Origin of the sequence: Corticicoccus populi (assembly GCF_042686195.1) — a bacterium.
GTDB classification, from domain to species: domain Bacteria; phylum Bacillota; class Bacilli; order Staphylococcales; family Salinicoccaceae; genus Corticicoccus; species Corticicoccus populi.
This window is the reverse complement of record NZ_JBHUOQ010000004.1, coordinates 402,341-517,683: the sequence shown is the minus strand read 5'-3', so window position 1 is coordinate 517,683 and position 115,343 is coordinate 402,341. Positions and strand designations below refer to the sequence as shown.

Annotated in this window: 114 protein-coding genes, 3 pseudogenes and 1 other annotated feature (2 of these 118 running past the window's edge); of the genes and pseudogenes, 33 read left to right on the top strand and 84 right to left on the bottom strand. The window is 39.3% G+C overall.

From position 1 onward, the window contains the following. The 7 genes from ACFSX4_RS12145 to arsB form a co-directional block, all read left to right on the top strand. Positions 1–404, top strand: the final stretch of a protein-coding gene (locus tag ACFSX4_RS12145; protein WP_377775219.1) for a heavy metal translocating P-type ATPase. Its footprint begins 1,831 nt before the window's first position; the window shows 404 of its 2,235 coding nt (coding positions 1,832–2,235); the start codon falls outside the window, past its left edge; its stop codon occupies positions 402–404. Beyond that, positions 401–1,021, top strand: a complete 621-nt coding sequence (locus ACFSX4_RS12140) for a CadD family cadmium resistance transporter (protein WP_046791364.1) — start codon at positions 401–403, stop codon at positions 1,019–1,021. The genes ACFSX4_RS12145 and ACFSX4_RS12140 overlap by 4 nt, the downstream gene beginning before the upstream one ends. A gap of 598 nt (positions 1,022–1,619) precedes the next feature. After that, positions 1,620–1,967, top strand: a complete 348-nt coding sequence (gene arsD, locus ACFSX4_RS12135) for an arsenite efflux transporter metallochaperone ArsD (protein ID WP_377775216.1) — start codon at positions 1,620–1,622, stop codon at positions 1,965–1,967. Further along, the gene (arsA, locus tag ACFSX4_RS12130) at positions 1,933–3,675 is read left to right on the top strand and encodes an arsenical pump-driving ATPase (RefSeq protein ID WP_377775214.1); all 1,743 of its coding nucleotides are present in this window, start codon (positions 1,933–1,935) and stop codon (positions 3,673–3,675) included. Before arsD ends, arsA begins: the two co-directional genes overlap by 35 nt. A gap of 2 nt (positions 3,676–3,677) precedes the next feature. Beyond that, complete coding sequence (locus tag ACFSX4_RS12125) at positions 3,678–5,336, top strand: FAD-dependent oxidoreductase (RefSeq protein WP_377775212.1); 1,659 nt, start codon at positions 3,678–3,680, stop codon at positions 5,334–5,336. Then, on the top strand, positions 5,320–5,655 hold the full coding sequence (locus ACFSX4_RS12120) for an ArsR/SmtB family transcription factor (RefSeq protein WP_377775399.1): 336 nt from the start codon (positions 5,320–5,322) through the stop codon (positions 5,653–5,655). Before ACFSX4_RS12125 ends, ACFSX4_RS12120 begins: the two co-directional genes overlap by 17 nt. After that, positions 5,655–6,944, top strand: a complete 1,290-nt coding sequence (gene arsB, locus ACFSX4_RS12115) for an arsenite efflux transporter membrane subunit ArsB (protein ID WP_377775210.1) — start codon at positions 5,655–5,657, stop codon at positions 6,942–6,944. Before ACFSX4_RS12120 ends, arsB begins: the two co-directional genes overlap by 1 nt. 53 nt (positions 6,945–6,997) lie before the next feature. Here arsB and ACFSX4_RS12110 read toward each other — a convergent pair whose 3' ends face one another. From ACFSX4_RS12110 to ACFSX4_RS12100, 3 genes are all read right to left on the bottom strand, one after another. Then, positions 6,998–7,117 carry an alcohol dehydrogenase gene (locus tag ACFSX4_RS12110; protein WP_377775208.1) on the bottom strand — a complete coding sequence of 40 codons (120 nt, stop codon included), beginning with the start codon at positions 7,115–7,117 and terminating at the stop codon, positions 6,998–7,000. Between the two features lie 35 nt (positions 7,118–7,152). Continuing rightward, a complete protein-coding gene (locus ACFSX4_RS12105) occupies positions 7,153–8,037 on the bottom strand; it encodes a permease (RefSeq protein ID WP_377775206.1) in 885 nt (294 codons plus the stop codon). 92 nt (positions 8,038–8,129) lie between these two features. Next, the gene (locus ACFSX4_RS12100; protein WP_377775204.1) at positions 8,130–8,450 is read right to left on the bottom strand and encodes an ArsR/SmtB family transcription factor; all 321 of its coding nucleotides are present in this window, start codon (positions 8,448–8,450) and stop codon (positions 8,130–8,132) included. Between the two features lie 600 nt (positions 8,451–9,050). On the opposite strand from ACFSX4_RS12100, the gene ACFSX4_RS12095 reads away from it, so the two are divergent. The 4 genes and pseudogenes from ACFSX4_RS12095 to ACFSX4_RS12080 all read left to right on the top strand — a co-directional run bounded on the left by ACFSX4_RS12095 (position 9,051) and on the right by ACFSX4_RS12080 (position 15,126). Then, positions 9,051–12,911, top strand: coding sequence for a KAP family P-loop NTPase fold protein (locus tag ACFSX4_RS12095; protein ID WP_377775202.1), 3,861 nt, complete (start codon positions 9,051–9,053; stop codon positions 12,909–12,911). A gap of 240 nt (positions 12,912–13,151) precedes the next feature. Further along, positions 13,152–13,643, top strand: coding sequence for a helix-turn-helix domain-containing protein (locus tag ACFSX4_RS12090; protein ID WP_377775200.1), 492 nt, complete (start codon positions 13,152–13,154; stop codon positions 13,641–13,643). A gap of 201 nt (positions 13,644–13,844) precedes the next feature. Further along, a pseudogene (locus ACFSX4_RS12085) lies at positions 13,845–14,308 on the top strand (recombinase family protein); the annotation flags it as partial. Then, positions 14,305–15,126 carry a DUF3644 domain-containing protein gene (locus ACFSX4_RS12080; protein WP_377775397.1) on the top strand — a complete coding sequence of 274 codons (822 nt, stop codon included), beginning with the start codon at positions 14,305–14,307 and terminating at the stop codon, positions 15,124–15,126. The pseudogene ACFSX4_RS12085 and the gene ACFSX4_RS12080, both read left to right, overlap by 4 nt. 219 nt (positions 15,127–15,345) lie before the next feature. Here ACFSX4_RS12080 and guaA read toward each other — a convergent pair whose 3' ends face one another. Further along, positions 15,346–16,890: a glutamine-hydrolyzing GMP synthase gene (gene guaA, locus ACFSX4_RS12075; RefSeq protein WP_377775198.1), complete on the bottom strand. Its 1,545-nt coding sequence runs from the start codon at positions 16,888–16,890 to the stop codon at positions 15,346–15,348. Positions 16,891–16,909: 19 nt separating this feature from the next. Then, positions 16,910–18,379, bottom strand: coding sequence for an IMP dehydrogenase (guaB, locus tag ACFSX4_RS12070; RefSeq protein WP_377775196.1), 1,470 nt, complete (start codon positions 18,377–18,379; stop codon positions 16,910–16,912). Positions 18,380–18,694: 315 nt separating this feature from the next. Between guaB and ACFSX4_RS12065 the strand changes: the two genes are divergently transcribed. Then, complete coding sequence (locus ACFSX4_RS12065) at positions 18,695–19,111, top strand: hypothetical protein (protein WP_377775194.1); 417 nt, start codon at positions 18,695–18,697, stop codon at positions 19,109–19,111. A gap of 104 nt (positions 19,112–19,215) precedes the next feature. On the opposite strand, the gene ACFSX4_RS12060 is transcribed toward ACFSX4_RS12065, so the two are convergent. The 3 genes from ACFSX4_RS12060 to ACFSX4_RS12050 form a co-directional block, all read right to left on the bottom strand. Next, complete coding sequence (locus ACFSX4_RS12060) at positions 19,216–19,773, bottom strand: YfbU family protein (RefSeq protein ID WP_377775192.1); 558 nt, start codon at positions 19,771–19,773, stop codon at positions 19,216–19,218. A 25-nt stretch (positions 19,774–19,798) separates the two neighbouring features. Continuing rightward, positions 19,799–19,930 carry a hypothetical protein gene (locus tag ACFSX4_RS12055; protein WP_377775190.1) on the bottom strand — a complete coding sequence of 44 codons (132 nt, stop codon included), beginning with the start codon at positions 19,928–19,930 and terminating at the stop codon, positions 19,799–19,801. A gap of 88 nt (positions 19,931–20,018) precedes the next feature. Beyond that, positions 20,019–20,873 carry a helix-turn-helix domain-containing protein gene (locus tag ACFSX4_RS12050; RefSeq protein WP_377775188.1) on the bottom strand — a complete coding sequence of 285 codons (855 nt, stop codon included), beginning with the start codon at positions 20,871–20,873 and terminating at the stop codon, positions 20,019–20,021. A 133-nt stretch (positions 20,874–21,006) separates the two neighbouring features. Here ACFSX4_RS12050 and ACFSX4_RS12045 point away from each other — a divergent pair, with 133 nt between their 5' ends. From ACFSX4_RS12045 to ACFSX4_RS12035, 3 genes are all read left to right on the top strand, one after another. Beyond that, positions 21,007–21,681 carry a hypothetical protein gene (locus tag ACFSX4_RS12045; protein ID WP_377775186.1) on the top strand — a complete coding sequence of 225 codons (675 nt, stop codon included), beginning with the start codon at positions 21,007–21,009 and terminating at the stop codon, positions 21,679–21,681. 166 nt (positions 21,682–21,847) lie between these two features. Continuing rightward, the gene (locus tag ACFSX4_RS12040) at positions 21,848–22,771 is read left to right on the top strand and encodes a VOC family protein (protein ID WP_377775395.1); all 924 of its coding nucleotides are present in this window, start codon (positions 21,848–21,850) and stop codon (positions 22,769–22,771) included. 14 nt (positions 22,772–22,785) lie between these two features. After that, positions 22,786–23,841: an LLM class flavin-dependent oxidoreductase gene (locus ACFSX4_RS12035; protein ID WP_377775184.1), complete on the top strand. Its 1,056-nt coding sequence runs from the start codon at positions 22,786–22,788 to the stop codon at positions 23,839–23,841. 41 nt (positions 23,842–23,882) lie between these two features. Here the strand turns inward: ACFSX4_RS12035 and ACFSX4_RS12030 are convergent, their stop codons facing one another. The 4 genes from ACFSX4_RS12030 to modA form a co-directional block, all read right to left on the bottom strand. Continuing rightward, positions 23,883–24,353 (bottom strand): glutathione peroxidase, encoded by a 471-nt coding sequence (locus ACFSX4_RS12030; protein WP_377775393.1) that lies wholly within the window; start codon positions 24,351–24,353, stop codon positions 23,883–23,885. A gap of 166 nt (positions 24,354–24,519) precedes the next feature. Then, complete coding sequence (gene rpsR, locus ACFSX4_RS12025; RefSeq protein ID WP_377775182.1) at positions 24,520–24,759, bottom strand: 30S ribosomal protein S18; 240 nt, start codon at positions 24,757–24,759, stop codon at positions 24,520–24,522. A 176-nt stretch (positions 24,760–24,935) separates the two neighbouring features. Then, complete coding sequence (modB, locus tag ACFSX4_RS12020; RefSeq protein WP_377775180.1) at positions 24,936–25,616, bottom strand: molybdate ABC transporter permease subunit; 681 nt, start codon at positions 25,614–25,616, stop codon at positions 24,936–24,938. After that, positions 25,597–26,391, bottom strand: a complete 795-nt coding sequence (gene modA / locus ACFSX4_RS12015) for a molybdate ABC transporter substrate-binding protein (RefSeq protein WP_377775178.1) — start codon at positions 26,389–26,391, stop codon at positions 25,597–25,599. Before modA ends, modB begins: the two co-directional genes overlap by 20 nt. Positions 26,392–26,488: 97 nt before the next feature. On the opposite strand from modA, the gene ACFSX4_RS12010 reads away from it, so the two are divergent. Then, positions 26,489–27,220: a class I SAM-dependent methyltransferase gene (locus ACFSX4_RS12010; protein ID WP_377775176.1), complete on the top strand. Its 732-nt coding sequence runs from the start codon at positions 26,489–26,491 to the stop codon at positions 27,218–27,220. 188 nt (positions 27,221–27,408) lie between these two features. On the opposite strand, the gene ACFSX4_RS12005 is transcribed toward ACFSX4_RS12010, so the two are convergent. Beyond that, positions 27,409–28,248: a LysR family transcriptional regulator gene (locus ACFSX4_RS12005; protein WP_377775174.1), complete on the bottom strand. Its 840-nt coding sequence runs from the start codon at positions 28,246–28,248 to the stop codon at positions 27,409–27,411. Between the two features lie 102 nt (positions 28,249–28,350). Here ACFSX4_RS12005 and ACFSX4_RS12000 point away from each other — a divergent pair, with 102 nt between their 5' ends. After that, the gene (locus tag ACFSX4_RS12000; protein WP_377775172.1) at positions 28,351–29,508 is read left to right on the top strand and encodes an MFS transporter; all 1,158 of its coding nucleotides are present in this window, start codon (positions 28,351–28,353) and stop codon (positions 29,506–29,508) included. Between the two features lie 74 nt (positions 29,509–29,582). Here the strand turns inward: ACFSX4_RS12000 and ACFSX4_RS11995 are convergent, their stop codons facing one another. After that, a complete protein-coding gene (locus ACFSX4_RS11995; protein WP_377775170.1) occupies positions 29,583–30,590 on the bottom strand; it encodes an NADP-dependent oxidoreductase in 1,008 nt (335 codons plus the stop codon). 494 nt (positions 30,591–31,084) lie between these two features. Between ACFSX4_RS11995 and ACFSX4_RS11990 the strand changes: the two genes are divergently transcribed. Then, complete coding sequence (locus ACFSX4_RS11990; RefSeq protein ID WP_377775168.1) at positions 31,085–31,504, top strand: pyridoxamine 5'-phosphate oxidase family protein; 420 nt, start codon at positions 31,085–31,087, stop codon at positions 31,502–31,504. 63 nt (positions 31,505–31,567) lie between these two features. Here ACFSX4_RS11990 and ACFSX4_RS11985 read toward each other — a convergent pair whose 3' ends face one another. From ACFSX4_RS11985 to ACFSX4_RS11880, 22 genes are all read right to left on the bottom strand, one after another. Beyond that, positions 31,568–33,802 carry a beta-glucosidase gene (locus ACFSX4_RS11985; RefSeq protein WP_377775166.1) on the bottom strand — a complete coding sequence of 745 codons (2,235 nt, stop codon included), beginning with the start codon at positions 33,800–33,802 and terminating at the stop codon, positions 31,568–31,570. 98 nt (positions 33,803–33,900) lie between these two features. Continuing rightward, positions 33,901–34,608: a dihydrofolate reductase family protein gene (locus ACFSX4_RS11980; protein WP_377775164.1), complete on the bottom strand. Its 708-nt coding sequence runs from the start codon at positions 34,606–34,608 to the stop codon at positions 33,901–33,903. A gap of 212 nt (positions 34,609–34,820) precedes the next feature. Next, positions 34,821–36,755, bottom strand: a complete 1,935-nt coding sequence (locus ACFSX4_RS11975) for a beta-glucoside-specific PTS transporter subunit IIABC (RefSeq protein ID WP_377775162.1) — start codon at positions 36,753–36,755, stop codon at positions 34,821–34,823. 184 nt (positions 36,756–36,939) lie between these two features. Beyond that, on the bottom strand, positions 36,940–37,674 hold the full coding sequence (gene licT / locus ACFSX4_RS11970) for a BglG family transcription antiterminator LicT (RefSeq protein WP_377775160.1): 735 nt from the start codon (positions 37,672–37,674) through the stop codon (positions 36,940–36,942). Continuing rightward, positions 37,635–37,784 carry a CAT RNA binding domain-containing protein gene (locus ACFSX4_RS11965; protein ID WP_377775158.1) on the bottom strand — a complete coding sequence of 50 codons (150 nt, stop codon included), beginning with the start codon at positions 37,782–37,784 and terminating at the stop codon, positions 37,635–37,637. Before ACFSX4_RS11965 ends, licT begins: the two co-directional genes overlap by 40 nt. A 197-nt stretch (positions 37,785–37,981) precedes the next feature. Continuing rightward, positions 37,982–39,154: an iron-containing alcohol dehydrogenase gene (locus tag ACFSX4_RS11960; RefSeq protein ID WP_377775156.1), complete on the bottom strand. Its 1,173-nt coding sequence runs from the start codon at positions 39,152–39,154 to the stop codon at positions 37,982–37,984. 16 nt (positions 39,155–39,170) lie between these two features. Next, complete coding sequence (locus ACFSX4_RS11955; protein ID WP_377775154.1) at positions 39,171–40,619, bottom strand: aldehyde dehydrogenase family protein; 1,449 nt, start codon at positions 40,617–40,619, stop codon at positions 39,171–39,173. Positions 40,620–40,635: 16 nt separating this feature from the next. After that, positions 40,636–41,646, bottom strand: coding sequence for a LacI family DNA-binding transcriptional regulator (locus ACFSX4_RS11950; protein ID WP_377775391.1), 1,011 nt, complete (start codon positions 41,644–41,646; stop codon positions 40,636–40,638). A 12-nt stretch (positions 41,647–41,658) separates the two neighbouring features. Then, positions 41,659–43,260, bottom strand: a complete 1,602-nt coding sequence (locus tag ACFSX4_RS11945; RefSeq protein WP_377775152.1) for an acyl CoA:acetate/3-ketoacid CoA transferase — start codon at positions 43,258–43,260, stop codon at positions 41,659–41,661. 20 nt (positions 43,261–43,280) lie between these two features. Continuing rightward, positions 43,281–44,468 (bottom strand): thiolase family protein, encoded by a 1,188-nt coding sequence (locus tag ACFSX4_RS11940; RefSeq protein ID WP_377775389.1) that lies wholly within the window; start codon positions 44,466–44,468, stop codon positions 43,281–43,283. A 21-nt stretch (positions 44,469–44,489) separates the two neighbouring features. Further along, entirely contained in the window at positions 44,490–45,245 is a 756-nt protein-coding gene (locus ACFSX4_RS11935; RefSeq protein ID WP_377775150.1) for a glucose 1-dehydrogenase, read from the bottom strand. 16 nt (positions 45,246–45,261) lie between these two features. Continuing rightward, positions 45,262–46,119: a 3-hydroxyacyl-CoA dehydrogenase family protein gene (locus tag ACFSX4_RS11930; RefSeq protein WP_377775148.1), complete on the bottom strand. Its 858-nt coding sequence runs from the start codon at positions 46,117–46,119 to the stop codon at positions 45,262–45,264. Between the two features lie 135 nt (positions 46,120–46,254). After that, complete coding sequence (locus ACFSX4_RS11925; RefSeq protein WP_377775146.1) at positions 46,255–47,691, bottom strand: aldehyde dehydrogenase family protein; 1,437 nt, start codon at positions 47,689–47,691, stop codon at positions 46,255–46,257. Between the two features lie 69 nt (positions 47,692–47,760). Next, positions 47,761–48,822 carry a tartrate dehydrogenase gene (locus ACFSX4_RS11920; RefSeq protein ID WP_377775144.1) on the bottom strand — a complete coding sequence of 354 codons (1,062 nt, stop codon included), beginning with the start codon at positions 48,820–48,822 and terminating at the stop codon, positions 47,761–47,763. Between the two features lies 1 nt (position 48,823). Beyond that, the gene (locus tag ACFSX4_RS11915; protein WP_377775142.1) at positions 48,824–49,756 is read right to left on the bottom strand and encodes a transketolase family protein; all 933 of its coding nucleotides are present in this window, start codon (positions 49,754–49,756) and stop codon (positions 48,824–48,826) included. A 12-nt stretch (positions 49,757–49,768) separates the two neighbouring features. Next, a complete protein-coding gene (locus ACFSX4_RS11910; RefSeq protein WP_377775140.1) occupies positions 49,769–50,605 on the bottom strand; it encodes a transketolase in 837 nt (278 codons plus the stop codon). Between the two features lie 86 nt (positions 50,606–50,691). Continuing rightward, positions 50,692–51,969, bottom strand: a complete 1,278-nt coding sequence (locus ACFSX4_RS11905) for a TRAP transporter large permease (protein WP_377775138.1) — start codon at positions 51,967–51,969, stop codon at positions 50,692–50,694. Next, positions 51,966–52,463, bottom strand: a complete 498-nt coding sequence (locus ACFSX4_RS11900) for a TRAP transporter small permease (RefSeq protein WP_377775136.1) — start codon at positions 52,461–52,463, stop codon at positions 51,966–51,968. The genes ACFSX4_RS11905 and ACFSX4_RS11900 overlap by 4 nt, the downstream gene beginning before the upstream one ends. Before the next feature lie 27 nt (positions 52,464–52,490). After that, positions 52,491–53,531 carry a TRAP transporter substrate-binding protein gene (locus ACFSX4_RS11895; RefSeq protein WP_377775134.1) on the bottom strand — a complete coding sequence of 347 codons (1,041 nt, stop codon included), beginning with the start codon at positions 53,529–53,531 and terminating at the stop codon, positions 52,491–52,493. A 17-nt stretch (positions 53,532–53,548) separates the two neighbouring features. Beyond that, positions 53,549–54,571 (bottom strand): NAD(P)-dependent alcohol dehydrogenase, encoded by a 1,023-nt coding sequence (locus ACFSX4_RS11890; protein ID WP_377775132.1) that lies wholly within the window; start codon positions 54,569–54,571, stop codon positions 53,549–53,551. A gap of 42 nt (positions 54,572–54,613) precedes the next feature. Further along, complete coding sequence (locus ACFSX4_RS11885; protein WP_377775130.1) at positions 54,614–55,642, bottom strand: zinc-dependent alcohol dehydrogenase; 1,029 nt, start codon at positions 55,640–55,642, stop codon at positions 54,614–54,616. A 110-nt stretch (positions 55,643–55,752) separates the two neighbouring features. After that, positions 55,753–56,769: a LacI family DNA-binding transcriptional regulator gene (locus ACFSX4_RS11880; RefSeq protein ID WP_377775128.1), complete on the bottom strand. Its 1,017-nt coding sequence runs from the start codon at positions 56,767–56,769 to the stop codon at positions 55,753–55,755. 241 nt (positions 56,770–57,010) lie between these two features. Continuing rightward, positions 57,011–57,263: a binding site (T-box leader), on the top strand. 61 nt (positions 57,264–57,324) lie between these two features. Between ACFSX4_RS11880 and ACFSX4_RS11875 the strand changes: the two genes are divergently transcribed. The 7 genes from ACFSX4_RS11875 (at position 57,325) to ACFSX4_RS11845 (ending at position 63,988) form a co-directional block, all read left to right on the top strand. Beyond that, positions 57,325–58,986: a 2-isopropylmalate synthase gene (locus ACFSX4_RS11875; RefSeq protein WP_377775126.1), complete on the top strand. Its 1,662-nt coding sequence runs from the start codon at positions 57,325–57,327 to the stop codon at positions 58,984–58,986. 301 nt (positions 58,987–59,287) lie between these two features. Next, positions 59,288–60,895 (top strand): MutS-related protein, encoded by a 1,608-nt coding sequence (locus ACFSX4_RS11870; RefSeq protein WP_377775124.1) that lies wholly within the window; start codon positions 59,288–59,290, stop codon positions 60,893–60,895. Positions 60,896–60,942: 47 nt separating this feature from the next. Then, positions 60,943–61,119: a hypothetical protein gene (locus tag ACFSX4_RS11865; protein WP_377775122.1), complete on the top strand. Its 177-nt coding sequence runs from the start codon at positions 60,943–60,945 to the stop codon at positions 61,117–61,119. Beyond that, positions 61,103–61,306 carry a helix-turn-helix transcriptional regulator gene (locus tag ACFSX4_RS11860; RefSeq protein WP_377775120.1) on the top strand — a complete coding sequence of 68 codons (204 nt, stop codon included), beginning with the start codon at positions 61,103–61,105 and terminating at the stop codon, positions 61,304–61,306. The genes ACFSX4_RS11865 and ACFSX4_RS11860 overlap by 17 nt, the downstream gene beginning before the upstream one ends. Beyond that, positions 61,307–62,005: a DUF3169 family protein gene (locus tag ACFSX4_RS11855; RefSeq protein ID WP_377775118.1), complete on the top strand. Its 699-nt coding sequence runs from the start codon at positions 61,307–61,309 to the stop codon at positions 62,003–62,005. Positions 62,006–62,136: 131 nt separating this feature from the next. Continuing rightward, a complete protein-coding gene (locus ACFSX4_RS11850) occupies positions 62,137–62,994 on the top strand; it encodes an SAP domain-containing protein (protein ID WP_377775116.1) in 858 nt (285 codons plus the stop codon). 70 nt (positions 62,995–63,064) lie between these two features. Next, on the top strand, positions 63,065–63,988 hold the full coding sequence (locus tag ACFSX4_RS11845) for a prenyltransferase (RefSeq protein WP_377775114.1): 924 nt from the start codon (positions 63,065–63,067) through the stop codon (positions 63,986–63,988). Between the two features lie 8 nt (positions 63,989–63,996). Here ACFSX4_RS11845 and ACFSX4_RS11840 read toward each other — a convergent pair whose 3' ends face one another. Beyond that, the gene (locus ACFSX4_RS11840; protein WP_377775112.1) at positions 63,997–64,533 is read right to left on the bottom strand and encodes a DUF1697 domain-containing protein; all 537 of its coding nucleotides are present in this window, start codon (positions 64,531–64,533) and stop codon (positions 63,997–63,999) included. An 89-nt stretch (positions 64,534–64,622) separates the two neighbouring features. On the opposite strand from ACFSX4_RS11840, the gene ACFSX4_RS11835 reads away from it, so the two are divergent. Continuing rightward, positions 64,623–65,084 (top strand): GNAT family N-acetyltransferase, encoded by a 462-nt coding sequence (locus ACFSX4_RS11835; RefSeq protein WP_377775110.1) that lies wholly within the window; start codon positions 64,623–64,625, stop codon positions 65,082–65,084. 31 nt (positions 65,085–65,115) lie between these two features. Here the strand turns inward: ACFSX4_RS11835 and ACFSX4_RS11830 are convergent, their stop codons facing one another. Then, positions 65,116–65,895 carry a VLRF1 family aeRF1-type release factor gene (locus ACFSX4_RS11830; RefSeq protein WP_377775108.1) on the bottom strand — a complete coding sequence of 260 codons (780 nt, stop codon included), beginning with the start codon at positions 65,893–65,895 and terminating at the stop codon, positions 65,116–65,118. A gap of 103 nt (positions 65,896–65,998) precedes the next feature. After that, entirely contained in the window at positions 65,999–66,694 is a 696-nt protein-coding gene (locus tag ACFSX4_RS11825; protein WP_377775106.1) for a MerR family transcriptional regulator, read from the bottom strand. 135 nt (positions 66,695–66,829) lie between these two features. Between ACFSX4_RS11825 and ACFSX4_RS11820 the strand changes: the two genes are divergently transcribed. Next, on the top strand, positions 66,830–67,447 hold the full coding sequence (locus tag ACFSX4_RS11820) for an ATP-binding cassette domain-containing protein (protein ID WP_377775104.1): 618 nt from the start codon (positions 66,830–66,832) through the stop codon (positions 67,445–67,447). Next, positions 67,417–69,258: an ATP-binding cassette domain-containing protein gene (locus ACFSX4_RS11815; RefSeq protein WP_377775102.1), complete on the top strand. Its 1,842-nt coding sequence runs from the start codon at positions 67,417–67,419 to the stop codon at positions 69,256–69,258. Before ACFSX4_RS11820 ends, ACFSX4_RS11815 begins: the two co-directional genes overlap by 31 nt. A 41-nt stretch (positions 69,259–69,299) precedes the next feature. On the opposite strand, the gene ACFSX4_RS11810 is transcribed toward ACFSX4_RS11815, so the two are convergent. The 6 genes from ACFSX4_RS11810 to ACFSX4_RS11785 are packed head-to-tail and all read right to left on the bottom strand — an operon-like array spanning position 69,300 to position 74,807. Then, positions 69,300–71,243, bottom strand: a complete 1,944-nt coding sequence (locus ACFSX4_RS11810) for an HTH domain-containing protein (protein WP_377775100.1) — start codon at positions 71,241–71,243, stop codon at positions 69,300–69,302. A 27-nt stretch (positions 71,244–71,270) separates the two neighbouring features. Next, positions 71,271–72,302, bottom strand: a complete 1,032-nt coding sequence (locus ACFSX4_RS11805) for a tyrosine-protein phosphatase (protein ID WP_377775098.1) — start codon at positions 72,300–72,302, stop codon at positions 71,271–71,273. 3 nt (positions 72,303–72,305) lie between these two features. Further along, a complete protein-coding gene (locus ACFSX4_RS11800) occupies positions 72,306–73,154 on the bottom strand; it encodes a PTS system mannose/fructose/sorbose family transporter subunit IID (protein ID WP_377775096.1) in 849 nt (282 codons plus the stop codon). After that, complete coding sequence (locus tag ACFSX4_RS11795) at positions 73,151–73,927, bottom strand: PTS mannose/fructose/sorbose/N-acetylgalactosamine transporter subunit IIC (RefSeq protein ID WP_377775094.1); 777 nt, start codon at positions 73,925–73,927, stop codon at positions 73,151–73,153. The genes ACFSX4_RS11800 and ACFSX4_RS11795 overlap by 4 nt, the downstream gene beginning before the upstream one ends. Then, complete coding sequence (locus ACFSX4_RS11790; protein ID WP_377775092.1) at positions 73,928–74,395, bottom strand: PTS system mannose/fructose/N-acetylgalactosamine-transporter subunit IIB; 468 nt, start codon at positions 74,393–74,395, stop codon at positions 73,928–73,930. After that, positions 74,382–74,807 (bottom strand): PTS sugar transporter subunit IIA, encoded by a 426-nt coding sequence (locus ACFSX4_RS11785; RefSeq protein WP_377775090.1) that lies wholly within the window; start codon positions 74,805–74,807, stop codon positions 74,382–74,384. Before ACFSX4_RS11785 ends, ACFSX4_RS11790 begins: the two co-directional genes overlap by 14 nt. Before the next feature lie 390 nt (positions 74,808–75,197). Here ACFSX4_RS11785 and ACFSX4_RS11780 point away from each other — a divergent pair, with 390 nt between their 5' ends. Next, positions 75,198–76,052 carry a dimethylarginine dimethylaminohydrolase family protein gene (locus tag ACFSX4_RS11780; RefSeq protein ID WP_377775088.1) on the top strand — a complete coding sequence of 285 codons (855 nt, stop codon included), beginning with the start codon at positions 75,198–75,200 and terminating at the stop codon, positions 76,050–76,052. A gap of 65 nt (positions 76,053–76,117) precedes the next feature. Here ACFSX4_RS11780 and ACFSX4_RS11775 read toward each other — a convergent pair whose 3' ends face one another. The 16 genes from ACFSX4_RS11775 to ACFSX4_RS11700 all read right to left on the bottom strand — a co-directional run bounded on the left by ACFSX4_RS11775 (position 76,118) and on the right by ACFSX4_RS11700 (position 89,718). Further along, positions 76,118–76,945 carry a PTS system mannose/fructose/sorbose family transporter subunit IID gene (locus tag ACFSX4_RS11775; protein ID WP_377775086.1) on the bottom strand — a complete coding sequence of 276 codons (828 nt, stop codon included), beginning with the start codon at positions 76,943–76,945 and terminating at the stop codon, positions 76,118–76,120. Further along, on the bottom strand, positions 76,945–77,739 hold the full coding sequence (locus tag ACFSX4_RS11770) for a PTS mannose/fructose/sorbose/N-acetylgalactosamine transporter subunit IIC (protein ID WP_377775084.1): 795 nt from the start codon (positions 77,737–77,739) through the stop codon (positions 76,945–76,947). The genes ACFSX4_RS11775 and ACFSX4_RS11770 overlap by 1 nt, the downstream gene beginning before the upstream one ends. 2 nt (positions 77,740–77,741) lie before the next feature. Beyond that, on the bottom strand, positions 77,742–78,212 hold the full coding sequence (locus ACFSX4_RS11765) for a PTS system mannose/fructose/N-acetylgalactosamine-transporter subunit IIB (protein ID WP_377775082.1): 471 nt from the start codon (positions 78,210–78,212) through the stop codon (positions 77,742–77,744). After that, positions 78,193–78,627, bottom strand: coding sequence for a PTS sugar transporter subunit IIA (locus ACFSX4_RS11760; protein WP_377775080.1), 435 nt, complete (start codon positions 78,625–78,627; stop codon positions 78,193–78,195). Before ACFSX4_RS11760 ends, ACFSX4_RS11765 begins: the two co-directional genes overlap by 20 nt. Beyond that, complete coding sequence (locus ACFSX4_RS11755; protein ID WP_377775078.1) at positions 78,620–79,708, bottom strand: tyrosine-protein phosphatase; 1,089 nt, start codon at positions 79,706–79,708, stop codon at positions 78,620–78,622. Before ACFSX4_RS11755 ends, ACFSX4_RS11760 begins: the two co-directional genes overlap by 8 nt. Positions 79,709–79,931: 223 nt before the next feature. Then, positions 79,932–80,732: a MurR/RpiR family transcriptional regulator gene (locus ACFSX4_RS11750; RefSeq protein ID WP_377775076.1), complete on the bottom strand. Its 801-nt coding sequence runs from the start codon at positions 80,730–80,732 to the stop codon at positions 79,932–79,934. Positions 80,733–80,855: 123 nt separating this feature from the next. Further along, positions 80,856–81,461 carry a class I SAM-dependent methyltransferase gene (locus tag ACFSX4_RS11745; protein WP_377775074.1) on the bottom strand — a complete coding sequence of 202 codons (606 nt, stop codon included), beginning with the start codon at positions 81,459–81,461 and terminating at the stop codon, positions 80,856–80,858. A 108-nt stretch (positions 81,462–81,569) separates the two neighbouring features. After that, positions 81,570–81,923, bottom strand: a complete 354-nt coding sequence (locus tag ACFSX4_RS11740; protein WP_377775072.1) for a VOC family protein — start codon at positions 81,921–81,923, stop codon at positions 81,570–81,572. A 6-nt stretch (positions 81,924–81,929) separates the two neighbouring features. After that, entirely contained in the window at positions 81,930–82,355 is a 426-nt protein-coding gene (locus tag ACFSX4_RS11735) for a VOC family protein (protein WP_377775071.1), read from the bottom strand. Beyond that, positions 82,355–83,257, bottom strand: coding sequence for a VOC family protein (locus ACFSX4_RS11730; protein WP_377775069.1), 903 nt, complete (start codon positions 83,255–83,257; stop codon positions 82,355–82,357). The genes ACFSX4_RS11735 and ACFSX4_RS11730 overlap by 1 nt, the downstream gene beginning before the upstream one ends. A 55-nt stretch (positions 83,258–83,312) precedes the next feature. After that, positions 83,313–84,092 (bottom strand): helix-turn-helix transcriptional regulator, encoded by a 780-nt coding sequence (locus ACFSX4_RS11725; RefSeq protein WP_377775067.1) that lies wholly within the window; start codon positions 84,090–84,092, stop codon positions 83,313–83,315. A gap of 82 nt (positions 84,093–84,174) precedes the next feature. Next, entirely contained in the window at positions 84,175–85,833 is a 1,659-nt protein-coding gene (locus ACFSX4_RS11720; protein WP_377775065.1) for a CocE/NonD family hydrolase, read from the bottom strand. 113 nt (positions 85,834–85,946) lie between these two features. Further along, complete coding sequence (locus ACFSX4_RS11715) at positions 85,947–87,194, bottom strand: oligosaccharide MFS transporter (RefSeq protein WP_377775063.1); 1,248 nt, start codon at positions 87,192–87,194, stop codon at positions 85,947–85,949. A gap of 33 nt (positions 87,195–87,227) precedes the next feature. Then, positions 87,228–88,646 (bottom strand): GH32 C-terminal domain-containing protein, encoded by a 1,419-nt coding sequence (locus ACFSX4_RS11710; protein ID WP_377775061.1) that lies wholly within the window; start codon positions 88,644–88,646, stop codon positions 87,228–87,230. Positions 88,647–88,997: 351 nt separating this feature from the next. Then, positions 88,998–89,390 carry a MerR family transcriptional regulator gene (locus ACFSX4_RS11705; RefSeq protein ID WP_377775059.1) on the bottom strand — a complete coding sequence of 131 codons (393 nt, stop codon included), beginning with the start codon at positions 89,388–89,390 and terminating at the stop codon, positions 88,998–89,000. 19 nt (positions 89,391–89,409) lie between these two features. Beyond that, entirely contained in the window at positions 89,410–89,718 is a 309-nt protein-coding gene (locus ACFSX4_RS11700) for a MerR family DNA-binding transcriptional regulator (RefSeq protein WP_377775057.1), read from the bottom strand. Positions 89,719–89,906: 188 nt separating this feature from the next. On the opposite strand from ACFSX4_RS11700, the gene ACFSX4_RS11695 reads away from it, so the two are divergent. From ACFSX4_RS11695 to ACFSX4_RS14340, 3 genes and pseudogenes are all read left to right on the top strand, one after another. Continuing rightward, complete coding sequence (locus ACFSX4_RS11695; protein WP_377775055.1) at positions 89,907–90,317, top strand: VOC family protein; 411 nt, start codon at positions 89,907–89,909, stop codon at positions 90,315–90,317. A gap of 167 nt (positions 90,318–90,484) precedes the next feature. Beyond that, positions 90,485–90,695, top strand: a pseudogene (locus tag ACFSX4_RS14345) (transposase family protein); the annotation flags it as partial. Beyond that, a pseudogene (locus ACFSX4_RS14340) lies at positions 90,692–90,895 on the top strand (ISL3 family transposase); the annotation flags it as partial. The pseudogenes ACFSX4_RS14345 and ACFSX4_RS14340, both read left to right, overlap by 4 nt. Positions 90,896–90,934: 39 nt before the next feature. On the opposite strand, the gene ACFSX4_RS11690 reads toward ACFSX4_RS14340, so the two are convergent. The 4 genes from ACFSX4_RS11690 to ACFSX4_RS11675 form a co-directional block, all read right to left on the bottom strand. Beyond that, positions 90,935–91,921: a LacI family DNA-binding transcriptional regulator gene (locus ACFSX4_RS11690; protein WP_377775053.1), complete on the bottom strand. Its 987-nt coding sequence runs from the start codon at positions 91,919–91,921 to the stop codon at positions 90,935–90,937. 185 nt (positions 91,922–92,106) lie between these two features. After that, the gene (locus tag ACFSX4_RS11685) at positions 92,107–92,898 is read right to left on the bottom strand and encodes a DUF899 domain-containing protein (RefSeq protein ID WP_377775051.1); all 792 of its coding nucleotides are present in this window, start codon (positions 92,896–92,898) and stop codon (positions 92,107–92,109) included. A gap of 18 nt (positions 92,899–92,916) precedes the next feature. Next, positions 92,917–93,297: a VOC family protein gene (locus ACFSX4_RS11680; RefSeq protein ID WP_377775049.1), complete on the bottom strand. Its 381-nt coding sequence runs from the start codon at positions 93,295–93,297 to the stop codon at positions 92,917–92,919. A gap of 212 nt (positions 93,298–93,509) precedes the next feature. After that, positions 93,510–95,441, bottom strand: coding sequence for a penicillin-binding transpeptidase domain-containing protein (locus ACFSX4_RS11675; RefSeq protein WP_377775387.1), 1,932 nt, complete (start codon positions 95,439–95,441; stop codon positions 93,510–93,512). Between the two features lie 372 nt (positions 95,442–95,813). On the opposite strand from ACFSX4_RS11675, the gene pruA reads away from it, so the two are divergent. Next, positions 95,814–97,358: an L-glutamate gamma-semialdehyde dehydrogenase gene (gene pruA / locus ACFSX4_RS11670; protein WP_377775047.1), complete on the top strand. Its 1,545-nt coding sequence runs from the start codon at positions 95,814–95,816 to the stop codon at positions 97,356–97,358. Between the two features lie 112 nt (positions 97,359–97,470). Here pruA and ACFSX4_RS11665 read toward each other — a convergent pair whose 3' ends face one another. The 19 genes from ACFSX4_RS11665 to jag all read right to left on the bottom strand — a co-directional run. Continuing rightward, positions 97,471–98,019 carry a superoxide dismutase family protein gene (locus ACFSX4_RS11665; protein ID WP_377775045.1) on the bottom strand — a complete coding sequence of 183 codons (549 nt, stop codon included), beginning with the start codon at positions 98,017–98,019 and terminating at the stop codon, positions 97,471–97,473. 111 nt (positions 98,020–98,130) lie between these two features. Continuing rightward, positions 98,131–99,354, bottom strand: coding sequence for a CNNM domain-containing protein (locus tag ACFSX4_RS11660; protein WP_377775043.1), 1,224 nt, complete (start codon positions 99,352–99,354; stop codon positions 98,131–98,133). Positions 99,355–99,379: 25 nt separating this feature from the next. After that, positions 99,380–100,747 (bottom strand): serine hydrolase domain-containing protein, encoded by a 1,368-nt coding sequence (locus tag ACFSX4_RS11655; RefSeq protein WP_377775041.1) that lies wholly within the window; start codon positions 100,745–100,747, stop codon positions 99,380–99,382. Between the two features lie 171 nt (positions 100,748–100,918). Continuing rightward, positions 100,919–102,154: a CapA family protein gene (locus ACFSX4_RS11650; RefSeq protein ID WP_377775039.1), complete on the bottom strand. Its 1,236-nt coding sequence runs from the start codon at positions 102,152–102,154 to the stop codon at positions 100,919–100,921. After that, the gene (locus ACFSX4_RS11645; RefSeq protein ID WP_377775037.1) at positions 102,144–102,947 is read right to left on the bottom strand and encodes a M15 family metallopeptidase; all 804 of its coding nucleotides are present in this window, start codon (positions 102,945–102,947) and stop codon (positions 102,144–102,146) included. Before ACFSX4_RS11645 ends, ACFSX4_RS11650 begins: the two co-directional genes overlap by 11 nt. Before the next feature lie 238 nt (positions 102,948–103,185). After that, positions 103,186–103,710 carry a single-stranded DNA-binding protein gene (ssb, locus tag ACFSX4_RS11640; RefSeq protein WP_377775035.1) on the bottom strand — a complete coding sequence of 175 codons (525 nt, stop codon included), beginning with the start codon at positions 103,708–103,710 and terminating at the stop codon, positions 103,186–103,188. Between the two features lie 25 nt (positions 103,711–103,735). Continuing rightward, complete coding sequence (rpsF, locus tag ACFSX4_RS11635; RefSeq protein ID WP_377775033.1) at positions 103,736–104,035, bottom strand: 30S ribosomal protein S6; 300 nt, start codon at positions 104,033–104,035, stop codon at positions 103,736–103,738. Positions 104,036–104,179: 144 nt separating this feature from the next. Then, entirely contained in the window at positions 104,180–105,331 is a 1,152-nt protein-coding gene (locus ACFSX4_RS11630; protein ID WP_377775031.1) for a DUF418 domain-containing protein, read from the bottom strand. Next, positions 105,313–106,014: a YqeB family protein gene (locus ACFSX4_RS11625; protein ID WP_377775029.1), complete on the bottom strand. Its 702-nt coding sequence runs from the start codon at positions 106,012–106,014 to the stop codon at positions 105,313–105,315. Before ACFSX4_RS11625 ends, ACFSX4_RS11630 begins: the two co-directional genes overlap by 19 nt. A 1-nt stretch (position 106,015) precedes the next feature. Continuing rightward, a complete protein-coding gene (locus tag ACFSX4_RS11620; protein ID WP_377775027.1) occupies positions 106,016–106,612 on the bottom strand; it encodes a TetR/AcrR family transcriptional regulator in 597 nt (198 codons plus the stop codon). Between the two features lie 141 nt (positions 106,613–106,753). After that, on the bottom strand, positions 106,754–107,854 hold the full coding sequence (gene ychF, locus ACFSX4_RS11615; protein ID WP_377775025.1) for a redox-regulated ATPase YchF: 1,101 nt from the start codon (positions 107,852–107,854) through the stop codon (positions 106,754–106,756). Between the two features lie 17 nt (positions 107,855–107,871). Then, on the bottom strand, positions 107,872–108,060 hold the full coding sequence (locus ACFSX4_RS11610) for a DUF951 domain-containing protein (protein WP_377775023.1): 189 nt from the start codon (positions 108,058–108,060) through the stop codon (positions 107,872–107,874). Next, complete coding sequence (locus tag ACFSX4_RS11605) at positions 108,060–108,992, bottom strand: mechanosensitive ion channel family protein (protein WP_377775021.1); 933 nt, start codon at positions 108,990–108,992, stop codon at positions 108,060–108,062. Before ACFSX4_RS11605 ends, ACFSX4_RS11610 begins: the two co-directional genes overlap by 1 nt. Positions 108,993–109,003: 11 nt before the next feature. Beyond that, positions 109,004–109,843 (bottom strand): ParB/RepB/Spo0J family partition protein, encoded by an 840-nt coding sequence (locus ACFSX4_RS11600; RefSeq protein WP_377775019.1) that lies wholly within the window; start codon positions 109,841–109,843, stop codon positions 109,004–109,006. 61 nt (positions 109,844–109,904) lie between these two features. Next, positions 109,905–110,717: a ParB/RepB/Spo0J family partition protein gene (locus ACFSX4_RS11595; protein WP_377775017.1), complete on the bottom strand. Its 813-nt coding sequence runs from the start codon at positions 110,715–110,717 to the stop codon at positions 109,905–109,907. Positions 110,718–110,733: 16 nt separating this feature from the next. Beyond that, the gene (gene rsmG / locus ACFSX4_RS11590; RefSeq protein WP_377775015.1) at positions 110,734–111,447 is read right to left on the bottom strand and encodes a 16S rRNA (guanine(527)-N(7))-methyltransferase RsmG; all 714 of its coding nucleotides are present in this window, start codon (positions 111,445–111,447) and stop codon (positions 110,734–110,736) included. Continuing rightward, on the bottom strand, positions 111,444–113,327 hold the full coding sequence (mnmG, locus tag ACFSX4_RS11585) for a tRNA uridine-5-carboxymethylaminomethyl(34) synthesis enzyme MnmG (RefSeq protein WP_377775013.1): 1,884 nt from the start codon (positions 113,325–113,327) through the stop codon (positions 111,444–111,446). The genes rsmG and mnmG overlap by 4 nt, the downstream gene beginning before the upstream one ends. A gap of 17 nt (positions 113,328–113,344) precedes the next feature. Further along, positions 113,345–114,721, bottom strand: coding sequence for a tRNA uridine-5-carboxymethylaminomethyl(34) synthesis GTPase MnmE (gene mnmE / locus ACFSX4_RS11580; RefSeq protein WP_377775011.1), 1,377 nt, complete (start codon positions 114,719–114,721; stop codon positions 113,345–113,347). A gap of 11 nt (positions 114,722–114,732) precedes the next feature. Continuing rightward, positions 114,733–115,343 carry the 3' portion of an RNA-binding cell elongation regulator Jag/EloR gene (gene jag, locus ACFSX4_RS11575; RefSeq protein ID WP_377775009.1) on the bottom strand. It continues 265 nt past the right edge of the window, so the window shows 611 of its 876 coding nt (coding positions 266–876); its start codon lies beyond the right edge, outside the window; its stop codon occupies positions 114,733–114,735.

Here is a 115,343-nt window from a genome sequence, read left to right as displayed (position 1 = left end):
GCATGGTCGGCGATGGGGTCAATGACGCCCCAGCGCTGGCAGCTTCCACCGTTGGTATCGCTATGGGTGGCGCCGGTACAGATACCGCTCTTGAAACAGCAGATGTCGCTTTAATGGGCGATGACCTGAGGAAACTGCCCTTTACCATCAAACTTAGCCGTAAAACATTGAACATCATCAAAGCGAATATCGCTTTTGCCATTGGAATCAAACTGATTGCTCTATTGTTGGTCATCCCAGGATGGCTGACACTATGGATTGCGATTCTCTCGGACATGGGTGCCACTTTAGTGGTGGCCTTGAATGGCTTGAGGCTTATGCGTGTGAAGGAAGATGAATTAAGCTTGGGTTCTTCCCAGATAAATAAAAGTACTGATGTCCAAATATTGGAGTTGGAAAAATGATTGTAACGGTATTTACAGCTGCTGCCGTCTATGTAGCGACAGGAATCGACTATCTCGTCATATTGATTCTTCTGTTTTCGCAAATAAAGAAAAGGAACCAGATCAAATATATCTGGATTGGACAATATATTGGGACAGTCATTATTATACTCGCGAGTCTTCTGGTGTCATTGGGCGTTGCTAATCTAGTTCCCCAACAATGGATAATCGGACTGCTTGGACTGCTGCCGCTTTACCTGGGTATAAAAATATGGATTCAAGGTGAAGAAGACGAAGATGAAGGCAACATTCTCTCCCTTTTCTCTTCAGGCAGATTCAATCAATTATTCATAACGGTCACTTTCATTGTACTGGCTTCCAGTGCGGATGATTTCGCTATCTATATACCGTACTTTACGACTTTAAATATGATGGAAATCATTATTGCCGTCATTGTTTTCATGATCATGGTTGGTGTTCTATGTCTAATCAGCTATCGATTGGCTTCCTTGAATTTTGTTTCAGATAAAATCGAAAAATATGAACGTTGGATCGTTCCAATCGTCTTTATAGGATTAGGAATCTATATCCTATTTGAAAATGGCACATTCAACGCTCTGTTCTCATTCCTATTTTAATAGAAAATTTTATAAGCCGATATCTCTCTTTTAATGTGAGATATCGGCTTAATTTTAGTGCAAAATATCACTTAAATAAGTGCAAAATAAAGTCAAAAGTCACACCCAGATTTAAGACAAAGGTCTGCTAAACTTTAATCACCGATTCACATCCGGTTACCCCTTCTGTCACTTTCGTAATTATTCTGCACTAATTCAGACGATAATTTGCATTATAATTAAAGAACCCAGCTTGTCTTCGTAAGAAGACAAGCTGGGTTCTAAAGTAGTATGTGCAAAATAGTATTTAAAATATATGCAATTCATCGGTGAAAGAGACACTCTAGTGTTGTCTATTTAGGATCTGCTTATAATATACAGTTAAAGTTGTTACTATATATCATAAATGTAGGGATATGATACTTAGATTTTGAGTAATCTTTAGAGACAATCTATCCTAGTATTTAAGCATAAAATCTGTGAGTTTATAACGTCTCAAAAACATTCGTTTTTGAGATATTACATATTAAAAAAATTAAAATCAATATATAGACAACTATCTATATAGATGTTAATCTATGTTTAAGAAATTAAATCTATTAATAAGGTGCGTGTCATTATGTTGGAAGTGAAATTTTATGAAGAAGAAATGTGTTGCTCTACAGGTGTGTGTGGTCCATCTCCTGATGAGACACTCATTAAAGTGAATCAGCTGGCTGAATTACTAAAAACTAACAATATTAGTGTAGAAAGATTTAATCTAGGTGGCAATCCAAGTAAATTCATTGAGAACAAAAATATTATATCTAAGGTTCAAGAACAAGGATTAGCAGTTTTGCCGATTACAGTAATCGATGATGAAATTGTGAAAACAGGCGAGTATATGACTGAAGATGAAGTGAATGATATTATCATGGTGAATCAGTTGAGAAATGGAGGATGCTGTAGTAGAGATGGATGTTGTTAGAGACATGCGGAGAATAAACACTAAAAGTATCGAACTCACGAAATATTTGTTTTTCACAGGTAAAGGCGGTGTCGGTAAAACAACTGTATCGTGTGCACTTGCACTTAACCTTGCAAAAGAAGGATTCAGCATTGCATTGATCAGTACAGATCCGGCAAGTAATCTGCAGGATGTCTTTAATATGGAACTCACAAATAAGCTCAACAAACATCCGGACTATAAAAATTTAGCTATTGCCAATTTTGATCCAATGACAGCTGCGCAAGACTACAAAAATAATGTTGTGAAACCATATGAAGGTATCTTACCTGAAGAGACTTTAGAGAATATGAAAGAGCAGCTCAGTGGTTCATGTACTGTTGAGGTTGCTGCTTTCAATGAATTCACACACTTTCTGTCAGATGAAAATATAGAGTCACAATATGACTATATTATTTTTGATACGGCACCGACGGGTCACACATTGCGGATGTTGGAATTACCAACTGCATGGAATGATTATCTGGATACGACAAGTCATGATGCCTCATGTCTCGGGCAACTTTCAGGTCTGGACGACAATCGTCAGAAGTACCAAAGGGCTTTAGAACGGTTACGTGATGAGAAAAGTACAACTATGATGCTGGTTACTCGTCCTGAACTATCCCCGATGAAAGAACTTCAAAGGGCTCAGGAAGAACTGAGAGAACTTTCCATCAATCATTTTAAAATTATCATTAATGGTTATATCGAATCTGTTCATGGTGAGATATCGGAATACAAAAAAAAGGAACAGGATCATGTAATTGAAAGTTTTGCTGATTGGCTGAAGGAAAATGAGGTTTATCATGTTCCCTATAGCGGCAAAATTAATAGTTCAACGCCTGGTTTGATTGGTCTTTTTAGTGATAATACTGAAACTGAAGAAGATACGTTTGAAAGAGAAAATCATCCAACGATTGATGGACTTATAGAAGAAATTGAAAATAGCAGTGTCCGTTATCTATTTACAATGGGTAAAGGCGGTGTTGGTAAAACAAGTGTTGCTACGTTACTTGCAGAAACGCTTGCTGCTAAAGGACATAGTGTGCATCTCGCCACAACGGATCCGACAAAAGAAATTACAGCTGCACAGCATCATGATAATCTGATGACTTCATTTATCGATGAAGAAGAATCTTTACAGAATTATAAAAATGAAGTTTTATCATCCTTAGGACCGAATGTCACACAAGATGATATCGATTATATCGAAGAAGATCTGCGATCGCCTTGTACTGAGGAAATTGCTTTCTTTAAATCATTCAGCGAAGTAATGGAAAATAATAATCAAACAGATTATGTAGTTGTTGATACAGCACCAACGGGACATACTTTATTACTTTTAAATTCAAGTGAAAGCTACCATAAAGAATTAGAGAAACAAGGGAATAATGTTTCTGACTCTGTTAAAACACTATTGCCAAAAATTCAAGATAAAAATTTAACTCAAATGATCATCGTTACTTTAGCTGAAGCTACACCATATTATGAGGCAAACCGATTGGCTGATGATTTAAAACGTGCAGATATTGGACATAAGTGGTGGGTCATCAATCAATCCCTGGTTACACTGGATCAGAAGGATAAATTATTCAGCAATAAAAAAACAGATGAATCAAAGTGGATTCTGATGATTAAAAAACGCAGTGATGCGAACTATCATCTTATCCCATATATGGAGAAATAATAATGAAGAAAATCGTAATTATTGGTTCGGTAGCTGCCGGTACAAGTGTTGCAGCAAAAGCAAGAAGAAATGATGAAAATGTTGAAATTACTGTCTATGATAAAGATACGGATATTTCGTATTCTGTTTGTGGTATTCCTTATTTTATTGGTGGCGAAGTGGAAGAAATTGATGAACTGACACCGAGAGATGCGAAATGGTTCAAAGATCGGTTCAATATTAACATTCATACACAGCATGAAGTGATGAACATAGATAAAGATAATAAAACTATTTTAGTTAAGAATTTATTAAACGATGAGACCTTTGATCAAGACTATGATGAACTTGTTCTAGCGACTGGCTCCAGCCCTAAAGAATTGCCACAATTAGATTCCAGTCATTACAAAAATACGTTCCAGGTCAAAAACATCAATGATGCTAAAAGTATTCATCAATATATTGAATTAAATGGTGTTGAACATATTGCAATTATCGGTGGCGGATTTATTGGACTGGAAATGTTGGAACAATTATCTAAATATCAAACAACGATGATTCAAAGAAGTATCTTTATGAGCAATTTGGATCCTGATATGAGCTATATGATTGAAGAATACCTTAAGGATAAAGCAAATATCGTTTTGGGATATACAATTGATCATGTAGTTGGAGACGACTCCATCAATCAAATTGTTCTGCAAAGTGGCCGGACGATAGACACAGATATGGTGATATTGGCAGTCGGCATTAAGCCCAATACATCATTGGCTGAAAGAATCGGAGTAAAAATCGGTGATACGGGTGCAATTCAAGTCAATAAACACTTAGAAACCAATATTCCTCATGTGTATGCTATTGGAGATGTTGCAGAAAGTTTTAGTATTGTTTCAGGGCAACCTTTATATAGACCCCTCGGCTCAACAGCTAATAAAATGGGAAGAATCTTAGGTGATCATCTCACTGGTGGCGATTTGGAGCATAAAGGAATTTTAGGCACTGGTATTGTACGGATTTTTGACATGACAATTGCACAGACAGGGCTCACTGAAAAAGAAACTAATCGATTAAATATGAATGTTGATGTCATCCACAACATCAAACCAAATCAGCCTGAGTATATGAATGGTAAAGAAATGGTCATCAAAGCGATTATTGATAAGAGAAATTCCAGAATCATTGGTGCTCAGATTATAGGATATGAAGGTGTCGATAAACGTATTGATGTTCTCGCCACTGCAATTACCTTTGGGGCGAAAGTAGAGGATTTATTCCATCTGGATCTCGCTTATGCACCAACTTTCTCTACTACAAAAGATCCAGTGATCTACACTGGAATGATTGGTCATAATATTCAAAGAGGTAGAAAAATCATCACACCTAAAGAACTCACAGAGAGAGCAGAGCAAGGGAACCTCCACATCATTGATGTCCGTTCACCTAAACAATATGAGGCCAATCACGTTGAAAATGCTGTGAATGTTCCTCTAAAAAACCTAAGAGACTATGCAGAAGAAGTAGATAAAGATCAAACAATCGTCACATATTGTAACAAAGGAACGACAGGCAATGCGGCGCAAAATGTGCTGATTAATCTTGGTTTTAAGGATGTCTATAATTTATCAGGTGGTAATAAAAACTATCAAAGGTATGTGAATTTAATTGATAAAAGAAGAGAATAAAGTAAGTTATCAAACTCTGTCGCAGTATTTGAAAGTAATTTCCGATAGTAACCGCTTAGAAATATTGGATTTACTTTCTTGTGGCGAACTCTGTGCATGTGACCTTCTGGAGCACTTTGATTTTTCACAGCCAACGTTAAGCCATCATATGAAATTACTTAGAGAAAATAATTTAATTTTAATGCGAAAAGATGGTACTAAAAATATGTATAGTTTAAATAAAGAAGTGGTTAACAGTTTAATGAACAGATTATCGCTTTTAAGTTCAGATACGGTGCCTTGTATATGTGACAGTATCGGGAAAGGAACCTGCTCATAATGACGATACTTGCATTAAGTATATTTTTAATTACATTGATATTTGTTATATGGCAACCTAGAAATTTAGATATAGGTATTACTGCAATGATTGGGGCATTGCTTGCCATCATTACCGGTGTCGTCTCATTCGGAGATGTAATAGAAGTGACCGGTATTGTTTGGAATGCGACATTAACTTTTGTGGCAGTCATTCTTATTTCATTAATACTTGATGAAATTGGCTTTTTCGAATGGTCTGCCATACACATGGTTAAGGCTTCAAATGGAAATGGCTTAAAAATGTTTATATATATTGCGATATTAGGTTCTATTATCGCAGCATTTTTCGCAAACGATGGGGCGGCACTGATACTTACCCCAATTGTTCTTGCTATGGGTAGAAATTTAAAACTAGAAGAAAAGGTCATTTTTCCTTTTGTAATCGCAACTGGATTTATCGCTGATACCACATCACTACCGTTGGTCGTCAGTAACTTAGTGAATATTGTATCAGCTGATTACTTTAATATTGGCTTCTTAGAATATTTAAGCCGGATGATTATCCCGAATATTTTCTCATTAGTTGCAAGTATTCTTGTCCTTTGGTTATTATTCAGAAAATCAATTCCTAAAACAATTGACCAATCCCAATTAAAAGCACCTGCATCTGCGATTAAAGATCAAAAGATGTTTAAATATTCTTGGGTTGCGCTTTTAATGTTACTCATTGGCTATTTAATCAGCGAATTTATTAACGTGCCTGTGTCATTTATTGCAGGCGGTATTGCAATCATCTTCTTAATACTTGCAAAACGTTCTCCGGCTGTTAATACAAAGTCAGTCATTAAAGGTGCACCATGGAATATTGTTTTATTCTCACTCGGTATGTATGTTGTTGTCTTTGGACTGAGAAATGTTGGTCTAACTGATACTTTAGCAAGCGTGTTAGTCGATATTGCTGAATATGGATTGTTCGCTTCAGTTATGGGGATGGGCTTTATTGCGGCTATTCTCTCTTCAGTAATGAACAATATGCCGACTGTCATGATTAATGCCATTGCAATTGATCATGCAAATGTGACGAAACTGATTCAAGACGGAATGATTTATGCTAATGTCATCGGTTCAGATTTAGGGCCGAAAATTACACCTATTGGGTCACTTGCCACACTGTTATGGCTGCATGTCCTAGCCAAAAAAGATATGAAAATTTCTTGGGGAACCTATTTTAAAATAGGTATCATTATTACGCCACCTGTACTTTTTATTACATTATTAGGGCTCTATTTAACCTTATTAATGTATTAAATAATTTAATAAAAAATCGTGCGCTTATCAAGCGACACGATTTTTTATTTTAACTATTTTTCTTTCTTAGAATCATTATTAGATTTTTCATCTGTTTTTTTTTCTTCAATTTCAACTGAACAACAGTTTTGTGCTTTAGGCTTTAATTTATTAACAAAATCTTTCACACTCATTTTCCCACCTCCTTTTTTTATTATAAGTCTGTATCTTAAATAACTATATTAAGAATCATTCCTGCGCTAATCGCAACCACCAGAATCGCTGTTATAAAAGCGACTAAAAATTTCTTTTTAAATAGTTTGGATAATAACGCAAGCTCGGGAATGCTGGCGCCTGCGCCACCGATAATCAAAGCAATGACTGTTCCGATAGCCATTCCTTTAGTCACAAGCGCATCTGCGATAGGAATCATTGTTTCAGGGCGAATGTACATCGGTATACCTAACACGGATGCAATCGCCACGGATATGAAACCATCTCCACTTGCATAACGTGTCACAAATTCTTCCGGTACAAAACCATAGATGAATGCACCAATGAATACACCGATAAACAGATAGGGGAGTAAAGGATATAAAAATGCCCATGCATCGTTTAATGCTTGTTTCACTTTAGACCCTTTAGCATCAGCAAAAAATCCTTCGCCTTTAATTGTTACACCTTTATAGGTTTCTTCTAAATTAAGACGGGAGAATATGACTCCGACAAGGACACTAAAGATACCAATAACTATAAAATAAACCACAGCTACCTTCCAGCCTAGCAGAATCCATAACGCAAAGATCATCACTGGATTCATTAATGGTGAAGCCATCAAAAAACTCATTGACGGTCCAAAAGGAACTTTTGAGTTCAGAAGACCTGCTAGAATCGGGATGGTTGAACACGAACAAAATGGTGTAATTGCACCGAAGAGAGTCGCTAAAATATAACTGACCGGTTTATTCGGGCGATTTAAGATACTCCTTATTTTCTCTTCTGATACAGTTTGTTGAATCAAACTCACAATAAAACTAATTACAATAAACAGAGCAAGCAGTTCAAAAAATAATATTAAAAATGTTTTCATAAATTCAAGTAATGAATCTGTCATCAATAGTGCGCCTCACTTTCATTAATAGAACTCGCAACTCACTCGATAAATCAAAAATAATTGATGTATTAGTTAGAAAGAGAAGATACTCGTTATAAAATTTTACAACAAGTATCTTCTGATAGGACAACTTGTATTTGTTTTTCATTTATACTGTAATAATTCCATGTTCCATGCTTTTCTGTGATAAGAATATTTGCATCCGCAAGTTTTTTAAGATGATAAGAAATTTTAGATTGCTTTAAATCTAATACTTCTTCAAGATCACAGACACACAGGCTCTTGTCAGAACTCTTACTAATTTCATTCACAATTTTCAAACGTGTTTTATCTGCCAAAGCACTGAACATCTGCTCATAGAATTCAAGTGTCATATCTTCACTAAATTCATTTATATTATCTATTAACTTCATTTCATTCACCTTCTTTAATACATCAATTTTTTTTGATGTATTAATCATAATATTTTATATATAGAAAATCAAGTTTAATATATAAGTTAAATGTGAAATATATATTTTCATTATATTGTGCAAGATACCAGCTAAAATTAGTGCAAATTAAGGTTCAAATTTAAAATTAAAAGTTTAGCAGTTACATCTTCTGTATGATAAGAGTCTACCCTAATCAAGCGAAAATTAGAAAGAAGAAACATCTATAATTATAGATTATGCATTTTTATGGCTCTAAAAATTTTAAGACAAACAGCCAAGATTTAAGAATTAGAGCGTTCAATTAATTTATTTATATGTTTGCTTTAATAAACGCCGATTGTAAAATTAAAGAGGGAAATATTGCAAAAAAGCTTACATTTTTTCTTTGAATTGCTGCGTGTTATGTATTTTAGCCTTGCTTTCGAACATGGTTTTTCAAGTACGATGGTGGGTTTTGATGAATATAATATTGTAAAAAAATGATGAAATTGAAATATAAGGTGGAAGTGATAATATAGTAATATGGCTAAATACATATAAAATGTAATTCATACTTTAGCGACAAAGGGGGTACTTATATTGAAATCACCAAGATCACCAGAAGAGAATAAGAAAAGCTTATATTTAGATGATAGACCAACTGTAAAAGATGAGTTTAATTATGACCAAATAGCCCATTCATTAAAAGAAGTTATCAAACAACAAGATGATTTCCCTACACATATAAGTTTAATGGGAGAGTGGGGTTCTGGTAAATCGACGGTTTTAAAATTGCTGACAGAATCTTTAAAAGAAGAAAGAAGAATAGCAATAAAAGAGTTTAGTGTTTGGAAGTATTCAGATGACACTACAACTTTGCAACGCAGAATCATTAGACAAGTAAAACAAGAGTTAAAATCAGATGCCAAAAAACAGACAGAAAAGGATTTTTCCTCAAAAATGAATGACTCAGTTGAGGAAAACAACGTAACAATGCAAGGGAATAACTTTGGCGCTTTATTAATTGCTCCATTCACAGGCAACATTTTAGTTGCTGTAGTAGTAACCATTTTTAGCCTCTTACAAATTTCAATATTGTTTGCGCAACCTTTTGTTGATTGGATAACTACAAATTTTCCAATGATTATATTATTTTATACAACAGCTGCTATCTTTAATAAGTCCGCTATTACTGTTACAAAAGCTAATAAGACAGCATTGCGTCCAATGGTTTATGATGACCAATTTGAGAATGAGTTTAAATCTACAGTTCAAAGGTATACTAAAGCAAAAAAAATTGATAAATTAGTTTTAGTATTTGATGATTTAGATAGGTTGCCACCAAATCAGTTATATTCAGCTCTAAATACAATTAAGAGTTTTTTAAAGGCTGATAAATGTATATTTATCGTACCCTGCGATGAAAGAGTGCTGCGCGATGAATTGGAGTATGTTTTTGAATCAAGGCAATCGACAGTAGATGTTTCTGAGTTTCTTAACAAAACCTTTGATGTGACAATGAAAATGCCAATGGTTGAAAAAAACAATATGAGAACTTATGCTATGAAACTGTTAGAAGATAATAACATTGATTGGTATCACAATGGGAAGGTGCAAGAACATATTCATTCTATTATCAGTACGTTAATACATTCTGAAATTGATACACCACGTAAAGTCAAAAAGAACTTGAATGCTTTTGCAAGCGATTGGTATTTGGCAGAGAAAAGAGACAATTCAAGTGGAAGTGATATACTCACGGCTCATCCTAGAAAAATTGCTATAATGACAGTCATTAAAACTAATTACTTGAAATTTTACGAAATCATTCAAGAAAATCCTCTTCTTTTTAAAGATGTTGAATCTAGTGAGGATTTAGAAAAATATTTAGAAGAAGTTATTGAAAATACAGATATAAATAGAAATGACAGAAATTCACATCAAATTAAAGAGGATGATGAAGATCGAGAAGAAAGCACCACTAAGAATCAGGAAAGCAAGAAGATTAATATCGGAGAGTATGTATCACTCTCATTTTTGAAAAGAGTATTTCCCCAGTTGCCAAAAGACAGTAGACCTTATCTATATTTTTCCAATAAAACTTTGAATCCAATAACTTCAATTCCTAAACTAAATGAAATGAAAGAAAGTCTATTAAATGCTGATGCTGAAATGTTCGGTAGTTTATTTGAGGACACTGGTGAAGAAGATAAGTGGATATTGTTTAATAGTGTTCCTACTGAATTATTTGGGGAAATGGACGAAAGAAATACATTATCAACTTTAATTTCAATACCTGTCACAGGTACCTATACTCAACAAAATATATATTGGGAAGAAAAATTTCGAGAACACATTGATTACTTTTCAGAACATAGTTCACCTAAAAAAATATACGAGTTTATGAAAGCAATGAAGTCAGATAATTCGACCAAAAAAATCTTAGGAGAATCATTAACTAAAAATCAACCAACTGAACATATACTTGACTTATGGATAGAACACTCGGGTGCTCGTGATACACTTTATCTTGAGGACTTAGAATCCCAAATCTTCACTTACAATACTGAAATGGCTGAAACTATAAACAAGGAATTTACATTACCTAAGTTAATATTTACTCTTGAAGAAGATCACCCTATGACGAAATATTTACATTGGCAGGATATATTAGATGATGTATTAATCACTATTAATAAGCAAAATGATGGAATTAGAGCAAAGAATAAAGAGTTAGAGGATGATGAAAAAGAGCCTTTAAATCAATATACTCCAGGATTTAATTTTGTTGAATGGATACAAGACGTTAATAATAAAACGGGCACTCATATCGATGCAAAAACTCTGAGAAGATTAGTGGTTAAAATACTTAAAAATCTCAATAAAGCCAATTTTCTGGAGGGTGTCGGAGAATACTGGGAATCAGTGGTTCAGCAATCAGATAACGATAAGGAAATAGCTGAAACAATAAACTTTATTAGAAGATACCCAAGGTTTACTGAAAAGTATTTTTCAGATGAAGTATTTAAAATACTAAATTCAAAGTATGCAAGGTACAACCTCAGTGAATTAAATGATGAAGTTAGTGAAGAGATATCTAAGTTATTGTCCTATTATGAGGAAAAAGATGAAGAAAAACTATTAAATGTTCTGGAATTACTAAAAGATATATCAATAGTATCTCAGTGGTCAATTAAATCTATTAGTCTTATCGAAAGCTCTTTAGATACAAAGTTGATAGAGGTAATTAACCACAATGAAAAAAGGATAGAACTTGGTGATTTATATGAAGTTTTAGAGGAGAAATTTGATTATAAGAACTCTAAAGTCGTGAATTCAGTAAAATCACTCATCGAAAACTCAAATAGAATTTATGAATATGGTAGGCAAGAAGGGTACTTCAAAAAATGGTTTGATATTGAAACAAGCGAAAATGTGTTAGACATACATCAAGATCACTTCGAGAATTTTATAGTATTAAAAGGTTATGCTACTTCTAACAAAGAGGAATATTCAAGTTTCTTGGAAGATGTCATTACTACACTGCTTCAAAAATCAAATCTCATAGCAACCAATCATCCAGATGTAAGGAATTTGCAACATAGAGCTCACTGGAAAAAACATCTAAACATCAGCTTCGTCCAACTATCAAAATGTGGAAATTTCGTAGACTGGTCTAGTCTTTTGTCTGAATGGAAGGAAGTTGCATTAGAAGGAAAGCCTCAAACAAGTATTTCAGTAATTAACCAATTAAGCTCTAGTACAATTAATCAAACGTTACCTTTAATAGATGACAACTCGCCTATAAAAGATACAGAAATTAATGATTTAATTGTTAAGCACAGTAACTTGGCGTATTTATCTCATACAAAAGCTATCGTAAATAGATGGTTAGAGTTTAGCCGAAAGCAAAGAAACACAATTATTGAAGGAATGGAAAAAGATTTCTACCAACAATTTATTGAACAATTACTTGCAAAATTTAAAAAGCAACCACATTTAGAGTACATTCAGCAATTGCAAAGTGAGAGTGTTCAAGATGATGATAAACGGCAAATAGTAGAAGCAATTGTAACTAGCAGTAATAACAAGGATCTAGGTAGCTGGGTGAATAAAATTTATGAATTGAAAGAAGGCGAGTTGAACCACTGGGTTTATACGGCATTCGATATTATTGCTGAGAAAAACTCACATATTAGACAAATTGATTTAGCTCTACTCAGAGATTCATTAATGACAAAAAATAATAAAACGATTGTTACTCTAAAGTTAATCCCGTTGATGTACTCAAAAAAAGATGCTGAAAAAGCAAAGCATTTCATTAGAGAAGTATTAATTGGTTTGGAGGAAGATGAGAGGTTTTCTGAGATAGCTACAAGAGTTAAGAATATGTTTGGGTGGAGAAAATCTAAAAGGCATTTTGGTAAAACTAAAAAAAAGAAGATCAATAGTGGAGATTGACAATAAAATTCGACGGTGTTCAACATAATCCTTTATTTTTACACACTTTATACAGTGTGCATAACTGCCATTCTAATTAATTTATAAGGTAAAGAGAGAGGGTACGCCCCTCTCTTTTGATTTAATGGAGGAAAAGGAAAGTAACACTAAATAAAAAAATAGCTAAAGGAAGCCCCTATGACCTGCTACCTCCTAAGTTTACAGATGAAATAAAAAATCTGTAAACTTAGGAGGTTTTTTGTGGCTCGACATAGAAGTTTTGAAGAGAAGATACAGATTGTTGAATATTATTTAAAGAATGGAAACCAAAAAACAACGGTTCAGCACTTTGATATTAGCCGCACCACTCTCAATCAGTGGGTGTTGATGTACCAAGAAAAAGGACCTGAAGCATTAAAGATCCGAAGGTGTCACCATACGTATGCTTCCGGGTTCAAAGCAATGGTCGCTACGGAATATCTGAGCACAGACATCGACTATAGTGCACTCGCCAGAAAATACAATATTCGTTCTCATGAGACGGTCAGAAAGTGGGTTATCGCGTATACTGGAGGCAAGAAACTCAAGCCTACCTTTGGAGGGACGCAATCCATGATGAAATCCAGAAAGACCACATATGAAGAACGATTAAAGATCGCACAATATCATGAAGCCCATGAAATCAGTATCCGTGAACTATCAGAATTGTTTGAGGTCAGCTATCAACAAGCCTATAAATTAGTATTCCAATAAACGACCGTTTATTGGAATGTTGGATAAGAATGAAATATAGTCGATTTCACTATAGATTGTAAGTACAAAAAACCGTACAATTATCTTTGTATAATATTTTATGAACTTATTGAGTTTTTGTACTACAGCCAAGGCTTATGAGTACTAATTAGAGAATAGAATACATATCCCCCTACTAAGAGAGAAATAAGGAGAAAAATTATGAGCAAAATTGGCTATGCCAGAGTCAGTACGAGAGATCAGAATTTAAATAGTCAAATTGATTTCTTAAATGACTATGGGTGTGAGCGAATATTTTCCGAAAAGGTGAGTGGACTTAAATATAAAAGAACAGAGCTTGATAAATGCCTCGACTATCTCCGTGAGGGAGATACTTTAGTAATTACAAAGTTGGATCGGCTAGGACGTACAACGAAACAATTAATAGAATTATCCCAACACCTCGATGAAAAGAATATAGATTTGGAAATAATAGATATGAATATCAATACCAAAGATGCAATGGGGAGGATGTTCTTCACTATGATGAGTGCTTTTGCAGAGCTCGAAGCAAATCTATTGAGTGAAAGAACGAAAAGGATTTAGAATCTGATCGATCAAGAGGTAGAATGGGAGGAAGGCCTAAATTTCCGAAAGATAAAAAGGAAATGGTCGTGACTCTATTTATTTTAAAGATTCTTCTGATCGTACTATCCCATTAGAGAAGTGTATTGCACTTATATTCACAAATAATAAAGATCCGCTTAGAATCAACTTAGAAAAAATTGTATCTTTGAGGAATACTAGTACTCATTTTATTACTGAAGATTATGAAAGAGTATATGCCCCTCTCTTCCAAGCTTGTGTAATCAATTTCACGAATAAAATCCAAGAGTTCCATGGTGTAGATATTACAGAATCAATACCACAAAACTTCCTGACTTTATCAGTAAATTTAGATGATTTAACAGATGAACAAATACGAGCAAAGTACACTCCTCAATTAGCGGAGAAACTAATAATCGACAGAAACGATATCGAAATAACGACGGAAAAAACAAATCATAAATTTGCAATAACCATCCAACAAAATTTATATATTACAAAAAAGAAAAAAGATGCTGATTTTAATATCTCTGTTACACGTGATGCAAATGCTAAGGGAAATATTATTAAAGAATTACGTGACCCTAGTAATACTCATAAATTTTCATTTAAACATTTGATGGAGGAAATTAATAAACAACTTAAAGATCAAAATATCCCATTTTCACATTCTAATTCCTCAGGAAAATCACGAGATAAATTCAACACTCATGATTTAAACGAATTCATCAAATTTTATAATATGAAAAAAGAGCCAAAATACTCCTATGAACATGTAATAGGAAATAGTACTCAATATAGTTATTCATTGGAAGCAGTAAATTTTATAGTAGGAGAAATAAAGAAAAAACCTGAGAGAATTATTTCAGATATTAAAAAAGCAAATAAAAAAAGATAACCCCAGGAGCAAAGGAATTCTCAGGCATTTGCCCTACTCCCATATGGGAACCCAACTTTATCCATCACAAGTTATCTTATAATTAATAATACAATATTAACTGTACATTATCAAGAAAACCTACTTAAATTTGCCCTCAAATTGCCCTTTTTATAGATTTAACATCATTAAAATAACCCTCTAACCACCATGGTTAAAGGGTTTTACTCTTTTATATAGTTATTCCCACTCAATCGTCGCCGGGGGCTTGCTCGTTACATCATAGACTACGCGGTTGATATGCTGGCACTCATTGACGATACGTTTAGAAATTTTCTCGAGTACGTCCCAGTCGATTCTTGCGAATTCGCTGGTCATGCCGTCGATGCTTGTGACTGCACGGATACCGATTGTGTAGTCATATGTTCTGTAGTCTCCCATTACACCGACGGAACGGATGTCAGGGAGTACTGTGAAGTACTGCCAGATTTCTCTTTCGAGTCCTGCTTTTCTCACTTCATCTCTCAGGATAAAGTCACTTTCACGTACGATTTCTAATTTCTCTTCTGTAATTTCACCTAAAATACGGATGCCGAGCCCCGGCCCTGGGAATGGCTGTCTCCACACTAAATGTTCTGGAATTCCGAGTTCAATTCCGAGTTCACGGACTTCATCTTTAAATAAAGTATTTAACGGCTCAATTAACTGGAACTGCATGTCTTCAGGCAGTCCGCCCACGTTATGGTGGGATTTAATGGTTGTTGCTGTTTCTGTACCGGATTCAATAATATCTGTATATAATGTTCCCTGCGCAAGGAATTTCACGTCTGTCAGTTTTGACGCTTCGTCATCAAATACATAGATAAATTCATTACCGATGATTTTACGTTTTTTCTCAGGGTCGGAAACGCCTGATAACTTAGATAGGAAACGGTCTTTTGCATCCACTCTGATAATATTCATGTTAAAGCCTTCACCAAACTGCTCCATTACCATGTCGCCTTCACCTTTACGAAGAAGACCATGGTCAACGAAGATACATGTCAGCTGATCACCAATGGCACGGTGCATCAATACTGCTGTGACAGATGAATCGACACCGCCGCTCATCGCACACAATACTTTTTTATCGCCGACCTGTTCACGGATTTTTTCAACTTCAATCTCAATAAAGTTATCCATCGTCCACTCGCCTGTACATCCACACACACTGCGGATAAAGTTCTTCAGGAACTGGTCGCCGTTTACTGAGTGTTTGGATTCCGGGTGGAACTGAACACCGTAGAATGGTTTTGATTCATGTTTCATCCCTGCAAATTTACATAATGGTGTATGTGCAATCTGCTTAAATCCTTCAGGGATTTCAGTCACTTTATCACTGTGGCTCATCAGTACAGTTTCAAATTCATTCAATCCTTCGAAAATTTCTTCAGATGTATCCACCTGAATATCTGTCGGCCCGAATTCTCTTTCGCTGGAAGGAATCACTTCCCCGCCGAGTGTATGTGTAATCAGCTGCATACCGTAGCAGATTCCGAGAACCGGTATTCCGAGGTCAAAAATTTCTTCGCTGACTTTGTAAGCATCATCCGCGTAAACGGATTTCGGTCCGCCGGACAGGATGATTCCTTTCGGGTTTAATTCTTTTATTTCCTCAATTGAAATACTTGGGTTGTGAAGTTCACTGTAGACACCAAGGTCACGCACACGGCGTGTGATTAACTGATTGTACTGACTGCCATAGTCAATGACTAAAATGAGCTCTTGTTCTTTTGCCATTTCCATGAATAAAATTCTCCTATTCCTATCTAGTATAGTTTGGTGATTCTTTAGTAATCTGAACGTTATGCGGGTGACTTTCAATCAGACTTGCGCTGGTAATTTTAACGAATTTTGATTCATTGCGGAGCACTTCAAGATCTTTAGATCCTGTGTAGCCCATTCCGGATTTCAGTCCGCCCATCAGCTGATACACTGTATCGGCAAGCGGTCCTTTGTACTCGGTACGCCCTTCAACGCCTTCCGGCACGAATTTTTTCGCTTCTTTATCTTCCTGGAAGTATCGGTCTTTAGAGCCCTGGTCCATTGCGCCCATTGAACCCATACCACGGTATGTTTTATAACGGCGGCCCTGGAAGATTTCAGTTTCCCCTGGTGATTCTGTTGTTCCCGCAAGCAGGCTTCCGAGCATGACTGCGTTCCCGCCTGCAGCGAGTGCTTTCACAATATCACCGGACAGTTTGATTCCGCCGTCGGCAATGATTGCTTTCCCGTGCTTACGTGCCTCAGTTGCTGCATCATATACTGCAGTAATCTGTGGTACACCGACACCTGTCACGACGCGTGTCGTACAGATTGACCCCGGTCCGATACCAACTTTCACTACATCAACACCCGCTTCAATCAATGCACGTGTGCCTTCAGCAGTGGCAACGTTCCCGGCGATTAATGTAATATCCGGATAGAGGTCTCTAATATCTTTAATCGCATCGAGAACACCCTGTGAGTGCCCGTGTGCTGTATCAATCACAAGAGCATCTACGCCAGCTTTAATCAATTCATCTGCACGTTTTTTAGTCTCCTTCGCGATACCAATCGCGCCTGCAACAAGAAGTCTGCCCTGTGAATCCTTAGCTGCATTTGGAAATTCAATCACTTTTTCAATGTCTTTAATTGTGATTAAGCCTTTCAGGATATTGTTCTCATCCACAAGCGGCAGTTTCTCAATTCTATACTTTTGAAGAATCTTACTTGCTTCATCCAGTGTTGTATCTGTATCTGCTGTAACAAGATTCTCTTTCGTCATCACATCATCAATCGTTGTTGCATAATCTTCGATGAAACGAAGATCACGATTTGTGATAATACCTATTAATTTTTTCTCTTCAGGATTATTCACAATAGGCACACCTGAAATACGGTATTTCGCCATTAAATGCTCTGCAGCATACACTTCTTCCTCTTTTGTCAGGAAGAAAGGATTCGTAATGACTCCATTTTCCGAACGCTTAACTTTAATGACTTCATCACGCTGCTTTTCAATCGACATATTCTTATGAATCACGCCGAGACCGCCCTGACGCGCCATCGCAATCGCCATTGCCGATTCTGTGACAGTATCCATCCCTGCACTTAACAGAGGAATATTCAACTTCAGATTCTCAGACAGCTGTACTGATAAATCGACATCTTTCGGCAGTACTTCTGAATGTGCCGGTACCAACAGCACATCATCAAACGTTAAACCCTCTTTTTCAAACTTTCTTTCCCACATTATTTTTGCCTCCTGAAAATTGTTAGTCACTTCCAAAAAACTCTTTCAAAAAACGCGCATTAAATGAACACCACTTCCAAGATACACATTTAATGCCAAACTAAAACACGTACAAAACAACCATTTTGACTGAAAAAGATACGTAATTAATTATATTATGATACCAAAAACGTTCAATATACACAACAAACTCATTTTACTACATTTCTGCCGATGTTTATATGCTTTCACGTGTAATAAACCAACTGAAAGGGTATACAGAGAGTAAGATTATGAAAATATGTTTAATTTCGCGATTAAGAGGAGGACTTCCAGATGTTTTACACTGAATTTTACAGCACCCAAGAAGAATTGCTTGAAAGAATTGAAGAATTAAAAGATGAAGATTATTATGAGGAAGACTTACATTTAGCATCTCTTGATAAGGGAGACGATATGAGCTGGCTCGAGTACACCAATATTCATTTTCACCCACATCACGAAGAGGCTTCTGACGGCGGCTTCAAAGGTATTTTTTCAAATAAAGAACCGTCTGCCCGCTATCTGTATAAGACAGGCACTGACGAAGAAACCGTGGAGGAATATTTAAAGCGTCTGTCTAAAGGAGAGTACCTGCTCTGTTACTCAGATCACTACAAAAAAAGACGCGCCGATGATCAGGCCGGTAAAGATGTCAGTTCCGAATCCAACCTTGAAGTGGACACAACCGATTCAGAATATGACTATAAATAAGAAAACGGCAACCCGCGATGGGCTGCCGTTTCTGAATTTTACAGCTGATTTATGATAACGATGTCCACAGTCGTTCTATAAAAAGGCTGATAAAATCCGTGTCGTTATACCTTTAATTTTTTTTCATCCGCCGTTGAGAAAATACATTCAATATCATGTAAGCTCAATAACGAGTTCGCATTGTTCCCTTGCTGATACTGTTTCTGTTCCAGAATCGTATAATACATTTGATACATTCCACGGTAATCCTCTAAAGACCTTATGATTCTATCTGTCTCTTCAGGTATTCCCTTTTGATTATACCGCTTTAAAAAATGATAATATATTAAATGTTTCCTTTCGGAAACATGACTCCCGAAGCCGGAAAAATTGATGTTGTTTCTGCTAAGAAAAGACTCTTTTTCAACCTCGGAAAAATAATTCACAGACCGTTGAATGGTTTGATACATCTCAAGAATATCGTCGACTTCATCTGAAACATCTTTAGATACGGAACCTCCGTTCAGACCGATGTACTCAAATATAGATGGGTACCGTGATTCAATACCATTTGTGATAATATCCATGAACATCTGATATTCTTTACTGCTGCATGGATTTCTCTCTTTTTGATCTTGTAACAGCGTGTATATCACCCAACGCTCTTCAAAACTTTTTAACAAGCCTTCTCCGCTGTTCAGCATAGATTTAATATACAAAATCTATGCATGGAATACTACAGCCTTTTTTAGCTGCCTCCACATCATCAGTCAGATGAGCACCTGTACCGATTCCCAGGATTAAAACCACAATTGAAACTTTCTTCAAAAACCCCTTCATTAACTTTCCCCCTTAATCATTCACTTCATTAACAATGTTCATTTGAACACTTTTTATATTAAAATGAATTATTTGGGAACGCTATCAATTACACTAAATTATTCTCCACAGAATAATCATCTAAGTTCTGAAGCATCCATTCTTTGTTTTTAACTTTATATATGTAATCAATTTTCTCTCGTACTTCCATATATTCTGAATACCTTCCCGCTTTCATAAGAGACAGCATTTTAAAATAAAAAATTTCACATATTAGATATACAGAATCATTATCATCCAGAACTTTAATTGCTTTATCACAGTCCCTGATTACACGCTGATATTCATTTCGACTGCAGTTTGTACGAATCATATTATATAGAATCTTCATTTCCAGCTTATAAATCGTTCGTCCAATATTCCTGTAACTCTCCTCTGCCTTCTTATACCATTCCAAATCTAAGTGATTTTGATCATTATAAAAATTTCCTTTGGCAATATAAATCTCGGGCAGCGATCCTTTCATTAAAAAATTGTCCACGCTCCTGCTGACAGCTTCATCCAGAGCAGCGTGTGCCCCTTCAGAATCTTGATATTTGACATAACGTATCAATCCATGATGCCAGTAAAAATAAGCGTTTAATTCTATTGATGATTCCCAAAAGTCTTTTGCTTTACCTCTATCCAGGATTTCCTCAATATCATCGTACTGTCCTTTACTTCTCAAATCATCCAGCTGCTTTTGAACAGCTGCCGATTCATTTTCAACCTCGCCGTACAATAAATCACTCATCTGCATATTCAGACGTTTTAGAATACTTTCTAAATCACTGTAACCAATATTAAACTGATTATTCTCAAGCCTTGAAATCATCGACTGTGAGCATATTCCCTCAGCCAGTTTCTGCTGAGATATTTTCATGAACAATCGTCTTTCTCTAATGATGTCTCCTTTACTTTCCAACGCTTCTCCTCCTTAATATTTAAATTTTATCACCTTTTCCTGACAATATTCGGAAAAGTTTATATAATACGATTATCGGGAATAAAATAACTAAATCTGCGTCATTTTTATTACAACTGGGGGCGAATAAGCAATGTCAAAATTTGAAATTTTAAATGATGAAATTGAAGTATTGCGATTGATTGATAAACTGCGTATCGAAGATGTGGAAGATGAAGATATTACAGTTATTTATAAAGAGGGATTCAAATACAGTACATTCAGGTATTCCGGTGTTCATTTCAAAAAATCAAGCGGTAATCTATGGGACAGACTCGTATCCCGTCTCGGCGACAGTACGGCTGAAAACCGAGTATTCGGCGAGCTGGATTTATCTCCGGACGAACGGGAACATTACCAGGCTGTTGTAGAAAACGGGCAGTTCCTTGTTTTCGTCAGCAGTTTTAATACGGATTCACTTAATGCACCGGAAGAACAGGAATCATCAATTTCTGAAAAGCAGGACAAAATAGAACCTGTTCATATTAAATCTCAACCAGAAGATACAAAAACAATTACTCCGGAAGTCGCGAAAGCTGAAAACAAGGAAGCCGTTACAGATTCAAACAGTGAAGACGGTGTGACTGTCGACATGCGAAGCTATGTCGTAAGTACACATGACATTGAGCCTGCAGATAATCATGACAGCGAATCTTCTGCACCAGACGGAGAATCATCGGATGAAGCAAATTCCAAAGATGTTCGAACAGTCCCGGAAAACCCTGATTATAAAATAAAAGACAATGTTGTCGATTTAGGGAACAAATAAATATTTCTTTTCTGAGGGCTGTCACACGCCCTCTATTTTTATGTCATTTACAGTGAGTCGGATTCAAATTCAAGGAAATACTTCAGGTTATGTCTTATAATTTAGGGAGTAAATGAAACTTTATCTTTTTAAAGTGATACAGATTATTGATGAGGAGGACACTCAATTGAATATTACGGGTCACCATCATATTTCAATCTATACAAAGAATGCCCAGGAAAATAAATCTTTCTATACCGATGTGCTTGGTCTCCGGCTGGTAGAAAAATCAGTCAATCAGGATAACCCTGGTATGTATCATCTGTTTTACGGAGATGAAACAGGCACTCCGGGAACACTGGTTACTTTTTTTGAAATTCCGACTATTGGAAAGAACCGTCCGGGAACGGATGCCGTGAGTCAGATATCACTGCTTGTGCCCAATCAGTCAGCACTCGATTATTTTCAGGATCGTCTGGAAAAAGAAAATATTCCTGTTTATAAAACACACTATTTAAACCAAAACGCAATAACTTTTCAAGATCCGGACGGCCTCAAAATCCTTCTGATTTCCAATGCGGATTATCATACACCTGCAGCCTGGCGGAAAAATCCATACAGTAATGTCCCTGAAAATTATCAAATTATGGGCCTCGGCCCCGTAGAAATTACGGTGAAAGACCAAGCGCCGACTGTAACGTTTCTGCAGGATATTTTAGGCTATCACCTGCGGGACAGCGAAGAAACGATTTTCACACTTGACGATGACAGTTTATATTCAGATTTAGTCATTATTGAAAATCAAAATGAAACAGCCAGACCTGGACGTGGATTTGTTCATCATATCGCATTAAATACCCCTTCTGATGATGATTTAAATGAAGTCCGCCGCCGGATTAATCATGAATTTGGTGAATATTTAAGGGTGATTGACCGGTACTTCTTCAAATCATTATACTTCCGTCACAACAAAATTATGTTTGAGTTCGCAACAGAATCACCGGGCTTCACTGTAGATACACTAGTAAAGGATTTAGGAAAGTCGTTAAATCTGCCGGATTTTCTTGAACATAAAAGAGCTGAAATAGAATCTCGTTTACACAAAATATAAAAGGATGGTGCCGTATGGCAAAATTAGAAATTAACAAAAATTCACCGCTTGAGTTCGGTCTTTATTCACTCGGGGATCATCTTTTGAACCCGCATAAAGGTAAAAAAATTAGTTATGAACAGCGGATTCAGGAAATCATTGAAGCAAGTCAGCTGGCTGAACAGGCCGGAATCGATGTCTTTGCGGTCGGTGAAAGTCACCAGGAGCACTTCACCACCCAGGCACACAGCGTAGTACTCGGTGCCATTGCACAGGCTACGAGTAAAATTAAAGTATCCAGCTCCTCCACGATAATCAGTGCTGAGGATCCTGTCAGAGTGTTTGAGGATTTCGCGACCCTTGATTTAATCTCAAAAGGCCGGGCTGAAATTGTCGCAGGCAGAGGATCAAGAACCGGGCTCTTTGACTTATTCGGCCTGAACATTAATGACTATGAGGATTTATATGAAGAAAAACTCGATTTACTGCTGGAGTTGAACAAAAACGACCGGATTACCTGGTCCGGAAAATTCAGACCAGATTTAAATAATATGAAAATCTTCCCGCGTCCAATTGATGATACACTGCCGATTTGGCGTGCAGTCGGCGGCCCCCCTGCGAGTGCTGTGAAAGCAGGAAAAAAAGGTGTTCCAATGATGATTACCACGCTTGGCGGGCCCGCTGAAAGTTTCAAACCATCCATTGATATATACCGTAAAACCGCTGCAGATAACGGCTTTAACACATCACCCGGCACGCTTCCGGTTGCGACTGCGAGCCTTTTTTATACAGCAGATACAACCCAGGAAGCCCTGCAGGAATTTTATCCGCATCTAAATACAGGCATGTCCTTTATCCGCGGTGCCGGCTACCCTAAACATCAATTTGATGCTGCACCTGACCACAGAGAAGCATTGATGGTTGGAAGTCCAGACCAGATCATTGAAAAAATATTATACCAGCACGAATTGTACAATCATCAAAGGTTCATGGCACAGATTGATTTCGGCGGTGTGCCTTTTGAAAAAGTCATGAAAAACATTGAAATCATCGGCAGTAAAATCATTCCTGCCATTAAGAAGCATTTATAAGCAGACATTAAAAAATCCAGCTCCCGGCTGGATTTTTATTTCTATATCATTTTCTCTATACTGTCAGTCATTTTTTCCGGACTGGTCTGTGGAGAAAAACGCTCGACGTGATTTCCATCCGGACTGACTAAAAACTTCGTGAAATTCCACTTAATTGACTTACCCATTGCACCCGGTGCCTGTTCTTTTAAATGTGCAAATAAAGGGTCTGTCTCCTTACCGTTAACCACTGTCATCTGATGCATTGGAAACTGAACACCGTATGTCAGGCGGCACGCTTCAGCAGATTCTTCCGCAGAACCGAGTTCCTGCTTAAACTGGTTTGAAGGAAACCCCAGTACAATCAGCCCTTGTTCTTTGTACTTCTGATATAATTCTTCCAGCTCTTTAAACTGACCGCTCAAACCACATTTCGTAGCAGTGTTCACAATAATCACCGTCTGTCCTTTATAACGCTCTAAAGAATACGATTCCCCATTTTCCAAAGTCACCTGAAAATCATAAATAGACATCAGTACCACACTTCTCTCTTCATTAGTTGATACCAGTATATTTTTTAAAATTGAAATCAACAAGAATATAGACTCGCTGACACAAAATATTAACAAATCATTTCTTAAATCAGACTGAAATATAATAGAACCCCTTTAAACCAATGGTTTAAAGGGGTTATGCATATTATTGTTCTTCTTTAACATATGGTAATAATGCCATATGACGTGCACGTTTGATCGCAGCTGTAAGCTGGCGCTGATACTTCGCAGAAGTACCTGTTACACGTCTTGGAAGAATTTTACCTCGCTCAGAAATGAATCTTTTTAGAAGATCTACTTCTTTATAGTCGATGTGTGTAATTCCGTTTGCTGTGAAATAACAAACCTTTTTACGACGACGACCGCCTCTTCTTGGACCTGCCATGAGAAATCCTCCTTTATAGATTGATTGGAAAGCCTCGTGTGTGTGTTCGGCTTTTTACCCATTCGAATCCATAATTTCGTTCATTCGTTACGTGTGTAATATGCCTGTGTGTATGTGCAGAATATACTATACACACATTTTTCAAAGTTGTCAATTAGTGAATTATGTTACATCCGTCACTGGGACTTCAAACGGACGAACAACAGCATCACAAACGAAATGACGATAATAGTAATGACCCATGCCCACGCAAGTATCATATTATTTCCCTGCATCGCGACGTAAATGGCTGTCGGCAGTGTCTGTGTTCTGCCTGGAATGTTACCGGCAATCATCAATGTCGCACCGAATTCGCCAATGGCTCTGGCAAAACTCAGTAACGCACCTGTCACGAGTGACGTTGCGGCCATTGGTATCGTGACTCTCATGAACACCTGAAATTCGCCTGCACCATCAACCCTCGCGGCATTTTCAATGTCTTTATCCACACTGAGGAATCCTGCTTTTGCCGACTGATACATCAATGGAAACGCAACGACACTGCTCGCAATGACAGCACCGTACCATGTAAACATAACCGTCTCATTAAAAACCATCCGGATGATTTCTCCGGCAAAGCCGTTACTGCCGAATATAATAATTAATAAAAATCCGACAACGGTCGGCGGTAGGACCAGCGGCAGCATTAAAAATGTTTCTACAATAATCTTTCCTTTAAACCGGGCATGCGCCATAAATTTCGCAATGACCGTTGCAGATACCACAACAATGGCCAACGCAATCACCGCGACACGGAGAGAAAGCAGAATCGGTGTCAGAAATTCTGCTGTTGTGATATTACTGAACAATAAAGCCATAGTCTTCAAGCACGCCTAAAGCATCTTCAGATTGTATAAAGCGATAGAATGCTTCCGCAGCTTCAGGACTTTCTGTTTCATTCAAAAGACCGACAGGATAAATGATGGCATCATGCGTATCTTCTGCTACCGTATCTACAATTTCCACACTGTCACTCGTTTCCGCATCCGTCCGGTACACTGTCCCTGCGTCAACATTCTCCGTTTCTACATAATTGAGAACGGCACGCACATCTTCAGCATAGACAAATCTGCTTTCGAGTTCATCGTATATTCCCATGGATTCATAAGCTTCCACACTGTATTCTCCCGCCGGCACGGAGTCCGGTGTACCGACCGCAATCCGGCCTGCATTGGACAAATCATCAAATGACGTGACGTTATCCGTTCCACGCGGCACAATCAAAACCAGTTCATTCCCGAGCAGGTCAACCGCATTTTCTTCATCAATAAAGCCCTCATCTACAACAGTCTGAAAGTCACTTTCTGATGCAGAGAAAAATAAATCTGCCGGGGCGCCCTGGCTGATTTGCTGCTGCAGTGCACCTGATCCGCCGAAGTTGTAATCAATCTGGACCTCTGGGAATTCTTCATTAAATAAATCCGCAATATCATTCAATGCATCCGTTAAACTGGCCGCGGCAGAAACCGTAACGGTCCCTTCGACATCCCCGGTTTCATCTGAATCGGCTGGTTCCCCGGTGTTGCCGCAGGCGGTGACGGCAATGCTCAGAAAAACAAACATCATCATCATAAATATTTTTGACACCTTCATTATGTATACATCTCCCAGTATAATTTTACTTACTTCTAATATATCGGTAATATGGACTGGAGTAAATCAACTTTCAAAAGATATGGAGGATTGTCTTGTGACTCAATATGATAATGATGATTTTTTCGAGAGTTATAAAACACTACGCTCAAACCCCTTAAGCTACAATGAAATTGTTGAGTTCCCCGAGATGAAGCGTCAGATGCCGCCGCTTGACAATAAAGATGTCCTTGATGTCGGCTGTGGATTCGGTCATATTCTAAAATATATCAGTACACATCAGCCGAAATCTTTAACCGGCATTGATGTATCTGAGAAAATGATTGCGTTCTCCCGTCAGACACCCGAGCTGAAAAACGCATCGTTCTTTCACGGCGACATTCTCAAAACAGAGATTAATCATACATTCGATGTGATTGTCTCATCACTCGCACTCCACTACATTCAGGATTTCAGCCGGTTGGCAGAAAAATTGAGCCGTCTTTTGAGACCCGGCGGCACCTTACTGTTCACAATGGAACACCCCATCCAGACCGCTTCTACCTCACAGAATATCGTTTTTAAAGATGACTCAGGGCTTTATTTACGCCTCGATCATTACTCTGACGAGAGTGAACGGACACTCTACTGGAGCGGTGCAGACTATAAAGTCAGCAAGTATCATCATAAAATCGACACTGTTATTAATGCACTGATTCAAAGCGGCCTCACCATTCAGTACATTAAAGACATGGGTGATGCGCCGGAAGTCTTTCAGAATTATGATGAAGACCGCATCCATAAACTACAGACATTCCCGCCGTTTTTAATGGTTAAGGCAGTAAAATAACTAAACTATTCATTATTACCCGGGAAATAATTATATTATTTCTCATTACCGGCCGAACACTCTCACTATATTATGTCGGATGAGTTCCACCTGAAAAATCGCCCGGCATTTGATATGCCGGGTGATATCCTGCTTCTTCTACCATAATCTTTTGCTCTATCTACTCTTGATGTTCTCTTAACTATTCTTCAAATTTGAATCATTTCAAAAACATTTCGAAGCCTTTCGGCATCTTCTCTCTTATATATCATGTATATTTCCCGTTCTGGCACTTTCACATCAGATGATAATTTTAGTTGCAATAAATCTCCCCTGTCTATGTAGGGAGCAGCTATGCCCTCTGGAAGAAATCCTACTCCGCCTTCCAATAAAAGATTCATTGCAAGATTTATACTATCCACTCTTACCTGTAAAATATCTTCCTTTCCCACCTCATTTTCAAACCATTCCATGAAACTTTCTCCCCAATTATAATGAATGTAGTTATGTTCCAATAATAACTTGGGTGTTATTGCTTCCTCTTTCTTTCTGCCAACCAAAATCAGATTTTCTGAATAGAGTACTTTTGACTCTATATGAGGACCCGCGGGTTTAATATAAACAAAACCAATGTCCACACTGCCTCTACTTAATCGATTAATAATAGGATGTGAGTGGTCCGTAATCATACGTATGGCTGTATCATTACTTTTAACACCAGCTACTCTTTTAAATAAAGGCCCTTCCCAGATAGATCCCACTGCTGCAAATACATAACGATTTTTATAGTCTTTCTTAGTTCTGACCGCTTCTCCGACTTCATTCATCAATATTACAATATTCTCTGCATAATCGTAGAATACTTTCCCCGCATCACTAATTTCCACACTGCGCGTTTTTCTGTGAAATAATCTCTCTCCAAGTTCTTCCTCAAGCATTTTGATGCGTGCTGTTACTGTTGACTGCACGATATTTAGTTCTTCTGCTGTTCTCGTAAAACTTCTTGTTTTAACCAGTGAATTAAACGTAACAAGCTGTTCATAATCCATATTAATCACCACTTATCAAAAATTTTGATTAATTCCATTTAAAATATTCGTTTTATAAATAAATTACTTATCACTATTATAAACATAAAGGAGGGGGTTCTTTTGAATAGACAAGCTTATATCATTGCCGGCTATATTTTCTTGTTTTCAGCAGGCGGTTATATGGTAATGCCCTTATTTCCATTACTTACTGATTCGCATAATATTTCTATTGTTCAAGCAGGAAGTCTCACAGCATTCTATATCTTTTTTCAAATGTTTCTATCAGTCTTATCAGGACAAATCGGTGATAAATACGGATATCGTAATATCAGTTCGATCGGTGAATTAATTCGCGGAATAAGCTTTATTGCGATTGGTTTTGCAGATGAATATATTCTATTACTATGCTTTTCAATACTTTCAGGCATTGGAGGCGGTATCTCCACACCTTCCCTGCAAAGCCTTATAATGAAAAATAATCATGGAGGTAACCTTCCAAAAATATCTTCTTTACGTGTCACAGCTCTCAGTTCAGGTCTTATTCTCGGGCCATTGCTTGCCGGATTGATTATTGATTCCGGACAAATTCACTCAGTTTTTTTCACTGCAGGCGGACTTTATGTTCTGGGAAGCATCCTTCTTCTTATCACTATAAAACCGGATGATAAAAAAATACGCACTTTATATAATAAAATCAATATCCAAGAAATCTTCAAAACGTTTAAAAACAAACCCTTTTTAAGACTGTTAATAATCATGATGTTATTTTACTTTATAGTTTCCCAAGTATTCGTCACTTTTCCAGAACACGCGAAGTCATTTACAACTCAAATCCAGTCTGTTTTTCTTATTTATGGTTTAATCGGGCTTTCTTTACAATATCCCATTGGAGTAATAATGAGCAGGTTACGTTGTCACTCCTCAGTTTATATGAAAATAGGTGCATTATTTTTGATCGTTTCTTATCTTGTTTTATTCTTTATTGGCGATCAAAAATTTGGATTTTATATTGCTGTTATCATATTTTCTTTTGGACCACTGTTTATCATTCCCATTTTTGAAAGTTTAGTTTCTGCCTATTCCATAAAACTCAATCAAACAGGATTATATTTCGGTGTCAGTAGACTTTCAGATGGCATCGGCAGACCACTTGGAAGCCTTATTGGAGGATGGATGTATTACACATATGAGCCGAAAATATTTTGGCTTATCTTTATTTTCGCAGGAATATCTTTATTCATATTAATCACTTTTAATTTTAAAAAATTCTCTTCCTAATAGCTTTAAATATTAGTTATAAATATGTAAACAAACCCGGCACTTGATATGCCGGGCGATGTCCTGCTTCTATTTTAATCCAGTGATTCTGAAACTTTGATGACCTGTTTGCCGAAGTTCCCACCGGTAAACAGATTTCTGAATGCCTCAGGCACACTGTCGAATCCTTCTGCGACGGATACTTCTGTGTGGATTTTTCCTTCTTTCACCCATTCTGCGAGCTGTCTGCTTGTAACTGCTGCATCATCCGCAAACTGTGCGACAAGAAATCCCTGCATCTTCGCCTGATTTTTTATCAATGTCTGCTGAATTCTTGGACCGGTGTCTGCTGTACTGTTATATCCGGAAATGGCACCGCATACCGGAATTCTTGAAAAGCGGTTTAAATGCTTAAAGACTTCATCTGAAATTTCACCGCCGACATTTTCAAAATACACATCAATACCATCCGGCACAGCCTCTGTGAGACGTTCCGCAAAATCTGGTTTCTTATAGTCGATTCCTGCGTCAAAGCCGAGTGTGTCTGTCAAATAGTTCACTTTCTCACTGCCGCCTGCGATACCAACGACTCTACAGCCTTTAATTTTCGCAATCTGACCGACCACAGCTCCGACCGCACCTGATGCTGCGGATACGACAACTGTTTCACCCGCTTCAGGTTCACCGATTTTAAGCAGCCCGCCGTATGCAGTATGACCCGGCATTCCAAGTGTACTGAGATATAAATGCAGCGGGACATCCAGTGCTTCCACTTTCGTTAACGCTTCTTCAGAAACTGTATTATATAATTTCCAGGGCAGTGTCCCCGTCACCACATCACCTTCACTGTATGATTCCGTACGGCTTTCAACCACTCTTCCCAGTATATGGCCGCCGAGCGGTTCATTCAGCTCAAACGGCTGTGCGTAGGACTTACCGTCATTCATACGTCCACGCATATATGGATCCACCGAAATATACACACTCTCAACCACAACTTCGCCGGCATCCGGTTGAGCTGTTTCAATATCCTCATAGCGGAACACCTGGTCTCCAGGCATCCCCTCCGGACGTTCTGCCAGTACAATCTGCTGATTATCCAAAATAACACTTCCTTATTAAAATTCATTTATCATAACTGTCTGATACTCATATTCCATCACCGGAAAAATTTTAAACATCCCGTTTTGTTTTTATTAAAGAAAACCAGCTGCTGAATCACGTATTCTGTACTTAAAACTGCCTGAACGATGTGAGTGGCAGTCGCTCTTTAAAAATCAATGATTTGAGAACACGGCATACCATTGATACTATGATGGATAGATATTTATAAATACTGTTATTGTTCTATCAACTCGACTTCAGACATTGGATATGCTCTTGATCCGCCAGGATCATCCTGATGCCTTAAAAGACTTTAGTGAACTTGTGATTCCGATTTTACAGGACAGAAATATTGTTCGAACAGAATATGATTCAGACACACTGCGTGGACATCTGGAACTTCCCCGTCCCGAAATGAAATAGTAGCAGCCGGATTACAGATAGTTTAACAGCCTTGAATTCGTGGTAAATCTATACTAGAGGTGATAAAACCATGGATAAAATGAAGATTCTCGATAGAATTAAGGAGATTCTTGATGAATCACGTGTCGGTGTGATGTCTACTGTTGATGATAACCAGCCGAACGCAAGGTATATGATTTTTTATAATGATGATTTCACTTTGTACACGAAAACCAGTGATGAAACTCCTAAATTCAAGGAGATTGAAGAAAATCCGCGAACGCATATTATGCTCGGTTACCACGAAGACAATAACAGAGCTTATCTGGAAATTACCGGGACCATCCATGTTGTCGAAGATCAGAAAACCATTGACCAGCTGTTTAAATCTCAGGATAAATCCTATTTTGACAGCAGTCAGGACCCGGATTTAGCCGTCCTGAAAATCGTACCGGACCGGATTAAAATTATGAATGACGATGATTATAGTACAACGGAATTAAAATTATAATATTCCCCGGGAAATATAAACGCCCCTCCATTTAAGGAGAGGCGTTCTTTAATGTTCTGATTTTTACTTCTGATTCTTTATGATTTCATTCGCATCTTCTATGAAACGATTCAGATTCTCTGTTTTCAGGCCGACCATAATCAATGAACGTATCGGCATATTTTCAAACAATGCCGCAAGGCCTTCATCATCATTTGTTGCTTTGATTAACTGATCAATACCATGTTTTTGAAGTGCCTCTTCAAACATGTCCTGATTCTCAACGATTTCACTGACATATGTGTCCTGATGAATCCATTCAAGTTCTGTACCAAGGTTTCGCTCCAGTTTAAATTCCTGTGTCAAACGGATATCTTCAATGGAGCGCCCGACATACATTTCATATTCCCCGTCATCAATCTGCCATTTCTGTGTACGGCTGTTGTACCAGCGCAGGCTGTCAAATGGTATTTTTACAGTGACTGTTTGTGTCTCACCCTGTTTCAGACTGACACGTTCGAATGCACGGAGTTCTTTAGACGGCATATCGATGTCACTGGTTTTATTACCCACATACAGCTGGACAACTTCATCTCCGTCATAACTGCCGGTATTTTTCACATCACAGCTGATTTCAAAAACGTCTTCTTTTTGTTCGATATTTAAATGATTATACTCAAAAGTCGTATAACTGAGGCCGTGCCCGAACGGGTACTGTACCGGTATTTTCTTCGTATCATAATAACGGTAACCGACATAAATGCCTTCATAATAATTTTCTTCCTGCTTACTTTGATTGAAACTTAAATATGACGGTACATCTTCGATTCTCTTCGGTACTGTCTCGGCAAGCCTGCCGGACGGATTGACTCTGCCTGTTAAAATATCAGCCAGTGCTTCTCCGCCTGCTTCACCCGGCAGGTAGGTTTCAACAATCGCAGACACCTTGTCTGCCCACGGCGCCAAAACAATACCGCCGTTCTGAAGGACCACGGTCACATTCCGATTAACTTCCGCAACCGCTTCAAGCAGTGCACGTTGATTCTCAGGCAGATTCAGATTTTCTTTATCCAGACCTTCTGTTTCATAATTTTCCGGATAGCCGAGAAACAGAACAACATGCGCATTGTTTTCTGCCGTTTTAACTGCTTCTGAGAACAGTGACTCATCTGTATTTATTTCATCAATTTTGTAGCCTTCTGCATAGTTACAGTTCATCCCCTGACGGAGCGCATGGAGCGGTGTCGTTACCTTATACGGATTCACTTTTGAAGAGCCGCCGCCCTGGTGCCGCGGATTTTGAGCGAGCGCACCGATGACACCGATACTTTCTTCCGGTTTAATCGGCAGCGTTTCATTTTCATTCTTCAAAAGAATCATACTCTTACCGGCAATCTCTCTTGCGAATTCATGATATTCATCTTTATCATAACTGCCCGTATCCTGTTCATTCTGATAATTTTTAATCAATGACAACACTCTGTCCACTGACTGGTCCAAAACACCTTCTTCAAGATCTCCGTCCGCGATGGCTTTTTTAATTTCTGCAGTCGTATACTCATCTTTACCCGGCATCTCAAGGTTCAGACCGGCCTTCAGTGAAGGCACACGGTTTTTAACGGCGGACCAGTCGGAAACCACTGTACCTTTAAAACCCCACTCATTTCTTAACACATCTGTTAACAGCCATTTATTTTCAGAAACGGCTGTACCGTTCAAGAGGTTATATGAGCTCATGACTGTTGCCGGCTGTGCGGATTTGACCACTTTTTCAAACGCCGACAGGTATATCTCGCGAAGCGCACGGTCTTCAACATTTGAACTTGATGTGAAGCGCTGGTTCTCCCTGTTATTTGCTGCAAAGTGCTTCACACTGGTACCGACACCCTTAGACTGAACCCCCTTTACATATTCTGAGGCAAGCGCACCGGCAACAAGCGGATCTTCTGACATATATTCAAAATTCCGTCCGCCGAGCGGGCTGCGTTTAATATTGATTCCGGGACCGAGTAAAACGTTGACACCTTCACTGTTCGCGATGTCCCCGAGGAGACGCCCGTATTGATTTGCGAGTGTCTTATCGAAAGAACTTGCGATTAATGCGAGGCTCGGAAATCCGATTGTTTCCACACTGTCGGTCAGACCAAGTGCATCGGCCCCCTCGTTCTGCTTTCTGATTCCGGAAGGACCGTCTGTCAAAAGAATTGATTTCAGGCCGAATTTTTCCAAAGGATGTGTATACCAGAATTCTTTACCGGTAACGATTTTAATCTTATCTTCCAAAGACAATTTTTCAATGATCGTGTTGTTGTCTTCCATTAATAAAACCTCCAAATTGTACGTTAACTTTATTAAAAACCAACTCTAAAAGCCGATATCCTGCTGACATCGGCTGCAGAGCGCAGTCTATGACCGCTTTATTTTCTTGTTAAATAGTTCAACCAGACAACATCCCCGTCAAGACGTTTAACATCTTTCAGTTCAAATTTCACAGGGTCAATCTCAGGCAGATAGTCTGCACGTTCAAAGATTGTGTTTGTTTCTGTGCTTCCATCCGTAATCGGTGTCATGACAATACTCATCTCATCAATCAGGCCTTCCTGAAGGAACGACCAGTTCACATAACCGCCGCCTGACACCATTAACGTCTTAATACCGAAAAGTTCATGCAGTTTTTCAGCAGCAGACGTACAGTCTATAGATTCTTCTCCTGAAAAAATGTAGGAAATATTATGTTCCCTCAAATAAGACACATACGCATCAGACACTTTATCCGTCAGAATTTCAATAATATGCGCATCCGGTCTCCCTGCATACTCAACATAATTCTGTGTCCATCCGACTTTTCCTGAAGGGTCGGCAGATACGATATACATCTCCGCATCCGAATCTGCAACAAAATCCTCTCTTGGATATTCTGTGTAGTCCTCTTTTAATTCAGGCTGATGGAAGTTTGTAAAACCTTCCTCCATCGTCACACGGCCGCAGAGCCACGCATCACTGTTGTAGCTGTTGTTGATGGATTCATAAGCTCTCGGTCTGTATATTTTTTGTTCTTCCTCTGCCATAAACGGTCCGCTGATTTTTCCGTTGATTGACGTTGACAGTTGACATATGACAGACAATATAAGGCTTACTCATTTAATTCACTCCTTTTAACATTCACATATATATTCCACTTTTTCTGCTTTATAAAACATTCCATTTAACACTTTAATGACATCCATGAGAAATATTTTTATTCAACAGTCTTATATTGATTATTTGAGGCATACTCTCCTGATAATATGAAAAAATCAGCGATCACAAATGTAATCACTGATTTTAAACAAGTATACTATTTATCTTCTACTTCAGCTTCCAGAATAATCAACGGCTGTTCTTCTGACACATCGTTTTCTTCTGCGATAATTATTTCCTCGTAGTCATCTGTATTTGTAATCACCAGAGGTGTCACCAGTGAGTATCCTTCACCTTTAATTTTCTCAATGTCAAACTCTACAAGCAGTTGACCCTGCTCGACACGCTGACCCTGTTCCACATGACCGGTAAAATACTGTCCTTCAAGCTGCACTGTATCCATACCGATATGCATCAACACTTCTGCACCCTGGTCTGTTTTAATACCGACCGCATGATATGTCGGGAAGAGCACTGTCACCACACCGCTGACCGGTGACACAAGTTTTCCTGTAAACGGCTCTATCGCCACCCCGCGGCCGAGTGCGCCTGAGGAAAATGCAGGGTCTTCTATAGAAGGAAGGCTGATGACTCTGCCTTCTAGTGGACTAAATACTGTTTCATTTTTAATATTCTTTTTTGTCAAAGTCTCTTTTACAGATTGTACACTCTCTTCTTCTTCAACAGGCGACTCTTCCTTATTAATTCTACCTAGGAAATAGGTAAGAAGAAAACCAATAACAAAAGCTACAGGAATTGAAATAATCTGACCATAGAATCCTCTATCTATGCCTTCCGGATTGATAAATGCCGGAATCTGGAATATTCCAAGCCCACCAAAGAGATAGGCCGCTCCACCAAAGAAACCAATAATTGCCCCACCGGCTCCGGCTCCGATTAAGCTAAAGAAAAACGGTCTTTTCTTAGGTAGAGTAATTCCATAAATTGCTGGCTCAGTAACACCAAAAATACCTGAAATAAATGCTGGGATACTTAAAGATTTCAGATTTTTATTATTAGTTTTTAACCACACTCCAAGAACTGCGCCAATTTGTGCAAATGATGCTGCAAAAACCATTGCAAGTATTGGATCCGTTCCAAATGTAGCCAAGTTATTAATAGCGATAGGGACAATCCCCCAATGAAGTCCAAACATTACTATCACCTGCCAGAATCCTCCTAGGAACAGCCCGGCAATTGTTGGATTCAAGTCGTACACATTCAGGACAGCTTCTCCTAGAATTTGACTTAACCACGTAGCGATGGGGCCAATTACCATAAAAGTTATTGGCACAATCACAAGAAGTGTGAAAAATGGCACTAAAAATGAGCGGACCACTGATGGTATGACTCTATTAAAGAATCCTTCAAGTTTTGCTGCAAAAAATGTAGATATAATAATTGGAATAACTGATGTAGCATAACTCATAAGTATCACTGGAATACCAAGGAAAGTAATATAAACCGGCGATTCAAAAACAGTTCCTTCAAATAGAACATACATAGCCTCACCATCAAGTATTTCCTGTACACCCGGATATACAAGCGCGGCTCCGATTGCCATTCCTAAAAATGGTGTGCCTCCGAATCTTTTAATAGCAGTATAGCCGAGAAAGATTGGGAAAAAATGAAATAAACCGTCTCCAATAATATTGAGCACCTGATATGTTCCATCCGATTCCTCTAATAATCCAATCGCTGATAATAAAGCATTCAAGCCTTTAATCATACCAGTTGCAGCAAGAATACCCAGAATAGGAAGAAATATTCCTGAAATAATATCAATTAACTTACTCATTATATTCTTTTCATTATCATCCGAATCATTTTTCGAATCATTATTATTAAGATTTGTTACATTAGTAATTTCTTTATATACTTCCGCCACATGATTTCCTACAATTACCTGATACTGCCCGCCGGATTGACGAACACTCACAACACCTTCCAATGACTCAAGTACTTCTGTGTTCACTTTTCTTTCATCGTGCAACTTAAAACGTAAGCGAGTAACACAATGAAAAACACTTTTAACGTTTTTTTCACCACCGACATTTTCTATAATATCTTTGGCCAATTGTTCATACTTCATCCTCTTTCCTCCTGATCCTGTTTTTTAAAATAAAAAAACCTGAATGACTTTCAACACAAAGATGTGCCGAAGTCATTCAGGTTATGCCCAAAAAGGTAACATTCCTATCTCTCGATATTCATTTATTGATTCACATATTATAATGAATGCGCTTTCCTGTCAATACTTTTTTCATTTAATTATTCTACATACTCTGCCTGCTCGTTACACGCTGAATATGGAGGGTTAAGTACATTTTTTCGTTTTCGGAAATCGTCCAGTCATGTTCCTTATTGATATAGTCTGAAATTCTCTCAGCACATTTATAGGCTGACTGGTATTTATTTTTCACCTGTTCATATAAAAATAAATCAGGCGGTTCCTGTTCCTTCTCCTCATTTGTCAGACGGATCGCAAAGAAAGGAAGGTGTGTTAAAAAGCGTTCATAACTAACCGACTGTTCATCCAGTGTAAGCTTAAAATAATACCTTACAATCGTCAGAATATCATCCACCATCTGCGTGACCTGTACGGCTGACTCCATATTCTCACCGGACATCTGGCTGTTTACAAGGTGCAGGGCAATAGATGCCGCTTCATCTTCCTGGAGGCGTACACCCGCTTCTTTTTCTATAATATCCAGTGCCTGTACGGCAGTCTGAAACTCCTGCCTGTAATACTTCCGTATCTCCCAAAGCAGCGGGTTTTTAAGATCAATCCCGTTATTGTGGCGGGAAATCGCAAAACTTAAGTGATCTGTTAAAGCAACATACAAATAATCGTCCAGCTTATACGGCAGATTCTTCTTTGCGATTTCAATAATTCTGTGAGACAGATCAAGATACTCTTCTGAAACATCCTGCATCAGTTCGACGAGCTTATCCGCAATCTCCCTGCTCTTTAAAATAAACGTCTTCTCAATCCGCCCTTCATCCACCATCTGACCCGGCTTCTTCTGAAAGGCGAGACCCCCCTGCCCATGACAACAACTTCCTGATTATTATCCGTTGCGATTACTGCATTATTATTTAATACCTGCTTTATCTTCACCTATGAATCACCTCATATATAAAAAACCCAAATAAACCAAATCACAAAGTTGCCTTTGCACATTGACTCATTCAGGTTTTGCCTGCCGAACAGTAACAATCCAATTTATCCATATTATATATGATAACGGATACATCCGCAACGTAATATCCGATTATATTGTAAAAATACTCGACAGTCAACATGTAACCTTCGAATTATTTCACACCTGCAAAAGCATTCTGATAAATGGTTTCTATCTCTTCTTTCTTCAACTTTCGGGGGTTGTTATTTAAAAGACGATCCACCTTACTTGCCTCTTCAGCTAAAAGTGACAAATCTTCTTGTTTTACACCTACATCTTTTAATGTTGATGGAATCCCTATATCTTTTGACAGATCCGACATTGCTTTTACAGCTCTATCTGCAGCCTCCCTTAATGATAAACCATCAATATTTTCACCCATATCCTCTGCTATTTGTGCAAACTTTTCCAAGTTAGAAAGTTTATTATATTCCATTACATACGGCAGCAGCAGTGCATTAGCTACACCATGCGGAATGTGAAACTGTCCTCCTAAAGGATAGGCGAGCGCATGAACTGCGCCCACTCCTGCATTCGCCAATGAAATCCCCGCCATCAGACTGCCCATTGACATGTCTTCTCTTGCCGGGATATTATTACCGTTAAACACTGCCTGACGCAGACTTTTGGATATAAGCTGTACTGCATGTCTTGCAATACCGTCAGTGAGTTCATTCGCATTAATCGCAGTATATGATTCTATTGCATGGACTAAAGCATCCAGACCTGTTGCTGCAGTTACAGACGGCGGTGCAGTTAATGTCATCATGGGATCTACAATCGCAATATTGGGAAGAAGATAGGGACTCACAATTCCTTTTTTAACGTTATCGCGCTTATCTGTAAAAATAGCATTAAAAGTGACTTCAGAACCGGTTCCCGATGTTGTTGGAATCAATATAGTATTTACCCCGGGGTTCGGTATCTGATCTATACCAACGTACTCTCTGATATCCCCTTCATTCTTCGGCATCACCGCCAGTACTTTTGTAACATCCAATGCGCTGCCGCCGCCGATACCGATAAATAAATCATATGCTTTTTTCTTAATTTCTTCATAAATAGATTCAATATTTTCAAATGGTGGTTCCGGAACTACTTCATCAATAATATCAACATGAACACCAGCATTTTTAAGCGGCGCAGACACCTTATCCACCAGACCAGTTTGAAGGATAATTTTATCTGTAATAATTACCGCCCTCTGCGCTTTTAATTTTTGTGTTTCAACCTCAATTTGAGCAATAGAGCCGATACCGGAAATAATATTATGTGCAGTTCTAAAATTAGAGATACTATTCATCATTTCACTTCTTCCTGAATTAATTTAGATTGATACCAACAAATTTTTCCTCAGTCATATCCCGGATTGCGTATTTGACACCCTCTTTTCCATAGCCGCTCAATTTCACACCGCCGTACGGATAATTATCCTGCCTGTAAGTCGATACTTCATTAATCCAAACACCGCCTGTCTCAAGTTCATCAGACAACTTAAATGCTCTATTAATATCTTTTGTAAATACACCGGCCTGAAGACCATAATCAGAGTCATTTGCCTTCTCCACGGCATCTTCATCGGATTTGAACGGAATAATTGAAACAATCGGTGCAAATGTTTCCTGACACACAATTTTCATACTGCTGTTCACATTTTTAACTACAGTCGGTTCAAACATCTGACCCTCTATAATAGAACCGCCTGTTAAAACCTCAGCTCCGTCCTTTACAGCCTCCTGAGTCCATTCGTAAATACGTTCACAGGAATCACTTGAAATCAAAGGTCCCACATCAGTATCCTCATCCAATGGGTTCCCAACTTTAAGCTGTTTCACTAACGGAATAAACTTCGCAATAAATTCGTCAATAATACTTTCATGCACAAATATTCTCTGCGACGAGATACAAACCTGTCCTGCAAAAGCAAACGAAGCTTTTACAAGGCTGGATGCTGCCTTATCTACATCGGCATCTTCAAAAATAATATTCGGCGAATTTGATCCAAGCTCCAGTGTAATCCGCTTGAGCCCCGCCTTATTGCGCATTTTAATACCTACTTCGGGACTGCCTGTAAAAGTGATTTTAGCAATACGGTCATCAGTCACTATATCATCACCAATCTCAGAACCTTTAGCAATGATAACCTGCAGTGCTTCTTTCGGCAGACCTGCATCATAAAATACCTGTGCCAGTTTCAATGCGGAAAGAGGTGTTTTCAATGCTGGTTTTAAAACAACCGCATTCCCTGATGCCACTGCAGGTGCAAGTTTGTGTAAAGCAAGGTTAAGCGGAAAATTAAATGGTGTAATCGCACCCATTACCCCTATGGGATAAAGACGAACCATACCGAGACGGTTCTCTCCCCCAATTGCTGCATCCATCGGTAATAGTTCTCCGTGAAGTGTCTTTGCTTCATCTGAAGCAAAGTTCAGCACTTGTACTGCACGACCAACTTCTCCGCGCGCGTCCCTAATTGGTTTTCCTGCTTCTAAACTCAATGTCTGTGCGAAATCTTCAGTTCTTTCTTTCAAAAGCTCTGCAGCACGTGTAAGTATTTCTGCCCTTTTATGCAGCGGCATACGTTTCATATCCGCATGATATGCGCGTTCTGCACCATCAATTGCTTCATCCAGCTCTTTTTTTGTGCAAAGTGACATATTGGCAATTGTCTCATTATTATATGGATTTTTAAGTTCTAAAATATCGAAATCACTTTTAATCACTGTTTCTCCGTTTATAATAGAGCCATAAGTTTTAATTTCCTGAGTCATTTATACTCACCCTTCTTTAATAAGAATTTATTTCTTTTGTTGTTTTCCTTATAAATAGTTTTGGAGATAAGATTTTATAATCCTGATCCTCCAATGCTCTTTCTTTTCTATTCATCTGTTTAATTAGATGCTGAACGGCAATCTCTCCAATGTGTCCTCCGTCATAGCCAATACTGGTCAGCTGGATAGCCCTGTGTGAAGAAAGACCCACATTGTCAAAACCACAGATACTTATATCCTCAGGTACTCTTAAATTCATTGACAGTAGTACATCAATAGCAGAAATTGCAATCGCATCCGATGCACACAGCACTGCCGTAGGAGGTTCATACAGTTGTATTAATTTTTTTACTGCTTCACCCACTTCTTTCCTGGACGAATCTTTAATTTTAATATAATAACTGTCCGGGATATCCACCCCCGCAGCATTAATTGCTTTATCAAATCCTTGTCTTCTCTCAAGAAATGTAGAGCGGTCGGACTCTCCGGTAATCATCGCAATTTTTTCGTGTCCCAGGTCAATGAGATGATTTGTTAACATTACACTGGCACGCTTATCATCAAGTGTTACAGAGTTGCTTTTCAATTTAGAACGCCTGGCAAAAAACATATAAGGAGTATTTAATGCTTTAATTTTTTCCAATTGAGATTCTTCCAATGTGATTGATGACATCAGAATCCCATCGACATTAAATCCTGACACAGATTTTAAAATATCATCGAGATTTTCCTCTTCATCAAAATAAACAATAATTTTATATCCATACTCATCTGCTTTTCTGACTATTGAATCAATAGATTCAGCAAAAAATTCGTTACAGACTGGACCGGAAATTAAAGCAATCGTTTTAGTATTATTAGTAATGAGACTTCTTGCTATCAAATTCGGTTTATACCCGAGTGTCTGCATTGTCCTTAAAACTTTTTCTCTTGTTTCCGGCTTTACACTGTCTGGTTTATTCAACACTCTTGAAACTGTCGGCTGTGACACACCTGCTCCTTTTGCTACGTCTTTAGAGGAAACGATGTGAATTCCTCCCTATTTATCTGACTCAAATTCTTCATTCTTATTAAAAAACTCATCTGCGATTCCCATAGGCTGCTCCATAAATATTCTAGTGTCCATTAATTTCAAATCATCTGCAACTACAGGCTTAAATTCCATGAGATCAAGTATTTCTGTTTGAATATCTATCCCCGGTGCTGTCTCTGTCAGCGTTAATCCACACTCTCTCAATTCAAATACTGCGCGCTCTGTTACATATAAAACCGGCTGATTATTTTCCCGGGCAAACTTTCCACTGAAGGTGATTTGATTTACATTGTCCAAAAATTTATTGAACTTCCCTTCTTGTTCAATACGAAGTTCACCATTATTCACACTGATCTTCAGGCCGCCGGAGGTGAATGTTGAACAGAATACCGTCTGTTTTGCAAATTGAGTAATATCAATGAATCCACCGCATCCGACAACCCGCGAACCAAATTTGCTGACGTTAACATTTCCTTCTTTGTCTGCTTCGGCCATACCCATGAACGTAATATCCACCCCGCTGCCATGATAATAATCAAATTTACTCCCCTGCTCGATAATTGCTTCAGGGTTCTTAGTAATTCCAAAATCGAGACCGCCGGCAGGCACTCCGCCTATTGCACCCGACTCAATCGATAAAGTAAGCTCCCCATTCATTCTTTCTTCGTCCGTTATCGGACCAACGACATCTCCGGGAATCCCTGTGCCAAGGTTGACAACATCTCCCGGCTCCAACTCCATTACTGCCCGTCTCCCTATAATTTTTCTTGCATTAAGCGTAAGGGGCTCACTTGAAGAGGTCGGCATGATTAAGTTACCTGCATATGATGGATCATATGCAAATGAAGACGTGAGACGATGATCTTCCTGGGGATTTTCCGAAATAATAATTCCGTCCACATGCATACCCGGCACAGTTACTTCTTTTGGATGCAGCGTTCCTGTTTTAACAAGATATTTTACCTGTGCAAACACTTTTCCGCCATTTGCCTTGGCCGCCTGGGCAACAGCAAGTGATTCAAGCTTCACGCCTTCTTCCTCAATAGTTATATTGCCCTTTTCATCAGCTGTAGTCCCTCTAATAACCGCAACATCAATCGGCACAGAGTTATAAAATAGAAATTCCTCACCTTTAATATCTATAATATCTACCAGGCTGTCCTCTGATTCTTTAGATAATTTATTAATCCTGCCGCCTTCTACACGCGGGTCAATGAACGTTCCGAGACCGACTTTGGAAAAATTCCCGGGTTTTCCGGACGCCATAGATTTGAACAAATGAACCAGTTGTCCCTGGGGCAGACAATATGCTTCTACCTCATTATTATGAATAAGGTCACTCCACGTAGGTGCGACGCCCCAGTGGGCACCAATTATTTTTTTCACCAGTCCCGGCTTTGCCAATCGTTCAATGCCGCCGACACGGTCACTCTGCCCTGCAGCATGTATTAATGTTAAATTTCTTGGCATTCCTGTATTCTCAAAGTTTTTCTCTATAGCCTTCAGAATTGTTTCAGAAGCACCCATCATGGAAAAACCAACAGTCGAAAGCGTATCACCTTCTTTTAAAGCAGAAATTACCTCTTTAGTTGTTACCACTTTACTCATGGTATTCCTCCTCGTAAAAATTATTCTTCTGTATAATTCTCAAATATTGTCGCGATACCTTGACCGCCGCCGATACATAAACTGGCAAGGCCATACCTGACATTCCTTCTTTTCATCTCGTGGATAAGTTTGACTGTGATAATACACCCTGATGCTCCGACAGGATGGCCTAAAGCAATTGCACCGCCGTTCACATTGACCTTCTCTTTATCTAGTCCCAACTCTTCAATGACTGCCAGGGACTGCGCCGCAAAAGCTTCGTTTAATTCAATTAAATCAATTTCCTCAAGTGTTATCCCTGACTTCTCCAATGCCTTATTGACTGCAGGGGCAGGTCCAATTCCCATAATAGAAGGCTCTACACCTGCAACCGCATATTGTCTGACAAACGCCAGAGGTCTTAAATTCAATTCTTTTGCTTTTTTTAAAGTCATCATCACAACAGCTGCAGCACCATCATTAATACCTGATGCGTTTCCTGCTGTTACTGATCCACCATTTTTAAATGCAGGTTTCAAAGCAGATAATTTTTCAAGTGTTGTACTTTTGCGCGGATGTTCATCATTTGATAATATGATGTCTTCTCCTTTCTTTTGATGTACATTCACAGAAACGATTTCATCCTTGAATCTGCCCCTCTCAATGGCTGCAATCGCCTTCATCTGACTGTTATATGAAAATTCATCCTGCCTCTCTCTAGATATGCCGTATTTCTCAGCGAGATTTTCTGCTGTTACTCCCATTTGATAGTCGTTAAATGGGTCTGTCAGCGCTGTCACGAGGCCGTCTTCTAATTTTCCATCACCAAACCCATATCCCTCACGTGCTTTTCTTAAGTAATAAGGGTACTGGTTCATATTCTCAGTGCCTCCCGCTACAATTATTTCTTCATCACCTGCTGCCAGACACTGAGCTGCACTGTTAATCGCCTGTAGACCGGAACCACACAGTCTATTGACTGTCATTGCAGAGGCACTTTCAGGAATACCGGCATTTATCGCGCTCATTCTTGCTATGAAGGCATTTTCTGCAATTTGACCCACACATCCCATGATGACTTCATCCACCTGTTCTTTAGATACACCGCTCCGCTTCAAAGCTTCATTAATTACAAGTGCGCCTAAATCTGAAGGATGTGTACCTTTAAGTGTTCCTCCAAATTTCCCGATTGGGGTTCGTGCCGCTCCAACAATAACAATATCATTCAACAATATAAGTCCTCCTTTGAATTACCAGCCTAAAAATCCACCGTCAACCGGAATCGTACAGCCGTTGATATAGTCTGAGGCCTGAGAAGATAAAAACACTGCAATGCCACTCAAATCTTCAGGCTTCCCCCATCTCCCAGCCGGAATACGACTCAGTATTTCATTGTTTCTTTTTTCATCTTCGAGGATAGCTTCAGTAAGATTTGTTTCTATATAACCCGGGGCAATACAATTCACATTAACACCATATTTTGCCCACTCATTGGATAAAGATTTTGAGAATTGACTGACTCCGCCTTTACTTGCTGCATATGCAGGAACTGTGTACCCTCCGATATATGAAAGGAGCGAGGCGATATTAATAATTTTCCCTTGTCCGTTTGCAACCATATGTTTTCCTATCTTCTGACAGAGATAGAACGGCGCATTTAAATTAATATCTATAACTTTATCCCAATCTTCCTTCGGGAATTCAACACTTGGATGCCGTATCGTTAACCCTGCATTATTAATCAGAATGTCTATCTTTCCATATTTATTAATAATTCCAGAAACCAAATCATCATATTTATCAAAATTTCTTAAATCAAAATTAATGCCGTATACATCAACACCATAACTGCGCAGCTCTACAATATCTCCTTCTGTAACAGTTCTGGCGATGATGATAATATCAGCGCCAGCAGCTGCAAGGCCTGAGGCAATGCCTTTGCCGATTCCTTTATTTCCACCGGTAACAACAGCGAGCTTTCCTGTCAGGTCGAACTTGAAATCCATAGTTCCAGCCTCCTAGTTAGTTATAATCATAAAACCCTTTACCGGTTTTTCTTCCAAGATGTCCTTCTTCAAATAACTGTGTTAATGACTTCTGCGGTGCATATGTCTCGTCCCCTGTTTCATCAACACGTTCTTTTCTCAAATAATAATTAACATCTATTCCTGTTAAATCAAGAAGCTTGAATGGACCAATCGGATGATTCAATCCTTTTTCCACAGCAGTATCAATATCTTCAATTGAAGCAATGCCTTCTTCATATAAATACATCGCTTCATCAAAAATAACGTTGACAATGCGGCTGACAATAAACCCAAATATTTCTTTTTCCAATACGACAGGGGTTTTATTAATCTGGCGCGTAACTTCTGTAATAGTCTCTATTGTTTCATCAGCAGTATGAGGACCTTTAACAATTTCAACCAGGTCCATAATTACGGCAGGGTTAAAGAAATGCATGTTGCAGATTTTATCAGGTCTGTTGGTTGCTTCAGCTATTTTGGAGCTTACAATCGTCGAACTGTTTGATGCCAGGACCGCATGTGCCGGTGCAAGCTCATCTAACTGAACAAACAGTTCTCGTTTGATTTTCAAATCCTCAATAACAGCTTCAACTACCAGATCTGTATCTTTTACTGACTGCTCTAAAGAAGAAGAAAACTTAAGATTATTGAAAGCCTCCTGACATTCTGCCTCCGATATACGTCCCTTCTCCACACGTCGTCTCATCAATTTTTTAAGATTCTCTTCCACAAGATTGAGCTTTTCATCAGTAATATCATTTAAAATGACCTTAAAGCCGTGAAGTGCGAATGACAATGCGATTTGTGAACCCATCGCACCCGCGCCTACGACTGTAATATTGTTAACATTCACGTAAAATCCTCCTTATATATTATTTAAATATAAATGTATACGTATTCATTTATATGATTGTGTTACTCCCACCGGATAATATTGGCGGGAGTAATATATATTTTTGGGGTCCCTCACTTAATTAGGGACGAAATATTACTTGTAGTTATAACTAATCATTTTAGACTGCATCATTTCTCTGACAGCATACTTAACACCTTCAACACCATAGCCTGAGTTTTTCCGTCCAGAATAAGGCATATTATCAAATCTCAATGTCGGCACATCATTGATGAGCACTTGTCCATAATCCAGCTCATTCGCAGCATTCATTACAAATTTCATATCATTTGAAAATATACCTGCGTTCAGACCATTGTCACTGCTGTTTAACAGCTTTACTATGTTCTCTTCTTTTTTTATTTTACGTACGACAAGAACCGGTCCGAAGACTTCTTGTGTACAAAGCTTCATCTGTTCACCCACATTTGTAATTAAGGTTGGTGTCACGCCACCTTTAATTTTCTTGCCGCCAGTGAGTAATTTAGCTCCGGTGTTCACCGCTTCCTCAATCCACGAAAGAATACGTTCCTGACTGTTTTTATCAATCAAGTCTGTATAATCCACATTTTCTTCCAATGGATGACCGTATTTTAGAGCTTCTGCCTTTTCAATCATGCTGCCTACAAATGATTCATATATATTTTCATGGATATATACTTTCTGGGTGCTGATACACACCTGACCGTTATATGAAAAAGCACCATTTATAACTTTAGAAGCTATTTCGTCCAAAAGACTTTCCTCTACATCATCTATGTATACAGGTGAGGTGCTTCCGAGTTCCAATGTTAGTTTTTTCAATCCAACTTTAGATTTAATCAACTTCCCAACCGGTACACTTCCGGTGAAGGATATTTTTTTAATCTCCTCCTGCTGAAGAACATAATCCGTTATTTCTTTCCCGTCCCCGGTTACAACTTGAACCACATTTTCCGGCAGACTGCTTTTTTTAAATAATGTATTCATAAATAATGTAGAGAACGGTGTTTTCTCAGATGGTTTTACAATAATGGTGTTTCCTGCTGCAAGTGCAGGTCCTATTTTATGCATTGCCAGATTTAGAGGGAAATTGAATGGTGTTACAGCATAAACAATTCCGACAGGTTCCGGTTTTACCAATGTTTCTCTGCCCGCTCCGTTTGGTGCCGCATCGAGAGGTATTGTTTCACCTTCCAATTTCGAAGCCTCAATTCCTGAAAATTTAAGTGTGGCGACCGTACGGTCTACTTCAGCTCTTGCCAGCTTGATAGGTTTCTTTGCTTCCAAACTGATGATTCTCGCCATCACTTCTCTATGCTCGTGCAGCAGTCTGCTCAATTCAAATAATATTTCCGACCTCTCGAATGCTGTTACTCTGCGGTACCCTTCATATGCTTTTTCAGAATCCGCAATGACCTTTTTCACTACTTCCTGGTTAAACGCTTTTATCTGTAGTGCCTTAAGTTCTCCGGAGTATTCATATGAATACTCCGGAAGTTGATTAAGATGACTAAGATTAATCTCATCTCCCAATATTTTCAGTAAACTCATCCATATACCCCGCTCACTATTCATATATCTTTTATAATTTAATTTCCTGTTTCATTCAGTACCGCTCTTCTAAAGATATTCAATAATAAGATTGCCAATGTCGCCCGTGACCCCGCTGCCACCCATATCCGGTGTCAACAATTCAGGTTTTTGAACTACTGATTCAACAGCGCTCAAAATCTTCAATGCCCATTCCTCGTATCCTAAATGTTCCAGCATTTGGCTTGCAGCCCATACGGCCGCCAGCGGATTCGCTGTACCTTGACCAGCAATATCAGGTGCAGACCCGTGAATGGGCTCAAACATTGATGGAAATTCTTTTTCAGGATTAATATTGGCACCTGCCGCAAGTCCCATACCACCGGCAATTCCTGCACCAAGATCTGTTACTATATCTCCAAACAGATTTGATGTCACTACAATTTCAAACCGTTTAGGGTCCGTTACAAAATACATTACAGCAGCATCAATTAAATATGACTGTGTTCTCACTTCCGGATATTCTTTGCTGACTTCTTCAAATACACTGTCCCAGAACACCATAGAGTAATTTAAAGCATTGCCTTTACTAATACTTGTTAAAGTTTTATTTTGTTCCTTCGCCAGTTCAAAAGCATACCTTATTACTCTTTCTGTGCCTTCTCTCGTAAAAACGCCTGTCTGCAGAACTGTTTCTTTATCTGTTCCTTTAAACAACCATTCACCGGCACCAAAATATTCACCTTCAACATTTTCCCTTATAACTGTCATATCGATTTCATCATTCGGTACATAGGCTAAAGTCTCTTTGACTCCTTCGAGTAGCTTAATCGGACGGACATTAATATACTGATTAAATCCTTTCCGGATTCTGAGCAGTAAATCCCATAAAGAGATGTGATCCGGAACACCCGGAAAACCTACAGCACCCAGATAAATAGCATCAAAACTTTTTAAAACATCCATTGCATTCTCATCCATCATCTTTCCGGTTTTATTGTAGAATTCACAACCCCATGGAAAGTACTCAAAATGAAAGTTTACATCCGGATCCAGTTTCTCTATATGATTCAAAACTTTCACGCCTTCTGAAATTACTTCAACTCCAATACCATCACCGGGAATGACTGCAATTTTAGTTACTTTCCGCATACTATTTCCCTTCCTTATCATCATGAAGCTTTTCCAATATCTGCTTTGCCATCATTTCAGGTGACAAGCCAAACTTATCCAGCATCTCATCATTAGGCGCCGACTCTGCATTTTTATCTCGTACACCGATTCTATACATTTTTACAGGATGTGTTTCACACAAAACTTCTGCAACAGCACTGCCAAGCCCGCCGTAAATACTATGTTCCTCGGCAGAGAAAAGAACTTTACTTTTCTTCGCAGTATTAACAATAATATCTTTATCTATTGGTTTGATTGACGGCAAATGAATCACTCCGACATTCAAGCCTTCTTTTTCCAGCAGCTTTACAGCCTCAAGAGCCCTGCTCGTCTGACTGCCTGTCGAAATAATGTTTACGTCACTGCCTGCTTTCAATTCCACACCTTTACCAAGTTCAAATTGATACTTCTCATCAGTCACTTCCGGATAGTTATCACGAGTAACCCTGATATAAACTGGACCTTTGTGTGTATTTGCAAAGTCCATCATCTGCTCAAGCTCCCGGTCGTCCCCTGGAGAAAGTACTACCATGTTGACTAATGTACGAAAAATTGCGAGGTCTTCCAGAGACTGATGTGTTTTTCCTGTCTTACTAGTTAATAATCCGCTGTATGCACCCACCATTTTCACATCCAGATTAGGCTGAGCAATTTGAACTTGTATCTGATCTAATGCACGTTTCGATAAAAATGCTGCAAATGAAGTCGCCCATGGCTGCAGTCCTGTGGATGCCAGACCTGCTGCTGCACTTAACATATTTTGTTCAGCAATACCCATCTGCAAAAACTTCTCAGGGCTATCCTTTTCAACTTGATCTACCTTTGTTGAGTTCGCTAAATCTCCGTCCAGAGCGTATACTCTACCATCTTTGAGTGCTAATCTTGATAAAACTTTCCCGAATGTATCTCTCATTATTTACACCTCTCAATTTCTCTCTAATTGTAATAAAGCTTCTTTTAATTCTTCATCTGTCGGAACATTGGAATGCCATAAGTAATTACCTTCCATAAAATCAACGCCTTTACCTTTTACAGTATTTGCGATAATAATTTTAGGCACATCTTCCACTGATTTCAGCTGTTCAAATGCCTGATCCAAGTCTTCAATATTGTGTCCATCCACTTCCACAGTGTGCCATCCAAAAGCTTTCCATTTATCTGCCGGGTTCAAATCGGGTACACTTCTTGACCCTTCTCCTGCGTTCCATCCATATTGCTGTAGTTTATTGTTATCTAAAATAACTACAAAATTATCTAAGTTATACTTCGCGGCAATTTCAGCCGCTTCCCACACCTGTCCTTCCTGGGATTCTCCATCTCCAATCATGCAGTACACTGTGTTGTTAATCCCTTGAAGTTTTGAGCCCATGGCCATTCCAAGTGCTGCAGAAATTCCCTGCCCAAGTGATCCTGTGGACATCTCGAGACCCGGAAGCAACGTCATATCCGGGTGTGCCTGCAGTCTTGAATTTAATTGGTCAAATGTCTTCAATTCCTCAATTGGAAAATAGCCTCTTAAAGCCAAAACACAGTACAGTCCAATTGCTGAATGACCTTTCGACAATACAAATCGGTCGCGGTCTCCCTTGTCCGGTGAATCTGAATCAATATTCATCTGTCTGAAATATAATGTTGTCAAAATATCAATGGCAGACATCGGACCTCCGATATGACCGGCACCGGCATAGTTTACCGTCTCTACTACCAGCTTTCTTGCTTCCCGGGACTGCTTCTCTATTTCTTCATAGTTTAATTTTTTCATTTACTAATCCTCCTCAATCATTTTTCTTTTTAATGTTAAGCGCTTAACTAAATTTTGTTTAAGAAAACCTCTTATACATAAGAGGTTTATTTCATTACACTAGGTAACCAAGTTGAAAGGAAAGGCAGATAAGTAATCAGCAATACATCGATAAACATAATTACTACTAATGGTAAAACAGCTTTCGCTACTCTCATGATCGGAACTTTTGTTATCTGTGATACCACAAACAAATCAATTCCAACTGGAGGTGTTACAAGACCAATTGCCAGGTTACAAATCATGATTACACCGAAATGTACTGGATCAATACCAAATTCGATAGCTGTCGGCAGCAGTAATGGTACTAGAATCAGTATCGCTGCAGAACCATCCATAAACATTCCCATTAATAGAAGTAAAATATTCAATACTAACAAGAACATAATTTTATTTGCGATTGTTGAATCAATCATGTCGTATACCATTTCCGGTACACCAGTAATGGATAAATAGAATCCAAATAACCCGGCCGTACCAATAACAATCATGATTACTGCTGTAGATACAGCAGATTTTCTAAATATCTCGAATAAGTCAGTAATTTTAATCTCTCTGTAAATTATAAAGCCAACCAGGAATGAATAAACAACAGCAATTACAGATGCTTCTGTAGGTGTAAATATACCACCGTATATTCCACCTAATACGATGACTGGTGTCAGTAGTGCGAGAATTGCACTCTTAAATGCTTTCCCGACATCTTTCAAACTACTTCTTTGTTCAACACCCTTCCAGCCGTTTTTCTTTGAAATAAAGAATGCTGCAATCATTAAGGAAACTGTAATTAAGAGTCCTGGAATAATTGTTGCTAAGAACAAATCACTTATAGATACTTCTGCAGATACTCCAAAAAGAATCAGTGCAATACTCGGAGGTATTATAATTCCCAGCGACCCTGCAATTGCCTGGTTCGCAGATGCATATTCAATTTTATATCCCTTAGCCACCATAGCAGGAATAAGAATGGTTCCTATTGCAGCAGTTGTTGCAGCACCTGACCCCGACATAGAAGCAAAGATCATAGATGTTAAAATTGCAGCCATAGCAAGACCGCCAGTAAAATGACCAATTAATGTCATTGCAAAATCAACCAGTCTTTTTGCTATGCCCCCTACTGCCATTAAATTACCGGCAAGGATAAAAAACGGAATTGCCATCAGAGGGAAAGAGTTCAATGAGTTAAAAATAACCTGACCGATCACCTGTAAATTAAGTGTTTCATGCATGAATACTCCTAAAGTAGATGCAAGTCCCAATGAGAAGGCGATTGGCACTGTTAAAATCAAGAGTACAAATAGTACTACAAAAAAGAATAATATCATTCTGTTTTCTCCTCCCCTACAAACACACTCACGATTCTAGTAATAGAATTTATGGTTAGAAGTACTGCCCCAAATGGGATACTGAGATATACCCATCCCATGCTGATTTGTGACCCTGGAGCAATTTGATTAAAAGAATTCATTGCAAACTGATATCCATAAATAAACAACACTACAAAAAATATAATTGATAATAATTGTGCAATTGTTATGATATATGGTTTGAATTTGGTAGATTCAAATTTCTCCAGAAGTATATCAACAGATATCATCCCACCATCCTTTGTTGCTAAAGCACTACCGACCATAATTAAATAGATCATTAGAAATCTCGCCAATTCCTCCGACCATGACAAGGGTGTTCCAAAGAAGTGTCTTGAAACAACCTGCCAAAAAATCAGAAGTGTCATTACTGCCAGAATAATTGCCAATAGATAGCCCACATATTTATTAAATACTTCCATAACTCTTACAAACGACTTTAAGACATTCATTTAGACTCCCACCTCACATCCGAAAAATCAATACTCGAAGTTTCTTACTCTTTCTATCAAATCTTCACCGATTCTAGGTCCCCATTTTTCATAAACTGGGTCTGTTGTTTCCATGAATGATTCTTTGTCAACATCATCATTAATCTCAACACCCTCTTCGATTAAGAAATCATAAGCTTCATCTACTTTGTCCTGGTTAGCCTGTCTTCCAATTCCAACCGCATACTCTGCTGCCTCTTCAAGGTATCCTTGCTGCTCTTCAGTCAAGCTGTCGAATTTCATTTTACTAATTGCGATTGGACCCGGCTGGTATCTGTCTTCTATTAATGCAACGTGACTCTGTACTTCAAAAATTCTTGATGTTTGAATTGTAGCCAGCGAATTTGAATGTCCATCAAGTACACCTTGCTGTAATGATGTATAAACTTCCGGCCATGCCATAGGGGTTGGAGAGGCTCCAAATGCTTCCCAAGTATCAATTTGAATTTCATTTTCCTGCACCCGCATGTCCATTCCCTCGACATCTTCAACAGTATCAATCAAACTATTTGATGATGTGGCTACAAATCCATTCTCTACCCAGCCGAGCACTTTAACATTGGTTGCTTCTTCAAATGTTTGTGCCAGTTCATCCCCGATTTCACTATCCATCACTGCATGTGCATGATCCAAATTCTCAAATAGAAAAGGTAAATCGAATAGTGCAAACTCTTGTCCCCAGTTAATCATTGGACCAGACGATTGTATTGCCATATCCACTGAATTATTACTCATCAGCTCAATAACTTCTCTCTCTCCGCCCAAGGAGTTATTGTAATGAACTTTAATACTCATTTCCCCATCAGAAAGCTCCAATAATTTTTCATCCATAGCTTTAGCTGCAATATCAAATTTTGCTCCTTCCGGTTCCGGGATACTTAAGTCCAGTACTACTGACGCACCAGGATCAGCCTCGGATGACTCATCGCCCGCCTCTGCTTCCTCATCCCCGCTGCCTCCGTTACCACAAGCGCTGAGTATCATTACAACGATTCCAAACAACATTAAAAACCAATAATTTTTCTTCATTTTTCTACCCCCTGTAATTAATATCCATGCGGATATATTATGACCTTTCCAGTTTCATTCGGTGACGTAAAACTCTGTTCCATAGCATCTTTAATATTTTCTAAATCAAACTTATGTGTAATAATCGCACGTGCTATATTTGAATATTCCGTTAAGATCTTCACTGCTGATGGAAAAACATTTCGATATCTGTAAATCGAAATTATATCTATTTCTTTCTGTAATAAAGATATAAAATCAAAAGTTGTCTCTTCATTTGACGGAAAACCAACCAGTACAACCTTACCGCCTTTCTTAATGACGTTAACCGAATCATAAATGACTCGATTGTTGCCTGAGGTATCAATAAATATGTTAGCGCTTTCAAATCCCGTCGATGTAATCTGTTCCTTTACACTTCCATCCTTTGCATTAAATGTCCGGGCGGCACCCAGACTCTCCGCAATCTTCAATCGAAAGTCCTCGACATCAAATACTAATATATTTTTAATTCCGTATGCTCTTGCTGCTATTACCATTAATAATCCAACCGGTCCCATTCCAACAATGACAATGGTATCGTCAGGTTTCACTTCAGCTCTGTTCATAACGTGTATTCCTACAGCCAGTGGTTCTGCAAGTGACGCTGTCGTAAAATCCAATTCGTCTGGAATTTTATGAACAAAACTTGATTTATGGGATATATATTTTGCGAATGCCCCTTGATGTGGCGGTGTTGATATAAAAACCATTTCATCACAAAGGTTGTATTTACCTTTTTTACAAAAATCACATTCACCACATGCAATCCCCGGTTCCACCACTACCCGGTCGCCTGGTTTTAAATTTTTTACGTCTTCGCCTATATCAATAACTACTCCAGCACATTCATGACCTTGTACATGCGGATACTTCACGACTCTTCGACCGATACGGCCGTGATTATAGTAGTGAACATCCGACCCGCAGACACCGACAGCCTTCACCTCGATAAGAACCTCCTCAGCAGAAATCGACGGTACTTCTCTGTCTTCTACTGAAACTTCACTGATATCATGCAATACTGCAACTCGATTTTCGATTATTATTCCCCCTTAAATATTTCAAGGTTTCAACAACACCTTGCCGCAATTTTTGGATTCACATAAATTAAAGCCGTCCTCCCAGTCTTCCAAAGGCAGAACATGGGTGATAATAGGGTCGAGACTTAAGGAATCTTTTTCTATAAACTTCAAAGCTTTCTCCCATGATGTCATAGAGTGTGCAAGTGATCCGTAGATGGCAAGATTCTTCAAAACAATTTTACTGTAGTCTAATTTTATGTCACCGCTTGTAATACCTACTTGAAGAAGGTTACCTTTCGGTTTTAAGCAATTGATACATGTTGAAACCGATGAGGGATGTCCTGCACATTCAAATGCTGCATCAACACCATGATCAGTCACTTCTTTTACAAGCGCTTCCAAATTTGTCTTTGAGATATCCACTACATAGTCACTGCCCAATTGTTCAGCTATTTCCAGCCTTTTTTCATCGGCAGATGTTCCTGCAAAAATAACTGTGCATCCTTTATTTTTTAATATTGCTGTACAAAGTAATCCAATAGGTCCCGGTCCGGATACCAGCACTGTGTCGCTGCTGTGAATATTCACGAATTCTTCAACAGCCTGAACCGCACAGGCCAGTGGTTCTGCAAGTGCAAGTTTTTGAAGATTAGCAGAGTCCCCTGCCTTATAAATCATGTCTTCGCGTACATTGACATATTTCGTAAACCCGCCGTTAACTCCATGACCCATACCTAAACGCTCACTGCACAGCATGTAATTTCCTGTTTTACAATAAATACAGTGACCGCATGTTTTTTTAGTAGAACCTTGCACCGCGACACTATCTCCAACATTTAACAATGAACTTACATTTTCACCTTTATCAACAATTACACCTGAAAATTCATGTCCTATAATCACCGGAGGATTATACGGAAAAGTATCATGCAGTATATGTAAATCTGTCCCGCAAATCCCGCAGTACTCAACTTTCACCAGCACTTCGTCTTTACTCACTTGTGGTGTTTCTGCAGGATATAATTTCAAGTGTCCGACACCCTGCTTCTCTTTAATCAATGAATACATCAGATCCTCCTTTTAAGAAAACATATATTTGAATTATCAAAAAGTTAAGCGCTTTACTTAAAACCCATTCTATATTTGTGTCTAATTAATGTCAATACTATTTTGAAATTTTATTTATTTTCTATAGTTCTGTCAAAGACCGATTCCCGCACCACAAGCTCGGGAAGTAAAACTTCCTTTCTCTTTCTCATGTCTTTATTCTGGATATTTTCTATTATCATATCCATTACTTTTTCTCCAAGTTCCTGAATAGGTTGTGCAATCGTCGTCAGTGGCGGATCAATTACCCTGGTAATTTTAGAATTATCAAAACCTATGATGGATACATCTTCCGGAACAGACAGACTCAGTTCCTTCAGGCCTCTGACAGCCCCTACCGCCAACAAGTCATTTCCAGCGAAAACAGCTGTAATATTCATATCCTTCTCCATCCCCTGTTGTATGCCTGTATAGCCGTTTTCATAATGATCTCCTTCAATCTGATCCATGATATGAGAATGTAGGTTATACTCTCTCCCTGAATCAGAAAGTGCATCTTTGAAACCTCTGATACGTTCTCTGTTACTCCATACGTCATAACCTATAATAAGGATGTTTTCATGTCCGTTTTGTATAAAATGATGCCCCGCCTGGTAGCCGCCTCTATAGTTATCGACACCTACAGAGTTAATTGTCAGCATAGGGAAATCTCTTGTTACCGCAATCAACGGAAATTTCTCTTCTAAAAGTTTAGAAATTTGTTCGGAGTTTTCGAACCCTGAAACAAATATAAAACCATCCACATTTTTTTGTTTTAAAAGTGAAATATATTTTCGTTCTTTCTGATATATATATTCTGTACTGCAAATAATAATATTGTAGCCGTAATTGTGTGCCCTGTCTTCAATACTTTTTGCAATCTCTGAAAAATATGGATTTGCAAGATCCGGTATTAACAAACCAATTGTTTTAGTATTTTTCCCCATTAATACAGAAGCAGCCAAGTTTGGATGATAATCCAGCTCTGCCATGGCTTCCAGTACTCTTTTTCTGGTTTTTTCACCGACTCCTCCCTTGTTATTTATTACTTTTGATACTGTTGCAATTGAAACATTTGATTTTTGTGCAACATCATAAATTGTAGCCATTATATCACCTCATAATTAAGCGCTTAATCTATTTTAAATCGCTTATAGTTGTTATGACAAGTTTTATTTAACTTTATATTTTGAAACTATTGCCAATTTTTATAGTCATAATTTAATTTTACCCGCTTTTATTTTTTATGTAAAAACACTTTCTTTTCAAAAACGGTACTTTCATTAATTTATTTACAAACATTTCTGTACATTCTGTATTTTACTGATATAATGAAAATATTATGAATGATAAGATGTGATTAAAAGGAGTAGTATTTATAAATGTACGTTCCAGAAAGCTGCTGGCCGATGAAAAGCAGCCGTATATTTACAGAGAACTCACCTTTTAACATCCTTAATGAAAAGTTCAGCTGTGTAGTTAAGGACGGATACCACCGTTACAGGGATTGTGCAGCCATTGGTCTGTACATTTTGAGAGCACGATAACTTTAGTTGTCGTGAAATCGGAGTGGTACCGCGTTAGATAGTCTTTCGTCTCCAGAAGCAGGAAACTGCTGGAGACGGGAGGCTTTTTTTATTCAATTCAAGAGGAGGAATTATTTTATGTTTAATCATGAAAAATATCAAAAACAGTATTATCTGCCGCCTGAAATGACTTATGACTGGGTCAAAAAAGAAACATTGGAGGAAGCACCGTTTTGGTGCAGTGTTGATTTAAGAGATGGAAATCAGGCGCTGCCGATCCCGATGAATCTGGAAGAGAAATTAAAAATGTTCCAGCTGTTAGTTGATGTCGGCTTTAAACAAATAGAGGTTGCCTTCCCTGCTGCTTCGGATACAGAATTCAACCTGCTGCGGACACTGATTGAAAAAGAAATGATTCCTGATGATGTGACAATCATGGTCATCACTCAGGCAAGAGAACACATTATCCGCCGTACATTTGAATCACTGGAGGGTGTTAATAAAGCCATCGTCCATGTATATAACTCAACTTCTGAAGCACAGCGCAGACAGGTCTTCAGAAAATCCAAAGATGAAATTAAAGAGATTGCCTTAAACGGTGCAAGACTAGTCAAAGAGCTCGCGGATGCATCTGACAGTGATATTTACTACCAGTACAGTCCTGAAAGTTTTCAAGGGACGGAAGTCGAATACGCGCTTGATGTATGTAACGGCGTACTTGATATCTGGCAGCCGACTGAAGATCATAAGGCCATCATTAATATTCCAACGACAGTACAGAGCTCTATGCCGCACATTTTTGCGAACCAGATTGAATACATCCATAAAAATTTAAAATACAGAGACAGTGTGACACTGTCCATCCATCCGCACAATGACCGCGGAAGCGGCGTCAGTGATGCAGAATTCGGTGTGCTTGCCGGTGCGGATCGTGTAGAAGGCACGCTCTTCGGTATTGGTGAGCGTACAGGAAATGTGGACCTTGTGACACTTGCGATGAACATGTACTCACAAGGCTTTGATCCTAAGCTCAACTTCAGCAACTTAAATGAAATCCGTTCAAAATATGAGTCTCTGACAAGAACACGTGTTCATGACAGACAGCCGTACTCCGGAGACCTTGTATTTACAGCGTTCTCAGGCTCCCATCAGGATGCGATTTCAAAAGGGATGCAGTACAGAAAAGATCACAACAAGGAGAAATGGGATGTGCCTTACATTCCAGTAGATCCGGTTGACCTCGGCAGAAACTATCAGACAGACGTTATCCGTATAAACAGCCAGTCCGGTAAAGGCGGAATCGGTTATATTCTCGATACCAACTACGGCATCAAGCTGCCTTATAAGATGAATGAGGCAATGGGATATGCTACGAAAAAAGTATCCGACCAGACAAATAGAGAGCTTTCAGCCCAGGAAATTTATGACGTATTCATAGATAACTATGTTGATTATTCTCCACATGTCGAACTCATTGATTATAAATTTTCTAAGAAAGATACGTATGAAGTGAAGCTTATTGTGAAAATTGACGGTAAGGAACAAAAGATTAAAGGTTCCGGCGGCGGAAGTCTGGATGCCGTCAGCAATGCCCTGACTTCACAATTCGATGTTGATTTTGAAATCGAAATTTATGAACAGCAGTCTCTCGGAAAAGAAACTTCCGCAGAAGCATGTGCACAGGTCGGAATTTCAAACAACGGTACTATCTACTGGGGTGCAGGTATCCACGAAGATATCATGCAGGCGTCTGTAGAAGCACTGGTTGTATCCGTCAACAGACTCATTGATGCTGCATAAAGAGATCCAATACTAACAGAATACATGTAACGTGCCGTGCGGTTTTCCGTACGGCATTTTTCTGCATCGTTATTTTTGACAACAAAACACACCTTTTTGACAATTATATTTGTCATAATGACTATTATGTGTTACTTTATTAAAAAGAAAGGTGGTTTAAATGTCTGTTATTTTCTGGACAGCTGTACTAGGTGTTTTTGCCAGCGGCTTTTTAATATACTTTTTTGAAGAGAAAAAATAGCATCTTACATTCCACCCCGGCGGTAATCAAATCAATATATTATGCGAAAGGATTTTCAACATGACACTTCTATACATCATACTTTCTGTTTTAGGTGCTTCTGTGGTACTCACTGTTTCATTTAGAATATATGAAAGACACAAGCTGAAGAAAAAAATTAAATTATTATGGAACAAGCGTGAATCACTCAATGATTCAGATGTTCTTTACGAAAAGCACTATAACTATTTCGTCAATCAAATGACTTATGAAGATACAGATCAGCGGTATATTGTTGATGATGTGACATGGAAAGATATGGACCTTGATGATTTGTTCCGGCGTATCGACTACTGTTTCACTACAATCGGTCAGGAACTCCTCTACTCGTCACTGAGAAACTCAAATGATTTTGATGTTGTGGACGAATCACAGGTAGAAAAATTTAAAACGGACCGGACATACCGTGAAGGTGTCTCATATCAGCTTGCGAAACTGTCCAAATCAAGAAACTCGAACACAAGTAAATATATGTATCAGTCTAAGTCGGAAGAGAATTACAATCCGTTCTTTATATTTACATCATTTCTGCCTGTCCTGAGTATTCCACTGTTTATCATCAGCCCTTTCGCTGCTGTCATTGGTTTTCTTACCGGGCTCGCCGTAAACATCTACATGTCTCATAAACATAAAAACAGCACTTCAAGAGAGTATGACGATATTTTTTACAGCATGATGATTATTGATACAGCAGGAAAGATGAACGCTGAATTAAGACATCCCGCATTTAAGAAGCTTTCATATCTGGGACCTTTATTTGTCAGCGATGACCACGTAGGTGAATTGAATATGACAGTCCAACTGTTCATCACTTTAAAGTCTCTATTCATGATTGACTACCATATGTATCACATGGTTATCAGAGACTTAAGGAAGCATCAGGAATTGTACCGGAAATGCTGGCATTATACTGCCGCACTTGATGTGAATTACAGTACCGCCTTATGGCGGGAATCCACCGGAACATATTCGCACCCCGGGGAGAATACTGAAGAGACCATTAATACTAAAGGCTTATATCACCCGCTTCTGACCCGTCCTGTTCCGAATGACTTTAAATATTCGAAGGATATTTTATTAACCGGCTCAAATGCATCCGGAAAATCAACGTTCATGAGATCAGTTGCACTCAACATCATTACAGGGAACGGGCTGAATACAACCACAAGTACTGCTTTTAATTATAAAAAAGGGATGGTCATCTCATCGATGGATATCTCTGACAGCGTCATTGAAGGTGACAGTTACTTTATCAGTGAAGTGAAATCACTGAAGCGGATTGTCGATGAAATTGAAGATTTTGACGGTAATATCTACTGTATTATAGATGAAATTTTTAAAGGCACTAATACTGTGGAAAGAGTCGCTGCAGCTGAAAGTTTTCTTGAATACCTGAATAAAAAACCCAATGTATTTGTACTCGCGGCGACGCACGATATGGAACTGACCAAACTGTTGAAAGGCAGATTTGATTTCTATCATTTCAGCGAACAAATGGAAGACGATGAGATTTACTTTGACTATACATTAAAGCCCGGTGCCGCATCCACTACTAATGCGATAGAGCTGCTCCGGCTCCACGGCTTCCCGGATGAAGTATATAAAAAAGCGAAAGAGAAAGTGACGTAATAAATATCTGTATCCGGCACCCACTTTAAATTCAGGAGGTTTTTAAAATGAAATTCGGCAGATATAAAATAGATTTTGTCATGCTGACCATGTTTTTAACATTTATCATTATCGGCTTTTCTATAGACATGATGTTTCTGACCGGCGCACTAATTCCACTCATTTTCGGCATCACGAAAATCAATGATTCACCAGGGGGCAGTCAACGTGAAGACAAGACTTAGAGAACTCCGTGCCCGGGAGGGCTTGAACCAGACAGAACTCGCAAAAAGAGCAAAAGTATCACGCCAGACGATCAGCTTGATTGAACGGGAAGAATATATCCCGTCCCTGTTAATCGCAAAACGTATGGCGCGTATCTTCAATGAGCCGATTGAAAATATTTTCATATTTGATGAGGAGGAATTATAGATGAAGAAACGTTTAATAGGCACCTTGTATTTCATCATAAGTGCTGCCATTGGTCTTTTATTATTCATTATCGCGGGAAATATCGGCGGAGATGTTTCAACCGATTCTTTTTATATGTGGGTCGGTATCGCTGCCTGCATCATTGCATCCGTAATGATTATCACCGGTATCACGCAGTACCGCAGATTAATGACTGTCGCTGAAGACTACAGTATGTATATGGATGAAGATTCATATGATAAATACCGCTACAACAAACATAATGAAATTCAAATCTACAGTATGGTCGGTTTTGTACTGTCACTCATCTCACTCGCAATACCAGTAGTTCTTATTCCATACTTTAATATTTTCCTGTTTATTTTCTCAGCAGCCGTCTATTTTATCTCTCTTAGCTTCCTGGTTAAAACAACCAGGCTTGTGAAAAAACTTTATCCGGAACGACAGCTGCCCAGTGCCGACAGTAAAAATTATGCCGATAAACTACTCGCCGCTTCCGATGAAGGTGAACGTCATATTATGCTGAATGCCCTGTATAAGACTTCTTCAACCACACAAATCAGTCTATTTATCGCTGTTTTTGTACTGATTGCCTACTCCGTTCTGACGGGGGAATCACAGATTTTCAGCATTCTTGTACTGGGAATCATTATGATTATTACTAATTTCAAATATTTTGTTGAAATTAAAGAAAAATAACAGGCTGAAATACTAAAGAGTCGTACATTCGTACGGCTCTTTAGTGTATCTGATGACACAGATGACAGTATATTGTATAATTATCACAAACATACGTTCGATTAAATTGATGTTTACCGGAGGTGAAAATCATGTTGAATGCTGTAGAAGTCCTTTACCTGCACTATATTAACGGAAGAACAATCGATGACGTTGATCAATATGATTTTTGGCGTAAACAGTACGGCATAGATGGGAAAACATTATTTAATCAGCTCCTGAATAAAAATGTAATTTATGAAGATACCACACCCGCTGTGACACTGTCGAAACTGACAGTTGTGAAACTTAAAGATGTGCTCCGAAAGTCAGGCATCAAAATATCCGGCAGAAAACAGGTACTGATTTCAAGAATCGTTGAACATTCGGATATTATCGATTTTCATGACCTTGACTTAAAAGGTGTCTACCTGGTTACAAAAGATTTTGAGCAGCATTTCAAAAACACATCATTCATTAATTATTTTCATTTTAACGGACACATCACCGTCCAGGAAGCATACCAGTATTACGTCAATCACCAGACACTCCATCCGGAGGCTGTCATTACAGCTGTGTTAAATGAAAATATCCGGTCCGGTATGAAGAAGTCCAACAAATATGAAGCAGTAAAATCCCATTTACTGTTATCTAATTTTTATAGAGATACTCTGAAAGATAACGCTCAATATGTATTTCATTTAAACCATTTTTCAGTACTGATTATTTTGGAGTCCGTCACACGGAACGGACATACAAACACCGGAGACCCTGACATTCTGGATCACTACACTATAGAAAAATACAGACATGTACTCGAGATAAATCATTGGAATAAAACACAGCTCTATCAGAATATATTAGAAACGACACGTACACTGCCCTATCCGGCCGAATCAATAAAAGAAGCCGCTTCATTAATTATCAGACAATTAACAGCGTTTGAGTCCTTATACTCACCTTCATACTAAAAAGGCTGTTTGCAGTCATTACTTATTACACTTATAATTAGGGGAATATGAATGTTAAGGGGCGAATAATATGAACGAAGACACACTCAGCCTGAAAGGCTTCGGCATGCTGTTGAGAGTCGTTGCGGTTGTCAGTTCAAGTGTAGCAGCCATACTGTCAACATGGCTGCCGCTTGTATTCGGTTATTCATTTTCTTTAATCAGCCTGATTCTGCTTCTAATACTGCTGACTACAGGGGCATTTTTGATTCACGGACTGCTGACCCATATTTTTAATGACATTACCGATTTCGAATCCGGGACAGATGCACACAGTCCTGCACTATTATCCGGAGGCAGCCGGGTAATACAGACAGGCACACTGTCCGCCGGCACTTTAAAACGGACCGGCTGGATACTCACTGCCATCCTGCTTGCTGCAGGTTCAGTGCTTGCAGTCCTCGGCAGGTATGAATTAACAGTCTTAATTTTAGTTGGTATCTGGGGGGCATTTTCCTACTCCGGCAAGCCGTTCATGCTCTCATATAAGCCTTTTGCGGGAGAGTGGCTGAGCTTATTTCCATCCCTCTTCATACTCGGTCTTGCAGCACCGTGGATAATGCTCGACTCCATTCCTTTATGGGGCTTTCAGAATGCCTTAGTCAATGCTTTGTGGTGCATGGCATGGGTTATGGTCCACCATATCCCTGATATCGAAGCAGATAAAAAAGCGCTCCCTGAGAAGCGGACCAGTGTCGTCTTCTTTGCTTCAAAGTTCGGCATCAGTGCCACACGAATACCGGCAGTTTTGTATCTCGTCACTGCCGCTGCTGTGGTATTGTGGATTTTATTTACCCGTCCAGCTGCCGGTGTCGTCACAATGGGTATTATTATTTACAGCATTTATCTCATTCTGAGAGTGGATGTTGAGGACGTCACTGAAGTGACTGCGGTTGAGAAAAAACTGCTCCTCTCTGCCATGATTACTGCCTTATGGCTTGGGATATTCGCTTAAAATAACCATTATTGACCCAGTGCTTTTTTCAGTACCTTCTCCATCGTATTCTGATTACGGCTCGTTAGTGCCGTCTTAAGTTTTCTTTCGAGAAGATTATTTGTGATTTTAGAACGGTGGGCACCGTTCGGCAGATAATAAAACAATGCATGCCGGCCGAACTCAATATATTCATCTTTATAATCGAGATCTTCCACTGCCTGTTTCAGGTCTTCATCGAACGATTCCTGATACATTGTACAAAATGACACACTGTTGTTGTACTTTTCATCCTTGTATGGATTTTCATCAACGATTGCCTGTACCTCTTCGACTGTCTTTACAACAACCGGCAGTTCAGGCCCCAGCTGTTCTTTCACTGCCTGATGAATATGTCTGCCGACTGCATCATAATCTTTATCTGAATCGAGGATTACGTTACCGCTCTGTATATAAGTTTCAACATTATGGTACCCTTCACGGTTCAAAAGGTCCCTTAAATCCGCCATTTTAAGTTTATTTTTTCCTGTAGGCATGACACCACGTAAAAACACAATATATTTCACATTCTTCACCTGCTTTTTATTTTCTATTATAATACAATTAATCATCTGCCTGTAAGATACGGCAGTAATACAGTATAAGGAGATTCCAAATGAAGCTCGTTGAATATAATTCATCACATGAATCGATGATTGAAAATTACTATGTAGAAGATGATACATATACAGGGCTGCCTGAAGAAGCGGTGAAAATTGCCACTCTACAGGATAAATACAATCCCGTGCTGTGTATCGAATCTGATGTCCTCGTTACATTCTTTGTCCTCGACGGCGGTGATGATAAATACACATACACAGACCAAAAAGACAGCCTGCTCCTGAGAAGCTTTTCAACAGATTCACGTCATCTGAGGAAAGGTTATGCGAGAAAAAGTCTCGAACTTCTAAAAGCATTTGTACAGGAAAACTATTCCGGTATTCATGAAGTCATTCTCGGTGTGAACTTGAAAAACACGCCTGCTGTGAATCTTTATCAGGACTGCGGTTTTCATGATACCAGGCGCACATTTGATGGTGCAAAAGGCACTCAGAAAATTTTAAGAATGAAAATATAAAAGCGCCTGAAAAAGGCGCTTTTACTTATTGTTACAGTGCATCATATACTTCACTGAGTATTTGATGACTCGGCAGGTTGCCTAAATTCTTTGTGATGGTTCCTTTCACATGACCGGAGTCAAAGTTATCCTCCAAGTCACCCGCAACTTCTTTACTGCCGACAATATATATACCGTCTAGCGAACGGTTCTTTATTTCCCGGGTAATAACAGGGACAAGACGCTTGTACCAGCGGTATCTGTTCTCATCAAACCGTCTCTCAAATTTATCCTCACTCGTATCTGCTGCGAATGAAGGGGCATCTTTCTGGTAGTTCACCCAGTCTTCATTTTCAGAATCCCAAATGTAGCGGATTTCATCCTTCACTTCACCAAGAGCCGATTCGATAAACAGAATTTCTGTCTGCTGGGCAACTACAATCCCCGCTGAAGGATATCTTAAGCGCAGCTGTTCGAGCTGACTCGTCGAAACCTGCTTTTCCCAGTGAAATTCATTTCCGACAGGGACCTGAAGAAACCGCATCTCAGAAATTTCCTCGTCAGCCGATTCCACCAGCATCAGACCTTTTTTCATCTCCCGCTGTGAATCATTAATCATGCCTTCTGCTTTATCGAGCAGCTTTTTTAATATCCGTGATTCTTCATCATCAGAAACTTTAGTATACGCCTTTAAATCCTTCAAGCCGTTCTTCAAATGAAGTTTCCACTTCGAACCTTCTCCGTCACTGACATCTGTGTTCAGATAAACCGTTAATATACCCGTTTCATCATATTTGGACTGCATTCTCTTTATATCTTTTTCAATACTCATCTGAATGATACCTCCAAATCATATTTAAAAGCGCCGTATTCTCTAAAATAAAGTGCTTTTGGTTACTTTTCCCCTGTATGAATCTGCCTAAACCAAAGAACGATTAAAATTTGCCGCTGCTGATGTCAGCACAGTATTTCATGTACAGAGAAACACCCTCAAGCTGTCTTTTAAGATGAATATCCAGTTCTCTGTTGACGGCTGTATAATGATTTTTAATACTGGTGAGATTCTCACTGTCTAATGTGCTCATAATCTTTTTAATCTCTTCAATTTTGTACACACTTTTTCTCAGTAACGATACTATAATCGTCTTCCTGACTTCATCTTTGTCAAAGAGACGATATCCGCTGCCAGCTTCCCGTTCACTTCTTATTAATCCTCTTTCTTCCCAGTACCTTATCGTCGAGGATTCAATACCCGCATATGCCGCCAGTTCTCCAATACGCATATTTTTCTGCCTGATTGTTTTTTCCGGAAAATTTAAAATGAAATCCTTATGGACTTCAAGCGTCTTCTTCTTTTGTACGAGTTCCTCAGCTGCAGATGCAATAATCCAGTGCGCTTCTGTAAACTCTTTCTTTCCGGCATAAAACATCAATTGATATACAGCAGAAACATCGAACCCCTGCATCAGCTTTCTAACCGTCTTGAATGCACTTAAATGTATATCATCATATCTTCTGTGCTTGCCCTGTGTATAAGATACAGGGGGAATCAGACCGTTTTTCTCATACCTTTTTAAAGTGGTATTACTCACACCAATATATTTAACCATTTCATTCATTGTATATTCCAAGTGATCTCAACCTTTATATTAAACATTAAAGTCCTTAGTTCACTTTATTCTAACCCAAATCCCTGAATATCAACACTTTTACCGTTCAAAATAGAATATTGCTTCAATCTGTTACTATTGGATTGAGGTGATTAGATGAATATCGAAATTAACAATGCTTATGAAAAAAACTTGAAAAATATCAATGTGAGTATACCCCGAAATAAACTCACAGTAATTACAGGCTTGTCAGGGTCAGGAAAAACGACACTCCTGAAAGATGTCATTTATATTGAATCACAAAGACAGTATCTTGAAACAATGAACTATCAGGGAATTCCAAAACCTAAAGTAGATGAAGTCAAAAATCTTTCCCCATCCATTTTGATTGACCAGGAAGACAGAAATCATAATCCGAGATCCACACTCGGCACAAAAACAGATATTTACACAGATTTAAGAATGATATTCGAAAAACTCCATCAGCGCCGCTGCCCGAATTGCAGTTCCCTGATTTCAGCACATGAAAGCAGAGAAGAAACAGAAAAAATCAATGGAGAATTTAAAGTCTATATGTACTGTCCGGATTGTGATTTCAGGATGAAAAAACTAACACGCTCACACTTCTCTTTTAATTCTGAAGCAGGGGCGTGCCCGACCTGTAAAGGAATGGGAAAGTCGCTTACAATTACTGACTCTCTGTACAGAAAAGACCGTCAGATTACTGAAGGCGGTGTCCGTATATGGCAAAAAACTATGCAGACTATCAAATGAAATCATTCCATGCTCTTCTGAAACACCTCAACATCCCTGTGCCTGAAAATATGACTTTAGAAAACTTCAATGATAACCAGTTTGATGTGTTTCGGCATGGTATTCACTCCTCCTACATTACTGAGGAAGAAAGAACAAAACTGCCTTCGAAAGTGGCAGATGGAAAATATGATGGTGTCGAACCAAAAATATGGATAAAAATTGCTGAAGCAAAAAGTATTCCAGACAACCTCTCCGACTACGTCAAAGAAGATACATGTCCGGACTGCTCAGGAGAAAAATTAAATCCTGTCAGCCGTGCAGCAACTGTACATGGATACACACTTCCATATATTTCTGAAAAAAGCCTGAAGTATGTTTACGAATGGGCTGAACAGATTAAATTATCCGGCGGAACTCCCGGAGAATTAGTTAAAGATTACCTTTTGGATATAGAGACTAAAACAAAACGGATATCAAAACTCGGCCTCGATTACTTATCTTTAGACCGCCAGTACTCAACACTGTCAGGTGGAGAGGCACAACGGATTAAACTCGCAGCAGTACTCGATTCAAAAATGACTGAGTTAATCATTATTCTTGATGAACCTACTGCAGGGCTCCACCCCTCGGACACTGAGGGGTTAATGTCGATGATTGAAGAAATTAAAAACAGGAAAAATACAGTGATTGTCATTGAACACGATGACACCTTCATTCGGTCGGCAGATTTTATCGTTGAAATCGGTCCGAAATCCGGTATGTACGGTGGAGAAATTTTATCATCAGGCACATACGAAGAGATTTCAGGAAATCCCGAATCACTGTTCACCCGCTCTCTTCTTCCTTCATATCACCGGACATCCTGTAACAGACCTACTGATATTGAAGCAGTACAGGTGCACGGGGCTGAAAAACATAATTTAAAAGAAATATCACTGTCTCTGCCTGCCCATTGTCTCTCTGTCATCACCGGCGTATCCGGATCTGGAAAATCCAGTCTTTTATTTAAGGAAATTGCAGAGAGTCAATTAAAAGATAACCGCTTCATAGAATGGAAGACACCCTTTAAAGACCTTGCGTTAATCACCCAGACGAGGCCGGTCAGAAATAAACGATCAATTGTTGCGACCTATCTCGACGTCTTTGATGATATTAGAAAACTTTTTGCCAAAAAAGCCCGTCAATTAAACGCGCCATTTACTGCTTCAGACTTCTCATTCAATTCAGGCAGCGGGAGATGTCCGGAATGTCAGGGGCTTGGAGAAATTGAAAACAATCAGCTGTTTTTTGAAAATATACAGCTGCAGTGCAGCTCCTGCTTCGGCAGCAGATATAAAAGCCAAATCCTGGATGTAAAAGTTGATGGAAATTCAATATCAGATGTTTTAAACTTTTCCATTGAAGAAGCATTAAAATTCTTTCATAAACATCAGCTGAATGCAGAACCGCTTCAGCTTCTATCAAAAACCAATCTCGGCTATATCACTCTCGGCCAGACGACAGATACATTATCCGGCGGGGAGATGCAGAGACTGCGTCTCACACGTGTGATTTCAAAAGAGAGCGGCCGAAATGTTCTGTTTATATTAGATGAACCTACAGTAGGTATGCATAAAATTGATGTATTTCATTTTATGGAATTAATTCATCAGTTGATTGATGCAGGAAACACTTTTTTCTTCATCGAGCATAACACTGATGTAATCAGACAGGCGGATTATATTGTTGAACTCGGCCCGGGAGGCGGGGACAATGGCGGTTCCATTGTGTATGCAGGGAACATTTCAAATTTTAAAGACTCAGCTACAAAAACATCAGAATATCTGTAAATAAATTTCCGGGAGCTGAGGAATATTGATGTGCTCCCGGATTATTTTGAGAGCAGCATGCTGTAACTGTTCTGTTCAGATGTACACAAATCATTTATAATCTCTTTATTTGATAACAGGTGGTCTATGACATTCAGAAACATTCTGAGCTTCTGTCTGTCACCTTCAATATTCAGATTAATGACGATGTAACACTCGCGGATATTCATATTTAATGCACTGTTCGCAGGGTAGGAATAAATTTTAAACTGCTCTGTGTCACTTCTGAAATTAATATAAAAATGAATATTCATATCCCCCGGGACATGAATATACTCATAATCAATTCCCCGCAGAAGTATCTTTTCCGCCGGAAATTCTGAGAAGCGGTATTTGGAATCAATTTCTTCATAATGAATCTCCGGCAGTTTTTTATCGTAGTCAAAACTGTCCGTAAAAATATGGCTCAGAGAATCTACATATTCCAGTTCCGTCATGCCTTCTTTCGCAAAATAAATCGGCTTGTGCTGAATGTTCATATTTTTACCGTAATTTGAACATAAGTAGTAATCATATTTTACAGAGTCCTCCGAGTCCAGTTCATACAGCACCTTGGTCTCAATGCGTTCAATATAATCCGAAAAATGATGGTTCAAATTAAACTTCAGCTGCTGCGTGCTTAGTCGGCCGTCTACCGCAATGATTGCAAGTCTCAGCTTCCTGTGATCAAGCTCAATTCTGTTCAACATCCACAGTACTGTCCCGAATATAATATGTGCCTCTCTTTTTGAGAATTTATATCCGTACTGTCTGTAGACTTTATAATATATTTTTTCCATGAAATGACGCAGTAACGGGTATTCTTTATTCGTGACATTTTCATAGCCCAGATCCACACAGTCCGACACCCCGAGTTTCACTTTCATACTGATGGGAATAATGATTTTTAAAAGATCTTTATGGCATACAGCACTGTGGAACGCGTCAATTTGAAGATACGATGAGAGTTCTGCCAGTATAAACCCGCGGATTTCCGACGACAGCGGAACCAATGTATCATAATTTTCTTCCACACAATCTTTATAACGGTATAAATCTGTACTGATGACAGCAATCAGTGTCAGAAAACGGATGATTTCTCTGTCAAAGTTAAAACCCTTAAAATTCTCATTCAGCTGATGCACAATTTTATAAACCAATTCATACTCATCAGTCATCTTTTCATCAAAATCCAGCACCGGCAGTTCGAAATCGATATTCTTTCCGCTGCCGTTTAATACCTGGTTTCTGAAATAGATTAAGTAAATGATGAAGCGTTCCGCATTAATATCCGAAAACACAATTCTCGACTGCATCACTTCTTTATAAAATGTCTGCCTGATGCCGGTCCGCTCATCAGTATCACATAAAAACAGCGAATTATACCTTTTAATCATAAAATCATTCCGGGTATGCTTGTCGAAATGCCTGTACACCCTGATGGTCAGCATGATTTTCTTAAATCTGCTGCCCTTAATCTCCATACCGTGGTACGGTTTTGATACAAGATAAAGATCATAGTCCCCGAGCAGCTCTTTCACTCTCTGCATCTCTTTATTTAAAGCATAGCCCACATTCAGCTCATTCTGGAGAAATTCAATTTTCACAGATACATCCGACGACAGCATTCTTCTTAATATGTAATGTACGCGGTTATCAAATTCGTTATCAATCGTTGTCGGCTGGTAGATTTGAAAATATTCTTTGATATGATTTTCAAGATCTGTAGACGATACTTCAAGTTTATACCCGAGAGCCGGTTTTGAAGTCACTGATATCTCTATCTGCGACAGTTCATTTTTCAGATTTTGAATATCATTCTTAATCGTTCTCGATGTGACTTTCAGCTCCGCCGCCAGATCCCGGCTTGTAATATACTGTTCTGAACGCAAAAGAAGGAGGAACAGTGCCTTTTGTCTGGGTTTGTCATCTAGAAACTTTAAACGTTTCGACAGGTCCAAATTCATCGTCACCATCCTCCTTATTTTATTCAATTATACTAAATACATCTTTTTCATGGAACTGATTTCTTCTTCAGTCACATTAAGTTCTCTGACAACATAGTCTTCAATCGAACCATATGCTTCAACAATCGTATCAATTGAGGCCTCTAAAAACTCAGAACGCGTATCTATGAATGAAAACAACTGATCCAGCACAACCTGATCGGAGGTCAGTTTTCTGTACTGCGCCATTTTATATTCATTACGTTCCAGTCTGTTTTCTTCCGTCAGCATATAATCCTCAACCAGGTCTTCTTTCGACACACCTAAAATTCCGAGCAGGAGCATCGCACCGAAACCGGTGCGGTCTTTCCCGCCTCTGCAGTGCTGCAGAAATGCAGGTGCCGAAGGGTCGGCGGCAAGCTTCAGCATTTTAGAAAATGCTTCCTTTGAAGGCTCTTTATTGGCGAAAGTACGGTACTGTTCAATAATGACTGCCGCATGATCGGTCAGGGCATTATTCTCTTTCTGCTCAATCACTTTATTAACCAGATTTAAATCTTCATCCTTTTTAGATGATGAAAATTGTGCCGACAGCTCCGCAGTATGTGCCGAAGGATCCAATTGATATGTCTTTGCATCACCGGATACTTCGGGATTTGGATACTTCGCAATTTCATTGTCACTTCTGTAATCAATGATGGTGTGGAGTCCGAGCCCGTTCACATACTCAAGGCCCTTCTCGGTTGCATTGTATATATGATCCGACCGGTAAAGCATCCCCCACTTCACTCTTTTTCCGTCGTCCGTTAAATATCCGCCCATATCCCGGAAATTATTCATCCCTTCCACCGGCAGGGTTCTTTCCGCAGTCGTATATTCACCGTCCTCGGATTTGATGAGGAAGTACGGACGCTTTCCGTCAGTTTCAAGCTTTAAAGATACTTCTTTTTCATCTGTAGTGAGTAAATGTGTATGGTCACCATTGTCTTTTTTAAGATATATCTGTACTTCGTCCGTGCCGCTTCTTGTCAATAAAAATACACCGGGTTCCGTCTGACTTACTTCATATCTGTTTTTCATTGTTTACGCTCCTAACACACCAAGCATGGTTAATAAGATTACAATTACCATTACACCCAGTATCAACAGTGGTGCATGCTTGCCGTTCGTACGCTTAAATATTTTGTAGACAAAGAATGTAATCAACAGACTGAGTAAACCAGGCATAACCTGATCAAGCATCTCCTGGATTTCAATTACGTTATCACCTGCTGATATCTGGGCATCGATGTTCACATTTACGATGGTGGCAATCAGCGCCCCGATAACCATTAAACCGACAACATTCGCCATGTTCGCTATTCTTTGAAGAATATTTCCGCCGGCACCTTTAATCATTTCGACACCTTGTGAATACCCGATATGAATACCGTAGTATTTTGTTGCGACGTTTACAGTGTTGTACAATACAAACATCAGAATCGGTCCGAGCACACTGCCGTTTAATGCGAGTGATGCACCGATACTTCCGCAGATAGGCAGCCATGTAAACTTGAGCAGACTGTCACCGACACCTGCAAGAGGACCCATCAATCCTGTTTTAATCGCAGTCACTGTTTCTTTCTCTTCCTCATCAGTTGTTTCCTCAACTGCTGCTGAAACACCGAGAATCAAAGCATCTGCATTCACGTGACTGTTAAAGAACTCGAGGTGGCGCTTCATGGCTTCCACTCTCTGCTCATGTGTTTCATTCTCATATAAGCGGCTTAAAACCGGAACGAAACTCGACATAAATCCAATTGCCTGCATAGACTGATAGTTATTCGTAATATTCATGAACTGCATTCGCCAGAACACTTTGTTTAAATCACTTTTTCTAACCTTTTTAACATCTACTGAGCCGCTGTCCTGTACATCGTTATATTCAGTCATAGGTCATAGTCCTCCTCTTCTGCAGGTTTAGATTCTTTAGGTTCTTCTTTCATTACGTTCCCTTTCGTACTCAAATCATAAAGGAAGGCGAGCGGCAGTGCGATCAGTGTAATCGGAAGAATTGCCAGATCGAGGTACACAGCAAGCGCAAAACCTGCGATCAGGAATACCCACAGTTCACCTTTTTTAATCATCATAATCATCAATAAACCAATACCGACTGCCGGAATGATTGCCCCTGCATTTGTCAGCCCGTCCATTACTGAGTCAGGAAGTGCCGCAACTGCTCTGTCAATCGCACCTGCACCAAAATAAATTGCTAAAAATGTCGGTACGGCACGTACAAGAAATGCGAGAAACATTGGAATGTACTGAATCCTGAATACTTTTTTGAAATCTCCTGTTTCGGCGATTTTAAAAGCAATTGGATTCAGATAAACAATACCTGAACGGTATAAAATCAATAGCTGCTGCGCCAGTAAAGATGTCGGTACGGCAAGTGCTACTGCTGTTGCCGTTCCACCCGATAAAATACCAAGCGCTGTTCCAATTGCCGAACCCGAAATGATGTCCGGTGCTGAATAAGCCCCGACATTCCCGACACCCATCCACATAACTTCAAGCGTTGCACCGATGATTAATCCGGTCTGTAAATCACCCATAATTAATCCGACAACTGTAGAAATCAGGAGCGGTCTCCGTATCATTTGAGGTCCTAAATCGTCAATCGCACAAATCCCTGCCCAAAGCGCAACTGATAATGCAGTGAACATTTAGATCATCCCCTTCAAATCCACTTTTTCATCATTTGGTACCATTTGAACCGTTACGTTTATACCATGATCAAGAATTTTCTTAAATGCTTCTCTCTCATCAGGAGTCACAGATAATGCTCTTGAAAGTTTCTCTCTGCCTTCACGGTATCTCATGCCGCCTACATTTAAATCACCAACGGGCACTCCGCATTCAACAGCTTCAAGCACATCTTCACTGGTTGTAAATAAAAGCATCGTCCGGCGCGTAATTTTATTCTTTTTAATAATTTCTCCGAATTTCTTAATCGGAAAAGCTCTGACATTGATCCCGGAAGGTGCTGCCATCTTCAAAATATTTTTCTGCGTATCATCATTCGCAATTTTGTCATTCAATACAATAATCTGTTCAATTCTGTGCATATTAACCCATGTTGTTACGACTTGACCGTGGATTAAACGGTCGTCAATACGGCTAAAGCAAATCATCTTCGTCGTCCCCCTCTAAATCTTTAATTGTTCTGATTGAAAGTCCCTGTCCATATACTGTTTCTATTAAATCTTTAAGTGCATCAACCGATTGATGACGGTTGACCAGTACTTCGATTAAAACCGGCAGATTCACTCCGGCAGCAATCACCACATTTTCTCTGACCAGAAGCTGGCTTGCGAGGTTCGTCGGTGTCCCGCCGACAATATCTGTTAAAACAATTAAACCGTTCGATGTATCCAGGCTGTCCGCCTTGTCTTCCATCTCCTGTTTCAAATCATCCAGCTGATCCACTACGAATACCGACATCGTTTCGTAATTTTCATGCTTGCCGACAATCAGCTGTGCACTCTCAATTGCAGCCTTGCCAAAGTCTCCGTGTGTCATTACTAAAATTGCAACGTCCTTCACTTTAGTATCCCCTTTCTTTTTTTGAATTTTGTGCCTTCTCTCTATATCTTCATTCTATATTGAAATAAAGCGTTTTCAATAATGTGATTTTCACTATGTATGGTGAAAATTCGATATAGATATCATGATTATGAAATAACAAATAAAAATAAGCCTTCAATCATTAATGTAGAAGACTTACTTATTTTCTCATTTTTCCGTACATTTATGTAATTAATTTTCAAGCTGCTGCTTCAGTCAGTAAATAACAGCCCTCAATCTACCCTTTCATAATATGATTACGTTTACATTTATTCAGAATGCTCTGATTAATAGATTTTTTCTGAATAGTGCGTATAATACGTAATATATTCGTGCACGGCTGATGCCGGACACATGGGGGTAAAATCTATGACAGTCAATAATGTAAACATTCACACCGTCCACTGCAATAATGAATACGATTCGTTAAACCACGTGATTGCAGCTCCGCCAGATTATATGAAAATTACATCTATCATTAATGAAACCCAGTCCCACTATGCTAAAACTAATATTGATATAGAAACTGCCATACGTGAACACAAGAACTTTATTAATGTCCTAAAAAATAACGGTGCTGAAGTCACCTATCTGAACACAAGCCCTGATTTAAACGAACAGGTCTTTACCCGTGACATCGGTTTTGCCATTCAGGACAAATTCTTCCTGTCAAACATGAATCATCCCATCCGTAAAAGAGAAACTGAACTGTTAAATGACTGCCTGAATGAAAACAGACTCGCTTTCATTCCATTTGAAGACTCAAATATTGAAGGCGGCGACGTCATCGTCGACAACGATTTTGTCTGGGTCGGCATCAGTGAACGCACCGAAGAAAGCTCTCTCGAATTATTAAAATCACACTTACCCCACCATGAAGTGACACCCATCCATCTCTCTCTAGTCATCCTGCACCTGGACTGTGTATTTAATATATTAGAAGACCGCAATGCCCTGATTTATCCCGACGGCATGGACCAGACATCTTTCGACATACTTAGAAGGCACTATAATTTGATTGAAATTACAGAAGAAGAACAGTTTCAGATGGGGCCGAATGTATTATCCATCGGAGACAAAAAAGTCATCAGCATGCCTGAAAGCAGACGAATTAACGAAAAACTGCGTACACTCGGATATGAGGTCATTGAAATTTCTTTTTCAGAGATTATTAAATCCGGCGGTTCATTCCGCTGCTGCTCACTTCCCGTGAACAGGGGATAGATAATATCCCGAAAAAGACTCCGGACAGCAGTAATTTCTGCTGTTCGGAGTTTGAATTTTATATATTATAGTATTCCAAAATAAGTTAACGCTACAGTTAATACCATCATGATGATGATAATAAGTGCTGCATGCCTTCCATTAGTTTTCTTAAGAATTAAGTATACTGCCACAGTAACAGCCAAACTCAGAACAGAAGGCATAATTTGATCCAGCATCTCTTGAACAGAAATAACATTCTCTCCTACCTCACCCGCAGCCTCATCTGAACCTGCAGATATCTCAAGAGGTGTCTGTACATCGATTATCGTGGCTATTATCGCTCCGACAACCATTAAACCAACCACATTGGCCATTGTCGAAATACGCTGTATAATATTATTTTCCTGATTATCATTCAGAAAGCTGACACCTTTTTTATAACCGTATACAATCGCAAAATATCTTAAGCCCATATTCACAATATTATACAGTATAAACATTAATATTGGACCAATAATACTCCCGGTAAATGCCAGTGATGCACCGATACTTCCGACAATTGGAACCCATGTGAATTTAATCAAACTGTCTCCAAGTCCAGCAAGCGGACCCATCAATCCCGTTTTTAAAGCACTGATCCCTTCTTTCTCGTCCGGACCGGTGGATTCTTCCATAGCTGCTGTAATCGCCAGAATTGCTGCATCCCCGTTAACATGTGAATTATAAAAGGCCGCGTGTCTTTTCATTGCTTTAGACAACTCTTCTTTATCTGTATATGTTTTTTCAAGTACCGGGGCAATCGCACGCATAAAACCGACACCCTGAAGAGTTTCATAATTTAATGTAATACGCATCGTATTAAGACGCATAAACAATTTCCAAAGATCTTTCTTAGTAAGGTTTTGTTCCATTATAAATCATACTCCTCTTCACCTGTATTTGCCGGCGTATTTCTATCTTTAGCTGCGTTCTCAGAATTACGCTTAATCATTTCATAAAAGAATCCAAATACAATTGCAATAAGTGTCATAGGTAAAATCTCAAGTCCTAAATAAGCAGAGAATACAAATCCAAGTATCAAAAACATCCAGAGCTCAAATTTCTTTATCATTGCCGTCATCAACAAAGCAATACCTACAGCAGGAATAATGGCACCTGCTGTTTCCAATCCACCGACAACAAATTCCGGCAGGGCATCCACAGCTGTCTGAATAGCACCTGCACCAAAGTATAGGGCAACAAAAGTCGGCACCGCGCGGGCAGCTCCTGTAAGAATAGCAGGGGGATATATTAGCCAGACTGTACCTTTCACATCTGCATTTTCAGCCAGACGTTTTGCCCATCCGTTTAAAGATACGTTCACTGTCTGTATCATTACCAACAGTTGTTGCGCAAGTAACGACGTCGGTATTGCCAATGTAATTGCAGTTGCGACTGCCGTATCCACACTGCTTGTACTCATAATAGCTAGAGCAGTACTTATAATTGTTCCGGTAATAATATCCGGTGCCATATAAGCTCCGACATTGCCTATTCCCATCCACATAATTTCAAGTGTAGCTCCAATAATAAGCCCTGCCTGAAGATCTCCAAGTATCCAGCCTATAATTGGTGCAATTAATAATGGTCTTCTGAAAAATTTTGTACTTACATCATCTACACCAAGAATGAAAGCCACCAGGGTAATCAGAATAATAGTCATCATGACTAAATCACCTCATTTATTTTCACTTTGGAATCACTCGGAACCATTTGAATTGTAATGTCTATGCCTTTTTCAAGTAATCTCTCAAATGAGGCCTTCTCTTCAGGTGTGAGTGAGACCGCTCTCGTATACTGCTTTCTCTCTTCATTTACTCTCATTCCTCCCACGTTTAAACTCGGGATTTCATAACCTTCATTCACAAGTTTTTCTACATCAAATGGAGATGAGAACAATAACATCGTATTGCGTGATATAGGATTCTTTTTAATAACATTTAAAAATTTCTCCGGTGAGAATATGTGAAGTTTGATGGTGCTTGGTGCACTCATTTTTAATACATTTGACTGTACCTTATCTTTTTCCACTTCCTCATTTAAAATGATTACCTGTTCTATACTATGCACATTAACCCATGTTGTGACGACCTGTCCGTGAATTAAACGATCATCGATTCTACAAAATTTCACACTCATCTTCATCATCTCCCTCTTTTAATTTTTTTGTTATGTCTACAAAACCTTCCTTATAAGTATTTTCAAGAGATACTGCAATATCCTCCAGACTACGCTCTCTATTACTCAACAAATCCAGTAATAACGGCATGTTCAATCCGCTTACGATAAGTATATTTTCTTCCTGAAAAGCTAGGGCTCCGCTTATATTTGAGGGTGTGCCTCCAAAAATATCTACCAGAATAACAGTGCCTGAACTTCTATCCAGTTTCTTTAGTTCGTCTTCCAGAACCCTTCTTGCATCATTTAAGTTAAAATCCAGACCTAGAGACAAAACTCCGTAATTCTCCTGTGTTCCGACAATCATTTCAGCACTGCTTAATGCATGTTTTGCAAATTCCCCATGACTTGCAACAATTACAGCAACGTTACTCACTTTGAACATCCTCCTCTAGGTAATTCCCTCTAATATTTTCAATTTCTTCTTCTGTTAAACCAAAATGCTCTATCATATAAGTATCTATTGAACTGTACAACTCTTTAATCCTGTCAATACTTGCTTTAATATATTCTTCACGTGTTTCAATCATTGCCATGAGATATGACAGATAATCTTGATTGGACGTCAAAGCCCTATAATGTTCATACTTTAATGCATTTCTCTCTTTACGGATAACTCCGGTCATCACATAATCTTTGATAATGTCCTCTTCTCTTACTTTCAACAGCAATAGCAGAAACATTGAACCTAACCCTGTTCTGTCTTTACCACCGCGGCAATGGTGAATCAAGGGTATATTTTCTGCATCAGCGCAGATTCGAAGAAATTGTCCATAAGAAACTCTTGCAGCCTCAGAAGTCACTAATGACCTGTAATCCTCTATGACATTTTCTCCTTTACCATTAATATATTTCGTGTTCACCTCTCCATTCTCTAAAGCGCTTACAAGTTTTGCATTCTCACTTTTCAAATCTACTGCATTAGCTGCGGCTTCTGAAAAACTTGATTGTGGATCACAATGATATATTGTCTTTACTGTCGATAAATCTTTGTTAGGATTAATCTTTTTTTCATGATCTGAGCGATAATCCACAATTGATCTTATATTCAGATTTTCAAGAACTTTTATATCATTTTCATCCAGTTTTGATAATTGATCCCCACGAAAAATCTTTCCCCATTTGGTAACATTGCCGTCCTCCGTACGATATCCCCCTAAATCGCGAACATTTATAGCATTATTAAGTTGAACAACGCGTTCAGAGAAAATATTTGTCTGAAAGTCTTTATTTTTTATTACAAAATAATAGGGTCCCTGCTCTACAGGTAATGATATTTTAAAACTCCCATTATTATTAGAAGCAATCTTCTCATTAATATTTTTAAAGTCAGGGGTTGAACCTACATAAAGATCGTAATTCGTATCTAAAGCATTCTCCAAGAAAATTAATAATTGATTACTCTTTCTTTTAACCTCTACTCCTGAAATCGTATATGGCTGATGATATGTACTCAATTTAATGCTCCCTTCTCAGTAATTTAATTACATAGTACATTACGATAATTATTATATCAATATATATTTTATGAAAATAATTACCAAAATAAGCTTGTTAATCCCTTGTTTAAAAGTTCTTCACTCACTAATAAATCTCTATTACTATATATTTAAAACAAAAAAGAACTTGAAAATTATTACCTTTTCAAGTTCCGCACTAAAAATTATATAAAATTATTTTTTATAGATCACCAATTATTTCTCTAGTTGTTATCGTATTTTTTCGAAACTCTTCATTCTCCAGAAGAAATGTAGTAATGACATCCATCAAATACACTATTGAGAATTGAGAATTTGAAAATTTTTCATTATGCACAAATCTAATATTATAGACGTAAAATATTAGATCACTCAGTTTCGACAAAGGGTTTTCTGAATAACTGGTTATTGACACAATATCTGCGCCTCTCTCTCTTGCCTGGGTTATTGTTTTTACAACCGGTTCAGTCACACCACTGTTAGAAATGGCTATAAATAAATCACCAGGTTCTGAAACCGCAGCCTGCATAATCATCCACAACGGATCAGAGTAGCTTTTTGCCGGAATCCCCATTCTCATCAATCGTGTACTGAAAATTTCAGCTGTGACACCCGAGCTGCTTACACCGACAATATTAACATTTTTAGCATTAATCAATAGTTCGAGTAATTGATTAATCTTTTCAATATCAATCAATCTTTGAGTATTCTTTATAACATTCTGATAATAAAGAAATACTTCATCTACCATATTATTTATCTTTTCATGGTTATTGCTGCTGGTATTCGCACTAATATTGAATTTCATATCTGAATAATTTTTACAGCCTACTTTTTTTACAAATCTGGTTATTGATGCATTCGATGTATTTGTACGCTCAGCTAGCTCAGAAATCTTCATATTTTGTAGTTCATAACTGAAGCGAAGTATATAATCTGCGATTTTTCTCTCTTTTTTTGAAAAGCTCAAGTAATCTTTTTGTATTTTCATCAATACATCCATCATTATCCCCTCAATTTTCTGGACTAAGAATTTATAGTCATTATAACGTGGATATATGGATTATGTAATAAATTATAAATTTTCCCCTGAAATGTGTAGAGGAATTCCAAAAGCTTTTTGAATTTACTTATTCCATGGCGATGCCCATATCAAATACACACACTCCAGAGCAAAGCGTTCTATACGTTCAATTTTAAGGTTTGACTGCTTTACGACAGACTCAATATTCCTGTTTTGGTGGCAGCCGACCACCTTTAAGGACAGAGGATCGATTAATTTCTGTACAGCTGACAACGGTTTTTTCCTGCTGATTCCATGCTCCATTAAGAGGATTTTTCCTCCCGGTCTGCACCATACCGACAACTGATTCAACACCTTAACAGGATGCTCATATCCGCAAAAACTTAACGAAGATACGATAGTGTCAAAACTGTCTGCTTCAAAATGAAGCGTCTCTATATCCGCCTCCAGCAGTTCGGTATGGAATGGATACTTTGCCGCTTCCTGCTTTGCAAATTTCAGCATCTCTCTGCTGAAATCAACACCGGTTACTTTTTCAACATTATCATAGTATAAAAAATTATTACCCACACCAATCGCACATTCCAGCACCTCACCCTCTGCGTCTCTGAATATCAGCGGTCTGTACTTCTTCATCAGATTGTGATGCCTCATTCTTTCGTACTTCTCAGCCTGTTTATCAAATTTATGAATGTAATTTTTACTCATCTCAGCCTCCATTGAAACATTAATATGCTTTCATTCAATTATAGACCATACTAAAATCAGCCTCCCTGTAATTAAAATACACGGAAGCTGAAGTATATTGATTTAAGCTTATTCAGGATTTACTCTTAGAATACTGCCGGCCGGATCTGAAATCCAATACCCTTTAGAGTTTTCATGTACTTCAATTTCGTCTCTCCGGCTGACTCCGTTTCCCTCCAGATAATTTGAGACTTTTTCCAAATCATCTACTGTAATTTCAAGCCAGATGTCCTGTTGGGAATAGTTCTCCATACAATCAAGCCACAGTGTACTGCTGCCGAATTGAAATGCATGTGATTCGGAAATAAAACCTAAATACGGTAGCTGTAAAATATCTTTATAAAAGTTAACAGTTTCATCATATTTAAATTTTGGAACTTTTATCGCAATATTAGAACCTCCGGTAATACCATGGTCTTCCATCCAACATCACTCTCCACTCAGCATCCAGTTTACACCGCATTTATCCTTAAATGAGGCAAACATCGGTGTCCACTCTGTCTCTCCAAGTTCCATCTGGACTTCCACTCCTGAATCAACTGCTTTTTGATAAAATTCCTTCATCTGCGTCTTTTCATTCTCATCATTTAAGTCAAATACAAAGCACGTCATGGCACCGTCATTATTAATTTCCGATTTATTCCATGTGCTGCTGATATAAAATGAATGACCGAGGATTTTTATCTCTGAATGCATCACAAAATCACCATCGACACCGTCAGGCATATTCGAGTCCGCAAACATTTCATCGTCACCTGTACTAATTGAAACAACCTCTGCACCAAATACTTCTTCATAATAACGAATCGCTGAAAGTGCATCCTGAAAATTAAAATACTGTACTGCTTTAACCATTACGATTCCCCCTTATATGCGCGCTCAATCTCCGCCAGATCGAATTTTTTCATCTTCATGAAAGCCTCTGTCACTCTCTCTATCTCCTCTTTTGTACCGTTCCCCATCACATCATCCATCACCTTAGGTGAAATCTGCCAGGAGAGACCGAACTTATCTTTCAGCCAGCCGCACTGTTCAGATTCAGGTACATATGTGAGCTTATCCCAATAGTAGTCAATTTCTTCCTGGGTATCACAGTTTACGAGAAGAGAAATTCCTTCATTAAAATTAAAATCATGTGCTTCCGCACTATCCTGCATGGCAAAACACTGTCCTTCAAGTTTAAATTCCCCGTGCATCACATGTTCAGGCAGGTTCGGTTCCATTCCTTTCGGATAATGGTATACCCCTTTATCCTCCGATTTCTTAAAGATATCCACATAGAACTTCATCGCGTCTTCAGCTTTTCCTGCAGCATCATTCACAAACATCAGCGTCGGTACGACTCTGTCGGAATACGGTTCTTCCGGCTGATCTTCCATCAAATAAAACTGCCAGGAAACATCATATTTATCCTCGACCCAGCCGTAATGCTTATTGAATGGGTATTCTCCTAAATCCATCAACGTTTTCCCGCCGTCGAGTAAGCGCTCCCAAATTTGATTAATCAAATCTGTTTCTTCCGGAGAATACGGGATTAAAAATGATACAGTCGGATTTTTAGTGAAATATGGTCCCGCACTGATTGACATGAAACGATAACCCATCACCTCAAAAATCAACGCTTCAGAATCACCTTCAGGTCCCGAAAATACACAGGAGGATACCACTTTACTGTCAGGAAACACATCTGCATAAAAATCTGCTGCTTCTTTTGCCTCTGTGTCAAACCAAAGATGCGGTACAATCTTTTGATACATTAAACCCAGCCCCTTTACATATTATTCGTACATCCATTTTATCTTAATTTCTCTTTTATTTTTTATCCGAATCTGCTCTATATTCAAAGGAATGATTTTTTAACGAATTGATAAACATCAACGGCAGATTTAACGTAATCGGCGGGTCTGTCGGCAGCGGCCGCCTCAAGACCAGAGTCTCCTCATATTTTCCCGGAATAATGATTGGAGCGTCGATTTTTCCTCTTAAATTATCTTTATGTACAAATAATTTTAAAGGATTATATGTCTTGTGTATCACACAGGCAAGGCAGTAATATTTCCCCGGGGGCACATCATGAAAACAGAGCGTTCTCTCCTTATCGAATTTCACAACCGCCTTGCCAATGACAGGCGGCTGGTTCGGCAGCGGCTTTTTAAACAGGCCGACAAATATAATACCTTCAAACTGTTCACTGCAGACCACATTCAGTGTGACGTCCGGTGCCTCATACTCGTCTTCTACTGTCTCATCATTCTCATGAAGTTTATAATTTACAAACAGCGCCTCACTCTGTTTGGTCAGCTGCTTCGGCGACAGTGTCATTGATTTTTTTATTCGGTTTGAAAAGGAACCATCACTTAAGTATCCCATTTTCAACTGTGTATGAAGGACAGACTGTTTCGATTTAAGCAGATGCTCAACACTGTTCTGAACTCTCATACCCACGAGATACTCCTGCGGTGAAATCCCCATTATCTTTTTAAACTCACGGCAGAAATGCGACTCACTGTATCCGAAATGAGCCGCCGTTTCTTTCACTGTCGTATGATTATAGTGCATTTTGAAATACTCAGTTACTAAAGAAATATCCATCCCGTTCACCATCACAATCTATAATATTTTCCGCCTGCAGTGCAGGTTCCTTCAATTCTGACGCCGTATTTTATTACTTTATTTACCTTGGAATAACCGGCAGCATAATGCCGGAAGGATGTGCCGCATCATGATATATTGTTTGTTCCGCCTGAATCATATCACTTGTCACACCAAGAATATCACCGGTATTTAAGTGGCGGTCATACTTCGGAAATGCACTGGATGCGATTTCGACACGTATACGGTGCCCCTTCTTAAACACATGACTCGTGTTCCAGCAGTCGACTTCAAACAAATATATTTCACCCGGCTCCAGCAGTTCAGGATGCTCCATCCCGTTTCTGAAACGTCCGCGGACCATACCGTCTGTCAGTCTCTGAACATAACCATCCGGGTGTACATCAAGCAGCTTGACCATAAAATCTGTGTCCACTGCATCTGTCGAAGCATAGATTTCTGCCTTTATAGGTCCTGTCACTTCGATATCTGTTTCAAGTTTCTCTGTCGAATACACAAGTACATCATCTCTCCGTTCAATCGATGCATAATCATCCGGCCCTCCGATTTGATGGGACAGCATTTCTGTAATAAACGGTACAGGGTATTTCGGATGATACGTATAAGTGTCTGTCCCGGATGTTTCCTGAACTTCTTTTTCAAGCGTCCCATCCCCGAATCTGCTGTTAGCCCGTCCGCCGCTGTTTAAATAAAGTTTCCGCCACTCTGTGCGGTTAAGCGGCCACTCGTTTTCACTGCGCCATTTATTATCACCCATTACAAAGATATCAACTGCAGGTGCCTGATCTGTACCGTTGTCAATTCCCTTAAGCCAGTAGTCAAACCACTTTAGAAGGTATGCATTCATATCAATTAAAGCAGCTTCACCGAAGTCAATATCCCCGACTTTTGTCGAGACATTTACCTGATGACTCCAGGGCCCCATCAACAGACGCTGGCTGGATTTTGATTTTTTATTTTTATCTGTATGTGTCATGCCGTAAAAATTAAGCGGTGTTCCGACCTGCTCATCATCATACCATCCTGAAATATGCAGAACAGGAAGGTCGATATCATCAAACTTGTCCTGATAACAAATTTCTTTCCACCAGTCATCCAGATAATTGTGACTCACTTCCTCACGCCAGCGCTCTGAATACCGTCCTGCCTTGACGTCCATATCGACGAGCGGCAGCGTTTGATATATTTCTTCCCAGTCAACAAGTGCAGTATTCTGCTGCATACGCCCGCTCGTCATATATGTCCAGCATATACTGTGCGGACCGGGAACACCTGTCGGCCATTCCACAAACGGATCAGACGGCGTGACCACCGGTACCATAGTTTTTAATGCAGGCGGCGCCTCCAGCGCTGTCAGCCACTGAATTCTTCCAAGATATGAACCTCCGTATGTTCCAACATCACCGGAACAGTATTTCTGTTCAGCAATCCATTCGATAGAATCATATCCGTCCTTACCGTCATGTCTGTACGGATTGAACTCCCCTTCAGAATCACCGCGCCCGCGTACATCCTGAACCATTACCACATAGCCTCTTTCTGCAAAAAAGGTCCCTGTATCATGATGCGTCTGTGTCGATTTTCCGTAAGGTGTCCGTATAACAACTGCCGGGAATACACCCTCTGTATCCGGCAGATAAATATCTGCAGATAATTGTATACCGTCCCGCACCGGCACACTCACACCCCGTATCACACGCATTTCAAACTGCTCAGCCATCCGTCATGTCCCCTTTATGATAGAATCACTTTAAGTGTACAGAATATTCCGTTCATTATCCATTTAAGTCTATCAAAAAAAGGACTGTATTAAAAAATACAGCCCTCTTTAAATCATGTCGACTCAGCTTCCACTTCACGCTCTGCTGCGCTCACTATAGTATTTGTTCCGTTATTCAGTGCAAAGAAAGAGAAAATCACAAACAGAATCACTATGGAACCGAGTATGTAGAATGTCGTTTCATAGCTCGTCTGGTCATATATCCAGCCGACAAGTGCCGAAAAGATAATGACACCGAATTCACTCGATACCTTATAACCAATCAGATAAACCGTGGCGGAAAGTCTGATATCAAAATTCGCTGCGATATATTTGAAGACCGCAATCAACAGAAGCGGCAGTTCAACCGCGTGAAGCATCTTCATAAATGATATGCCGAAACCACCTGTCACCATGGCAGAACCGATAATACGAAACGCCATAATACTGCCGGCAAGAACAAGCGACTGCTTGATGCCGATTTTATTGACAACAAACGGTGCAAGGAACAGGAATATCGCTTCTACAAAAACCTGAGCGGAATTTAATATCCCGTATACTGTATTTCCCTCTACCGTCGTATCAAAAAGACTGACAAAATATACCGGAAACAGCTGCTGGTCGTATACAGTATAAATACATACTGTACCGAAAAGATAAATAATCAAAAACCAAAACACTTTATTGCTGAAGAGAAAACGGACATCCTTCATCGATATGTTGGAAACACTTTTCTCTTCTGTTTTTGAAACTTCCACTTTAAAGAAAATATTGATTAATAAAAATAATACACCTGTTGCAGAGGCAATCCAGAAATTAATATGCGGATTAATACTCATTAACGCTCCGGCACCCAGTGCCGCCACCGCGTAACCAAGGGAGCCCCACATACGTGCTTTACCAAATTCAAAATCATATTTTCTGCTCAGTTTTTCTGTAAAAGTTTCCAGGAAACCGGCGCCCGCTATAAAACCGGCGCCGAGATAAATCGCTCCAAGAACAGCCCCGAGGTAAAAATGATTTAAAAGCAGCGGTTCATATACATAAATGACGAACGGAGCAATGAATACTAAAGTAACACTCTGCAGCCACACCAAATTCTTTTTTGTTCCGAGTTTATCCTGCATGTACCCATAAAGCACCATGAAGAATAAAGAAAAGAATGAGTTAAAAGAATAGATGGTTCCGACTTGTGTTCCTGTCAGTCCGAGACTGTTATTCAACCAGATGGCATAGAAAGACCACCATATAGACCATGTTATAAAGAAGAAAAAGAGATATCCTGATGAAAACCAATACTTGCTGTTTTTTAAGAAACCCATCTTACACCAATCCTTTCAAGATTTGAAATGCGTTTAGTTCCAAATAGAATGAAGTGTTCTGAAAGATAATGCCTCTACCTGAAGTTTTTCTGCTTTACTCCATATCTCGAAACGTGAAATGACACCTTCCGGATAAAAGAGGTTGGTAGACACTGTTACACCGTTATCAAAAAACAGCTCTACTGACGATGTGTCCGCCACTGCAGTCACCTGACTCCCGTCAAATCCATTCAAGCTGCCTTTAATTTTTTCCGGAAAATCGTTTGAGAAGCCGGTTCTTCCGGTATCCCTGTGTAATATATACTGATCATTGACCGGATCAACCTCGAGGCGGAGCAATTCTTCTTTGTCTGTAATAAAATCTACACCCCATACATCTGATACATCTTTCTGGACCTGGATGTTCAGTTCTGAAGGACTTTCGATATTATAAACGGCCTTTGATTCAGGCGTGACATGAATATCCTCTTCTTTTTCTAATTTTCCATTATCGTTCGTTACAGGCGTCTGCTTCAATAAAAAGCTTCCATCCTTTTCGATAATTGATATTCTCCGGACCAGACTCATAGCACTCCGCCATGGTGATACCGGGACAGATTCTGCATACTGCCAGTTATTCATCCATCCGATCCAATATTTTTCATCCGTATTATCCCAGCTGACAGCTGCATAGAAATCTTTTCCTTCATCAACCCACTTCAAGTCATCTTCCGGCGATTGGTCCGGTTGAAAAGACTGTCCGTCAAAACTGCCTGTAAAATAATACATTGCTGATCCGCCGTTCGGACCATCATCATTAATACTGATGATCAGAACCCATTTTTTCTCATGGCTTCCCTCAACAGGCAGATACAATAGATCCGGACATTCCCATACACCAATATGTGAACGGTATTCTTTTCCAAAAGAAGACAGGTACGTCCAATCAATTAAATTCGGAGAATTAAAAAATTGGATATGGTCTCCACATGCCAGTGACATCACCCATTTTTCACTATCCTCATGCCAGAATACTTTCGGATCGCGGAAATCTACAATCTCTGTATTTGGTATCACCGGATTCCCGTCGTATTTTATAAACGTACGGCCGTTATCTTCACTGTAGGCAATGCTCTGCTGCTGGCTGGCTCCATCATGAGTGAAAATGGCGACAATCCCACCTGAACCGCTTTCAAAAAGGCCGCTTGTATTATTCTTATCCACTACTGCAGAACCGGAAAATATTGTACCCAGTTCATCAGGCTTTATCGCTGTATCGAGTTCTTCCCAATGATATAAGTCTTTACTGACCGCATGGCCCCAGTTCATATTGTCATGATTATTCGAAGACGGATTATACTGGAAGAACAGATGGTACTCTCCTTCAAAATAAACCAGTCCGTTAGGATCATTCATCCAATTCTTTTTTGGCGTAAAATGTACTTTCGGTCGATCATATTCCTGATAATTCATCATTTATCCTCTTCTTTCCTGAATGTATTTTTTCATTGAAAACGTTAACAAATTTAATATAAGTCTTATCTTCTTATAATTTTCACCTTGTGTCAACCGGTTGACACAAAAAATATAATAAACCGGCATTAGTGAAATACCGGTTTTCATGTCTGTGTTGATTTTGAGTCTTCGGAATATGCAGAGAGATTTTTACCAGTTTTAAAACATTTGATATATGAATCAGATTATTTTGTGGAATATGAGGTTAAACAATAGATTGTAAGAAATTTAAATTTTTTTAACTAACTGAGTATCGGATTTCTATATTAGACCTTCTACTTATAAAACTCATTTCACTTCGTAAGTGGATTATATCTCTTTCTCTTCCTTTTTTGACATCACGTCCAAAAGATTTTGCAAAGAAGCAACACCTCTAACTTGCCTGACAAGTGCATTATCAATATATTGAAGAGATTGAAGAGCCATCTCCTTAGTCCGAACAATATTATTTTTATCAATTTCCGATAATACCTCACGAACAATGTCCAAGGAGTAAACGGCTCTTTGAACTGTTCGAATAATAAACAATCTTCTCATATCAGCTGGACTATATATACGAAATCCATTTTCTATGTGACGTTCAGGTTTAATTAACCCTTCCTTTTCCCAATGCCGAATTGATGAAGCAGACACATTAGCTTCTTTAGCAACTTCTCCAATTGTGAAATAATTTTTGTCACGGTACTTTTTTATATTAGTCAATTCGATTAAATCTTTAGAATCAAGTATCTCTACTGTTTTTTGTACTGCTTTTTTTTTCGGTATAGAGATCAACTTGTGCTTTGTTAATTAGCCATAAGGCATCATGTATTTTCCCATTTATGATGAGTGGTATAACCTTTTTAACCAAATCCATTCCAAATCCAGCATTCAATGCACGTATACATTGAAAATATGCCTCATGCTCACTTGTATAGATACGGTATCCATTTTTTTCTCTCTCAACTTTTGGAACAAGTCCCCATGATTCATAATGCTTTAACGCACTTGTACTTATATTTAATTTTTTAGCTATCTCAATACCTCTCATTACAAATCTCCTTCTTTAATCTCTATAAATTATCATTAAAGTTGATGACGACTTTTATTATATAAAACCTGTATTTACTGCATCCATAATAACAAAACCTTAGCATTTGCACTAATGTTGTACTATAGAATTGTAAGGTGAAATTAACCTCCCCTTGCAAATAATTTAATTCAAAGGAGAGAATATCTATGCAAAATCAACAAAGATACCAAACAGTAGTACCTTATTTTATGGTACTAAATGCACCGAAATTTATTGAATTTACTAAGAAGGCTTTTCAGTCTGAAGTGGTAAAAATTGATAAGTTAGAAGGCACGGAGGGTGTAGTTCATGCAGAAATGAAAATAGGAAACAGCATTATTTATTTTGCTGATACATCTGCTGATGGAAGTTGTGGTCCAGGAGTATGTGGAGAAATAAATACAGATGGACTTATTCCTATTCAAATGTATATTCATGTTGAAAATGCTACTGATACTTACAACAAAGCAATTGTAGAAGGAGCAACTCCAATATTCGAACCATCAGAACAATCAGGATATATGGGTGGTTTTGTTGATCCATTCAAAAATCTTTGGTGGGTTCAGTCAAAGAATTAAAGTAATAATAAATGCAATTGGTTGCATTAGTTTTGGAATGGAGCTGGCTAAAGTCGGTTCCATTTTTATTGGACTATGGCTAGCCATGGAATACGGATGAAAAATATTTAACGATGATTGCAATTATTTATATATTAACTCCTACAGATCAGTAAAAGATGAACAATATGTCAGACCTATTATTTTTACCAGACATTAAAACAATAGAACAACCACAAGAAAATGATATGGTGTTTAAGATGAAGACAATCAAACCTCCTGAATGTGGATTTGACAATTGTACAAACACAGTTAAGAAAACAACTAATCATGGATTTACCTATTCGTTTAAAGCAAGTGAGCTTACAAGTAAATCGTAGACATTACAAATTTCGTCAGTTAAAGCGTTACGAACCAAGGTACTTGTTAATGAGAACCTTCATAAAGAAGCGTAAGCCAAGATTAATTCAAGTGCTTTCAGCAAGGTTATGTTATACGATACTTTCAATTGAGATGAAATAACAGACCACGTAATAACAGACAACTATGGTGCTGGTTTTTCGACACTTATTAAGAAACTGGAAAAGGGTACATTATAAGCTCTTTTCCACCATGAAATCCGAGTACCCTTCATTTTATTAATTACTCCCTGCTGTAGAACCTTTCCATAAAGATACCGGGACTGCCAGTTCTTTAACACCGCTTTTCCCCTGCTCTATTTCTTCAAATAATATTTTCAGCACCTGTCCGGCAATTTCTTCGACAGGCTGAACAATCGTTGTCAGTTCCGGATATATAGAACGTATCAGTTTTGTACCGTCATAACCGATAATCTTTAAATCTTCCGGGATTTTGTATCCCAGACTTTTAGCATACTGCAGTGTATGGATTGCTAAAATGTCATCACTTGCGAAAATACCGTCCACATCGGGATGGTCTTTAAATAGTGCTTTGATCACATTTATATTATGTTCAAGGAATGCAATATCCGGGACATGATAAGTTTCATGATCCAATCCAGCCTCTTTCATTGCTTCTTCATATGCATACTGTCGTTTATTAGCAGGTGTTTCTATTGCCTCATCACCATTGATATGGATTACTTTTCTGCAGCCCGCAGCAAGCAGCGTTTCTGTGGCAAGTTTTCCGCCTTTAAAATTATCCGAAGAAACAACCGGGATATAATCTGAAAGGTAATGATCCACAGCGACCGCGCATAGATTCTGTGCCTGATCAAACAAGCCCCTGTTATATGTTACAACTATCACACCATCCACCTGGTTTCTTTGAAGCATATCCCAGTACTGCTGCTCTTTTTGACTGTCGTGGAGGCTGTTACACAAAAGAACTTTATATCCTTTCTGGTTGCATATATTTTCTAAATGCATCACCAGTTCACCGAAAAACGGATGATCTGTAGACGGGACAATAATGCCGATTAAGTTGGATTTTTTATTGTATAACGAACGTGCCAGGTCATTCGGCACATAGTTGATTTCTTTCATTGCTGCATATACTTTATCTTTCGTTTTCTGACTGATATATCCCCTGTCATTTAATACTCTGGACACGGTAGTCGGTGATACTCCGGCAATTTCAGCAACATCTTCTATTTTAGGTTTCATTGTCCTCACACCTTTATCCTGTCATTTTACTGAATTTACGGTTCTCTTCGCTATATGTATTATCTTTTTATCTTACCAATTTGTTCAGTTTTTTTATAGAGGTACGAATATTTTAACGGAAATTAAAAAGAGGATAATCATCATATGACGACTATCCTCTTTACACTTCCCGAGATTATTTTTCTTTAATGACAGCAGTCATTTTTTTCATGTCCGCTGTATTCATCATGACGATGAAGCCAAGTACTTCCGCGGCCGTCAGATCTGCCTTCCGGCTTCTCCCAGTCTTCCTGCCTGCCGAATGCTGTTAGATCAAGATAATTAAATGTACCGAGCAGTATATCTGCACCTCTTGCGTACGTCGAATACGTATGAAATATTTTATCCCCTTCACGAAGAAACACACTAAAACCCGGTACTTCTATCGACTGACCTTCTTCTAAAACAAACCCTTTCTCCCGGTGTGTTTCTTTATCCGCATAATTATACTCAAACGGTCTCACCGCTTCATCCAGTGTCGCATGGTAATCATAGTTAAACTCACTTTCAAAAGACGAATACCACGGCATTGACCATCCCATCCGCTTTTTATAACGCTCAAGCTTTTCAAACGGTGCACGTGAAATCAGAACAAGTGACGTGTTCCGGGCATGGAGATGCGACAAATGGCCGATATTATCTGCAGCAAGAGAACATGCCGGACAGCCGGCATCCCATTCTGGATCAAACATAAAATGCTGAACAATTAACTGCGGTCTGCCTTGGAACAAGTCACCTAAATGAACTTTACCGTCGGGTCCGTCAAAAGTGTAGTCTTTCTCAACCTCCACCATCGGCAGCATCCGCCGCATGGTATTTAATTCATCTTTTGCCTTCGTAAATGCCTTTTCTTTTTCCAGAAGTTCAATCCGTTCTTTTTTCCATACTTCTTCTGAAACAACTTCCGGCAGCTCCTGATTCATATGATTCTTTACCATGTTCTCCCCTCCCGAATATTAAGCCTCATTTGAAACAGCAAAATAATTTCCCTCATCATCCGAAAAATTAAATACTTTACCAAACGGGTATTCAGACTTCTCTCCGACATTAATGCCCTTCTTCTGATACTCTTCATACAGCTCATCTATATTATCTGCCTTAAACATTAATGACGGCGTACCGAGATTGAGCTCCGGACTGTATTTTTTAATAAATGCCTTATCAAAAATCACGATTGACGTTTCAGAATTCTTACCTGCCGCAACTTCAACAGAACGGTATCCTTCCATCAGCTCATCCGTAGATATCACTGTAAAGCCAAGCTTATCCGTCCAAAACTTAACCGACTGCTCCTGATCTTCAACATACAACATCACCTGTCCCAAAGCTTTAATCATATCAGCACCCCATTATTCAATTATTTGTTATGTCTATTCTATAATATACCCTTTTCTCATTTTTATCTAAATCTGCTGAATTTATTTTAATCTCTGCCGAAAGCATTCAGATTGCCGGATACTTTTTCACACTTAAAATGAGCAGCGAACAATATTCCCCGGGAAATATTTAAATATAAAAAGCAGACAGTAATACTGCCTGCTTTCTTAAACTATTCACTTTGTTCTCTGTATGCATCCTGAATTTCTGCAAACTTCCCTGCAGAGTATTCACTCATCCCTCTGTCTTCAACATCTTCAACATAAAGACTCAGCATCATATCTTTTGTATCCTGATCATACCCGATAAACCAGCCGGTTTCAGATCCTCTTGTTTCCTGTGATACTTTATTTTCACTGGTACCTGTTTTTCCTGCGAATGAGGCATAATCCCGGTCTGTATCATCCGCATGGTAGTCCGTTACCACTGACCGCATGGCTGATTCAAGATAATTCAAATCATCCGCATCAGCAATATTCTCAACTTGAATTTCATCTTCCGATTCTTCGAGTACATGCGGTACATAAATATTACCTCCGTTTACAACACCACTGTAAATGGCTGTAATCTGTATCGGGGAAATCATCAGTTCGCCCTGCCCGTATGCCGTATCGGCAAGCAGTATATCACGGTCTATTGAACCTTCATTGGCGACCTGACTGGTATAAATCGGATAATCAGTATCATATTCTTCTCCGATACCGAGTGCCTCCATTCCTTCTGTAAAGCGCTCTGCACCAAGATCCAGTGCTGTCTGTGCAAAGTAAATGTTATCAGAACTCGTGATGGCACGGTCGAGGTCGAACATACCATCTTCAACGTGATAACGGTTCACACTGTATCCGCCCCATGACTCATCAAGCTGCCAGCCGCGGCCGGATATTTCCCTTTCCGAGTCACGATCAAAACCTTCTGTGTTTAAGGCAACGAGTGACGTCAATATTTTCTGGGTGGATCCCGGCGAAGTCGCACGATGGAATTTATTCAATAATGGATAACTCTCATCAGTATCCATTTCCTCAAAATCCGCCTGTGACAGACCGAACATGAAATCATACGGACTCGGGCTCGGATAGCTCACTGCCGCAAGCAGGTCACCATTATCCGGCTTCATCGCAACACTGGCACCGGAATCTTCTTCAAGTGCGTCGTAAATCACCGACTGAAGATTACCGTCAATGGTCAGTGTCAGATCCTCCCCGTCCGCTGCGTCTTCCTGGAATAAAACCTCAGACTCCCTGTCGTATTCATCAATAAGGGAAATGGTATATCCCGCATCCGGCTGCAGGCGCTCATCGTACAACTGTTCAAGCCCCCGCTTACCTACAATATCTCCGGGCATACGTCCTTCCATATTCTCGAGCTCATCCGCAGTAATTTCGCCGACATAGCCAATCAGATGAAATGCATCTTCCTCAAGTGTATACTCCCGGGAAGGCTGCTCCTGAATCTGAAGACTGCTTTCACTAAACACAGATTTGTCACTTTCACTGAAACGGTGCGCTTCTTTAAGCGGTACAAACATGCCGTCTTCAACCCATTCCGCGTTGAAAGTATCCGACAAGTTCTCTTCACTGATTTCGAGTGCGTCGCTTAAGCCGGTCAATTCTTCCTCTGTAATATCTCCTGCTGTATATCCAACGACTTCCTTATGGCCGTTAAATGCCAAAGGCTCACCGGCATTATCCAGAATTTCACCCCGGACACCTTGAGTAAAATTAAAGTCAATCGTATGGCCTTCAAGACCTGGAATGATTAGATCGGGAGACCAGTTCACATGCCAGCCGTCATCGGCTTCGGAAAAGACAACCTCCATTGTTTTGTCCAGTTCTCCGTAAAATGAGGATAAATGAAAATCCCCCTGATATACTTTTGTATCTTCTGAAGATGCCGCTTCATCAAGGGTCAGCTCACCAAGCTCAACTGACTCAACTTCCAGATCGCTGTAGATTTTCTCATAACGCTCTGTAGTATCTTCTTCAGTATACTGTGCCTTTTCACTCTCACTCAGCTGATTATAAATTTCTCCAAAATTTTCAGAGTCAAAAGATGCTGTGAAAGCCTCTACTGCCTCACTCTCATCACTGCCTGAAAAATACCAGATTGAAAAGCCGATAACCCCAAGCGCCAGTACAGTGGATATTAAAACGGTGATTTTCTTATTAATGTGATCACTTCCTTTTTAGTACATACAGATTTATTCTATGTGTTAATTTTATATGATGACACGGATAGTCACAACAGAGCATGTTTGGATTTGAAAAATCCGTGGTAAATAAGGGACAGATTGTAAAACAGATGATACAAGCTGCATCGAATGATTACAGATATACAGGAGTCAGAAGATTGGCATTATTGTGTGTATTTAGATATTTCTGTATTTCCAACCTTTATCTATAGATAAGACTTGATTTAAAGGTTATACTGACGGTGTATGCTTTTGAAGCAACTTTATTATTCGAAGGAGGATTTATCAATGGTAGTTCCATATCAAGCAGAGCCAGCAACAGATTTTTCAAACAAAGAGAATAAGAAAGCGTTTCAAGATGCACTGAAACAGGTTAAAAATGATTTCGGTGTACAGCGTCCTTTAGTCATCGGAGGCAGACACATTCAAACAGATGACAAAACAACATCAATCAATCCATCTGAGAAATCACAAGTTATCGGCCATGTATCAAAAGCAAAGGTCGAACATATAGAAGAAGCATTTTCAGCAGCAGAAGAAGCATTTGAATCATGGAGCGAGTGGTCTCCTGAAGAACGTGCTGAACTGCTCATCAGAGCAGCTGCAATTATCCGCCGGCGCAAGCATGAAATTTCCGCGCTGATGGTTTATGAAGCAGGTAAGCCGTGGAATGAGGCAGACGGAGATACAAATGAAGCAATTGACTTCCTTGAATATAACTCAAGATCAATGATGGAACTTGCGAAAGGTAAACCGACACTTGACCGTGAAGGTGAGCATAACCATTATTTCTATCAGCCGATGGGTGTAGGTGTAACCATTTCACCTTGGAACTTCCCGTTTGCGATTATGGCAAATACAACACTGGCACCGGTAGTTGCCGGTAATACAGTATTACTGAAACCTTCCGGCGATACGCCGCTCGTTGCATATAAATTAATCGAAATTCTTGAAGAAGCAGGACTTCCTAAAGGCGTTGTCAATTTTGTTCCGGGATCTTCAAAAGATATCGGTGACTATATGATTGACCATCACAAAACTCATTTCGTTACTTTTACAGGCTCTAAAGATGTCGGTAAACGAATTACTGAAAGAGCTGCGAAGTTCCAGGAAGGTCAGAACTTTATTAAAAGAACCATTACTGAAATGGGCGGTAAGGATACTATTATCGTCGACAAAGACGCAGATACTGATTTGGCTGCAGAGTCCATCGTTAATTCTGCATTCGGTTTCTCAGGACAAAAATGTTCTGCATGTTCCCGGGCAGTCATTCATGAAGATGTATACGATGAAGTACTCAAAAAGTCAGTGAAATTAACTAAAAAATTGACTGTCGGCAATCCGGTTGATGAAAATTATATGGGTCCTGTCATCAGTCAAAGTCAGTTTGATAAAATCAGTGAGTATATCAAGATCGGTAAAAAAGAAGGCAAGCTGAAAGCAGGCGGTAAAACAGATGATTCTAAAGGGTTCTTTATCCACCCGACAGTCATCGCAGACCTTGATCCGGAAGCTGTCATCATGCAGGAAGAAATCTTTGGTCCTGTTGTCGGCTTTACAAAAGCAAAAGATTTTGATGAAATGCTCAGAATTGCAAATAACACTGAGTACGGTCTGACAGGTGCTGTTATTACGAATACACGTGAACACTGGCACCTTGCATGCCGCAAGTTTAATGTCGGTAACCTGTACTTGAACCGTGGTTGTACAGCAGCGGTTGTCGGTTATCATCCATTCGGCGGCTTCAAAATGTCAGGTACAGACCAGAAAACAGGAAGCCCGGATTATCTCCTAAACTTCCTTGAACAGAAAGTCGTTTCAGAAATGTTTTAAGAAACAGTCAGTAGAGCGGATATCCGCTCTACTTTTTTTATGTAACGACAGATAATTTCCCGGGAAATAAATAAAACCCGCCATATTGACGGGTTCCACTTAATATTAAATTCTATTCACTGATGACACCACATGCCACAGGATCTCCTGCATCACCTGACGGCTGTGTTGAATAGTCATCTCCTTCTGAATGAATGACTAAAGAAGTACCTTCTTCAGTAAATAGTGTGTTGTCTGCATCTTTTTCAAGTGTGACCATATCGGCTGTTACTTCTGCACTGACAGTTCCGTCTTCATTCACTTCAATATTTTCCAGATCCCCTGCATGCGGGCCGTCCGGATCATCGAATCCATGATTCGCATCTGTCGGGTTATAGTGCTCTCCTGCAGAATCAAAATCGGGCGCTTCACATGCACCGGCATTGTGAATGTGGAAACCATGTTCACCCGGTGATAGATTTTCTCCGGTCAACGCAATATTTACCCCGGTTTCATCTTCCGTCAGTTCAGCTGTTGCCACTTCCTCTTCATCATTATTAATCAACGTGACTGTGACTGAATCTTCTTCAGACGGCTCCTCATTTTCCGGTGCTTCCACCTCTCCGCCTCCATCACCGCACGCTGTGAGGATGAAGAGCATCAAGGCACTGACAGGTAACATTAAGAAACGTTTCCATTCGATGTATATCCACTCCTTTAGAGTATTTATACTTCCGTTTCCCTGTATTATACACCGTTAAACCCAAAATACTGATTCATCACCGGTGCACTGTTATAACAGCTTCGTAATTTTAACAGTTTTGATTCTTCTTTCGTCAGAATCCATAATTTCAAATTTCAAACTGCCGTATTCAAATGATTCACCAATTTCAGGTATATCGCCAAAGTGCATCAGACAGAAGCTTGCCAGATTGTCCTCTTCTTCCGGGATTCTGGAACGGAACACATTATTTAACCGATGCAGCGTAATTTTTCCGTCACACACTATCTCATTGTCCGACTGCGATTCGATTAATATGTCGTGAATATCTGTTTCATCTTCAATATCCTGGCCGATCATCGCTTCTATCAGCTCTTCATGAGTAATGATGCCTTCTGTCCCTCCGAATTCATCATTCACTATCGCAAAATGCCGTTTCTCCTGAAGCATCTCTTTAAATACCTGACTGACTCTCTGGAATTCATATACACGCATCGGCTCCAAATCAGAAAAATCTTTAATGTGTTTTTCAGGGCTGATGGACCATTCCACGAAAAATTTTGTATGAAACACACCGATGATATTATCAATATTTTCTTCATAAATCGGATAACGGCTGTGCTGATTTTCCATAATTATTCTGCGGGCGGTTTCATAATCCGCATCCGCATCAATTGCCTTTACATCAATTCTCGGTGTTTTCATCACATCTCCGATATTTAAAGTCGAGAAATCAAGCACACCTTTCAGACCGTACACTTCCGAATTGCCGAAAGTACCTTCTGTATGGCCGATGTCCACCATTGCACGCATTTCTTCTTTGGAAAATGTCACTTCACCTGACTGATTGCGTCCTAAAAAGCGGATCACGATACGGGTCAGACCGTTCAGCATAAAAGTAAACGGCTTTAATAAAATCAGCATGTACCGTGTAATTGGATAAACCAGATACGCAATTCTATCCGGGAAAGCAGCCGCGATTGATTTCGGAAGGACTTCTGCAAATATAATAATTGCGACAGTTAAAATACCGGTCGCGATTCCGACATTCAGCCCGTATTCCAGAGCAACAATTGTGACAAGTGACGGCAGAATAATATTCGGTATATTGTTCGCAATCAGAATACCTGAAATAAATTCTTCCGTATTTTTTACTGTTTTCAGCAGCTTTTGAGATTTTTTATCCCCGTTGTCTGCACGTGTCTGTATTTTAATTTTATTGGCCGCTGTCAGCGCCGTTTCACTTCCTGAAAAAAAGCTCGATGCCACAAACAGCAGTATAATTGCAATGATCAAAATAATTCCTCCGAGTATATATCATTTATTTCTGTTTAACGAGCACACGCTTTCCAAGTAGAACAGACACAACTTTACTGTCTTTCCGTCTGAAATAAATACGCTCCCCCGCCTTTGAGACAAAATCCTGTTCTGATAACGGGTAAAACGCAGTCACTTCCGCACCGCGGTCAAGCATCAGCACCCCGTCATCTGACAGAACAGGTACTCTATACCCTTCATCCGAGTGGTATATGCCTGTCAAATCAGATAAATCCACATTATTTTTAATGCCGTCATCACTGAACGGACTGGTTTCACTTATTCCAAGGATTATATTCAGCACATTCACCAGTATCTTTTCAGCAGGAACATCTGCCATATTAATCAATAGAACTGCAGAAATTTTTTCATCTCTGATTACCTGGAAATTTGACGATACCCCTTTAATACTTCCGCCGTGTCCGAATCGTTTGTATCCGCCGGTATCATTAATTTCTATACCGAAACCGTAATCTCCACCGTTCGGCAGTGATGTAAATGAGGATGTCATCTGCCTGATTCCTTCTGACACACTGTCAGGCTCATTAAGTCTCAGCATCTCCGCAAACGTCATGACATCACGGGCAGATGCTTTCCATGAACCATTCGTATAAATTTCACCGACATCCCACCACTCCGGCGAATGAAACACGCCTTTCTTATCTTCTTCATATGCGTATAGTTCGGCTGTATTCTCTTTCTCCTGTACTGAAGATGTCAGGAATGATGAACGGTCCATTTTTAGAGGTATAAATATATTATCATGGACATAATCCGGGAATGATTTTCCCGCTGCATTCTCAATAATTTTCTGAAGCAGACCGTATCCCTCATTGGAATAATTAAAAACCTCTCCCGGTGCACCGAGCAGTTCAAATTCAAGTGTATTCAGCTGTTCGATTAACTCATCGACAGTATCAATTAAAGATGCCCCCGTTACCGGTCTGCCGAATAAAAATTCTCCGTCCGGATCAGACATAATACTTCTGAGACGTGCATTATGAATCGCAGGGAGACCCGGCAGCCCGCTCGTATGTGACATCAGATGTTTAATTGTTAATGTCTCAAATGCTGCCTGATCAGGCCATTGAAGATCCGGAAGCCAGTCCTTTACTTTATCTGTCACACAGATTTTCCCCTCCGACGTGAGTTTCATCACCGTACAGGCAGTCAGCGGTTTCGTGATTGAAGCAAGACCGAATACCGTATCTTTGTTCACCGGGGAGTTTTCCCTGACATTTCTGAAGCCGGAGTAATTTTCATATATACTTTTTCCATCCTGATACACCATCAGTGCCATGCCTGGAATTTTTAATTCTCTGCAGTAGTCATCAATCCGTTCATCCAGCTGCTCTTTCATCGTTTTTGTCATGATCTCCACCCTATACTGATTATTTACCTTCACTCTTTATCTTTTCATCAACAAATAAGGAAGTATATTAAAGTATTCCTCACTTTAATATACTTCCTTATACACTTTAACACTCACCATTATATCAGTACGCAGGTACTTTATTCACCTGTTTTACACTTTTGAAACTAATTATGATTCATCCAGCTGAAGTCTTGAATTTGTACGTTCCAAAGATCCGTTCAGACGTTCAATAATATTCTGCGGCAGATTTTCATCATTGAGAAAATCTTCGACAGGCAGTATTTCATAATTAAACGGACGTTCACCGGTTTCACTGTATCTGTATACCCATGTCGGTGTATAGTTAATGTCTGTAATACTTGTTTCACCGGACTCAAAGTCTTTTTCAATATCGAAATTCATAATCACACCATCTTCATTCGGTGCGAACTCTTCGCTGATGGTTTCCACACGCTGGTTGGACACAAAATTCCCCAGTGAATATGCAACAAATGCGGTATGGTCCCCGGATTCAAGATATTCTGTTCTTTGAATCACATGAGGATGGGAGCCGATAATGATATCAACACCAAGATCTGTGAGAAACTGTGCATAATACTTCTGCTCATCGCTCGGTTCTTCTACATACTCAGGTCCCCAGTGCATGTACACAAGCAGAAGATCCGGATTCTCCGCTTTCGCGGCTTCGATGGATTCTGTTAAATGCTCCTCTGAAATCACATCAATCATATTATGTACTTCTTCTTCGCTGTACGGGGCTTCCATACCGTTCAGGTGCTCTGTGAATGCGAGCATTGCGACTTTAACCCCGTCTACATCTTTAATCACATGTCGTGACTCCGGTGCACTATCATATGAGCCGACAACATCAAATCCCCTGTTACCGAGCTCCTGAACCGTCCTGTAGACACCTTCACTGCCAAGGTCAAGGCTGTGATTATTTGAGGTCACTAAAGAATCGACCCCTGCATATTCCAATGCATCCGCAATCGCATCGGGAGAATTAAATAAAGGATATCCCATATAACCGCGTTCTTCACCCGCGAGTGTCGTTTCAAAATTCGCAATCGTTAAGTCCGATTCTTCCAGGTAAGGTTTTACATATTCAAAAACCGGATTAAAATCATAACTGTCCGTATCCTCTACGTATGCCCCCCAGTACTGTTCGTCATGTACCATAACATCACCGACCGTCGAAATCGTAATATTCGACTTTTCAGGTGCTGCCTCTTCCTCAGCCGTTTCCTCTCCGGAATTATCCTGACCGCTTGTCTCGCTCTGTCCTGCTCTTTCCTCACTGCCGTCACTTGATAGATTCATTAACTCATATGCTGCAACAATAACAACAACAACGATAAGGACCGGAATCAGAATTGTAAAAATTAATGTGTTTTTATTCTTCATTAATCTCTATCCCACTCTCTTTAATGTATTCTTCATACGTCAAGCCGCTTTCATAGACATCAGATGCCACTTCTTCACCCAGGTAACGCAGATGCCACGGTTCATACATATAACCCGTAATATCTTCATAGCCGTCAGGATAACGGATGATAAATCCGAAGCGGTGTGCGTTTTCCCTGACCCATGTGCCCTCATCTGTTTCACCAAATGCTTCTGATAATTCCAGATTCACACTTTCACTGGTCACATCCATCGCGAGACCCGTCTGGTGTTCACTTGATCCCGGCTGTGCACTGAATCTGTCGGCTTCTTCCTGTCCGTGGTTCGCAACATAATTATTATAGAGGCCGACTTGAGTATTATAAGAACGGTAACCTGAACGCGCATACAGTGTATACCCTTCACTCTCTGCTTCAGCAAATAAATCCATCAGTGCATTTGCAGCAGGTTCTCTCAACTGATTCGTTTCCGGATTATCAAATACCACCGGTACATTAACAGGAATCATATCAGCAGGCACATATTCCTCTCCGAGAAAATTCGATTTGTTGGCAAGTGCAAGAATGCTTTCTTCATTATAAATATCTTCTTCCGTCACAAGCGGCGCTTCTTCTGATGCTTCAGCATCATCTGTACTTTCGGCATCACCTGAATTTTGATTTTCCTCACCTGAAGATTCTTCCTGAACATCATTTTCACTTTCTGTCTGCTCTTCTTCATTTCCGCCGCACGCAGATAAATATAATACTGCAGAAGCGACACCTAAATACTTAAGATATGTAACATATTTCATTTAAATCACCTGAATTTTTATTTTTTTCTTACTACTATTTAAACACAGCTGACTAGATGTGACTAATGGAAATCTGAATTTTTTTAAAAACACTAAAAAAAACCGGGACACAATGTCCCGGTTTCACACACATATTCAGACACTCTCACACATGAGTATCTTTTATTTACACACACAGTTTACACACGAACAAACGAAATTTGAATTCTGTTATTTTCGTTCGTTTTAAGTTTAAAACTTAGAATGGTAAATCATCATCACTGATGTCTACCGGACCATTCGCATTCGCAAATGGATTTTCTTCAACATTATTTCTGGACGTCTGCTCATTTTGAGACGGTCTTGAACCTTGAGACTGGTTGCCTTGACCGCCGCCGTAAGCATTCGCATAACTATCTGCTGAGTTATAGTTATTTTGCCCTTGAGATTGATTACCGCCCTGGCCTCGTGGCTCTAGGAACTGAACACTATCACACACTACTTCAGTCACATACACTCTTTGACCGTCTTTGTTATCGTAGTTACGTGTCTGGATTCTTCCATCCACACCGACAAGACTTCCTTTTTTAACATATTGACTCACGTTTTCCGCTTGTTTGCGGAAAGTCACGCAGTTGATAAAGTCAGCGCCGCGCTCACCACTTTGGCCAGTAAACGGGCGATTCACAGCTAGATTAAATGTTGTAACAGAAACATTATTCTGACTGACTCTTAGTTCAGGATCACGAGTTAAACGTCCGACTAATACTACACGGTTCAGCATGTAATCATCTCCTGTTTAATTATCATTACTTATTTTCTTCTTGTTCGTCACGAACAATGATATGACGAATGATATCATTGCTGATCTTAGTCAGACGATCGAATTCTGCAGTTGCTGTACCATCGTCTTTAACTTTGATAATGTGGTAGATACCATCTTTGAAATCGTTGATTTCATATGCAAGACGTTTTTTACCCCATTCTTTTGACTCGATGATTTCTCCGCCGTTTGAAGTTAAAATAGTGTCGAAACGTTCTACTAATGCAGCTTTCGCTTCATCTTCAATATTTGGACGGATGACATATAGAATTTCATATGCTCTCATCTTCTACACCTCCTTATGGTCTTTAACGGCCTGTAATCTAAGTCACAGGCAAGGAATAATTTTCATTACTCACAATCTGAAATTATATCAGCAAATTGGTCATTTTACAATTCTTTTTGCTGTTTTATTTTCAAATAAATTTCTTTATCCGTCTGTCCGATATACTAAACGGCGCATTAAATGCTCAAGCGGACCTGATTTACTGTGTTTTTCCATTTGCCAGGCAGCTGCGAGATTAACCGACCACAAAATGATACCGAATAAAACACCTGTCGTGATAGTGATATGTGCACCGAGATTAAAAGCGATTGGAGATAAGCAGATTACAATCATTATCTCATGGATACAAAAGAACGTCAGCGAACGTTTTCCCATCGCAGCCATAGCCTGCATCAAAATTCCCGGCTGTTTTATTTTATGGCCGATAAAAGCAAATAAAGCCACATATGCGGGACCGGCAAAAATTCCTGATATCATATGAATACCGTAGACAAGGCCGGCAGTAAAATATTCCGGGAACCATATTTCATTGATAAAAAGCATAGGAACTGCACCTGTGATTGAAATCACCGATGCCCCTGCAAACATTCTTTTTAACAATGCCCGGTTTTTTTCCGGCTGAATTAAAACATCAAGTCTGCCGAGCCAAAATCCCATAATAACAGATGGAATGACAGGAAACATCAAATGCGTCATGAAAGGCGTTAATGGAATGCCGATAAAGCGGTCAAAAATAGTATTCAAATATGTTTCGTTCCCGGTGAGCTCAATCGGAATACTATAACTTTGTATACCAAACAAAATCGTACCCCACACTAAAAATACAATACCTGTGTATATGACTGCCGTAATTAAAATCCATATCATAATTGTTTTATTTTTTCTATTGATTAACGGTATCAGAATGAGACCCGCAATTCCGTAAGTCATCAAAATATCCTGACCGCCGAAAACAGCCATCAATACAGCCCCGAATAATATTAAATACCAGCATCTCCGTTTAATAATGCGTTTCGCTTCAATGTCACCCGTACGTTCTGATTGTTTTTTGTAAATCATCATCAGACCATATCCGAACAAAGCGGCAAACAGCGGCCGTGCACGGTTATCAACAAATAAAACCATTAAACCGTTCAGTATTTTTTCGAAAGTATTTTCTGCATGAAGCTTCGTAATTACGCCCGGCTCGCTTAAATACATCATCAGCGGTACATGGGCAAGTATGATCAGTAACAGCATCGATCCCCGGGCAAGATCAAGAGACAGTGCCCGTTTTTTTAACGGTTGATTTCCCACATCTCTTCCTCCCTTTCAATGCGCCGCACCATTTGTTTTCCTCCAGTATCTTTAACGTAAATATTCATTTCATCAAGGTCATTTTTTAACTCTGCGGCACGTTCCTTATTATCCTCTCTAAGCGCTTCTTTTCTTTTATACAGCACATCATTGGCACGGCTGTTCAACCGTTCATCTTCTGTCAGCCACTCAAAATATTCACCACTGTACGGATCTTGTGACAGCCACTGATAATTAAAGCGCCCGAAGGTCTCTTTTAATGTTTGAGGCGTGTAGTCTGTTTTTTCAAGAAGAAATTCTCTGCCCGTTTTACTGAAAATAAAAAGATTTTTTCCTTCTTTAAAAGCAGCACCAAACTCGTCCCGTTCAATTGTAAATGTCTTCCCATTAATATTCACTTCAATATTGTCCTTCATAATATTCAGCTTTAAAATTTCATCATACGTAATCATTGAAATAAATATACCGGCAATCAGTCCAACTGCGGTCAGCACCCATACCAGCCACGGTGCATTAAATTCATGGATCAAACGAACCAATTGAAAATTGGATATGAATGGTACATGTTCTATCAGGTTGACCAGAGGCTTCAAGAAGTAACCTATTGCAGCTGTAATCAATGGAATCACTGCTATTACAACTTTTTCTGCAGGTTTTACACCCAGTTTTTCACTTTGATACATACTATCTTCTCCCTGGTTCAATGTATTGATTCACCATAAGCAACAGTACTTCTGTAAATGCCTGATTATCTTTATCACCCGTATTTAAAAGCATCCGCTCATCAATTGACCCGTTCACAATTGTATTTAATGCTTCAACATCAATGTTTTCATTGAACACACCTTCACGGATTCCTGCTTTAATAATGCCTTTAAACAAGTCATGAATCGCATCGGGCTCATCATCCACCTGCATATATAACGCTTTTCCATCATCTGTTCTCATATTGAAAATAATTTCGATTAACGCCGTGTTTTCATCGCGGTGGGTTTCATGATAGTTAAGCGATACTTCTATGAATGCCTTTAACCTCTCAGGTGCAGTATGATAATTTTTTATCCCTTCTTCTATGTAATGTGTTTTATGTTCCAAAATGTATATCAGGAGTTCATAAAGCAGAGCTTCCTTGGATTTAAAATGATATGATACAAGACTTGGATTCACATTAATCCGCTCTGCGATATTTTTAAATGTTAGTTTTTGATATCCGATTACTGCAAGCGTCTCAATACTTGCTTTAATCATCTGTTCTCTTCTCTGCTTTTGAATAAATGACATCCTCACCGCTCCTTTTGAACTATTAATTAATATTTTAAATGACCATTCAATTTTTTACAATAAAAAACCCCTGGACCTTTTAATCGAATAAAGACATCAAAAAACCGCAGCACACCGGCTGCGGTCTCATCACTTATTCTTTTATACATTAAACCTGAAATGAACAACGTCTCCGTCTTTCATTATATACTCTTTACCCTCAAGGCGGACTTTACCCGCTTCTTTTGCTTTCTGCTCGCTTCCTGCTTCAACAAGATCATCATACGCAACCGTTTCAGCACGGATAAATCCTTTTTGGAAATCTGTATGAATAATTCCTGCACATTCAGGTGCTGTCATGCCTTTCTTGAACGTCCATGCACGGACTTCCTGAACACCTGCAGTGAAGTACGTCGCAAGACCAAGCAGGTCATATGACGCGCGGATCAGTTTATCAAGACCGGATTCACTGAGCCCGAGTTCTTCCAGGAACATATCTTTCTCATCATCTTCAAGCACCGCAATTTCCTCTTCAACTTTCGCAGAAATCACAATCACTTCGGAGCCTTCTTTAGACGCATATTCTTCAATCGCTTTAAGGTATTCGTTACCGGATAAGTCCATTAAATCATCTTCAGACACATTCGCAACATAAAGCATCGGCTTTTGTGTCAGAAGGTGGAAGTGTCTGACTGCTTTCATTTCTTCTTTCGTAAACTCAAGCGCACGGACCGGCTGTCCGGCTTCAAGTCCTTCCTTGATTTTAGAAAGTACCGCTTCTTCCGCCACTGCATCTTTATCCTTCTGTTTAGCCATTTTCGCTACACGCGGCAGACGCTTATCTACACTTTCTAAATCTGCGAGGATTAATTCCATATTGATGACTTCAATATCATCAATTGGATCAACCTGCCCGGATACATGTGTGACATTTTCATCATCAAACGCACGGACAACCTGACACACTGCATCAACTTCACGAATGTGTGCGAGGAATTTATTACCGAGTCCTTCACCTTTTGAAGCACCCTTTACAATTCCTGCGATATCCGTAAACTCAAACGCTGTCGGTATTGTTTTTTTCGGTTCTACGAGCTCTGTTAATACATTTAAACGATTATCCGGCACTTCTACAATCCCGACGTTCGGGTCGATGGTCGCGAAAGGATAGTTTGCAGCAAGCGCGCCTGCTTTTGTGATTGCATTAAATAATGTAGATTTACCGACGTTTGGCAATCCGACAATTCCTGCTGTTAAAGACATTTTTCATCACCTGTATTTTAATTATTTTTGACTATTTTTTTCATGCGTTTCTCAAAATCCCGTCTCGGCATCATAATGGTCCGTTTACATTCCACACACTGGATTTTAATATCTGCACCCATACGTACAATCTGAAATTTCTTATTTCCGCACGGATGCTGTTTTTTCATCTCAACAATATCATTTAAGTCATATGTTTTATCCATTAAGCCTCACCTTTTTTAGAAGGATCTTCAAACTCCTGAATATCCATTGTCGGAACAGAAATATTAATATCATATTCTGACAGATAAAGTTTTACAGCTTTTCTCATACGGCGTTTTGCACCGAAGTGTTCCATCGGTTCAGTAACAAGCATGACTCTCATTATCGCTTCACCGTTCGCAATATCGTTCAGGCCGAGTACCTGCGGCGGCTCTGACAGCGTACTTTCAATATTCATCGCATTTTCACAGAACGCACTGAGTAAATCCTCAACACGGTTCAAATCTTCATCGATGGAAACATTGATATCAAGAAATGCGATAGAGTTGTATTTAGAGAAGTTGACAACTTCATTAATTGTACCATTCGGAATGATGAAGAGTTCACCTTCATATCCTTGAATTTTAGTAATACGGAGACCGATAAACAGAACTTCACCTTCTGCAACAGTCGTTCCGGATGTATTAATTCTGACGAAGTCACTTTTATCGAACTGATTTTCCAAAATAATAAAGAAACCTGTAATCATATCTTTTACTAAACTCTGTGCACCGAAACCGACAGCTAAACCGACCACACCGGCACCGGCAAGGAGTGTCGCGACGGGTACGTTGAATGTCTGAAGCACCATGACAACCACAACAAACCATAAAAATATGCTGACCGTATTCTGCAGCACACTGATTAATGTCTGGTTGCGCTTCGCTGCGCCTTTAAGATGAGGTTTCGATTTTGATTTGAAATTAAAAAAGTTTTCAATCACACGGTTCGCAATTTTAATCACGATGAATCCTAAAATAATATATGCAATGACCCGCAGTATATCCATACCGAAATTTATCCATAATTCCGGGTTTTTCAGTTGATTAATTAACTGCTGTATTGCTGAAATGTCTTCTCCGATTGAAGTCGAAAGTAATACCAAGTGTTTCAATTTTAAACCTCCTATTTTTCCAACATATCAATAATTCGTTTAAATTCTTCTTCATTTTTAAACTCAAATGAAATGACGCCCTTTTTGCGGGCTTTTTTTATCTCAACCGTTGTTCCAAAACGTTCCTTCAGCCTCGCTTCATGCTTCTGGATGAATTTTGGTTTCTTCTTTGCCTGTCCTTGTGACCGGCTTTTTTTCGGCTGAGTCAACATTTTAACATACTGTTCGAGTGCTCTGACACTCATTTCCTCTCTGACGGCTTTACGGGCTGCTTCTTCCTGCTGGACCTGGTCTTTAATACCGAGCAGTGTCCGGCCGTGCCCGCCGGTCAATTTACCGTCGTTTATGAGGTTTTTAATCTTCACCGGGAGGTTTAAAATCCTGATCATATTCGCAATATAAGGTCTCGACTTACCGAGCCGTTTTGCGATCTCACTCTGCGTCATCTGAAGCTGTTCCATCAGCTCCTTATAGCTCACCGCCTCTTCAAGCGGGTTGAGATTTTCACGCTGGAGATTTTCTATAATCGCAAGCTCCATCATTTCCTGATCGGTCATTTCCTTCACGATAACAGGAATAGTCTCCATGCCTGCAATTTCTGTTGCTCTGAAGCGGCGTTCACCGGCAACAATGTCGTATCCTTTAATCGACTGCCTGACAATAATCGGCTGCAGTATCCCGTGTTCTTTGATGGATTCACTTAGTTCATGAAGTTTTTCTTCTTTGAACTCTGTCCGCGGCTGGTATGGATTTTTACGTATTTCTGACAGCTGAATATATTGAATGACATCTTTATCATCTATTTTTATCAATTCATCCATTCCCTCACCAGAATATTTTCCATTCGTCATTATACCCGCCCCGATTCAATATGAATCACCATCAGCCGAAACACCCGCATGTGGTGCTTCATTATTTATAAATTTTAATTGTCAGCTCATGATATTCATCTTTTTCCTTACTGTCGTAAGACACGCTGTGACCTTTATTTTTAAGCTTGTTGACTTCCCTTGTAATATCATTCACTGCGAATGATACCTCATCATTAAAGTCAATCTGTTCAGTCTTTACTTCCGACCGGTTCTTTACAATATCCTCTGTATCCTTGACTGTCATGTTGTTTTTCCGGATTGCATCAAGTACCTCACCCTGATCATCTTCATCGAGACTTAAGAGACTTCTCGCATGACGTTCTGTAATGTCACCTTTATTCAGTGCATCAATCACTGATTTAGACAGCTTTAAAAGTCTCAGTTTATTGGCAATAAAAGACTGGCTCTTACCGAGGTTCTGCGCCAGATCTTTCTGGGTCAAATCATCCATTTCAAGAAGTTTTTTATAGGCTCTTGCCTCTTCTACACTGGACAGATTTTCACGCTGAATATTTTCTATTAAAGCGACTGCTGCAGTCTCGTTATCTGTTAAATAACGGACAATCGCATCCGCTTCTTCATAATTCAGCATTTTCATCGCACGGAAGCGCCGCTCACCGGCGATAATTTCATACATTCCCTCTTCAATCGGACGGACCGTAATCGGCTGTAACAGTCCGTGTTCTTCAATAGAATCCGCCAGTTCACGAATTTTATCACGATTAAATACTGTACGCGGCTGATAGCGGTTCGGAACAATATTTTCCATCGGCAGCTGCTGCAGTTTATCTTTATCCTCTACTTCATTGCTTTTATCTATGAGGTTAAATAACTTTGAAAATGGTTTTTTCAATTGTTCCCCGCCTTTCTTATTTTAGTGGTGATTTATTCGGTGTACCTGGTTTCCGCGGATATTTTGCCGGAGTTTTATGCGTCTTTTTAATGTTTAAAATATGACGTGTACTGTCTTCTTCCGGCAGTTCAAAACTGAAGGTCTCAACGACCTTTCCGCCGAGGAGATCAAGGGCAAATGCACTGTCTTCAAGTTCTTCAAGACCCTTTTTCCCTTTAAGGACAATGAAATGACCGTCTGTTCTCACGAGAGGCAGACAGAGTTCAAGAAGCACATTCAAATTCGCAACGGCACGTGCTGTAACAACATCAAACATATGACGTGCTGTATACTGTCCGAAATTTTCGGCACGGTCATGCACGAGATGCATCTTATCAAGACCGAGGTCTGCAGACAGTTCATTTAAAAAGTTAATCCGTTTATTTAATGAATCTACAATCGTAATCTTTAAATCCGGACGCACAATTTTAATGGGGATACTCGGGAAACCTGCACCCGCACCGACATCACAGACACTCGCAGAGTCTTTAATATCCACATAAAAAAGCGGAGTCAGAGAATCATAAAAATGTTTCAGGTATACTTCTTTTTTTTCAGTGACTGCCGTTAAATTGACTTTTTGATTCCATTCAACAAGCATTTCATAATACGTTTCAAACTGTTCAAGCTGTTTTTCTGTAAGCTCTATGCCATGTTCTTTTAACGCTTCTACAAATTGTTTTTCGTTCATGCTTCTACCCTTTTCACATTTCCCTGCTCAATATAAACAAGCAGGATGGAAACATCTGCCGGATTGACACCTGAAATTCTTGATGCCTGTGCAATATCAAGCGGCTTCACTGTTTTCAGTTTGTCTCTTGCTTCAGTTGCGAGTGAATGAATCGCATCATAATCAATATTTTCCGGTATTTTCTTATTTTCCATACGCTTCATCTTATCTACCTGCTGCAGTGATTTTTTAATATAGCCGTCATATTTCAATTGAATTTCAACCTGTTCATATTCTTCCTGTGAAATCTCTGCATCTTCACCCAGAATTTCAAGAATGGACATATAGTCCATTTCAGGCCGTTTCAATAAATCAGATGCCAGAATACCGTCTTTCAGGCGGGTTCCCCCGTGTGCTTCAACTACAGCCTGTGTATGATCATTCGGTTTAATACGAATATTTGAAAGACGTTCAAGTTCTTTTTCGATATTTGCTTTTTTCTCAGTAAATTTCGCATACCGTGCTTCTGGAATCAGATTAATGTCATGACCGATTTCAGTCAGACGCATATCCGCATTGTCATGACGTAAAAGCAGACGGTGTTCCGCACGGGATGTCAGCAGACGGTACGGCTCATTCGTCCCTTTTGTCACTAAATCATCAATCAGCACACCGATGTATGCATCGGATCTGCTTAAAATTAACGGCTCTTCGCCGAGCAGTTTACTGGCAGCATTAATACCTGCAATTAACCCCTGGCCGGCTGCTTCTTCATAGCCGCTTGTGCCGTTAATCTGGCCGGCAGTATATAAGTTTTTAATTTTTTTCGTTTCAAGTGTCGGCCACAGCTGTGTCGGCACTAATGCATCATATTCAATCGCATAACCTGCACGCATCATCCGCGCATTTTCAAGTCCGGGAATAGATGACAGCATTTGATGCTGAATACTTTCCGGCATACTTGTTGACAGTCCCTGAACATAAACTTCTTTCGTATTTCTGCCTTCAGGTTCAAGGAAAATCTGATGCCGCGGTTTGTCATTAAAGCGTACAATTTTATCCTCAATTGACGGACAGTATCTTGGACCTGTACCGACTTTCATACCTGAATACATCGCTGAAAGTTTAAGATTTTCATTAATAATGCCGTGTGTGTCTTCAGATGTGTATGTGAGCCAGCACGGCAGCTGATCCATAATGAATTCAGTCGTTTCAAAACTGAATGCACGCGGTACATCATCACCCGGCTGAATTTCAGTTTTTGAATAATCAATAGAATCCGAGTTCACCCGCGGCGGTGTACCTGTTTTGAATCTGACGATATCAAATCCTAAGTCCCGAAGCTGATCGGCAAGCGGTACAGACGGCATTTGATGGTTCGGTCCGCTGGAGTATTTAATATCCCCGAGTATAATTTCACCGCGTAAAAATGTACCGGTCGTTATGATGACAGATGACGCTTCATAAGTCGCACCGATATTTGTTCTGACACCTTTAACTGTATCGTCTTCAATGATTATTTCATCGACCATTCCCTGCAGAATATCAAGATTCTCCGTGTCTTCCAGAACACGCTTCATCTCCTGCTGGTATAAAATTTTATCCGCCTGTGCACGAAGTGCACGTACAGCAGGTCCCTTACCTGTATTCAACATCCGCATCTGAATATGCGTTTTATCTGTCACTTTTGCCATCTCACCGCCGAGTGCGTCAATTTCACGCACGACAATCCCCTTCGCGGGGCCGCCGACTGACGGATTGCACGGCATAAATGCGATATTATCCAAATTGATTGTCAGCATCAGCGTTTTTAAACCTTTACGGCTTGCCGCAAGTCCCGCTTCAACACCGGCATGCCCGGCACCGATGACAATGACATCATATTTTATGTGCTCTTCCATAAATCTTTCCTCCTTAATTATTTTCCTAAACAGAACTGACTGAACAACTGGTCTATTAACTGCTCGCTGACATCTTCACCGATGACTTCACCAAGCAGCTCCCATGTTTTCACAAGGTCAATCTGTACGATATCAATCGGCACTTCCATTTCTGCCGACTGTACCGCTTCTTCAATTGATGAAGCAGCCTGTTCCAAAAGACTGATATGTCTGTTGTTTGATAGATATGTGGAATCCGTACTTGTTACATTACCTTCAAAAAACAGCTCTGCAATTTTATTTTCAAGTTCATCGACACCTGAACTGTTAATAATAGATGTTCTGACAACCGGCATGTCATATCTTGACGTCAATGCTTCAATATCAAGATTACTTTCAAGATCCAGTTTATTCACAATCGCGATGACATTCTTATCCTGAATCGAATCCAGAAGTTCAATATCTTCATCACTCAAAGCCTCATTATTATTCAGTACATATAAAATCAATTCTGCACCGCTTAAGGCTTTACGGCTTCTTTCCACACCGATTTTTTCCACAATATCATCCGTATCACGGATTCCTGCAGTATCCACGAGTTTTAATGGAATACCGTTGACATTAACATATTCCTCAAGTACATCACGTGTAGTACCTGCAACCTCTGTAACAATGGCTTTATTGTCCTGAATTAAATAATTCAACAGTGAACTTTTACCGACATTCGGCTTCCCGACAATCACTGTACTCAGCCCTTCCCGTAAAATACGGCCTTCGGCGCTTGATTTCAACAGATATTGAATATCCTTTCGGACTTTTTCCGCCTCTTCCAACAGAAACGATGTCGTCGCTTCCTCGACGTCATCGTATTCCGGATAATCTATACTCACTTCAACCTGTGCAAGTATATTTAAAATACTCTGCCTTAAATTTTCAACATAATCCTTCAAACGGCCCTGCATCTGCTGATTGGCTACTTTTGAAGCTTCGTTCGTCTTCGAGCGGATAAAGTCCATTACCCCTTCAGCCTGTGACAGATCAATCCGTCCGTTTAAAAATGCCCGTTTCGTAAACTCACCCGGTTCCGCCATACGCGCACCATTTTTCAAAGTCAGCTGCAGCACACGGTTCACTGTATGAATCCCGCCGTGACAGTTAATCTCCACAATATCTTCCCTTGTATAAGTTTTCGGGGCACGCATCACAGCAATCATAACTTCCTCAACTGTTTCACCTGTTACAGGATCTATAATATGACCGTAATTAATAGTATGGGAGTCTCTCTCACTAAGCGGTTTTTGTCCTTTATAAAGTTTATCCGCAACTTCGAGCGCTGTCTCTCCCGACAAACGCACGATCGCAATCGCACCTTCTCCGACAGGTGTTGAGATACTTGAAATTGTCTCTAACTGCATTTTTATTCTCCTTATCTCTTCTCAATAACAATATAGCGGCGGGGGTCTTTTCCTTCTGAACGGGTGTTTATATTTTCTAAATTACTGAGTACATTATGCATAATTTTTCTTTCAAATGAAGGCATCGGCTCCATTTTCACCGGTTCATTCGTCCGCAGTGCTTTTTTAGACATATTCACTGCAAGATTTTCAAGCGTTTCCCTGCGCTTTTCACGGTAATCCTCTATATCGAGTACCACTGAACCGTAGGATTTATATATACTATTGAAGTAATTCTGTGCAAGCTCCTGCAGTGCATTCAATGTCTGACCGCGTTTTCCGATTAATTTGGCAGCAAGACTTGATTCCAGTTCAATCCATATTTCCTTACCTTCTATTGTAAAGTCCGCCTGACTCTCTATCTTCATGTCCCGGACCACACGCTCTATATAAGCTGTCGTCGATTCTGCTGCACCTTCTATTGTCAGTGATTCTTCAGGTACTTCCAATTCTTCTGTTTCCTGAACTTCCCCTGCCGTTATATTTGTATCTGCTGATTCATTTTCTTCATTATTAACAGTTTCTGCATTAACAGCTTCTGCCGGAGGCGTCTCCTGAATACTTTCTGATACAGTTTCAGAAT

Bases quoted from the DNA above. Each gene is read 5' to 3' on its own strand.
- ACFSX4_RS12140 (WP_046791364.1), top strand. From the start codon at position 401: ATGATTGTAACGGTATTTACAGCTGCTGCCGTCTATGTAGCGACAGGA.
- arsD (WP_377775216.1), top strand. From the start codon at position 1,620: ATGTTGGAAGTGAAATTTTATGAAGAAGAAATGTGTTGCTCTACAGGT.
- arsA (WP_377775214.1), top strand. From the start codon at position 1,933: ATGGAGGATGCTGTAGTAGAGATGGATGTTGTTAGAGACATGCGGAGA.
- ACFSX4_RS12125 (WP_377775212.1), top strand. From the start codon at position 3,678: ATGAAGAAAATCGTAATTATTGGTTCGGTAGCTGCCGGTACAAGTGTT.
- arsB (WP_377775210.1), top strand. From the start codon at position 5,655: ATGACGATACTTGCATTAAGTATATTTTTAATTACATTGATATTTGTT.
- ACFSX4_RS12110 (WP_377775208.1), bottom strand. From the start codon at position 7,117: ATGAGTGTGAAAGATTTTGTTAATAAATTAAAGCCTAAAGCACAAAAC.
- ACFSX4_RS12105 (WP_377775206.1), bottom strand. From the start codon at position 8,037: ATGACAGATTCATTACTTGAATTTATGAAAACATTTTTAATATTATTT.
- ACFSX4_RS12100 (WP_377775204.1), bottom strand. From the start codon at position 8,450: ATGAAGTTAATAGATAATATAAATGAATTTAGTGAAGATATGACACTT.
- guaA (WP_377775198.1), bottom strand. From the start codon at position 16,890: ATGGAAATGGCAAAAGAACAAGAGCTCATTTTAGTCATTGACTATGGC.
- guaB (WP_377775196.1), bottom strand. From the start codon at position 18,379: ATGTGGGAAAGAAAGTTTGAAAAAGAGGGTTTAACGTTTGATGATGTG.
- ACFSX4_RS12065 (WP_377775194.1), top strand. From the start codon at position 18,695: ATGTTTTACACTGAATTTTACAGCACCCAAGAAGAATTGCTTGAAAGA.
- ACFSX4_RS12055 (WP_377775190.1), bottom strand. From the start codon at position 19,930: ATGAAGGGGTTTTTGAAGAAAGTTTCAATTGTGGTTTTAATCCTGGGA.
- ACFSX4_RS12045 (WP_377775186.1), top strand. From the start codon at position 21,007: ATGTCAAAATTTGAAATTTTAAATGATGAAATTGAAGTATTGCGATTG.
- ACFSX4_RS12035 (WP_377775184.1), top strand. From the start codon at position 22,786: ATGGCAAAATTAGAAATTAACAAAAATTCACCGCTTGAGTTCGGTCTT.
- ACFSX4_RS12030 (WP_377775393.1), bottom strand. From the start codon at position 24,353: ATGTCTATTTATGATTTTCAGGTGACTTTGGAAAATGGGGAATCGTAT.
- rpsR (WP_377775182.1), bottom strand. From the start codon at position 24,759: ATGGCAGGTCCAAGAAGAGGCGGTCGTCGTCGTAAAAAGGTTTGTTAT.
- modB (WP_377775180.1), bottom strand. From the start codon at position 25,616: ATGGCTTTATTGTTCAGTAATATCACAACAGCAGAATTTCTGACACCG.
- modA (WP_377775178.1), bottom strand. From the start codon at position 26,391: ATGAAGGTGTCAAAAATATTTATGATGATGATGTTTGTTTTTCTGAGC.
- ACFSX4_RS12005 (WP_377775174.1), bottom strand. From the start codon at position 28,248: ATGGATTATGAACAGCTTGTTACGTTTAATTCACTGGTTAAAACAAGA.
- ACFSX4_RS11990 (WP_377775168.1), top strand. From the start codon at position 31,085: ATGGATAAAATGAAGATTCTCGATAGAATTAAGGAGATTCTTGATGAA.
- ACFSX4_RS11985 (WP_377775166.1), bottom strand. From the start codon at position 33,802: ATGGAAGACAACAACACGATCATTGAAAAATTGTCTTTGGAAGATAAG.
- ACFSX4_RS11975 (WP_377775162.1), bottom strand. From the start codon at position 36,755: ATGAAGTATGAACAATTGGCCAAAGATATTATAGAAAATGTCGGTGGT.
- licT (WP_377775160.1), bottom strand. From the start codon at position 37,674: ATGGTGGATGAAGGGCGGATTGAGAAGACGTTTATTTTAAAGAGCAGG.
- ACFSX4_RS11960 (WP_377775156.1), bottom strand. From the start codon at position 39,154: ATGATGAATAGTATCTCTAATTTTAGAACTGCACATAATATTATTTCC.
- ACFSX4_RS11955 (WP_377775154.1), bottom strand. From the start codon at position 40,619: ATGACTCAGGAAATTAAAACTTATGGCTCTATTATAAACGGAGAAACA.
- ACFSX4_RS11945 (WP_377775152.1), bottom strand. From the start codon at position 43,260: ATGAGTAAAGTGGTAACAACTAAAGAGGTAATTTCTGCTTTAAAAGAA.
- ACFSX4_RS11935 (WP_377775150.1), bottom strand. From the start codon at position 45,245: ATGGATTTCAAGTTCGACCTGACAGGAAAGCTCGCTGTTGTTACCGGT.
- ACFSX4_RS11925 (WP_377775146.1), bottom strand. From the start codon at position 47,691: ATGAGTTTACTGAAAATATTGGGAGATGAGATTAATCTTAGTCATCTT.
- ACFSX4_RS11920 (WP_377775144.1), bottom strand. From the start codon at position 48,822: ATGCGGAAAGTAACTAAAATTGCAGTCATTCCCGGTGATGGTATTGGA.
- ACFSX4_RS11915 (WP_377775142.1), bottom strand. From the start codon at position 49,756: ATGAGAGATACATTCGGGAAAGTTTTATCAAGATTAGCACTCAAAGAT.
- ACFSX4_RS11910 (WP_377775140.1), bottom strand. From the start codon at position 50,605: ATGAAAAAATTAAACTATGAAGAAATAGAGAAGCAGTCCCGGGAAGCA.
- ACFSX4_RS11905 (WP_377775138.1), bottom strand. From the start codon at position 51,969: ATGATATTATTCTTTTTTGTAGTACTATTTGTACTCTTGATTTTAACA.
- ACFSX4_RS11900 (WP_377775136.1), bottom strand. From the start codon at position 52,463: ATGAATGTCTTAAAGTCGTTTGTAAGAGTTATGGAAGTATTTAATAAA.
- ACFSX4_RS11895 (WP_377775134.1), bottom strand. From the start codon at position 53,531: ATGAAGAAAAATTATTGGTTTTTAATGTTGTTTGGAATCGTTGTAATG.
- ACFSX4_RS11885 (WP_377775130.1), bottom strand. From the start codon at position 55,642: ATGTATTCATTGATTAAAGAGAAGCAGGGTGTCGGACACTTGAAATTA.
- ACFSX4_RS11880 (WP_377775128.1), bottom strand. From the start codon at position 56,769: ATGGCTACAATTTATGATGTTGCACAAAAATCAAATGTTTCAATTGCA.
- ACFSX4_RS11875 (WP_377775126.1), top strand. From the start codon at position 57,325: ATGTTTAATCATGAAAAATATCAAAAACAGTATTATCTGCCGCCTGAA.
- ACFSX4_RS11870 (WP_377775124.1), top strand. From the start codon at position 59,288: ATGACACTTCTATACATCATACTTTCTGTTTTAGGTGCTTCTGTGGTA.
- ACFSX4_RS11865 (WP_377775122.1), top strand. From the start codon at position 60,943: ATGAAATTCGGCAGATATAAAATAGATTTTGTCATGCTGACCATGTTT.
- ACFSX4_RS11855 (WP_377775118.1), top strand. From the start codon at position 61,307: ATGAAGAAACGTTTAATAGGCACCTTGTATTTCATCATAAGTGCTGCC.
- ACFSX4_RS11850 (WP_377775116.1), top strand. From the start codon at position 62,137: ATGTTGAATGCTGTAGAAGTCCTTTACCTGCACTATATTAACGGAAGA.
- ACFSX4_RS11845 (WP_377775114.1), top strand. From the start codon at position 63,065: ATGAACGAAGACACACTCAGCCTGAAAGGCTTCGGCATGCTGTTGAGA.
- ACFSX4_RS11835 (WP_377775110.1), top strand. From the start codon at position 64,623: ATGAAGCTCGTTGAATATAATTCATCACATGAATCGATGATTGAAAAT.
- ACFSX4_RS11830 (WP_377775108.1), bottom strand. From the start codon at position 65,895: ATGAGTATTGAAAAAGATATAAAGAGAATGCAGTCCAAATATGATGAA.
- ACFSX4_RS11820 (WP_377775104.1), top strand. From the start codon at position 66,830: ATGAATATCGAAATTAACAATGCTTATGAAAAAAACTTGAAAAATATC.
- ACFSX4_RS11815 (WP_377775102.1), top strand. From the start codon at position 67,417: ATGGCAAAAAACTATGCAGACTATCAAATGAAATCATTCCATGCTCTT.
- ACFSX4_RS11810 (WP_377775100.1), bottom strand. From the start codon at position 71,243: ATGAATTTGGACCTGTCGAAACGTTTAAAGTTTCTAGATGACAAACCC.
- ACFSX4_RS11805 (WP_377775098.1), bottom strand. From the start codon at position 72,302: ATGAAAAACAGATATGAAGTAAGTCAGACGGAACCCGGTGTATTTTTA.
- ACFSX4_RS11800 (WP_377775096.1), bottom strand. From the start codon at position 73,154: ATGACTGAATATAACGATGTACAGGACAGCGGCTCAGTAGATGTTAAA.
- ACFSX4_RS11795 (WP_377775094.1), bottom strand. From the start codon at position 73,927: ATGTTCACTGCATTATCAGTTGCGCTTTGGGCAGGGATTTGTGCGATT.
- ACFSX4_RS11790 (WP_377775092.1), bottom strand. From the start codon at position 74,395: ATGATTTGCTTTAGCCGTATTGACGACCGTTTAATCCACGGTCAAGTC.
- ACFSX4_RS11780 (WP_377775088.1), top strand. From the start codon at position 75,198: ATGACAGTCAATAATGTAAACATTCACACCGTCCACTGCAATAATGAA.
- ACFSX4_RS11775 (WP_377775086.1), bottom strand. From the start codon at position 76,945: ATGGAACAAAACCTTACTAAGAAAGATCTTTGGAAATTGTTTATGCGT.
- ACFSX4_RS11770 (WP_377775084.1), bottom strand. From the start codon at position 77,739: ATGATGACTATTATTCTGATTACCCTGGTGGCTTTCATTCTTGGTGTA.
- ACFSX4_RS11765 (WP_377775082.1), bottom strand. From the start codon at position 78,212: ATGAGTGTGAAATTTTGTAGAATCGATGATCGTTTAATTCACGGACAG.
- ACFSX4_RS11750 (WP_377775076.1), bottom strand. From the start codon at position 80,732: ATGGATGTATTGATGAAAATACAAAAAGATTACTTGAGCTTTTCAAAA.
- ACFSX4_RS11745 (WP_377775074.1), bottom strand. From the start codon at position 81,461: ATGAGTAAAAATTACATTCATAAATTTGATAAACAGGCTGAGAAGTAC.
- ACFSX4_RS11740 (WP_377775072.1), bottom strand. From the start codon at position 81,923: ATGGAAGACCATGGTATTACCGGAGGTTCTAATATTGCGATAAAAGTT.
- ACFSX4_RS11735 (WP_377775071.1), bottom strand. From the start codon at position 82,355: ATGGTTAAAGCAGTACAGTATTTTAATTTTCAGGATGCACTTTCAGCG.
- ACFSX4_RS11730 (WP_377775069.1), bottom strand. From the start codon at position 83,257: ATGTATCAAAAGATTGTACCGCATCTTTGGTTTGACACAGAGGCAAAA.
- ACFSX4_RS11725 (WP_377775067.1), bottom strand. From the start codon at position 84,092: ATGGATATTTCTTTAGTAACTGAGTATTTCAAAATGCACTATAATCAT.
- ACFSX4_RS11720 (WP_377775065.1), bottom strand. From the start codon at position 85,833: ATGGCTGAGCAGTTTGAAATGCGTGTGATACGGGGTGTGAGTGTGCCG.
- ACFSX4_RS11715 (WP_377775063.1), bottom strand. From the start codon at position 87,194: ATGGGTTTCTTAAAAAACAGCAAGTATTGGTTTTCATCAGGATATCTC.
- ACFSX4_RS11710 (WP_377775061.1), bottom strand. From the start codon at position 88,646: ATGAATTATCAGGAATATGATCGACCGAAAGTACATTTTACGCCAAAA.
- ACFSX4_RS11700 (WP_377775057.1), bottom strand. From the start codon at position 89,718: ATGAGAGGTATTGAGATAGCTAAAAAATTAAATATAAGTACAAGTGCG.
- ACFSX4_RS11695 (WP_377775055.1), top strand. From the start codon at position 89,907: ATGCAAAATCAACAAAGATACCAAACAGTAGTACCTTATTTTATGGTA.
- ACFSX4_RS11690 (WP_377775053.1), bottom strand. From the start codon at position 91,921: ATGAAACCTAAAATAGAAGATGTTGCTGAAATTGCCGGAGTATCACCG.
- ACFSX4_RS11685 (WP_377775051.1), bottom strand. From the start codon at position 92,898: ATGGTAAAGAATCATATGAATCAGGAGCTGCCGGAAGTTGTTTCAGAA.
- ACFSX4_RS11680 (WP_377775049.1), bottom strand. From the start codon at position 93,297: ATGATTAAAGCTTTGGGACAGGTGATGTTGTATGTTGAAGATCAGGAG.
- pruA (WP_377775047.1), top strand. From the start codon at position 95,814: ATGGTAGTTCCATATCAAGCAGAGCCAGCAACAGATTTTTCAAACAAA.
- ACFSX4_RS11665 (WP_377775045.1), bottom strand. From the start codon at position 98,019: ATGTTACCTGTCAGTGCCTTGATGCTCTTCATCCTCACAGCGTGCGGT.
- ACFSX4_RS11655 (WP_377775041.1), bottom strand. From the start codon at position 100,747: ATGACAAAAACGATGAAAGAGCAGCTGGATGAACGGATTGATGACTAC.
- ACFSX4_RS11650 (WP_377775039.1), bottom strand. From the start codon at position 102,154: ATGAAGAATAAAAACACATTAATTTTTACAATTCTGATTCCGGTCCTT.
- ACFSX4_RS11645 (WP_377775037.1), bottom strand. From the start codon at position 102,947: ATGAAATATGTTACATATCTTAAGTATTTAGGTGTCGCTTCTGCAGTA.
- ssb (WP_377775035.1), bottom strand. From the start codon at position 103,710: ATGCTGAACCGTGTAGTATTAGTCGGACGTTTAACTCGTGATCCTGAA.
- rpsF (WP_377775033.1), bottom strand. From the start codon at position 104,035: ATGAGAGCATATGAAATTCTATATGTCATCCGTCCAAATATTGAAGAT.
- ACFSX4_RS11625 (WP_377775029.1), bottom strand. From the start codon at position 106,014: ATGTATCAAAGTGAAAAACTGGGTGTAAAACCTGCAGAAAAAGTTGTA.
- ACFSX4_RS11620 (WP_377775027.1), bottom strand. From the start codon at position 106,612: ATGTCATTTATTCAAAAGCAGAGAAGAGAACAGATGATTAAAGCAAGT.
- ychF (WP_377775025.1), bottom strand. From the start codon at position 107,854: ATGTCTTTAACAGCAGGAATTGTCGGATTGCCAAACGTCGGTAAATCT.
- ACFSX4_RS11610 (WP_377775023.1), bottom strand. From the start codon at position 108,060: ATGGATAAAACATATGACTTAAATGATATTGTTGAGATGAAAAAACAG.
- ACFSX4_RS11600 (WP_377775019.1), bottom strand. From the start codon at position 109,843: ATGACGAATGGAAAATATTCTGGTGAGGGAATGGATGAATTGATAAAA.
- rsmG (WP_377775015.1), bottom strand. From the start codon at position 111,447: ATGAACGAAAAACAATTTGTAGAAGCGTTAAAAGAACATGGCATAGAG.
- mnmG (WP_377775013.1), bottom strand. From the start codon at position 113,327: ATGGAAGAGCACATAAAATATGATGTCATTGTCATCGGTGCCGGGCAT.
- mnmE (WP_377775011.1), bottom strand. From the start codon at position 114,721: ATGCAGTTAGAGACAATTTCAAGTATCTCAACACCTGTCGGAGAAGGT.